Raw genomic sequence first — 115,343 nt, 5'->3', positions numbered from 1 at the left:
AGTAGCTGGATTCTGCCTGCTTTTGCTTTTTAGTCTGAAAAGACCTTTCGGAAGCTTTCTGCTGGACAATTTTGACATTAAAGTAGTTCAGACATGGACCGGATGTGTGATCGCAGCTTCTGTGATCGCATTTCCACTGATGTATCGAAATGCCAGGGCGGCTTTTGAGCAGGTGGATGTGAATCTGATCTATGCAGGAAGAACTCTGGGAATGAGTGAAGGCCGGATATTCTGGAAGGTAATTATGCCTGCAGCAGGACCTGGAATTGCTTCCGGTACTGTACTGGCTTTTGCCCGTGCCATTGGGGAATATGGAGCAACCTCCATGCTTGCCGGCAATATCCTTGGAAAGACAAGAACGGTTTCTGTTGCAATTGCATCAGAGACTGCAGCTGGAAATTATGATATGGCAGGTTTCTGGGTCATAGTGATCATATTGATCTCATTTCTGGTGGTTGCGGCAATTAATATTGTTTCCGGCAGAGGAATGCAGACCAGAAGGTGGATATAATGGCGATTGAACTTGATATTCAGAAAAATTTTAAAGGTTTTTCCCTGGATGTAAAGCTGAAGGGGCAGGCTGGAACTATAGGGATCCTGGGAGCTTCCGGAAGCGGAAAGAGCATGACTCTTCGCAGTATTGCCGGAATTGAGACTCCGGATTCCGGAAGGATCATTATTAACGGGAAGACTGTTTTTGATTCTGAGGCAAAAATTAATTTAAAGCCTCAGGAGAGAAGAGTTGGATACCTGTTTCAGAACTATGCCCTTTTCCCAACTATGACCGTAGAAAAGAATATTGCCTGCGGGTATCGAGGGGGAAAAAGTGAGCTTTCACAGAAGGTTGCAGATTACATAAAGAGGTATCATCTGGAGGGATTGGAGAAGCATTTTCCGTCGCAGCTTTCTGGCGGTCAGCAGCAGCGGGTGGCTCTTGCGCGTATGATGATCGGAGAGCCGGAGGTGATTCTTCTGGATGAACCTTTTTCTGCGCTGGATGGGTATCTGAAGGACATTTTGCAGCGTGATATGCAGAATTTTTTGAAAGATTACAAAGGCGATATGATCATGGTAACTCACAGCAGGGATGAGGCATATAAGTTCTGTAGTCAGCTGACCCTGTTGAATAATGGAAAAGATATTCTTACTGGTGAGACCAGGGATATTTTCGAAAATCCTCAGTATCTGGAGGCTGCAAGGCTGACTGGATGTAAAAATTTTTCTGCGGTGCAGAAGATGGGCAGCCATGAAGTTTATGCATTGGATTGGGAGCTTATGCTTCGTTCAGAACAGGAAGTGACAGAGGATATTACCCATGTTGGAATCCGGGGACATTGGATGAGGCCGGCAGATGAGGCTGGTGAGAATACCATGGAAGTGCAGGTTGAGGAGTATATTGAAAATACTTTTGAGCATCAATATCTGTTTCGTAATAAAGGGGCTGCAGAAAGCGGCACTTTGTGGTGGATGTGCCAGAAAAAGAATTTCCAGGAAACTGCAAAGGACAATATCCCAAAGTATCTGTATTTTCCACCAGAGCATGTGATGTTGCTGAAGAAATAAAATAAGGTGGTTCTGAATGAATAATAAAGGAATATGAGACAGCATGGAATGGTGTGCGGTTTCATATTCCTTATTTTGTATTGCGAAGTCTGTAGAAGACGGGTAGTAGAAGAAAGTCTTTATTTCAGATATGCTTTAGAACCTTTTTTAAACAAGCTCTGATGCTGCGATAAAAAAACGCCGGAAACCTTGAATTACAAGATTTCTGACGCTTAAGAGCAGGGGATGAGAGAATCGAACTCCCACCAAAGGTTTTGGAGACCCCTATCATACCATTTGACCAATCCCCTATGTTTTGCTTCTGTTGCAATTATACATACAAAAGGAACAGTTGTCAAGGCAAAATTAATAAAATTTGCACGAAATCAACTATAAAACGGAGATGGAGGGATTTGAACCCTCGCACCGGTTGCCCGGCCTACCGCATTTCGAGTGCGGACCCTTCAGCCACTTGGGTACATCTCCATGACATTCTCCATTATATCGGGGGATTGGATAAAGGTCAATCTTTTTTTTATTGACGTAAAAAGAATAGTGTAATAATATGAAAGGAAAGCAAAATACGAGGAGACCAGTTATGAGTGACAAAAAGACATCCATAGAGAATGCAGTAGAGCGTCTGACTGCCAATTACCGTAGAGAAGAGTTGTTTCTGACAAAGAGCGGAAGACATCTGCCAGTCCGTGCAGCAATTATTGATATTGTGAAAGAAATGAGATCAGTTATTTTTCCGGGATATTTCGATATTGATTCGGGAGCAGCTGTTTTTCCGGAACATTATACCGGATATCTGCTCAATGACCTGTTTGACCGTATGCAGGCGCAGATTGAGACGGCTTTTCTGTATGTTGGTGATGATATGACCAGTGCATGCGGCAAGGCAGCACAGGTAACCTCCAGATTTTTTGAGCAGCTTCCGGAAGTGCAGGAGATGCTGCTGAAAGATGTGCAGGCTGGTTTTGACGGTGATCCGGCTGCGAAGAGTAAAGAGGAGATTATTTTCTCCTATCCGGGATTTCTGGCAATTTATGTGTATCGTCTGGCACACATCCTTTATCTGGAGGAGGTTCCGTTTATCCCAAGGATTATGACAGAGTATGCTCATGACCATACAGGAATCGATATCAACCCAGGTGCTACGATTGGGGAATATTTCTTTATTGACCATGGTACTGGCGTAGTAATCGGTGAAACGACTACTATTGGAAATAATGTGAAGCTGTATCAGGGGGTTACCCTTGGCGCTCTTTCTACAAGAAAAGGACAGCAGCTTTCTGGTGTGAAGCGTCATCCTACTATTGAAGATAATGTGACCATTTATTCCAATTCTTCTGTACTTGGTGGAGAAACTGTGATCGGGGAGAATACGATCATCGGCGGAAACACATTTATTACAGAATCAATTCCTGCAAACTCCAAGGTAAGTGCAAAGAGTCCGGAGCTGGTGATCAAGAAACCGCGTACACATGTGGAAGCTTCCAATGTCTGGGATTGGGAAAATTAAGGGAATAAAGTGAAAATGGCAGTTAATGGAGCTGGCACGGTGGTGTTTTAGGAAATATCATTTCTGGAAAAACAGAAAACCGCAGTGTGAAGCTGGTAACATGCATCGCTGTGAATGTGATAAACTGTGTAACTGCTGACTGCTCCAGAGCATGTTTGAAAAATCATTCTCGCAATCTGCACGCCTCACTTTGTGATATATTTCGTCCGAATTCGGTCTACGTAGCTCGCTACGGCGCCCACATCCGAACAAAATCGCCCGCAAATTGTGGCGCACATCTTGCAGAAAGCCTTTTTCAAACACGCTCTGGAAAACTTTCATGAAAAATATTTCTATCATATTTTAAAAATATAAATGCTCTAACAGACAAGCAATATTGCATTAATCTTAGAAACAAAAGAAAAAATTAAAAAATTTCAAAAAAGTTGTTGACAAATATTCCAACATCAGATATACTAATCTTCGTTGTGACGGACAAGCACAAATGTGCGGGTGTAGTTCAATGGTAGAACACCAGCCTTCCAAGCTGGATACGTGGGTTCGATTCCCATCACCCGCTTATGCGATAGTGGCGTAGTTGGTAACGCGCGACCTTGCCAAGGTCGAGACCGCGGGTTCGAGCCCCGTCTATCGCTCTTCTGACAAATGTCAGGTAAACACATCTGAATATGATGTGCGGGTGTAGTTCAATGGTAGAACACCAGCCTTCCAAGCTGGATACGTGGGTTCGATTCCCATCACCCGCTTGTGCGATAGTGGCGTAGTTGGTAACGCGCGACCTTGCCAAGGTCGAGACCGCGGGTTCGAGCCCCGTCTATCGCTCTTTAAAAGCCAGGAATTAAGTTTCCTGGCTTTTTTTAACTTATGACGCATTATTTTCATTGGAGCAGAGCGTTCCATAGAAACTGAGCAGATACAGACCCGAAAGTCCGACCAGTGCGTAAATGATTCTGGAGATCCAGCTCATACTTCCAAAAAGGAAAGCTACCAGATTAAAGTTGAAGAACCCGATCAGTCCCCAGTTGACGGCACCGATTATCGTAAGAGTCAGACAGAAACAATTTAAAAATTTATTTTCCATAAGTCACCATCCTTTCGTAACTATAGTGTCTCTTTTTATCATGGGAATTATACGAAAAAGCCTGGATAAAATATGGTAAAAAATAGATTTTTAGCTGCAAAAAACAGGGAGCTGTCTGAAACTGTAAAGAGAGGCATAAAAAATACGCGAAAGCCTTAAACGGAACTTTCGCGTATAAAAGATTTCATTGTGCTTTCCATATGGTGATGTGCTGGTTGCTTCTTTTACTGGAGATTTAATGTCTGTGCTGCTGTAATTCCAGTATCCAGACCAAATGCGTCTGAAGCATGCAAGGTAACCTGGCTCATATCATTAAGGGAAAAAGCCTGACATACATTTACCGTTTCTCCAGGCTGGATTTCTTTCATAAATGCATCAACAGCCTCATCACTGTTTGCCGGAATAGCTGCTTCAAGAGCCGCATCATTCTGATAAGCGGTAAGATTTACATCTACCATAGCACTGGAAGAACTTTCTCCGTTATTTGTGTAGTCGTAGTAGACGAGAAGACAGGGCTCACCGCCAAAGTCTGTGGAAACTACATTTCTGGTATAGTGGATAGAGAAACGCTGGTTGGAAAGATCAATGGTTCCAGCGGATGTGGCCGGCGTCTGGTCTGCAGAATCAGCTGGACCATCGGTTCCCTCCGCTGTGGAATCGGAAGCCGCCAGTGTCTGGCTGATCTCATCTTCTACACTTTTGAAATTAGCGGACATGATCTTTACCGTTTCCTCATCAAGAGCCGTAACCTTCCATTGGCCGTTTACTTTGATCATAGGATAAACAATGTCTGTTTCACTGAATTTGTCTTCCAGGCTGGAGGCTTTTTCTATTAAAATAGCAGCAAGCTTGTCCTGGGTTTCCTGTTCTGTAAGATTTTCTCCGGAAAAGGCGCTGGAAACGATCTGACGAAGGAATTCGGTTACAGTTTCACGGTAGATGTCAGATCCGTCTACATAGCGGATCCGCGCAGTGACTTCTGCAGTGCCGTCTTGAAAACTGAAACGTGTCTTTGTGATCTTCCAGGTCATTTTGGCGTTGATGGATTTGAAGAAGCTTTCGTAGGTGGCGTTTCGCACATCTGCATTGTCAAGAGCGGAAAGATCGGCGCTCTGGAGCATACTTTCCATTGTGTCGAAATCAAGGCTCTGGATGCCGGTAAGATATTTATCCAATTCTTTGGCTGGCTGGCTGCGTTCGTAGAAATAGTAGCCAATGGCTGCGCCGGCGACAAGGATAAGAATAAGCAGAAGCAGAATGCGTCCGGCCTTTCCTTTTCTTTTTTTCTTCGGAACAGGGTGTTCATCTGGCATATTTAGTTGTTTTTCTTCCATGTTTCCTCCTTGTTAGGTTTAGAGCCTGTTTGAAAAATCATTCCCACAATCTGCACGTCCCACTTTGCGGTATATTTCGCCCGAATTCGGCCTGCGTAGCCCACTAAGGCGCCCTCATCCAGACAAAATTTCCCACAAATTGTGACGCACATCTTGCAGAAAGCCTTTTTCAAACATGCTCTGGCGATGTCTATGCTATTATAATTTCATAAATTGACCGTCTGTAAAAAATTTCACATATAAATCTGTGTGACATCTTTTTTATTATAGTATACTCTTGGAAGAGTGTCAAAGTATTTACAGAGTGTTACTGCTCACTTCGTTCACAGTAACCAGTAACTTTACGGATACCGGGTATTTATGTTAAGATAATAAAAAAGAAGAAAGGCGGAAAAACTATGGGTGCAAAGTATGAAGCTTATATAGAATCAGAGGCGGATGGACTTGATATTTCCGTTCTGGCAGTGGTTCCGGATGAGACACCGTACAAAGGAATCCTGCAGCTTGTTCATGGGATGAGCGAATACAAGGAGCGCTATCTTCCCTTTATGGAATACATGGCTAAAAAAGGCTATGTATGCGTGATCCACGATCACCGTGGCCATGGGAAAAGTGTGCGGGCGCTGGATGACCTGGGATATATGTATGGCGGCGGCGCGGATGCGATCCTCAAGGATATTGAGGTGGTGAACCGGGAAATGCACCAGCAGCTTCCGGATCTGCCATTGATCTTATTCGGGCATAGTATGGGTTCGCTGGCCGTGCGCGCTTTTGCAAGAGATCATGATGACTGCATGGACATGCTGATCGTTTGTGGTTCTCCAAGCAAGAATGGGGCAAGATCTCTTGGAGAAGCAATTGCCCATATGGAAAGTGCTGTGTTTGGACCAGCCCACAAGAGTAAAGTTATCGAAACCCTTTCCTTTGCCGGAAATGTGATGCGCTTCCGCAAGGACAAAAACTGTACTTCCTGGATCTGTGCCAATAAGGCAGCAGCTCAGGAATACTCCGATTCTGAACTTTGTGGCTTTACGTTTACAGATGATGGCTATCTGGCACTTTTTGAGCTGATGAAGCGTGCTTACGACGTAAAGCACTGGCACTGCACCAGACCGAAAATGCCCGTGCTTTTTGTCAGTGGTTCTGATGATCCCTGTATGATCAACGTGCGTCATTTTGCAAAAGCAGTGCAGGATATGCGGCGCGCTGGTTATGTAGACGTGAAAGGCAAGCTGTATCCGGGAATGCGCCACGAAATTCTGAACGAGACAGACCGGAAGAGGGTTTATCACGACATTGCCTTTTATATAAAGAAAAAGGGCTTTTGAGAAAAGACGTCCATTATGCATAAGATGCTCTATTTTGCACATACTCACAGAAATACAGTGTGAAATGGAGAACTATATGAGAAAAAAAGGCTGGATTCTGCTGCTGGTTCTTCTGGGTGTGGCTTTTCTTATGAGCTGCAGCAAAGATACGGAGCCGGATGAGACAAAAGGGGAACTGGTAAGAATTGAGAGAGAAGGATGCCAATCTGGTATCCTTCTTTTTTGAACTAAAAAATAGATTAGTTTTATATAGATTGCAGAAATGATTTTTGAAACAGGCTCCCAAGTCTTTTTTAAACATGCTGTAGTGTTATGACAAACAATCTGCGCTTGTGAAACAAACAAATGTCCTTGTACAAAATACACAAAAAATACACCATAATAGCACTGAAAAATAGTACAAGCTTAAAAAAATGCATTGTCACCGTTCTAAAGTTTAAAATGTTACTTGAATAAAGCGAATTGAAATGCTATAATTTTTTTTACATATTATAAAAATGAACTCTGGTCAGAAATCAATCTGATATGGGTGTGGCGTTTTTGACGGCATCTCTCATAAAGGAAACCGAAATAAATGTTTTCGACCGGAAAAAATAAGGAGGAAAAATGGGAAAGTATTTTGCAAAAAGACTTGGAATGGCAATTCTGACTATCTTTCTGGTAGCCTGTCTTACCTTCCTGCTGATGAATGCTGTACCTGGAAGCCCATGGCTCAGTGAAAAAACACCTTCCGAGACCACACTGGCTGCGCTGAATGCCAAATATGGACTGGATAAGCCGGTCTATGTACAGTTGTTTATGTATCTGAAAAATATTCTTCACGGTGACTTCGGTGTATCACTTAAGATGCAGAAGAACCGTGCAGTTCTTGACATTATCGTGGATATGTTCCCGGTATCTGCCAAGGTAGGTGCACTTGCACTTGCATGGGCGATTCTGGTGGGTGTACCTCTTGGCTGTCTTGCCGCATTTAAGAGAGGCAAGCTGACAGACAGCATTCTTCGTGTGATCTGTACACTTGGAATCTCCATGCCAAGCTTCGTTGTGGCATCTGTTCTTCTGGTAACCCTGACCGGAAACAATGCACTGAATCTGTTTCCGTCTATTTTTGATCCGTCGCAGGGATGGCGCGCCTATGTACTGCCATGCTTTGCCCTGGGCTTTTACCCAATGTGCTATACAGCACGTCAGACACGTTCTGCCATGCTGGATTCCTTAAGCCAGGAGTACATTAAGACAGCCCGCGCCAAAGGTCTGAAGAACAAAAAGATTATTTTCAAGCATGCTCTTAGAAATGCACTGATTCCGGTTATTACATACTTAGGACCGCAGGTGGCCTTTACTCTTTGTGGTGGTTTTGTTGTAGAGAGTGTATTCTCAATTCCAGGACTTGGACGTTACTTCGTACAGTCCATCCAGAACCGTGATTATCCGGTTATTATGGGAACTACCATTTTCCTGGCAGCATTTATTATTCTGATGAACCTGGTTGTAGACCTCCTTTATAAGGTTGCTGACCCGAGAATCAGCCTTGCGAAAGGAGGAGAATGATCGTGGCAGAAGATAAGAAGATTAAGAAATGTCCGGTGAGTCTTCAGCCGGATATTGAGAACCTCCTTCAGGATTTAAGTCCGGATGATTTTGCATCTGCGTCCAGACAGGAGAAGGATGATTTTATTCAGGATCGCCAGAGTGTTTCCTACTGGAAAGATGCCTGGAGAAGATTAAAGAAAAATGTGGTGGCTATGGTTGCACTTGGTGTGATCGTATTCCTGTTTTTATTTGCCTTTGTGGGCCCGCTTCTGATCCCATATGGTTATGACGAGTTTAACAAAGGTGCTGAGAACCTTTATCCCTATCACTACACACTGGAGGACACCCAGCGTGTGAACGACGAGATCGCTTCCAGAACCCAGTCCGATGTAGTGGATGTAGATGAAATGATCGCCCAGGCGAAAGCAGAAGCTGAGAAAAAGGGCGAGAAATTTACAAAGAAAGATGAAGCAGTTATCCGTGCAAAAGCAAAAGTCGCTGCAAAACCTTCAGAAGATTCTTCTGAGGAGCAGAGCGTAGATGAGGATTCCATCCGCAAGGAGCTTGGAATCAAGAAGCATATTTTCGGTTATTCCCAGGCAGAGCTTGAGCGCAAGGCAAATGGGGAAAAAGTATTCCCTCATGTATTTGGTACTGACATGTATGGCCGTGATATTCTGGTCCGTGTTATGTATGGTGCCCGTGTTTCCATGTCTGTCGGCGTATTCGCAGCTATCCTGGTACTGGTGATCGGCGCCCTTTATGGTGCTATTTCCGGTTACTGTGGCGGCAAGGTGGACGCAGTGATGCAGCGTATTGTTGAACTTATTTATGCAGTTCCGGAGATGCTGGTTGTCCTTTTGATCGCAACTGCACTGAAACCAATCCTTACTGACTATGTGAATTCATCAGGAACCAGTCCTATGAAATCCTTTGTCAATGTACTTGGACCGAACCTGATCTCCATGTTTATTGCATTTGGTCTGTTATACTGGGTTACCATGAGTCGTATTATCCGTGGCCAGGTACTTCAGCTGAAACAGCAGGAATATGTAACCGCAGCAAGAGCACTTGGTGCATCTGGCGGCAGAATCATCCGCCGTCATCTGCTTCCAAACTGTATCGGACAGATCGTTGTTACTACCTGCCTGCAGATACCGTCTGCAATTTTCCTGGAATCCTTCTTATCCTACCTTGGAGTTGGTGTTTCTGCACCTCTTCCAAGCCTTGGATCCATGGCAACAGACGCACTTAGCGGTATGTACACTTATACTTACAGACTGATCGTACCTTCCGTGATCCTGAGCATTATGATCCTTGCATTCAACCTGTTTGGCGATGGACTTCGCGATGCTCTTGATCCGAAGCTGAAGAAATAAGAGAGGAGGAGAACAATGTCTGAACAGAAAAATAAATTGCTGGAAGTAAAAGACCTGAAAGTCTCCTTCTTTACCCCGGCCGGCGAGGTAAAAGCCGTTGGCGGTATCTCCTATGACCTTGATTATGGCGAAGTTATGGGAGTTGTTGGAGAATCTGGTTCTGGAAAGAGCCAGGAGGCATATTCTATTATGGGGCTTCTTCAGTCCCCAGGTAAAGTTATCGGAGGCTCCATTACCTTCGAGGGAAAAGATGTCCTTTCTTTTTCCAAGGAAGAGATGACTGCGTTCCGCGGAAACAAAGTAGCTATGATTTTCCAGAATCCCATGACCTGTCTGAATCCGGTTTACACCATCGGAAATCAGCTTGTGGAAGCTCTTCGTGCCCATGATAAGAAAATCAGCAAAGAAGAAGCCCAGAAACGTGCCATGGAAATGATGGAACTGGTTGGAATCAATAATGTGGAGAAGCGTATGAAACAGTATCCACACGAGTTTTCCGGCGGTATGCGACAGCGTGTCATGATCGCTATGGGACTGATCTGCCATCCGCAGCTTCTGATCGCAGATGAGCCGACCACAGCCCTTGATGTTACCATTCAGGCACAGATCCTTGACTTGATGAAGGATCTTCAGAAAAAGACCGGAATGGGAATCATTTTCATCACACACAACCTTGGTGTTGTGGCAGATATCTGTGACAAGGTATCCGTTATGTATGCAGGTAAAATTGTGGAGCAGGGACCTGTAGATGACATTTTCTACGAGCCTGCACATCCATATACAAAGGGTCTTCTTCGTTCCATGCCCCGTGTTGATGCCGAGAGCTATGAAAGACTGATCCCAATCGAGGGAACCCCGGTTGATATGCTGAATCCGCCGGAAGGATGTCCGTTTGCTCCACGTTGTGAGCATTGCATGAAGATCTGTCTGAAGAAAATGCCTCCTTACGTGGAAGTGGGCGAGAAACATCGTTCCGCCTGCTGGCTTCGGGTTCAGGAGCTTATGAACAAGGAGGAGAAATAAATGGCAGAAGAAAAGAAGCTTCTTGAAATTGAGAATTTACGAAAATATTTTCCGGTAAATGGCATAAAAGGTCCGGGGGTACAGGCTGTACAGGATGTTTCCCTTTATATCAAAAAAGGTGAAACACTCGGTCTTGTAGGAGAGTCCGGATGTGGAAAGACCACACTGGGAAGAACGATTCTTCGCCTTTATGAGCCAACCGGAGGAAAGATTATTTATGATGGCGAAACCATTTACGACAATCCTCTGGATAAAGACGGCAAACCTCTTGGAAAAGCCAAAGCTGCCAAAATGCTTCCCTACAGAAGAAAAATGCAGATCATTTTCCAGGATCCGTCCGCTTCCCTGGATCCTCGAATGACAGTTGGTGAGATCATTGGAGAGGCCATTGATATCCACAAGCTTGCAGCGAGTAAGAAAGACCGCGCTGACATGATCAAAGAGCTGCTGGCGCAGGTTGGATTAAATACAGAGCATGCAAACCGTTATCCACATGAGTTTTCCGGCGGTCAGCAGCAGCGTGTTGGTATTGCCCGCGCCCTTGCAGTAAAACCGGAGTTCATCGTCTGTGACGAGCCGATTTCCGCATTGGATGTTTCTATCCAGTCACAGGTGGTAAACATGCTGGAGGACATGCAGGAGCAGATGGGTCTGACTTATCTGTTCATTGCCCATGATCTTTCCGTTGTCCGTCATATTTCCAACAGAATCGGTGTTATGTATCTTGGCTCTCTTGTTGAGTTGGGCGAGAGCTATGAGCTGAACAGACATCCGATCCATCCATATACACAGACCCTGCTTTCCGCAGTTCCGGTTCCGGATCCAAAGCTGAGCCGGACAAGAAAGCGTATTATTCTGGAAGGAGACGTGCCAAGTCCTATGAATCCGCCAAGCGGATGCCGTTTCCACACCAGATGTCCATATGCCACTGAAAAGTGCAGCCAGGTAACTCCTGTGTTCAGAGAGCATGAGCCGGGCCACTGGGCAGCCTGCCATTTGCTGGACAAATAAAGAAAGTTTAGGTATTTCGTTCTTCTTCACGGAAGAGCTGATGAATACAAGCGTCGATTCTCATCTCTCATGCGGCGCAAAAAAGCATAAAGGAGGAAATGTAATGAGAAGAAAATTTATGTCTATGGCACTGACTGCAGCTATGGTATTAAGCATGGCAGCAACTCCTGTATTCGCCGAGGATACAGCATCTGACGAAGGATTCAATCTGAACCTTTGTATCGCATCTGAACCACAGACAATTGACCCTGCACTGAACTCTGCAGTTGATGGAGCTATCATGTGCAACCATATGTTCGAAGGTCTGGCTAAATGGGTAAATGATGGTGAAGGAAATGCTGTCACAGCTCCTGGACAGGCTGAGTCCTGGGAAAAGGCCGAGAACGAAGATGGTACAGTTACTTACACTGTTAAACTTCGTGACGGAATCAAATGGTCTGATGGACAGGCTGTAACAGCTGGTGACTTCGTTTATGCATGGCAGCGTCTAGCAAATCCTGAGACAGCAGCAGATTACTGCTACATGATCGATATGGTAAAAGGATATGACGCAGTTGCTGACGGAAGTGCGGATCCAAGCACTCTTGGAATTACAGCAGTTGATGATCAGACTCTTCAGATCGATCTTACCTATGACTGCCCGTATTTCGAAGAAATCATGGCATTCCCGGCAACCTTCCCGGTTCGTCAGGATATGGTAGAGAGCAGTGACAACTGGACATTTGATCCAAGCACATACATTGGCAATGGACCATACAAAATGACAGAGTGGTCTCACAATGCTTACATCTCCATGGAGAAAAACGAGAACTACTATGACTATGAGAATCTTGGACCGGATACTATCAAGTTTACACTTCTTGATGACAACAACGCAATGCTCAAAGGTTACAACAACGGAGAGCTTGATTTCATCGAGAACCTTCCTGTAGACGAGATCCCGACCTACCTTGCTTCTGGCGAGCTTGAGATTGGTGACTATCTTGGAACCTACTATGTATGCTTCAACACAGAGGACGAAGTTTTCTCTGACCCTAACATCCGTAAAGCGTTCTCACTTGTAATCGACCGTAACTACATCGTAGAGAACGTTTCTCAGGCTGGTGAGGTTCCGGCTGACGGATATGTACCGAACGGTGTAAATGATGCAGCTGGTGCTGGTAGTGATGACTTCCGTACAGTAGGCGGTTCTTACTACAGCATTTCCGATGAGGATTATGAGGCTAACTGCGAAGAGGCCCGTCAGCTTCTTGCAGACGCTGGTTATCCGAACGGCGAAGGCTTCCCGACTGTAGAGTATCTGTACAACACAGCTGATAACCACAAGAAGATCGGTGAGGCTCTTCAGAACATGTGGCAGACAGAGCTTGGTGTAACTGTTAACTTGAACAACCAGGATTGGAACGTATTCCTTCAGAACAGAAAAGATGGTAACTTCCAGATCGCCCGTAACGGCTGGATCGCAGACTACAACGATCCTTGCTCATTCCTGGATATGTGGTACACAGACGGCGGTAACAACGACGCTCAGTACTCTAACCCAGACTATGATGCAGCTATCGATGCAGCAAAAGCTACTTCTGATCCGGAAGAGCGTATGAAAGCATTCCACGAAGCTGAGGATATCCTCATTGGACAGGACAGCGTACTTGCTCCAATCTACTTCTATACACAGCCATATATGCTCAATCCAGACATTGACGGCATGTACTACACACCACTTGGATACTTCTTCTTCGGTTATACAAGTAAGAAATAATCAAGTTAAAAGAATATAAGTCTTTTGGTATTACTTAAATGTGATGCAGAAGAAAATGACAGGCATTCGGAATTTTTCCGGGTGCCTGTTTTTTTGAGCAGCAACGAAAGCAGGATAAAATTTGCGAAGCTGTTTTATTCTGTTGACCGATTATGCATGATAGCGGTATAATAAACAGATAATGGTTATTGAACCAGACAGGAGGAACATATGATGAGAGCCAGCGGTATTTTATTGCCTATATCCAGTATCCCTTCCAACTATGGAATCGGATGTTTTTCTAAAGAAGCTTACGCTTTTGTAGATCAGCTTGCAGAAGCGGGTCAGAAATACTGGCAGATCCTGCCACTTGGACCTACCGGATACGGGGATTCCCCTTACCAGTCTTTTTCCACATTTGCAGGAAATCCTTATTTCATTGATCTGGAGGAATTGATCCAGAGAGACCTTCTCACAGCAGCAGAATGTGCAGAATGTGACTGGGGCGGCAGCAAAAGCTATGTGGACTATGAGAAGGTTTATCTTTCCAGATTTTCCCTTCTTCGGAAGGCTTACAGACGTTTTTACCAGATGGATGGGAAAGAAAAGGAGCTTCAGCTGATCCGTGAGGAGATGGAAGCCTTTGAGAAAGAACAGGGCTTCTGGCTTGCAGATTATTGTCTTTATATGGCAATAAAGGACAGCCTGGAGGGAATTTCCTGGAATCAGTGGCCGGAGGACTTAAAGACACGTAAGCCGGAGACGCTTGCTAAGGCAAGAGAGGAGCTGAAGGAAGATATCAGCTTCTATGCCTTTCAGCAGTTCTGGTTCTACCGCCAGTGGAACCGGCTGAAGAAATATGCAAATGACAGAGGTATTAAGATCATCGGTGATCTTCCTATCTATGTGGCTTTTGATGGCGCAGATGCATGGGCGAACCCGGACCTGTTCCAGTTTGATGAGGAGGCTACACCGGTAGCAGTGGCAGGATGTCCTCCAGACGCTTTTTCTGCAACCGGTCAGCTGTGGGGAAATCCGCTTTATAATTGGGAATATCACAGAAAAACAGGCTATAACTGGTGGATTCTTCGTATGACTCACTGTATGAAGCTGTACGACAAGGTCCGGATCGATCATTTCCGCGGTTTTGACGAGTACTGGTCAGTTCCCTATGGAGATAAGACCGCTGAGAACGGAAAGTGGGAAAAAGGTCCTGGAATAGAATTGTTCGAGGTTCTGGAGGAGAAAATTAAGGATCTGGATGTGATCGCAGAGGATCTGGGATTTCTTACAGACAGTGTCAGGGAGCTTCTGGCAGAATCCGGATATCCGGGTATGAAGGTGCTTCAGTTTGCCTTTGATGAAAGCGGCGAGAGCGTATATCTTCCTTTCCGATATGATAAAAACTGCATTGTATACACTGGAACCCACGACAATGAGACTACGAAGGGCTGGCTTGGGAACCTTACCCAGTCCAACAGAGACTATGTGAACCAGTACACAGCCTGTGAGGATAAAGACACAGATGAATGTGTATGGGGGCTTATCCGGGCGGCACAGTCCTCAGTAGCAGAAGTGTGCGTAGTACCTTTGCAGGATTATCTCTGTCTTGGAAATGAAGCGAGAATGAATACGCCGTCTACTTTGGGAGACAACTGGAAATGGCGTCTTACAAGAGGTCAGCTTACGGATGAGATTATTCATAGAATTAACGCCATGACCAGATTATATGGACGAATCCAGGAGAATAAGAAGTAAGATGAAGAGATTGCTTAGATTTTTGAAGGGCTACGAAAAAGAAAGCTTTCTGGCTCCTTTGTTCAAAATGCTGGAGGCCACCTTTGAGCTGATCGTGCCTCTGGTTGTTGCCAGAATCATGGATATCGGCATTAAGAATCAGGACAATGTCTACATCTGGCACCAGTGTGTGATCATGGTACTGCTTGGAGTGATTGGCCTTGCATGCTCTCTGACTGCACAGTATTTTTCTGCAAAGGCAGCCATGGGATTCAGCACTGCCCTTCGCAAGGAGCTTTTTTTCCATATCAGCAGGCTTTCCTACAGAGAACTGGATATGCTTGGAACTCCTACCCTTGTGACAAGGATCACCAATGACGTGAATCAGGCACAGACTGGTGTGAACATGGTACTTCGTCTGTTCCTTCGTTCTCCTTTTATTGTTGTGGGTGCAGTGATCATGTCCTTTACCATTGATGTGAAGATTGGCCTGATCTTCCTGATTGCGGTTCCGGTGATCTCTATTGTAATTTACGGAATTATGCGCACAACAGTGCCAATTTACAAAAAGGCTCAATCATTTCTGGACAGAATTTCCCTGATCACCAGAGAGAATCATGTGGGTGCCAGAGTGGTAAGGGCTTTTGGAAGACAGCAGGAAGAATATAAAGAATTTTCAGAAGTAAACGACGATTACACCAATGTGCAGGTAAGAGCGGGAAAAATTTCCGCACTTCTGAATCCTGCTACTACGGTTATCATGAACTTTGCCATTATCGGAATCCTCTGGTATGGAAGCAGGGAAGTGTCTGTGGGTATTCTTACACAGGGGGAAGTGGTTGCCCTTGTAAACTATATGAACCAGATCCTGATCGCACTGATCGCTCTTGCAAACCTGATCGTGGCAGTGACAAAGGCTATGGCTTCCGGTGTGCGTCTGAATGAGGTGTTGGATACACAGCCGTCTCTCACGGATCAGGGCAGCAGTGTTCAAAAAGAGAATGCAGGCGCTGCAAGAGTTGTTTTTGAAGATGTGAGCTTTACCTATGCAGGCAGCAAGGAGCCGGCACTTTCCCATATTTCCTTTACGGCAAAACCAGGTGAGACCATCGGTATCATTGGTGGCACCGGATGTGGTAAATCCACTCTGGTAAATCTGATTCCACGCTTCTATGACGTAACTTCCGGTAATGTGGTAATTGATGGAAATAATGCAAAAGAATATCCATTTTCACAGCTTCGTAAAAAGGTGGGGATGGTACCACAACAGGCAGTTCTGTTTAAGGGAACCATCCGTGACAATATGAAATGGGGCAAAGAGGACGCTTCAGAAGAGGAAATCCAGCGGGCTCTTTCCATTGCGCAGGCAAGTGATTTTGTAAAAAGTAAGCCGGAGGGCTTAAATACCATGGTAAGTCAGGGCGGCGCCAATCTTTCCGGCGGACAGCGCCAGCGTCTTACCATAGCAAGAGCACTGGTGGGAGATCCGGAGATCTTGATCATGGATGACAGTGCTTCTGCCCTTGACTTTGCCACAGATGCGGCTCTTCGTCATGCCATTCATGAGCAGACAAAGGGAATGACTGTGTTTATCGTTTCCCAGAGAGCAACCTCCATCAAGCAGGCAGACAAGATTCTGGTCCTGGATGATGGTGAGCTGGCTGGTGTGGGAACACACAAAGAGCTTATGGAATCCTGTGAGGTCTACAGAGAAATCTGCCTGTCACAGCTTTCTGAACAGGAGGTGAACCGCTGATGGGAAAGAATAAAGAGACTATGAAGAGGGTACTTAGATTTATCAGCCCTTACAAAGCAAAAATTATCATTATGCTTCTGACAGCGCTTGTCACCGTTGGATTTACCCTGTATACACCCATTCTTATTGGTAACGGTGTAGATAATATCGTAGGTCCGGGAAATGTAAATGTAGCCGGACTTTTAAAGGTACTTGGAACTCTGGCTGTGATCGTTGTGGGAAATGCAGTTTCCCAGTGGGTGATGAACCTTCTTACCAACCAGGTTACCTACAGCGTGGTGCAGGATGTGCGAAGCCAGGCGTTTGCCCATCTTCAGGAGGTGCCGGTATCTTATATAGATGCCAATCAGCCAGGAGATATTTTAAGCCGTATTGTTTCTGATGTCAGCCAGTTTTCAGATGGTCTCCTTATGGGCTTTACCCAGCTGTTTACCGGTGTGCTGACCATCTTTGGAACCATTGGATTTATGCTTTCCATCAGTGTGAAGATTGCAGTGATCGTCATTTTGCTTACTCCGATTTCCCTGTTTGTGGCAAGCTTTATTGCAGGCAGAACCTTCCGCATGTTCCAGGAGCAGTCCGAGAAGAGAGCGGAGATGACTTCTATTGTGGAAGAGCTTGTTGGAAATCAGAAGATCGTGCAGGCTTTTTCCTATGAGGAGAGAGCCAATGAAAGATTTGGAAAAGTAAATGAGGAGCTTCGCGTCTGCGGAATCAAAGCGATTTTCTTTTCCTCTATTACAAACCCGTCCACACGTTTTGTAAATGGTCTTGTTTACACAGCAGTTGGAATTTTTGGTGCATTTACAGTAATTAAGGGCGGTATGACTGTGGGACAGTTGACCAGCTTCCTAAACTATGCAAATCAGTATACCAAGCCGTTTAATGAGATTTCCGGCGTTATCACAGAGCTGGAGAATGCGCTGGCATGTGCAAAACGTCTCTTTGACTTTATTGATACACCGGCACAAGAGCCAGATGCGCCAGATGCTTCGGAGCTGGAGAAAGCAGATGGCCGTGTAAGCGTGGAGAATGTTTCCTTTTCTTACAGAAAAGAAGTTCCGCTTCTTACTGATATTTCCATTGACGTAAAACCTGGACAGCGGATCGCTATCGTCGGACCTACCGGATGCGGTAAGACCACTATGATCAACCTTCTTATGAGATTCTATGATGTAGATAAGGGTCAGATTAAGGTAAGCGGTTATCCGGTAAGAGAGCTGACAAGAGACAGCCTGAGACGAAACTTTGGTATGGTGCTTCAGGAGACCTGGCTGAAGGCAGGAACCATCCGCGAGAACATTGCCTATGGAAAGCCGGATGCGACTTTGGAAGAGGTTATGGAGGCAGCTAAGCATGCACATGCCCACAGTTTTATCAAGCGTATGCCAAATGGCTATGACACCGTGATTTCAGAGGGCGGTGGAAATATTTCCCAGGGACAGAAGCAGCTTCTTTGCATTGCAAGGGTTATGCTGATGCACCCGACTATGCTGATCCTGGATGAGGCCACTTCTTCCATTGATACCCGTACTGAGGTGAAGGTGCAGAAGGCTTTTGCAGAGTTGATGGAAGGAAGAACCAGCTTTATTGTAGCACATCGTCTTTCCACTATTCAGGAGGCAGATCTGATTCTGGTCATGAAGGATGGAAATATTATCGAGCAGGGCAGACATGAGGAATTGCTGGCGAAGAAGGGCTTCTATGCGAATCTGTATGAGAGTCAGTTTGCTATTTCATAAGGGGGATGAATATGGAAAATAAGAATCTGGAAGAGACTGATGTAAATGAGAAGCAGAAAGCCAGAAATGGGAAGTCTGCTATGCCTATGAGAACCTGCCTGGTTATGATTCTGGCAGGGGTTTATGTGGCTTATCTGGGTGTTTCTCTTTGCCAGAATGTAATAAATGGTGCTGAGGGCAGCAGTCCTGGCTTTATGGTTGCGGGAGTGATTTTTATTGTGCTTGGCGTGGCTTTCGTGATCAATGGAATCCGCGGCAGCATAAAGGCTGGCAAGATTCAGAAGGAGTCGAATGCAGAAAGTGAAGCACAGGCTTCTGAGACAGAAATTTCAAGGACAGTTGAATCTAAAATGGAAAGTACTTCATCCTTGAATAAGAAAATGTCTATTGCTGACCGCGCTAATCTGGTTAGCCAGTTAGGGGATGCGACAGAGGATGAAGAATAGAGAGTATTGTTTTTTGAAAAGAAATTGATATATTAGATAGTGTTAATATATGTATGAAAAATGAGTGGTGTAGTTATTTCGAGAACGATGTACTAGTTTGCAGACCGGGCGGTTACTTTTGCGTTTTATGATTATAACAGCACGAAATTACGAATACAATACTAAATATAAAAAAATAAACAGACTTCCGAATGAGTGATAATCAATCAGAAGTCTGTTTTTTTGTTGAAATACACGCTCTAGCGCCGTTTCCTGCGCCTGCGTTTCCCGCTTGGGTTATGTAGAGTGGACCAGCAGAATGCCTGCACCAACAGGATTCCCGCTGTGACTCCGATGCTGTCGATTCCCACATCACGTACAGAAGGTCCGCGGTCTGCCACAAAGGACTGGTGGTATTCATCAAAGCCTGCGAAGCCTACGCATATGGCGCCTGCCAGCAGGATCAGCCAGATACCTCTTACTCCGTAAACATAAAGTGGGAAAGAAATGGCAATGGCAAGCAGACAGTACTCTGTCATGTGAGCTGCTTTTCGCACATAAAATTCGATGGAGCTGGCAGAATAGGCGAGCTCGTCATAAGTTTTGTTTTCGTTGAGAACTTCATTCTTGGTTTCCACAATCTGGTAGCTGACTTCATAGCTTAGGGCTCCGGACACCTCCCCTGTCTGGGCTGAAAATGAATAGATCAGATACATCATCAGAATTGCAGGAAGAAAAGAAAGAGGTTTCAGTAAATGGATTAAAATTTTCTTCATGGGGTTTACTATAACACGGGAAAATAAGATTGTAAAGAAAAAGGTGATTTGACAAGGCTTTGAAAAAACAATAAAACCAGAGCAAGCAGAAGGGAGACAGGAGGGCAAAGAACTTGTTATTTACAGGAATCTATGCTAAAATTGTTGAAGTATGAAAAGCAGCGAGATACTTGGTGTGGAGAGACTCTGGCAGCCAGGTATCGTGTTGCTATAAAGAACGCACAATGGAGACCAGGAGGAAAAAGAAAGGTATGAGTTTAGCTGATCATATTTTTATAGATATGTGTAAAGACGTAATTGAGAACGGAACCAGTACAGAAGGGGAGAAGGTCCGGCCGGTGTGGGAGGATGGCACTTCTGCTTATACGATCAAACGTTTTGGTGTTGTGAACCGTTATGATCTGAGAAAAGAATTTCCAGCGCTGACCCTTCGTAAGACCGCATTAAAGAGTGCTATGGATGAGATCCTCTGGATCTGGCAGAAGAAATCAAACAACATCCATGACCTTCACAGCCATATCTGGGATAGCTGGGCTGACGAGAATGGCTCCATTGGAAAAGCGTATGGTTATCAGCTGGGTGTGAAGCATCAGTACAAAGAAGGCATGATGGATCAGGTAGACCGTGTTCTTTATGATCTGAAGAATAATCCATACAGCCGCCGTATTATGACCAATATTTATGTGCATGAAGATCTTCATGAGATGAATCTTTACCCATGTGCTTACTCTATGACCTTCAATGTAACAAAGGAGCCTGGGAAGGACAAGCTGACCTTAAATGCCATTTTGAACCAGCGCTCTCAGGATATCCTGGCGGCAAATAACTGGAATGTATGCCAGTATTCTCTGTTGTTGATGATGATCGCACAGTGCTGTGACATGGAAGCCGGTGAGCTGGTACATGTGATCGCAGATTGTCATATTTATGACAGACATGTTCCGGTTATCAAGGAGCTGATTTCCAGAATACCTTATCCGGCACCGATTGTGAAACTGAATCCGGATGTGAAGAATTTTTATGATTTTACCACGGATGATCTGATCGTGGAGAATTATCAGACCTGGCCTCAGATTAAAAATATTCCGATTGCCATTTAAACATGGAGTAAATGGGAAAGGGTTCCAATGCCGCATGCGTTTCAGATATGGTGAGGCTGCCGTAGCGGGCTACGGCAACCGAATTCGGGCAAAATCTCCCGCAAAGTGGGTGTGTAGATTGCGGGAATGATTTTTAGACACGATCTAGGAGTTCGTATAAAGGAGATTATAAGAAATGAAAATAATAGTAGCTGCAGACAAAAACTGGGGAATTGGAAAAGATAATAAGCTTCTTGTAAGCATTCCGGCAGATATGAAAATGTTTCGTCAGGAGACCACCGGAAAGGTTTGTGTTATGGGAAGAAAGACCCTGGAGAGTTTCCCAGGAGGGCTTCCTCTTAAAAACCGCACAAACATCGTTCTTACCAGAAATGAGAATTACAAAGTGAAAGATGCCATAATCGTTCATTCTATTGAAGAGCTTATGGAAGAACTGAAAAAGTATCCGGCAGAAGATGTATACTGCATCGGTGGCGATACTATCTATAAGCAGCTTCTTCCTTATTGCGATGCTGCTCAGGTGACCAAGATCGATTTTGCCTATATTGCAGACAGTTATTTTCCGAATCTGGATGAAGATCCACAGTGGCATGTGGCAGCAGAGAGTGAAGAGCAGACATATTTTGATCTGGAATATAAGTTTGTGAGATATGAAAGAAATAAATAAGCGGGAAAATATAATGTGTTTTTCAAAAAAATCAGTTCTGCCATCACGACAGAACTGATTTTTGTTATATGCTGTGTAGAGTGTATTTGAAAAAATACGAAAAATGGGAAGCTTAAGAAATTACTCAATAACCTTGAGCCATCCCTCTGGAGCCTGGATGCGTCCCATCTGGATTCCGGTAAGGGTCTCATACAGCTTCTTGGTGATCGGTCCCATCTCGTTCATGCCGCTTGGGAAGCAGATCTCTTTGCCGTGGTCAACGATCTTTCCAACAGGAGAGATAACAGCAGCAGTACCGCAAAGACCGCACTCTGCGAAATTCTTCACTTCGTCGAAGTATACTTCTCTTTCCTCAGCCTCAAGTCCAAGGTACTCTTTCGCAACGTAGATCAGAGAACGACGTGTGATGGATGGAAGGATACTGTCAGACTTTGGAGTAACAACCTTGCCGTCTTTTGTTACGAATAAGAAGTTTGCTCCGCCTGTCTCCTCAACCTTGGTACGGGTCTTGGAATCAAGATACATGTTCTCATCGAATCCGTTCTTATGAGCATCAACGATCGCATGAAGGCTCATTGCGTAGTTAAGACCAGCTTTGATATGACCGGTACCATTTGGTGCAGCACGGTCAAAGTCGCTGACACGGATTGTGATCGGTTTAGCGCCGCCTTTGAAGTATGGTCCGACAGGTGTGGTGAATACACGGAACTGATACTCGCTGGCAGGTTTTACACCGATAACAGCGTCGCTTCCGAACATGTACGGACGTACATATAAAGTAGCACCAGAACCATATGGCGGAACATATGCGGCATTTGCTTTAATTGTCTGAACAACTGCGTCAACAAAACGGTCTTTCGGGAATACAGGCATTTCCAGTCTTGCGGCGGAATGCTCCATACGCTCACCGTTCAGGTCAGGACGGAAAGTAACGATATGTCCGTCTTCTGTAGTGTATGCTTTCATACCCTCAAAAACGGTCTGTGCATACTGAAGGACACCTGCACACTCACTGATGGTAACCATATCATCTGTGGTAAGGCCTCCCTCATCCCACTTGCCGTCTTTATAATTGGATACATAACGGTAGTCTGTTTTTACATAACCAAAGCCCAGGTTGCCCCAGTCAATGTTCTTTTTTTCCATAACAATTTCCTCCTAGCGTGGTTTCTTGGGGGAGATTCTTATTGTGAATCCCCAATGTTTTTACTATTGTAAAACTTTTACGTGTGAAATTCAATGGGAAAAGCAGATTTTTTAAGTGATTTTCCTGTGAAAAAGGTTACAAAAAGTATAATGTGTTTATATTTTATGGTGTCTTGTTTTTTGAGGGGGATTTTTGTATAATGATAAAACAAGCGTTGTGAAATAAAATATCCGGAGGAAAAGATGGGATATAACGAATTTGATGAACTTGGAGATAAGATCCAGAGCATCATTGACAGTGCAGTAAATGAAAAAAATTACCAGAAACTGAGCCAGAGTATTAATCAGGCGCTGAATAAGGCTATTGATAATGGAAGTGATGCCCTTCGGGATGCGCTTAATAATACTGTGGGCAGTGGGAAATATACCAATTACCGCAGCGGCAGTTCTTATGATTACAGAGAGAATCGGTCCTGGGATTTTCAGAAGGATGGAAAGAAAAACCGGAGTACCGGGGATGGTCATGGAACGGGTTACCAAGGATATGCTGGTGCGAAAGGGAATGATTCGCGTAATGGAAATTTCCAGAGAAATGGTACAGGCAGGCAGGATACCAATCACCAGAATACGGAGCTGGCATTGTATTTACCGACGAATGGAATCAAGGTTAAGGGAATTCTGAAGACTGTGTTTGGTGGGATTCTTACTGGAGTATTTGGAATTTTAACATTAATTGTAGGAGGCGTTGCAATACTTAAGGGCGGTGGCTTTTGGGTTGGAGCGGGAGTTTTGGCTGCAATTACCGCCAGTGGTGGAACCCTTCTTGGCCAGGGCTGCAGCAGTCTTACCAGCTTAAGCCGCCGAAACAAGTATATCAAGGCTCTGGGCACTCACACCTACTGCAATTTCCAGCAGCTGGCACAGGCAGTCGGCAAGCCGGTGAAATTTGTAAAAAGAGATATCAAACGTATGATAAGCAAAGGCTGGTTCCTGCAGGGACATGTTGATAAACAGGAAACCTGTCTGATCACAAGCAATGAGACTTTTGACCAATATGTAAGCACTCAGACGCAGCTGGAAGAAAGAGAGCATCAGCAGGCCGAAGAGCGTGCACGCCAGGAGGCAGCGCTTCGTCAGCAGGCAGAGGAAAAAGAAAGGCAGAAATTTAACCAGCATGAACAGGCAGATGCCCGGGCGTGTGTGGAAGCAGAACGGGATGCTGCGGAAAGAATCAGACTTTCCCCGGAAGTCCGGCAGGTTCTGGATAAGGGAAATGACTTTCTTGATAAAATCCACCGTAGCAATGATGCCATTCCAGGAGAAGAGATTTCCAGAAAAATCTCCCGTATGGAGCTGATCATAGCGAAGATTTTCGAACGCGCCAAGGCTCATCCGGAGATTATTCCGGATTTGAACCGCCTTATGGATTATTATCTTCCCATGACTGTGAAGCTTTTGAATGCATATGAAGAAATGGACAGCCAGCCGGTTCAGGGAGAGAATATTACTTCTTCCAAGAAAGAAATCGAAGAGACTATTGATACGCTGAATGTGGCTTTTGAGAAGCTTCTGGACTCCATATTTGAAGATACGGCTATGGATGTATCCAGTGATATTTCTGTTCTGAACACAGTTTTGGCACAGGAAGGGCTGACTGAGGATGAGCTTACCCGTATGAGAAAAGAGGCTGAAAAAAACAGGCTCTAGCAGTGTGCGGAATGTTAAGTATATGAAAAGATAAGATTTGCAGCGGGGCTAGAGCCTGTTATAAAAATAACGAAAATGCCAAACTGAAGTCTGCTGATAAATATGGGCAGACCTATACACAAGGAGGATGCTATGGGAAACGAATTTACAGGTTTTGAAGATAACGCACCTACACTTACATTAGAACCGGATTTGGGAGAGTCAAAGGCAGAGGTTGCAGCAGAGCCGGAAGCCGAAGCTGTGAAAAAGGAAATGGAACAGACCGTTCTTTCCCCGGAAGAGCAGCAGATGGTAGACAGCTTTGCCAAGAAGATTGACATTGAGAATACAAACCAGATCCTCCAGTACGGCGCCGGAACCCAGAAGAAAATGGCTGATTTTTCCGATGCTGCCCTTGAAAATGTACGTACACAGGATCTGGGAGAAGTAGGAGATCTGATCACCCAGGTGGTAGGCGAGCTTCGCGATTTTGATGCTGCTGAGGAGGAGAAAGGTTTCCTTGGCTTTTTCAAGAAACAGGGCAGCAAGATTGAAAATATGAAGAACCGCTACGCCAAGGCTGAGGTAAATGTGCAGAAGATCACTACCTCCCTTCAGGATCACCAGATGCGTCTCATGAAGGATTCCGCAGTTCTGGAAAAAATGTATGCCCAGAACCTGAACTATTATAAAGAACTGACCATGTACATCCTTGCAGGAAAACAGAAGCTGCAGGAAGTACGGGAGGGAAAATTAAAAGATCTGGAGGCAAAAGCAGCAGTCAGCGGACTTCCGGAGGAGGCTCAGGAAGCCAAGGATCTGGACAGCAAGTGCAATCGTTTCGAGAAGAAACTGCATGATCTGGAACTGACCAGAACCATTTCCTTGCAGACAGCACCGCAGATTCGTCTGGTGCAGAACAATGACACCCTTATGGTAGAAAAAATCCAGACAACCATTGTAAATACCATTCCACTTTGGAAGAGCCAGATGGTGCTGGCACTTGGAATTGCCCATTCCACAGAAGCAGCCCAGGCCCAGCGCCAGGTAACAGACCTGACAAATGAGCTTTTGAAGAAAAATGCAGAGGCACTTCACCTTGCATCTACAGAAACTGCTAAGGAATCTGAGCGTGGAATCGTGGATATTGAGACTCTGAAGCAGACCAATCAGGAGCTGATCGCCACTTTGGATGATGTCATGAATATTCAGAAAGAGGGTCGTGCCAAGAGAGCCCAGGCAGAACTGGAAATGCGCAAGATGGAAGAAGATTTGAAGAATAAATTGTTGGAAATCCAGCATTAAATTGCAAAGAAAACAGGGTTACTGTTTACTGGTAACGTTCCGCGAGGCGTTTTTTGTGAACAAAGTTCATGGAAAACCCGAGAATTGCGGCGCGAAATCACGCAGAATGCTGTGAAAATAACTGTACAGCAGGGGTGTCAGAGACATCCCTTTTGTGCCCTTTAGTATAGAAACATTTGATAAGCGCCTGCGGTGTAAAAGTGAACCGCAAAAAATACCATGTTCATAATATATGGAGGAATTTCGTATGTACAGAGACCATACCAAAGTAATTCAGATAGGAAATAAGAAGATTGGAGGCGGAAATCCCATCCTGATCCAGTCCATGACCAATACAAAAACAGAGAATGTACAGGCAACCGTAGAGCAGATTCTTGCCCTGGAGGCTGCCGGCTGCGATATTATCCGCTGTGCAGTGCCGACTATGGAAGCGGCAAAGGCTCTGAAAGAGATCAAAAAACAAATCCACATTCCTCTGGTGGCAGATATTCATTTTGATTATCGTCTTGCGATTGCGGCTATGGAGAACGGTGCCGACAAGATCCGTATCAATCCCGGAAATATTGGAAGCACAGAGCGTATCAAGGCAGTTGTAGATGTGGCGAAGGAGCGGAATATTCCCATCCGTGTTGGGGTAAACAGCGGTTCCCTTGAGAAAGAGCTGGTGGAGAAATATCACGGTGTTACCGCAGAAGGTCTGGTAGAAAGTGCCCTTGACAAGGTGCACATTATCGAAGAGCTTGGCTACGACAATCTGGTGATCAGCATCAAATCTTCTGATGTTATGATGTGTGCCAGGGCTCACGAACTGATTGCGGAACAGACCAGTTATCCTCTCCATGTGGGAATTACAGAGGCAGGAACCCTTTATTCCGGAAATATCAAATCTGCCATAGGACTTGGCATTATTTTATACCAGGGAATCGGTGACACGATCCGCGTTTCCCTGACTGGCGCCCCTCTGGAAGAGGTAAAATCTGCCAGACGTATCCTGAAAACCCTTGGACTTCGCAAAGGCGGCGTGGAAGTAGTATCCTGTCCAACCTGCGGGCGCACCCAGATCGATCTGATCGGTCTTGCAAATAAAGTAGAAACTATGGTGCAGGATATCCCTCTTGACATTAAAGTAGCTGTTATGGGCTGTGTGGTAAACGGCCCGGGAGAGGCGAAAGAAGCCGATATCGGAATTGCAGGCGGCGTAGGTGTAGGTCTTCTGATCAAAGGTGGTGAGATTGTAAAGAAAGTGCCGGAAGACCAGCTGTTGGATACCTTGAGAGAAGAATTGATGAACTGGGATAGCAATAAGACACAGAAATGACAGAAGGTGTATATTCTATAAATGGAAAAAGAATTTTTTGACGTATTTCCAAACTTAAAATTAAAACAGGAATTAAGTGAACTTCTGGAAGAGGTGATCGTCACCAAGGTTGCCTGCAACTCTGCCAAAACCTGTGTCCGGGTTTACCTGAAAAGCGACCGCTGGATCCACAAAAAGCATATTTTCAGCCTGGAAGAGCAGATTCAGAGACAGTGCTTTCCAGGTCTTGAAGTGAGTGTGAAGGTAATCGAGAAGTTCCATCTGTCCAGACAGTACACGCCAAAGAATTTCCTGGATACCTATCGCTCCAGCATGGAACTGGAGCTTCGCAATTACAACATGCTGGAATACAATCTGTTCAAGCAGGCACAGATCACATTTCCAGAAGATGACTGCCTGAATATGGTACTTCCGGATTCTGTGATTTCCAGACAGAAAAGTGAGATACTTATTGAATATCTTCACAAAGTATTCTGCGAGCGTTGTGGAATGGACCTGAAAGTTTCGCTGGATTATGTGCAGACGGAGGAGAGCAGGTACCGCAAAAATGCAGCTATCCAGATCCGTCAGGAAGTAGCCAATGTGCTGAAGCATGCCAGACTTTCCACAGAAGAAGAGAGCGCAGCACCAGCTTCTGCAGCTGAGGAAAAAACAGGAAAAGAGGCAGCAGCCGGCAAGACAGCCGCTGCCAGACCGGAGAAGAAAGCAGAGGCAGCCAGTGAAAAGAAGCCTTTCGAGAAAAAGCCATTCGAAAAGAAAGGCAAATGGGGCGATTTCCGTGGCGGCTTCCGCAAGGATCCAAATCCGGATGTTATTTATGGAAGGGATTTCGAGGACGAGCCTATTCCATTGGAAAATATTGTGCAGGAAATGGGAGAGGTTATCATCCGCTGCCAGGTTATGGATGTGGAAGCGAGAGAGATTCGAAATGAGAAGACCATACTGATTTTCCCGGTTACAGACTTCACAGATTCCATCACAGTAAAAATGTTCCTGCGCAATGAGCAGGTGCCGGAGATCAAAGAACATGTGAAAAAAGGTGCCTTCCTGAAAATCAAAGGTGTTACTTCTATTGACCGTTTCGATGGTGAGCTTACCATAGGTTCCATCTCCGGAATTAAGAAAATCTCCGATTTCCGCAGCTCCAGAGTGGACACCAGCCCTCAGAAGCGTGTTGAGCTTCACTGTCATACGAAAATGAGCGATATGGATGGTGTAACCGAGGCAAAAGCGCTGGTGAAACGTGCCTACGAGTGGGGGCATCCTGCCATTGCCATCACAGATCATGGCGTGGTGCAGGCTTTCCCGGAGGCAAACCATTGCTTTGATGCGTGGGGAGGCTGCGTGCCAAAGGATTCTGATTTTAAGGTGCTTTACGGTATGGAGGCCTATCTGGTAGACGACTTAAAGGGTATGGTCACCAACCCGAAAAAACAGTCCCTGGACGGCAGATTCGTGGTTTTCGATATTGAGACCACAGGATTTTCCCCACTTACCTGCAAGATCATTGAAATTGGTGCTGTATTGGTGGAAAATGGAAAAATCACAGATCGTTTTTCCACATTTGTCAATCCTCAGGTTCCAATTCCATTTCGAATTGAGCAGCTGACCAGTATTAATGACAGCATGGTTATGGATGCCCGTCCAATTGAAGAAATTTTACCGGAATTTCTGAAATTTTGTGAAGGAGCTACAATGGTAGCCCACAACGCAGATTTCGATATGAGTTTTATTATAGAGAATTGTAACCGCATGGGAATCCCAAATGATTTCACCTATGTGGATACGGTAGGTATGGCACGATTCCTGCTGCCTGCGCTGAACCGTTTTAAGCTGGATACCGTTGCCAAGGCAGTTGGCGTTTCCCTGGATCATCACCATCGTGCGGTTGATGACGCAGAGTGTACGGCATGTATTTTCGAGAAATTTGTGGAAATGTGCAGGGAAAGAGATATTATGGATGTAGACAAGCTGAATGAGCAGGGAAAGGTTTCCTCGGACACCATTAAGAAGCTGCCCACTTACCATGCCGTTATTTTCATGCGAAATGAGACCGGCCGTATCAATCTGTACAAGCTGGTAAGCAAGTCTCATATCAAGTATTTTAACCACAGACCCCGTGTGCCAAAGAGCGTGTTTGAGGCACATCGGGAGGGACTTCTTATTGGAAGTGCCTGCGAGGCTGGTGAGCTTTACCAGGCTCTTTTGCGCAATGCACCGGAGCAGGAAATCGCAAGACTGGTAAGCTTTTATGATTATCTGGAAATCCAGCCCCTTGGGAACAACATGTTCATGGTGGAGGATGAAAAGAATGACACGATTCATTCGAAAGAGGATCTGATTGAGATCAACAAAAAGATTGTAAAGCTTGGTGAACAGTTTAACAAGCCGGTTGTTGCTACCTGTGACGTTCACTTTATGGATCCCCAGGACGAAATCTACCGCCGTATTATCATGGCTGGAAGCGGCTTCAAGGATGCTGACAATCAGGCACCTCTTTATCTTCGCACTACTGAGGAAATGCTGGAGGAGTTTTCTTATCTGGGAAGTGAGAAGGCAGAGGAAGTGGTAATTACAAATACAGTGAAGATTGCGGATATGATAGAGAAAATGTCACCGATCCATCCGGATAAATATCCGCCGGTTATTGAGAATTCTGACCAGGACTTAAAGGATATGTGCTTCCAGAAAGCTCATGAAATGTACGGTGAAGTGCTTCCCAAGATCGTGGAAGACCGTCTGGATAAAGAGCTGAATTCCATTATCTCCAATGGATATGCGGTGATGTATATCATTGCCCAGAAGCTGGTGTGGAAGTCCAATGCAGATGGTTATCTGGTGGGCTCCAGAGGGTCTGTAGGTTCTTCCTTAGCGGCTACCATGTCTGGTATTACAGAGGTAAATCCTCTGCCGCCCCATTATCTGTGCCCCAATCCGGAGTGTAAGTACAGTGACTTTGATTCTCCGGAGATCAAGGCATTTTCCGGCATGGCAGGATGCGATATGCCAGACAGGATCTGTCCAAAGTGCGGAACCAGGATGACTAAACAGGGTTTTGACATTCCTTTTGAGACCTTCCTTGGATTCAAAGGAGACAAGGAGCCTGATATCGACCTGAACTTCTCAGGAGAGTATCAGTCCAATGCCCATCATTATACAGAGGTTATATTTGGAAAAGGTCAGACCTTCAAGGCGGGAACCATCGGTACCCTTGCGGATAAGACCGCATTCGGATATGTAAAGAACTATTTTGAAGAGCGGGGGCAGCACAAGCGTTCCTGCGAGATCAACCGTATTGTACAGGGGTGTACCGGTATCCGGCGAAGCACCGGTCAGCATCCTGGCGGAATTATTGTACTCCCAATGGGAGAGGAAATAGAGAAATTTACCCCGGTCCAGTACCCGGCGAACGATTCCAGCAGTGGATTTATCACCACCCATTTTGACTACCATTCCATTGATGGAAACCTGCTGAAGCTGGATATTCTGGGACACGATGATCCCACCATGATCCGTACCCTTGAGGATATGACAGACCTGAATGCAAGAGAGGTTCCTCTTGATGACAAGGCGGTTATGTCACTTTTTGCCAGTACAGAAGCTCTTGGAATTGATCCGAAGGATATCGGCGGCTGCAAGCTTGGCTGTCTGGGAATTCCAGAGTTTGGTACTGATTTTGCCATGCAGATGCTTGTGGATACCAAGCCGAAATATTTTTCTGATCTGGTCCGTATTGCCGGACTTTCCCACGGTACGGATGTATGGCTGGGAAATGCGCAGACACTGATCGAAGAGGGAAAAGCTACTATTTCCACGGCAATCTGTACCCGAGATGATATTATGATCTACCTGATCGGTCAGGGTGTGGAAAGTGGTCTTGCCTTTACTATTATGGAGAGCGTCCGTAAAGGAAAAGGTCTCCGAGATGAGTGGATCACCACTATGAAAGAACACGGCGTTCCGGACTGGTACATCTGGTCCTGCAAAAAAATCAAATACATGTTCCCGAAAGCCCATGCGGCAGCTTACGTTATGATGGCATACAGAATCGCCTGGTTCAAGGTATTCCAGCCGCTGGCTTATTACGGTGCATATTTCAGTATCCGTGCCACAGCTTTTTCCTATGAACTGATGTGTATGGGAAAAGAAAAGCTGGAGTTTTATATGGCAGAGATACGCAAGAAAGGGGACGCTGCATCCAAAAAAGAGCAGGATACCCTGAAAGATATGCGTATTGTCCAGGAAATGTATGCAAGAGGTTATGATTTTATGCCCATTGATATTTACCGGGCGAAGGCACATCGTTTCCAGATCATAGAAGGAAAACTGATGCCGTCCATTGATTCTATAGAAGGTCTTGGAGATAAGGCGGCAGATGCTGTAGTGGATGCTGCTGTACAGGGAAGATTTCTTTCCAAGGATGATTTCCGTGACAGGACCAAGGTCAGCAAGACCGTAATTGATTTGATGGATAAACTTGGATTATTTGGAGATATTCCACAGTCCAATCAGATTTCATTGTTTGATTTCTAACGCTGGTTAAATAAGAGTAATATGAATTTAGGAGGTTCCATGAAAACAGAAGAACTGCGCTACCTACAACGTCTGGCGGAGCTCTACCCCACTATCGGGAAGGCTTCTACAGAGATCATCAACCTTCAGTCCATTCTCAATCTTCCAAAAGGCACCGAGCATTTTCTTTCCGATATCCACGGAGAGTACGAAGCTTTTTCCCATGTGCTTCGAAACGGTTCGGGAGCTGTGCGAAAGAAGATAGATGATGTATTTGGACATACCTTAAGCAACAGTGACAAGCGTTCCCTGGCAACTCTCGTGTATTACCCGAAGGAAAAAATTGCCTATGTGAAGAAAAAAGAGTCTGATATGCAGAACTGGTACAAGATCACCCTGTACCGTCTTATTGAAGTGTGCAAGACAACTGCCTCCAAATATACCAGATCCAAGGTTCGTAAGGCATTGCCTTCGGATTATGCATATGTGATCGAAGAGCTGATCACGGAGAAAGCAGAAGTTCTGGATAAAGAGGCTTATTACGATTCCATTGTGGATACCATTATAGATATCGGCAGGGCAGAGAACTTCATTATCGCTCTTGCTGAACTGATCCAGAGACTGGTTGTAGACCACCTTCATGTGCTTGGAGATATATATGACAGAGGTCCCGGTCCTCATTTTATTATGGACAGACTGATGGATTATCATTCTCTGGATATTCAGTGGGGAAACCATGATGTGGTATGGATGGGCGCCGCTGTAGGACAGGCTGCCTGTATGGCCACAGTGATCCGTAACAGTATCCGTTACGGCAATCTGGATATTCTGGAGGATGGTTATGGAATCAATATGATGCCTCTTGCTGCTTTTGCCATGGAGATTTACGGGGATGATCCCTGCCAGGTATTTGAAGTACATGGCAATCCTTCCAATTACAATGCTCTTGAGAAAGAGCTGAGCAGGAAAATGCACAAAGCCATTTCCATTATCCAGTTTAAGCTGGAAGGGGTACTGGCGAAAGAACATCCGGATTTTCATATGGAGAATCGATGCGTTATGGAGGGGATTGATCCGGAGAAGGGCACTGTGCAGCTGCCGGATGGAAGTGTGCATAATCTTCTGGACACCCATTTTCCAACCATTGACTGGGGACATCCTTATGAGCTGACAGATGGGGAAAAAGAAGTAGTGGAGCGCCTGAGCTCAGCATTTCGAAACTGCGAGAAGCTTCAGAACCACATGCAGCTGCTTCTGGATAAAGGCGGCCTTTATAAGACCTATAACGGGAACCTTCTTTTCCATGGAAGTATTCCGCTGAACGAAGATGGAACTCTGAAAGAGGTTGAGATTTACGGTGAGACTTGTAAAGGCAAGGCACTTTATGATAAACTGGAAGCCTACGTAAGAAAAGCTTTTTTTACCGTAGATGAGAAGGAGAAGAAAGCAAGCCAGGATATTCTGTGGTATATCTGGGCCGGGCCTAATTCTCCCCTTTATGGAAAAGATAAAATGACTACCTTCGAGCGTTATTTTATCGCAGATAAAGAGACACACAAAGAGAAAAAGAATGCCTACTATCACCTCTGGGAAAAAGAAGAGGTAGTAAATCGTATGCTGGAAGAATTCGGGCTGGATCCGGATGAGGGGCATATTATCAATGGTCACGTGCCTGTTCATCAGCTGGAGGGAGAGAATCCGGTGAAATGTGATGGCAAGGTGATCGTAATTGACGGTGGTTTTTGTGAGGCATACCGGAATGTGACCGGTATTGCCGGATATACTCTTGTTTACAGTTCCTATGGTCTGAGCCTGACTGCCCATGAGCCTTTTACTTCGGCGGAAGATGCAGTGGAAACAGAGAGGGACATTGTGTCCAACCGTGTGGCTGTCCGCTATAATCCAAGGCGTGCCCTTGTGGGAGATACGGATAACGGTAAGGCACTGAAAGAACGAATTCAGGAGCTGAAACAGCTTTTGGATGCCTACAGAAAAGGCGTTATAAAGGAGAAAAAATAAGGAGACTAAGGAAAAATGGGTGGAATTTTTGGTGTTGCGTCAAAGTCTGATTGTGTAATGGATCTTTTTTTTGGAATTGATTATCACTCCCATCTGGGTACAAGAAGGGGCGGAATGACCGTTTATAGCAGGAGCAGTGGATTTAACCGCGTGATCCATAATATTGAGAACTCACCGTTCCGTACCAAATTTGACAAGGATGTGGCAGAGATGGAAGGCAATCTTGGAATAGGCTGTATTTCTGACAATGAACCGCAGCCTCTTCTGGTGCGTTCCCATCTGGGAAATTTTGCAATTACAACAGTAGGCAAGATCAATAATATAGAAGCTTTGGTAGAGAAATGCTTCAAAGACGGGCATACCCATTTTCTGGAGATGAGCGGTGGCAGTGTGAATCCTACAGAGGTAACGGCAGCGCTGATCAATCAGAAGGACAGTATTGTTGAGGGAATCCGCTATGCACAGGAGATGATCGAGGGCTCTATGACCCTTCTTCTTATGACAGGGGAGGGCATTTACGCAGCACGCGACCGTTATGGAAGAACTCCTCTTGTAATCGGCAAGAAGGAAGATGCATGCTGTGCTTCTTTTGAAAGTCATGCCTACATTAATCTTGGCTATGAAGACCTGAAAGAGCTGGGACCTGGAGAGATTGATTTTATTACCCCGGAGGGAGCCCAGGTTCTGCAGAAGCCAGGAGACAAGATGCGAATCTGTTCTTTCCTCTGGGTATATTATGGATATCCAACCTCCACTTATGAGGGGGTAAATGTAGAGGAAATGCGTTACAAATGCGGCGATATTCTGGCAGGAAGAGATGCCGGAGAAGTGAATCCGGATCTGGTTGCAGGAGTACCGGATTCCGGTATTGCACATGCCATCGGCTATGCTAACCGCTCTGGTGTGCCGTTTGCCCGTCCGTTTATTAAATATACGCCCACATGGCCAAGATCTTTTATGCCGACTCAGCAGAGCCAGCGAAATCTTATCGCCAGAATGAAACTGATCCCAGTACATAAACTGATCAAAGATAAAAGCCTCCTTATGATTGACGACTCTATCGTAAGAGGTACCCAGCTTCGTGAGACAACAGAATTCCTCTATAACAATGGTGCTAAGGAGGTTCATATCAGACCTGCCTGCCCGCCGCTTTTATATGGATGTAAGTACCTGAATTTCTCACGCTCTAAGTCAGAGATGGATCTGATCACAAGAAGGATCATTGCGAAACGTGAAGGGGACAATGTATCAGACAGGATTTTGCAGGATTATGCAAATCCGGATTCTACAAACTACAAAGAAATGCTGGAAGAAATCCGCAAGGAACTGAATTTTACATCCCTGAAATATCATCGTCTGGATGATCTGAAGAAGTCAATTGATATTGAACCGTGCAAGCTTTGCACTTATTGCTGGAACGGACAGGAATAAACAGGAGGTGACTGCCTGTGAAAAAGCACAACAAAGATGTACTAAAAGCAACGCTGTTTGCCTTGATCGCCATATTTATCATGATTGGAGCAGCGGGGCTTCTGTTTGCCGAACATAAGAAAAAGATTCAGAAGGAGCAGCAGAAGAAGGCTGCTATTGAGGCTTTGGAAAGGGTGCCCACAGTGACACCGACTCCAGCGGCTACAGCCACGCCCACACCGGAGCCTACGGCCACAGTGACACCGACTCCTGTGATCACCCGGGCACCGGCGTTCGTGGCAAATGATTATATGGGAACCTGGTACAGTAAGGATGGACTGGTGACACTGTCTATAGACGACCTTACCCTGAAGTCTGTTACTTTTACTTTTTCTCAGGCTGGTGGCAATGCCGGCACTAAGGTTTCGGAAGCTTCGGACACTGCAAAAGTGGCTGGAAATGCAGCAAAGCTTTCCTTTACAGATTCCTGGGGAAACCAGGTGCGTGGAAATATGACCTTTGATCAGGGCAGACTTTATCTGCGCCTAAATACAGCTTCCCCTGCAGAGGGTGCCGGGGTGACACCAAAGGTAGATGGGGTCCTTACAAGGGAGAAAGCCGCTTCAGTGACACAGGCACCTTCAGTGACTCCGGCTGATAATACAGATAAAACGGATCTCTCTTCCCAGGATTATATATTCCCGGACAGCAACAGCCGATATCTTACAGATGAGGATTTGTCGGGCTATTCATCTGACCAGCTGGAACTGGCGAAAAATGAGATTTACGCCCGACATGGCAGGAAATTTGTGACACAGAGAATTGCGGATTATTTTAACAGTAAATCCTGGTATAAGGGAACTGTGGAGCCGGAGACCTTTGATGCAGATACTTCTGTATTTAATGAATATGAAGTCGCAAATATTCAGAAAATTGCAGATACGGAAGGGAAGCTTCGAAGTGAAGGAAAGTAACTGATATATGAAAAAAACTTTACGGAATGTTACGCGTGAATGGTAATAACTTTATTTATGGTATACAAAATGAGGGGGAAATCGCATCCCCCTCATTTTGTACCTGCTGAGTACCTTTACAATTACGGCATTTTTTTATTATCAGTACGGCCAACCAGATAGTCAATGCTGGTTTCATAATAATTTGCAAGGCGGATCAGCATTTCGATTGGAATGTTCCTGGAGCCAGTTTCGTAGTGGGAGTAGGAACGCTGGCTGATGTGAAGGATATCACTGATCTGCTTCTGGGACAGATCAGCGTCTGTCCGAAGGTCTTGAATTCTCTGAAATTTCATAGGTTCACCTCTTTTTCTTCTGTAGAGTCTGCAGGGACCAAATGTAACGAATAACGAAAACCGTCTGGCCCCGAATCCTTTCAGAAAGTATAAATCAGAACGAAATGCACTATTGCAATTCAGAGCAAAATGGGCTATAATGAATTTTGTATATCTTTTAATCATATCTTTTTTACTTTTATTCTTTTTTATTCCAGAGACACATTGAAATGGCAGAGCAGGTTCGCATATGGGGAAGAACTGTATCTGCAGAAAGGGATAAGATTGTTTGCAAGTGTTTTATCAGCGGCGATTTCAGGAATGGAAGTCTGCCCGGTTCAGGTGGAAGCTGATGTAAGCAGCGGTCTGCCTTGTTTTACTATGGTTGGATTTCCCAGCACCCAGGTGAAAGAAGCACAGGACAGAGTGCGCACAGCGTTAAAAAATAATGGGATCAGTCTGCCGCCTAAGAAGGTGACTGTGAATCTGGCACCTGCTGATCTGCGAAAAGAGGGGGCCGGTTTTGACCTGCCTGTGGCAGCAGCGGTGCTGGCAGCATCGGGATTTATAGAACCACAGCTTCTTCGGAATGTAATGGTGGTTGGTGAACTCAGTCTGAATGGGGAGGTAAGAAGTGTATCCGGAGTGCTGCCAAGAGTGATCCGGGCAAGGGAACTGGGATGCCGGTACTGTATCATTCCGTTTGAAAACCTGGCAGAAGGAGCTCTGGTGAAGGATATGAAAGTGGTCGGAGTTCAAAATATAAAAGAAGTTTTGAAGCTTGTCTCAGATCCGGATGCATTTGGAAAAGAAAATCAGTTTTCAGAGGTAAATTCAGAAGAGAACCAGGTAGAAGAGAGTCTGGTGGATTTCGGGGAAATCTGTGGTCAGGAGAGTGCCAGAAGAGCTGCTGAGATTGCAGTCAGCGGATTTCACAACATCCTGTTTATCGGCCCTCCGGGCACTGGGAAGACCATGCTTGCCAAAAGAATACCTACGATTATGCCCTCTCTTACTTTTGAGGAAAGCCTGGAGCTTACAAAAATCTACAGCATTGCCGGACTTTTAAGTCCAAAGAGACCATTAATTAAGGCAAGACCCTTTCGAAGTCCGCATCATACCAGTTCGTCTGCAGCTCTGGCTGGAGGCGGAAGGATCCCGGGTCCCGGTGAAGTGACCCTGGCTCACAGAGGCGTTCTGTTTCTGGATGAAATGCCGGAATTTGCAAGAGGCAGCCTGGAAGTGCTGCGACAGCCCCTGGAGGACAAGCAGATCCAGCTGTCAAGGGCAAGTGGAACGTACGTGTTTCCGGCGGGATTTATTCTGGTAGCAGCCATGAACCCCTGTCCCTGCGGCTATTATCCGGATATGAACAAATGCAGGTGCACACCTGGCGAGGTGAGTCATTATCTTCATAAGCTGAGCCAGCCCCTTCTGGAGCGGATCGATCTATGTGCGGATGTGCCGCCTGTTAATTTTTCCCAGATCTCAGAAGAAAAACCGGGAGAAAGTTCTGCCCTTATCCGGAAAAGAGTGGAAAAAGCCAGAAAAATACAGCAGAAACGCTACCAGAATGAGAAAATCTGTTTTAACGGTGAACTGTCCGGGAAGCAGATCCGGAAATACTGTGTGCTGACAGAAAATGCTCTTCAGGTGGCAAAAAATGCTTTTGAGCTTATGGAACTTAGTGCAAGATCCTATCACCGGATTTTGAAGGTTTCACGCACGATTGCGGATATGGAAGGGGAGGAACTGATACACACAAGACATGTTGCAGAAGCCCTTACTTACAAAGCATTTGATAAGAAGTACAGAAGCTGAATGAATTTATTCATAAAACCGCACACAGGGAGGTATTTTAGTATGGAAGCAATGCAGAAAATCAAATGTTTAACTATAGAGGATTCCAATTTTCCAGATCGTTTGAGAAAACTTTCCGGAATGCCCAAAAAACTGTACTACATCGGAAACCTGCCAGATCCGAAGAAGCCTGCTGCAGCAGTGGTAGGTGCTCGCATGTGCAGTCCTTATGGCAGATGTCAGGCATTTAAATATGCAAGAACCATGGCAAGCTACGGTGTGCAGATCATCAGTGGAATGGCAAGAGGGATTGATGCAGAGGGGCATAAAGGTGCACTGGATACGGACACTCCTACTTTTGCAGTACTGGGAAGCGGAGTGGACGTGTGTTATCCCAATTCTAACAGATGGCTTTATCAGCGGATTCTGGAAAAAGGCGGTGGGATCATCAGCGAGCTTCCCCCGGGCTCTCCGCCTGTGAACTGGGCGTTCCCGGCAAGAAACCGGATCATCAGCGGACTTTCCGATGCTGTTCTTGTGGTAGAAGCCAAGGAACAGAGTGGTTCTTTGATCACTGCAAACTTTGCCCTGGAACATGGACACAGTGTTTATGCCCTTCCGGGAGCTGTGACAGAGGAACTGAGCAGAGGCTGCAACAAACTGATCTTCGATGGTGCAGGAATCGCTTACAGCCCGGAAATCATGCTTATGGAATGGGGAATCGAGGCAAAAAACAGACCTCAAAATGTGGAAAAAAAGAAGTTGGGGCTTGCACCGGATTTGGATTTGGTGTATAGTGGTCTCGATTTACGACCTGAAAATCTGGATAATTTAATACGGAAAACCGGTTTTTCAGCATCAAAAGTCTGTGCTCTTCTGACAGAACTTCAGCTAATGGGGCTTGTGGGAGAGACAGGCAGACAATACTACAGAATATCAGGGGGATAATTTGTAGTGTATGTAGACTGAATACAAAGTAGGAGAGGTAGTATGGCTAAATATCTGGTGATAGTTGAGTCACCTGCAAAAGTAAAGACAATAAAGAAATTTCTTGGGGCAAATTATGAGGTAGAGGCATCTAATGGACATGTCCGTGATTTTCCCAAGAGTCAGTTTGGAATAGATGTGGAGAATGATTTCGAGCCGAAATATATAACCATCCGCGGTAAGGGGGAATTGCTTGCCAAACTTCGCAAGGCAGCCAAAAAAGCTGATAAGATTTATCTTGCCACTGACCCTGACCGTGAAGGAGAAGCAATTTCCTGGCACTTGATGCAGGCTCTGAAAGAAGATCCGGATAAAATGCACCGAATCACTTTCAACGAGATCACAAAGACTGCTGTAAAGGATTCCCTGAAGCATGCACGAGGTCTGAATATGAATCTTGTAGATGCACAGCAGGCGAGAAGAATGCTGGACCGTATGGTGGGTTATACCATCAGTCCGCTTCTCTGGGCGAAAGTAAAGAGAGGCTTAAGTGCTGGCCGTGTGCAGTCTGTTGCACTTCGCATCATTTGTGACAGGGAGGAGGAGATTAATTCTTTTATCCCGGAAGAATACTGGAGCCTGAATGGTGAATTCCTTGTGGATGGCGAGAAAAAGCCTCTGGAGGCTAAATTCTACGGAACAGACAAGAAGATGGATATCCACAATAAAGCTGAGATGGATGAGATTCTTAAGGTTCTTGAGAACGAAGAATTTGAGATCTCTGAGGTGAAAAAAGGCGAGAGAATCAAGAATGCTCCGCTTCCTTTTACTACCAGTACCCTGCAGCAGGAGGCATCCAAAACACTGAATTTTTCCACCCAGAAGACTATGCGTCTGGCACAGCAGCTTTATGAGGGTGTTGACATCAAGGGCAACGGTACTGTAGGTGTGATCACATACCTTCGTACTGATTCTGTACGTATTTCTGACGAGGCAGATGCGGCAGCAAGAAGCTACATCAGCAGCCAGTATGGAGAAGAATATGTGTCAGAAACTGCCAAGACAGTGAAGAAGGGACAGAAGATCCAGGATGCTCATGAGGCTATCCGCCCAACTGATATCAGCCGTACACCTGTACAGATAAAAGAATCCCTTACACGAGATCAGTTCCGATTGTATCAGCTGATCTGGAAGCGGTTTGCGGCCAGCCGTATGGCTCCTGCAAAGTATGAGACTACCTCTGTAAAAGTGGCTGGTGGAGATTATACGTTCACTGTGTCCGCTTCCAAGGTGGCATTTGACGGCTTCCTTTCGGTATATATGCAGGAAGAGGATATGAAGAAGGGAAATGTGTTAAGCCAGAGCCTGAGTAAAGGCATGAAGCTGAAGCTGAAAGAGTTAAAGCCGGAACAGCATTTTACCCAGCCGCCGGCACATTATACAGAGGCTTCCCTGGTAAAGACCATGGAGGAACTTGGAATCGGCCGTCCGAGTACTTATGCACCGACCATCACCACCATTATCAGCCGCCGTTATGTTTCAAAGGAGCAGCGTAACCTTTATGTGACAGAGTTGGGCGAGGTGGTAAACAGTATTATGAAACAGGCGTTCCCAAGCATTGTGGACGTGAATTTCACGGCTACCATGGAGGGACTTCTGGACTGTGTGGAGAATGGTACTGTACAGTGGAAGACAGTAGTCCGGAACTTCTATCCGGATCTGAAACATGATGTGGATGCTGCCCAGGAAGAGCTGGAGAAAGTAGACATCCATGATGAAGAGACCGATGTGATCTGTGATAACTGTGGTCGTCATATGGTGATTAAATATGGTCCTCACGGACGTTTCCTTGCATGCCCGGGATTTCCGGAATGCCGCAATACCAAGCCTTACTATGAAAAGATTGGTGTAGCCTGCCCGAAGTGTGGTAAGGAAGTGGTGCTTAAGAAGACGAAGAAAGGCCGTAAGTATTACGGCTGTGAAGATAATCCGGAATGTGACTTTATGTCATGGCAGAAGCCGTCGGATAAGAAATGTCCGGTGTGCGGAAGCTACATGGTGGAAAAAGGAAATAAACTGGTGTGCAGCCAGGAGACCTGTGGCTATGTAGAAGCCAGGCCGAAGGATGAAAAAGAAAATTAAGGTTGCTGTGAAGGGTGCGAGCAGTAACAAATTAAGGAATTTCCGGGGAAAATCCCCTGCAAGGCAGCTGTATTATGTTTTGCAGGGGATTTTTTAAATAAAAGCTCTATTACTTCCATTGTTTGATGAATAGTTTCAAAAACGTGATATTTTCAGAAAAGCTAAACAAAATTGAAAAATAGTAAAAAATAGCTTGTAAATAGTTTGAAAAACGTGTAGTATTAGAATAACAGTTAAAGCCAGAGCATGTCTGAAAAGGCTTTCTGCAAAGTGGAGCGTACAGATTGCGGGAATGATTTTTTTAACAGGCTCTCATGTAACAAAAGCGAAGGGAGGACAAAATGAGCGTTCAGTTACTTGATAAAACAAGAAAAATCAATAAACTTCTCCATAACAGCAGTTCCAGCAAGGTGGTTTTTAATGATATCTGCCAGGTTCTGATGGATACTTTAAGTTCTAATATCCTGGTTCTCAGCAAGAAAGGCAAGGTGCTTGGTGTAAGTTTTTGCCCGGGAGTTGAGGAAATCCGGGAACTGATAGCTGATGAGGTGGGCGGTCATGTTGACCCTCTGCTGAATGAGCGCTTTTTAGGAGTATTATCCACCAAAGAGAACGTGAATCTCCAGACACTTGGCTTTGAGCATGTTTCCAGCAGCTATCAGGGAATCATCAATCCTATTGATATTGCAGGAGAACGTCTTGGAACGGTGTTTATGTACCGCAAGGATCGTCCATACGATATTGAGGATATTATTGTCAGTGAATACGGCACCACAGTTGTAGGTCTTGAGATGATGCGAGCTGTACATGAAGAGAATGCTGAGGAAGACCGAAAGAAACAGGTTGTGAAATCTGCTTTTAACACACTTTCTTTCTCTGAACTGGAAGCTATCATCCATATTTTTGATGAGCTTGACGGAGATGAGGGAATTCTTGTTGCCAGCAAGATTGCAGACAGAGTAGGTATTACCAGATCAGTAATCGTAAATGCACTCCGCAAGTTCGAGAGCGCGGGCGTTATTGAGTCCCGGTCATCCGGTATGAAGGGAACCTATATCAAGGTTCTCAATGAAGTGATCTTTGATGAATTAGAAGAGATTAAGGCCCAGAGAAATAAAAAGGCCTGAGTGAATTCAATAAATAATAAACAAGTGTACAGAAGAACTGTTTTCTTTCGAACGTGTTTGAAAAAGGCTTTCTGCAAATTGTGAAATGCAGATTGCGGGAATGATTTTTCAAACACGCTCTGGAGGGCAGTTCTTTTTTTGTGTGTAACAGGAAAATTCATTGGAATTCACTATTACACCAAAAAGTTTTAACGGTCAGGCTTCAAAAGCGGCGAAACAAAAAAATCAGAAAATTTTTAAAGTGAGAAAACAAGAGAAAAAAAGAGCATAAAAGAGAATAAAACAGAATATACTTGAAAATGTAACTATGAAAAGAGTTGCACAAATAACGATAATTCAATAATATAATGAACAGTGATTAGCACTCAGCAATAATGAGTGCTAGTAAGAAAAAGGAAAACAATTCTAAAGGAGGACATAGATCATGAAATTAGTTCCATTAGGCGACAGAGTTGTATTAAAACAGTTAGAAGCAGAAGAGACAACAAAATCCGGTATCGTTCTTCCGGGACAGGCACAGGAGAAACCACAGCAGGCAGAGGTAATCGCTGTAGGACCTGGCGGAGTCGTTGACGGGAAAGAAGTGAAAATGGAAGTTACTGTAGGCGACAAGGTTATCTATTCCAAATATTCAGGAACAGAGGTTAAGCTTGACGGTGAAGAGTATATCATCGTAAAACAGAGCGATATTCTTGCAATTGTGAAATAAGACATAACCTTATAAATAACTTGAAATCAGGAGGATGATTCATTATGGCAAAAGAGATTAAATATGGCGCAGAAGCCAGAACAGCATTAGAGGCTGGTGTAAATAAACTTGCTGATACCGTAAGAGTAACACTTGGTCCGAAAGGAAGAAACGTAGTACTTGATAAACAGTTCGGTGCTCCGCTTATCACAAACGATGGTGTTACAATCGCAAAAGAGATCGAGCTTGAGGATGCTTTCGAGAACATGGGAGCTCAGCTGATCAAGGAAGTTGCATCCAAGACAAACGATGTAGCTGGTGATGGTACTACAACTGCTACTGTACTTGCCCAGGCAATGGTTCATGAAGGAATGAAGAATCTGGCAGCAGGTGCTAACCCGATCGTTATGAGACGCGGTATGAAGAAAGCTACAGATGCTGCTGTAGAAGCAATTAAGAACATGAGCCAGAAAGTAAGCGGAAAGAAACAGATCGCAAACGTTGCATCTATTTCCGCCGGAGATAAAGAAGTCGGAGAGCTTGTTGCAAATGCAATGGAAAAAGTTTCCAACGACGGTGTTATTACTGTAGAAGAGTCCAAGACCATGCACACAGAGCTTGACCTTGTAGAAGGTATGCAGTTTGACCGTGGATATATTTCCGCATACATGTCCACTGATATGGAGAAGATGGAAGCAAACCTTGAGGATCCATATATTCTGATCACAGACAAGAAAATCTCCAACATTCAGGAAGTTCTTCCGCTGCTGGAGCAGATCGTACAGGCTGGAGCAAAACTTCTTATCATCGCTGAAGATGTTGAGGGTGAGGCTCTTACCACTCTGATCGTAAACAAATTAAGAGGAACCTTCCAGGTAGTAGCTGTAAAAGCTCCTGGCTATGGTGACAGAAGAAAAGAAATGCTTCAGGATATCGCAATTCTGACAGGTGGTACTGTAATTTCTGACGAGGTAGGTCTTGAACTGAAAGATGCTACAATGGCTCAGTTAGGACGTGCAAAATCTGTTAAAGTTGCAAAAGAGAATACTGTTATTGTCGATGGTATGGGAGATAAAGAAGCAATTGCCAATCGTGTTGCCCAGATCCGTGCTCAGATTGAGGAGACAAAATCTGATTTCGACAGAGAGAAGCTTCAGGAAAGACTTGCAAAACTTGCAGGCGGTGTAGCAGTGGTTCGTGTTGGTGCAGCTACTGAGACTGAGATGAAAGAAGCAAAACTTCGTATGGAAGATGCTCTTGCAGCTACCAGAGCAGCTGTTGAAGAAGGAATCATTGCAGGAGGCGGTTCTGCATATATCCACGCTTCCAAAGAGGTTGCAAAACTTGCGGCAGATCTTGAGGGAGATGAGAAGACTGGTGCAAACATCATCCTGAAAGCACTGGAAGCTCCGCTGTTCCGTATTGCTGCTAATGCAGGTCTTGAAGGTGCAGTTATCATCAACAAAGTAAGAGAGTCTGAGCCAGGTGTTGGTTTTGATGCTCTGAACGAGAAATATGTAAACATGGTAGACGAGGGAATCCTTGATCCTGCAAAGGTTACAAGAAGTGCTCTTCAGAACGCAACAAGTGTTGCTTCTACTCTGCTTACAACTGAGTCTGTTGTTGCAAATATCAAAGAAGATACTCCGGCAATGCCAGCTGGCGGTCAGGGTATGGGAATGATGTAATTTCCGGCAGCGGAAAACAGAACGGAAAATCCATGAAAGGATTTTTGAAGGTATAATTCAGAACTCATAAGGGTCGGTGTCAAAGACGCTGGCCCTTTTGCATTCAATAAAAGTCATTTTTTACTGTTACTGTGTATTGGCAATATTCCGTGTTTTATCAGGAACAATGTTCACAGGAAAACTTTTGTGTGTTATACTTAGAACAACATGCCGGCTGGCAAAAAAAACAAAGGAGAATTGTAATATGAGCGATTTGTATTCCGAGCTGCTTGTAAAAAAAGAGCGGACCGCAAAGGACAGGCTGGTAAAAGGCAGTATCATTGCACTGATCGTGCTTCTGGTACTCGCAGGACTGTTTATTATGCCCCCGCTTCTGATCGCGGCAATTGTACTGGGAGTCTGTGCCTATCTTTTTATTTTTCCAGGAACTGATCTGGAATTTGAGTACTTGTTTGTAAACGGAGAACTTGACATTGACAAGATCATGGCAAAGTCCAAGCGAAAAAGAGTAAAAAGCCTGAATATTACAGAATGTGATATTATGGCACCCCTTAATTCACACAGAATGGACTATTACAACAGCAACCAGAAGCTGAAGGTACAGGATTTTTCCTCCGGAAATCCGGAACATAAGCGTTTTGCAATTGTCTGCCGCGATGGCGCAGAAACCTGCAAAGTAATTATCGAGCCAGATGAAATATTGGCAAAAACCATGAGAAACACTGCTCCGAGCAAAGTATTTTTAGATTAATTTACTAGATTGACACACTTTTAGTTTTTTGCTACACTAATCTACAAACCAAAGACACAATAAGACAAGGGAGGAAAAGCAATGGGTACTATCATTGGTGAAGGCATTACTTTCGACGACGTCCTTTTAGTTCCGGCGTACTCCAAAGTAATCCCGAATCAAGTTGACGTTTCAACTTACCTTACAAAGAAGATTAAACTGAACATTCCCATGATGAGTGCAGGAATGGACACCGTTACTGAGTACAATATGGCGATTGCCATGGCACGTCAGGGAGGTATCGGTATCATTCACAAGAACATGTCTATCGAGGCGCAGGCAGAAGAGGTGGACAAGGTTAAGCGTTCTGAGAATGGTGTTATCACAGATCCGTTTTTCTTATCTCCGGAACATACATTGAAGGATGCCAATGACTTAATGGCGAAATTCCGTATTTCCGGTGTCCCGATCACAGAAGGCAAGAAGCTGGTAGGTATTATTACCAACCGTGATCTGAAGTTTGAGACAGATTTCAGCAAGAAGATCAAAGAGTCCATGACATCTGAGGGACTGATCACAGCCAAAGAAGGTATTACACTGGAAGAGGCGAAAGAGATCCTTGCGAAATCCCGTAAAGAGAAATTACCCATTGTAGATGATGATTTTAACTTAAAAGGACTTATCACCATCAAGGATATTGAAAAACAGATTAAATATCCTTTGGCTGCCAAAGATGAACAGGGACGTCTTCTCTGTGGAGCTGCTGTTGGTATTACCGCCAACGTGCTTGCCCGTGTAGATGCACTTGTGAAGGCAAATGTTGATGTCATCGTTGTTGATTCTGCTCATGGTCATTCTGAGAATATCCTCCGTGCTGTACGAGAAATCAAGGCTGCATATCCGGAGCTTCAGGTTATCGCAGGAAACGTTGCCACAGGAGCCGCTACCAAGGCTCTGATTGATGCTGGTGTAGATGCAGTTAAGGTCGGAATCGGACCTGGCTCTATCTGTACCACCCGTGTAGTTGCAGGTATTGGTGTACCGCAGATCACAGCAGTCATGGATTGCTATGAGGTTGCCAAGAGATATGGTATTCCGATTATTGCAGACGGTGGTATCAAGTATTCAGGCGATGTTACCAAGGCAATCGCAGCTGGTGCAAACGTTTGTATGATGGGAAGCATGTTCGCCGGATGCGATGAGAGCCCGGGAACTTTCGAGTTATATCAGGGAAGAAAATATAAAGTATACCGTGGAATGGGATCCATTGCAGCTATGGAGAATGGCAGCAAGGACCGTTACTTCCAGGAGAATGCCAAGAAGCTTGTTCCGGAAGGTGTGGAAGGACGTGTTGCATACAAGGGACACCTTGAGGACACTGTATTCCAGCTGATCGGAGGACTTCGCTCCGGTATGGGATACTGTGGAGCTGAGAATATTGAAGCACTGAAACAGAATGGTAAATTCGTGAAGATTTCTGCTGCTTCCCTGAAAGAGTCTCACCCACATGACATTCACATTACAAAAGAAGCACCGAACTACAGTGTGGATGACAAATAATGAAAAGAAAATCTGCAAGGCCGTCTTTTTCAAGGCGGCCTTCTTTTAACAAAAGAGAAAAAACAGATAAGGGCGGCAGAATCCGTCAGAGAAATCAGCGTCTGGCATTACTGGTGCTTCTTTTGCTTCTGGTTGTGACAGGAGTGGTTATTCTGATGGTAAGGAAAGGACAGAAGCAGGAGGAAAGTGCAGAGACATTCCAGGAAACGAATGATCATACGAATTATGGACCGGAAGAATGGATGTCCCAGGGTGCTCCCTACATAGATGTACAATTATTGACTCCAAATGAGTATTCCAGGCCTCAGCTGCCCCTGAATGGAGCTGATTACATAGCGATCCATTATACAGCCAATCCCGGTGCCACAGCCCAGAATAACAGGGATTATTTTGAGAATCTTTCCATTTCTCATGAGGCGAAAGTAAGCAGCCATTTTGTAGTAGGACTGGAGGGTGAAGTGATCCAGTGTATTCCTACCTCGGAGATGTCTTATGCGACTAACTCAAGGAATGTGGACAGTATTTCCATTGAGTGCTGTCATAAAGATGATACCGGCGTTTTTGAACAGGAAACTTATGATTCTGTGGTAAAGCTGGCTGCATGGCTGTGCGCCCGATTTGGGCTGACCTCAGAGCAGGTGATCCGGCATTATGATGTGACAGGCAAGGAATGCCCCAAGTATTATGTGGATCATCCGGATGCCTGGGAGCAGATGAAGGCGGATATCAGTGCACAGATCACAATAGATCAGGGCTTGATGGGGATTTCCTGAGAAAAAAGTACGGACTATATCCATAAATTTGCTTATGCAGGCATTGCGACCAGTAACCACAAAAAGTTACTGGTCATTGGTAACGTTCCGCGAGGTGTTTTTTGTGAACAAAGTTCACAGAAAACCCGAGAATCTCAGCGCGAAATCATGCGAATGCATGATTTCTGTGCATCGCGAAGCGTGTTACTGGTCACTCCGTGACCAGTAACCACAAAAAAATTGTACATAAAAGAAAAAGATTTCCCATCTTGAAATAACGAAAAAAATATTGTAGTATAAAAAAGAACTGCATGACTGGCGGATCGTGGGAATACCCACAGGGAGTGCAGTGATATCATTGTGTCGACCGCCTGGGCAGCCTGGAAGAGGGGCTTCCCAGGCGTTTTTTATACACGCAGCCAGTATAAGCGTATGCCAGAGTGTGTTTGAAAATCTGGTGGCTGCGGTAATATACTCATGTAAATTTCGAAAGGAGAACATCTGCATGGAAATGATAGCATTGGACAAAGAACTGAAGGAAAATTCTTACCCGGGACGAGGAATCATCATTGGCCGCAGCGCTGATGGAACGAAGGCAGTTACCGCTTACTTTATTATGGGAAGAAGTGAGAACAGCCGCAATCGTGTATTTGTGGAGGATGGAGAGGGAATCCGCACACAGGCATTTGACCCTTCCAAACTGGTAGATCCAAGCCTGATCATTTATGCACCTGTCCGCGTACTTGGAAATAAAACAATTGTGACAAACGGTGACCAGACAGACACTATTTACGAAGGAATGGATCATCAGCTCACTTTTGAGCAGTCTTTACGTTCCAGAGAGTTTGAGCCAGATGCACCAAACTATACACCACGTATTTCCGGAATTATGCATGTAGAGAACGGCACTTACAGTTATGCAATGTCCATTTTGAAAAGCAATAATGGAGATCCTTCTTCCTGCAACCGTTACACTTTTGCATATCAGAATGCAAAGGCCGGTGAGGGACATTTTATCCATACTTATAAATGTGATGGAAACCCGCTGCCAAGCTTTGAGGGCGAGCCGAAGCTTGTTCGGATTCCGGATAACATGGATGCGTTTGCAGATATGTTGTGGGAGAGCCTGAATGAAGACAATAAGGTTTCACTTTTTGTGAGATACATTGATATCGAGACTGGTAAATATGAATCAAAAATTATCAACAAGAATCACTGAAAATGAAGCTTTCCGTTTTTTGTAAATTATATTCGCAAAACGGAATGCCTTACAGAATAGTACCTACTGAATCGTTACCTTAAAAGATAAAATGGAGGAGATAACCATGAAAGAGTTAGAATTAAAATACGGCTGTAACCCAAATCAGAAACCATCTAAAATATACATGGAAGATGGAAGTGAACTGCCAATTAAAGTACTTTCCGGAAAACCTGGATATATTAACTTTCTGGATGCCTTTAACGGCTGGCAGCTGGTGCGTGATCTGAAAAAGGCAACCGGACTTCCTGCAGCTACTTCTTTTAAACATGTTTCCCCGGCAGGTGCTTCCATTGGTCTTCCGCTTACAGAGACGCTTGCAAAAATCTACTGGGTAGAGGATATGGACTGGCAGAATTTTTCACCGCTTGCATGTGCATATGCCCGTGCAAGAGGCGCAGACAGAATGTCTTCCTTCGGTGATTTTATTTCCCTTTCTGATGTATGTGACAAAGACACAGCACTTCTGATCAAGAGAGAAGTTTCCGACGGTGTGATCGCTCCTGGTTATACAGAGGAGGCACTTGAGGTTCTGAAACAGAAGAAAAAAGGCAACTACAATGTAATTCAGATCGATCCGGAATATGTACCGGCTCCATTAGAGCATAAGCAGGTGTTCGGCGTTACTTTTGAGCAGGGAAGACAGGAGCTTGCAATTGATGATGAGCTGATTTCCAACATCGTAACTGAGAATAAAGAATTATCTGAGGAAGCAAAGCGTGATATGAAAGTTTCCCTGATCATTCTGAAATACACCCAGTCCAATTCCGTATGCTATGTAAAAGACGGACAGGCAATCGGCGTTGGTGCAGGACAGCAGTCAAGAGTTCACTGTACACGTCTTGCAGGACAGAAAGCAGATAACTGGTTCCTTCGCCAAAGCCCGAAAGTATTGAATCTTCCATTTAAGGAAAGTATTTCAAGAGCTGAGCGCGACAATGCTATCGACGTTTACATTGTTGATGAGTATATGGATGTTCTGGCGGATGGAAACTGGGAAAAGACATTCACAGAGAAACCTGCAGTTTTCACAAAGGAAGAGAAGAGAGCATGGCTGGATCAGATGACAGATGTAACATTAGGATCTGATGCGTTCTTTCCATTCAGCGACAATATTGAGCGAGCTTACAAAAGTGGCGTGAAATATATTGCACAGCCAGGCGGTTCTGTGAGAGATGCAGACGTAATCGATACCTGCAACAAATACAATATAGCAATGGCATTTACCGGAATTAGATTATTCCATCACTAAATTGTGCCTGAAAAATCATTCTTGCAATTGAGACGCACATCTTGCGGAAAGTTTTTTCAAACACGTTTTAAGAAAAAATATTGGATTCTGACAGAATAATAAAATGAAGTAATAAAAGGTCTTGTACAAAGTGCAAAGAACTGAAAATTCTTATTGAAAGATGAGTCAATAGAGAATCTTCAGATAGAAAAGCAAATTGTACAAGGCTTTTTTGTTTAAAATAAGATGTCCTTTATAAATTATTTCCGAAAAAATAAGCGGGATTTTCTTATGAAGTATACAAAAGACAGTGACCGCTTTGTAAGGCGGATTCAGACACAAAAAAGCTCCGACTAAATCGGAGCTTCAGAGCGATAGACGGGGCTCGAACCCGCGGTCTCGACCTTGGCAAGGTCGCGCGTTACCAACTACGCCACTATCGCATTTATTGCTGTCAACTGTTTTCCTCAGCGACAAAACATATAATACAGTATAAAATCTATTTTGTCAATGTTTTTTTGAAAAAAATGAAATAATGTTTTTTTTAATGAAAAAATAAAAAAGCTACAATAATAAATGTGAAAAATTTCTAAAAAGCCTGATGGGATTTGAAATAAGAAAATAGCTGTGCTATGATAAACAAAGAGTAGAGGGGAAAATTGAACAGATCAGGAGATATAAATTCATGAAAAAAAGATTTCTGGTTATGGCAGTATGTGTTTCTGCATGTATGCCTGTTTCTGCGCTTGGAGCGGAAATAGCCGGTCCGGCCATTTCAGGTACAGCACAGGAAAATAATGATAATAAAGAAGAAACAGTTTCAGAAGAAGCTGTCGAAAAAAAGGATTCCGGGAAAATCGAGGATGAGATCACGGAAGTCCAGGATACTGTCACAGTAGCGGCAGATACAGATGTATTAGATTATCCTGGCAGAAAAGAGGGGTCTGTGATCGGCGAAGTGCTGGAAGAAGATGAAATCAGCCGGACAGGTACTATTGATGATATCTGGAGCAGGATTCTGTTTGAGGATGATAATGGAGAAGAACAGGTGGGATATATCCCAACCTCTGTTTTGGAGGGGTATGAAGATAAGAATCAGGTAGCTTCAGATGCAACCTCAGATGGAACTGTAGAAGCAGGAATTATACATAAAAGTACAGGAGAGGGCGTATTTGCAGAAGCAGTAGAAGGTGTTACCCAGACAGGGGGAAATGCAGGTGTTCTTGAAGGACAGCCGATTATGGTTTCCGCAGACAGCAGCCTTCGTCCACTTGGTGTTTTCCATATTACCCATTACTGCCAGTGCAGCATTTGCTGCGGTCCGTGGGCAAACGGAATCACATCCACAGGTGTGACAGCTACCACGAACCGTACTATTGCAGTAGATCCAACTGTAATTCCTTACGGTTCTAAAGTAGTTATCAATGGACAGGTCTATGTGGCAGAAGACTGCGGCGGCGCCATTAAGAACAACCGCATTGATATTTATATGGGAAGCCATGCGGAAGCATTGAACAGCGGTGTATTTGATGTAGAAGTTTATCTTTTGGAAGAGGGATCATCCGTTCAGGGTATAGAAGGGATTCAGGAAGGGAATCAAGAATAATATGAAAATTTTGTGAAAAATTGTGCATATTTAGTTCGAAAATGTACTAGCCAATGCGGTACTTCTAGTGTATAATGTTTAGGCAGATACTGCCATGACGTGAATTATGGGAAATCAGAAGGAAAATATGGCAGATTTACAGGATAACAAATAGATAAGGTGAAAACAAAATTATGGTAAAAGTAAAAATTAGCGACTGGAAAGCTGATTCATCCATGGATGAGGCTTATAAGGCACTTCGTACAAACATTCAATTTTGCGGTGCCGACAAAAAGGTGATTGCATTTACAAGCTGTACCCCGAATGAAGGAAAGAGTAATGTAACTTTCCATCTTGCAGCTTCCCTTGCAGAGAGTGGTAAATCTGTACTTTTGATTGATGCAGACCTTCGTAAATCCGTACTTATGGGACGTGTACAGGTTGAGGAAGAAGTGAAGGGACTGACCCACTACCTGTCCAAGCAGGCGAAACTGCAGGACGTTATCTGCGCAACCAATCTTCCCAAGTTTCACATTATTTTTTCCGGTGTTGTACCGCCGAACCCGGCAGAGCTTTTAGGAAGCAGACAGTTTAAAGACATGATCCGTGTTGTAAGAGATGTATATGATTACATTATCATAGATACACCGCCTCTTGGACGAGTAATCGACTGTGCAGTTGTGGCGGATTCCTGCGATGGAACTGTCATTGTAATCGAATCCGGCAGTATCAGCTACCATTTTGTACAGGAGATCAAGGGGCAGCTGGAGAAGACCAACTGTCCGATCATCGGTGCGATTTTGAACAAGGTAGATACTAAGGAATATGGTAAATACGGTAAGTATGGTAAATATGGCAAATATGGCAAGTACGGAGAATACGGAAAATATTGATCCGTCATTATTCGAGATTGTTATATGAAAAGATTGGAAATGGGCGAAGCGAATGAAAGGTATTTATGATATTCACTGTCATATTGTTCCGGGAGTTGATGATGGAGCGAAGGATCTCAAGACATCTGTACGCATGCTCCAGAAGGAATATGATGATGGTGTCCGCAACATTATTGCCACTCCGCATTTTCGATATGATATGTTTGAGCCGTCTCTGGAACAGGTTAAGAAGCAGTTCCTTCGTGTGAGGAAGGCTGCCGCTGAGATTGGAGAAGACGGTATTCAGATGTATCTGGGCTGCGAGCTTCATTCCAGTATGGATATGACAGACTGTCTGAAAAAAGGGGAAAGACTTACCATGTCAGGTTCCCGTTATGTGTTAACGGAGTTTCGGACTTCAGACGAAAAGTCCTATATCAGGGAACGGGTGCAGGCATTGATCCGGAAAGGGTATTATCCTATTATCGCACATGTAGAACGCTATCATTCGGTAGTAAAAAACGGTCTGGATTTTATTGATGAACTCAGGGATATGGGTGCCTATATTCAGATGAATGCGGACAGTATTATTGGTGAGGATGGCTTTATGATCAAGCGTTTCTGCAAGAAAGTAATTAAAGAAGAAATGTTGGATTTTGTGGGGTCTGACGGTCATGATCTGGCCAGACGAACGCCTCACATTGGCAAATGTTACGACAAAATTGAAAAAATGATGGGTACGGATTACGCGGATATGATTTTTATCAGCAATCCGGAGTGCATTATAAATAACGAGAGATTTTGACTTTTATATATGGGATGTCGTTGGAAACGATGTATCTGTTTAGAAAAAGTAAAGAAAATTACAGGGTAACGGAGAAGAAGAATGGAAAATCAGGTTACAAATAATAACGATGAAATTGAAATCGATTTAGGTGAGATTTTTCACCTGATTCTTAGCAGGCTGGGAGTGATTATTCTTTCCGGTATCATTCTGGGTGTGATTTCCATTATCGGAACAATGCTTTTTATCACTCCACAGTATGAATCTACCACGAAGATCATGGTGCTGAATAAACAGGACAGCAATACACTGACCAGTGCTGATATGCAGACCAGTACACAGCTGACTAAGGACTATGCGGAACTTATTAAGAGCCGTACAGTTCTTGAAGGTGTAATTGCACAGCTGAATCTTAATATTACCTATCAGCAGCTGCTTGGCAAACTGACGGTAGATACTTCTACAGACAGCCGTATTGTAACGATCATAGTATCTGATGAAGATCCATATACAGCAAGCGAGATGGCCAATGCTATCCGTGATATGGCAGCAGAGCACATTCAGTCAGTTATGGATATTGAGGCGGTTAACGTAGTTGACAGCGCAAACATCCCAAGTGAAAAAGCCAGCCCAAGCCTTGCGAAGAATGGTGTGATCGGTGGACTTTTAGGTGTTATCATTGCAATGGCGATTGTGATCATCATTTATCTTACAAATGATACGATCAAGGTTGAGGAAGATGTAGAGCGTTATCTTGGACTTTCTGTTCTGGGAAGCATTCCATATTCAGAGAAAGAAAGCAGATCCAAGAAACAGAAATCAAGAAAACGTCGCTGATGAAATTGAGTATAAGGAGCTGCAGATATGCGTAAATGGTTGATTGTTTTAATGGCGGCAGTGGCAATAGGAGCGACCGGAATCCTGGGATGGCTGTATATGAGGCAGGATCGCAAGGGACCGGAAATTACCATTGCAGAGAGCAAGAAAAACAGCTACACTTCGGATATGACAACGGAAGATCTTCTGGAAGGAGTAAAAGCTGTTGACAAGAGAGATGGAGATGTTTCAGCCAGCCTGACAGTTGAGAATGTTTATCCAAATGAAAAAGGGGATGAAGTCACAGTTGTTTATGTTGCAAAGGATAACAGTAACAATGTAACAAAGGTAACTTATCATATGACTTCCGAGGGAAATCTTATGGGATTTACTTCAGAAACCAAAACTTCTTCTGACAATACAGATACAGATGCAGAAACGGATGAAGCCCTGCAGGATGAAAATGAGACTGATTCAGAAGATGAAGAAGAACCAGAAATGACAGAAGAAGAAAAAGCGCAGGAAAGGGAAGAAGAAAAGATTGACCAGCTGAACCCTCAGGATCCGCGTTTTTATCTGAATACTTACTACGTTGAAATTGCCAAGGGAACACAGATTGACAGACTGAGTTATGTAAAAGACATTCAAGACGATAAAGATTCAACAAGTGATCTTTATCGTAAGATTCAGATCACTGGAACCGTTGATGTGAATACTCCGGGTACTTATGAACTGACTTATTATGTTGTTGACTCCAATGGCAATGCTTCAAACGGAGCTGTTCTGACAATTGTAGTAAAATAATGATTACTGTGAACGGAGTGAACAGTAATCAATAGCGACTGCTGGTTATGAAAGAACCGGCAGAAAGATTCCTTTTTGACCATGCACATGTACATAGGAGCAAATATATGAGATCTACCATATGGAAGAAGACCCTTATCTGCCTTGGCGCGGTGCTGTTTCTGGAAAGCCCGGCTGTGAGTACGGCGTTTGCATATACAGTAAAGGCAGAGAATACGGATGCTGAAGCGGCCACCAGCAATATCAAGAGTATTTTGCTGATCGGACAGGACAAAAGAGAGGGAGAGTCCCGTCAGCGTTCCGATTCCATGATTCTTGCTACATTGGACAAGGATCAGGGTACTGTAAGCCTGACCTCTTTTATGAGAGATCTTTATGTTGCCATTCCTGGATATTCGACTACTCGTATTAATGCGGCTTACGCATATGGAGGAATGGATCTTTTGGACCAGACTCTGGAAGAAAATTTCGGAGTAAAGATAGATGGAAATGTGGAAGTGGATTTTGAAGTTTTCCAGGTTCTGGTTGACAAGGTTGGAGGAATAGATCTGGAGTTGACTCAGGCGGAAGCAGATTATATCTGCGGACGAGATCAGAATGTTCTTTACCCTCAGCCTCTTCGAAGCGACTGGAATCTTCAGGAAGGAATGAACCATCTGGATGGAGAACAGGCACTTATCCATGCACGCAACCGTTCTATTGGAAATTCCGATTATCGGAGAACAGAGCGGCAGCAGGAAGTACTTATGGCTGCTTTTGCCAAGATAAAAGATCTGGGAGTTTTTGATATTGCAGGTCTGGTTAAGGATGTTCTTCCAATGGTTACTACGGATCTTTCTTTGTGGGATATAACCGGATATGCCATGGATGTGATGAACATCGGTACAGATGAAATTGCATCATACCGGATTCCGGAGGATGGAGCCTACACACCTCAGACGATTGACGGCATGCAGGTTCTGGTTCCTGATCTTGAGCAGAATCGGCAATATCTTCAGCAGATCCTGTATCACGCAGGTGAATAAGAATTAAAAAGAATTAAGACGGTTCGCACCACACGAACCGTCTTTTACGCTATAATAACGAAATAAAAGCAGCTGTTGAGTTCCTTTGCAGTTACACACTGTCTGCTGAACCATTATAAAAATAAATTATAGAAATATATAGACAGCAATCAGAATTGAAAGCGGGTGGAGGATAAGTGGAATTGCTTGAATGGATACATAATATTGATGCACAGATTCTGCTTTTTATACAGCAGTATTTAAGAAGTGATCTGTTTACCTGGCTGTGGAAGGGAATTACCTTTCTAGGAGACGGAGGCTGGTTCTGGATTGTTTTGGGGCTGCTCTTTCTTTTTCCAAAGAAGACAAGAAAGGCAGGTGTAACCGCACTTCTGGCACTAGCTATAGGGGCAGTGGTTACGAATTTATGCCTTAAGGATCTGGTAGCGCGTATAAGACCTTATGATTCTGTGGAGGGACTTGTGCCTCTGGTTGCCAGGCTGAAGGACTATTCTTTTCCATCAGGTCATACCTGCGCATCTTTTGCCTGTGCAGGCGTATATTATAAAGCCTTTCCTGGAAAATGGGGAAAAGCAGCCATGGTCCTGGCAGTACTGATCGCTTTGTCCCGATTGTACGTGGGAGTACACTATCCTACAGATGTGCTGGCTGGAGCCCTTGTAGGCACTTTTAGTGCGTTGGCGGCGCTGAAGCTAGAGCACGCTCTAGTTAGATATTATGAAGAACGAAAAGCAAAATAAAGATAAGGGAGAATTTATGGAAGAGAAAAAAACACAGACAGTCTGTCCATACGCAAAAAAGTGCGGTGGGTGCCAGTATCAGGGTGTGCCTTATTCCGCACAGCTTAAAAAGAAACAAAATCAGGTACAGGGGCTTTTGAAGAAGTTTGGGAATGTGAAGCCGGTAATTGGAATGAAAGATCCTTATTTTTACCGGAATAAAGTTCATGCTGTATTTGACCGTGACCGGAAGGGAAATATTATTTCTGGAATTTATGAGGCTGGTACCCACAGAGTGGTTTCTATTGAACAGTGTCTGATTGAGGATAAGAAGAGTCAGGAAATCATCCGTACCATTCGGGGAATGCTGAAGTCTTTTAAGATCAAAACATATGATGAGGATACCGGATATGGACTTCTGCGCCATGTACTGGTGCGTCGTGGCTTTTCCACAGGTGAGGTAATGGTAGTACTGGTGGTCGCCTCTCCTATTTTTCCATCCAAGAATAACTTTGTGAAGGCATTAAGAAAAGTTCATCCAGAGATCAGTACTGTGGTATTAAATATTAATGACAAAAATACAAGCATGGTTCTTGGCGAGCGGGAAATCGTACTTTATGGTAAGGGATTTATCCGTGATACCCTTTGTGGAAAATCCTTCCGTATTTCACCAAAATCCTTCTATCAGGTAAATTCAGTGCAGACCGAAATTCTTTATGGAAAAGCTGTGGAATTTGCAGGGCTGACAGGGAAAGAAAAAGTCATTGATGCATATTGTGGAATTGGCACCATTGGTCTGGTAGCTTCTGGTAAGGCAAGAGAAGTGGTCGGAGTGGAACTGAATAAAGATGCAGTCAGGGATGCAAGGATCAATGCAAGAGAGAATAAGGTGGTAAACATATCTTTCCGCCAGGGTGATGCCGGTGAATTTATGGAGGCAATGGCAGAAGCTGGTGAAAAGGCAGATGTGGTATTTATGGATCCTCCCCGCTCAGGCAGCAGCGAGAAATTCCTGAATTCCGTAATAAAACTCTCTCCGAAGAAAATTGTTTACATTTCCTGTAACCCGGAAACACTTGCAAGAGACCTTAATTTCCTTACGAGAAAAAATTATATAGTTAAAGAAATCCAGCCTGTGGAAATGTTTTGTTTTACAGATCACACAGAAGTGGTGACCTGGCTGGAGCAAAAATAAGAAACTGTTGCTGTTTACAGGCTGTGTAGCAATGAAAATATATTCTGTAAGAAAAGGTATCCTGTCAGCAGGAAAAAGGAGGTACCTATGATGACGACCATAACTGGAATTATGGAGTGGGTTCTGGAGAATATTGCTGGTTTCGCCATTGTAATTTTTGAGTTTATTGGAGTTGCCATTATTATCTGGAGTGGAATTACCGGATTTATCAAGTGGCTGAAACATGCCGGAGATACTGGTGTCTATCTGGCGAGGGGACTTGCCATGGGACTGGAATTTAAAATGGGAAGTGAGATTCTACGTACTGTAGTGGTACGTGAGTGGAAGGAAATCGGAATTGTAGCCGGAATTATTGCTCTTCGTGCAGCTCTTACGTTCCTGCTTCACTGGGAAATCAAGGAGGAAGAAAAAAGCGGCGGACATGAGGAATAGAGGTTCGCTGTTTATAGATGATATCTGCGGGTTTATAGGAGCACACATAAAGATTGATAAAGGTATAATAAACAATGGAAATGAAAGTAATTGCTCATATCAGAAGTGATTTTCCAACGAAATTTGGAATTCCCCATCAGAGCGGCAGAATACAGGAACTAAAGGCGGATATTATTTTTGAACCGGAATATCGGAACCATAAGGCATTTCGAGGGCTGGAAGAGTATACCCATATCTGGCTGATCTGGGAATTTTCACAGGCTGTCCGCAAGGAGTGGTCTCCTACAGTGCGTCCTCCAAGACTTGGGGGAAACGTCAGAATGGGCGTTTTTGCTACAAGGTCTCCTTTTCGTCCAAATCCCATAGGACTTTCCAGTGTAAGGCTGGAGAGCGTAGAGTTTTCTGAAAAGTATGGACCGGTGCTTCATGTATCAGGAGCGGATCTTATGGACGGAACACCTATTTATGATATAAAGCCCTATCTGGCTTACGTGGACAGCCATCCGGAAGCAGCAGGCGGATTTACCGACCAGATTCAGGATCATAAGCTGAAAGTAGAGTTTCCGGAAGAGCTTTTGAAGAAGATTCCAGTGGAAAAAAGAGAAGCGCTTCTTGCTGTCCTTGCAAACGATCCAAGACCTGGGTATCAGAAGGACCCTGAAAGAAAATACGGAATGTCTTTTGGATCCTGGGATATTCATTTTAAAGTAGATGGAGAACAGCTGCGGGTATTGGAGGTATTTAACACTTTCACGAATTAAATCGAAAAAACCCTTGCAAAAAGTCGAATTTTTTCATAAAATGGAGAAAAAGTTTTTGAGGAGCATAAGGATTATGAGAAAAGTTGTAAAGTTTGGCGGAAGCTCCCTTGCAAATGCGGAGCAGTTTGAAAAAGTCGGAGATATTATCAGAAGTGAAGAGAGCAGACGTTTTGTTGTTCCTTCTGCACCAGGTAAGAGATTTGACGGGGACACGAAGGTAACAGATCTTCTTTACAGCTGTTATGACGCAGCTGCAAATGGCGGTGATTTTGAAAAGGTTTTAGAAGAAATCAAATCTCGTTATTATGAGATTATTAAAGGGCTTGGCCTTGCTCTTTCCATGGAAGAGGATTTCCAGTTGATCAAAGAGAATTTTAAAGCACAGATTGGCAGGGATTACGCCGCTTCCCGTGGAGAATATCTGAACGGCAAAGTGATGGCTGCTTATCTTGGTTATGAATTTGTGGATGCAGCAGAAGTAATCCGTTTTGATAAAAACGGAAATCTGGATTCAGAGAAGACAGACAAACTTCTGAACAAGCGTCTTTCCAAATGTGAGAATGCAGTTGTGCCGGGCTTCTATGGTGCAAAGGACGATGGAACTGTGACCACTTTTTCCAGAGGTGGTTCTGATGTGACAGGTTCTCTGGTTGCCAAGGCAATTAAGGCTGATATGTATGAAAACTGGACTGATGTATCCGGTTTCCTTGTAACAGACCCGAGAATTGTAAAGAATCCGGCTGTGATTGAGACCATTACATACCGTGAACTTCGTGAGCTTTCCTACATGGGAGCTACTGTTCTTCATGAAGATGCTATTTTCCCTGTAAGAAAAGAGGGAATTCCGATTAATATCCGCAACACCAACCGTCCGGAGGATAAGGGAACTTTTATTGTGGAGAGTACCTGCCGCAAGCCGAAATATACCATAACCGGTATTGCAGGAAAGAAAGGTTTCTGTTCTATCAACATTGAGAAGTCCATGATGAACAGTGAAATCGGATTTGGCAGAAGAGTGCTTCAGGTATTTGAAGACCAGGGAATCAGTTTTGAGCATGTTCCATCCGGTATTGATACCATGACAGTATATGTTCACCAGGATGAGTTTGAAGAAAAGGAGCAGCAGGTAATTGCGGGAATCCATCGCCTGGTTCAGCCGGATTTTGTGGAAATGGAATCTGACCTTGCCCTGATCGCAGTTGTAGGACGTGGAATGAAATCCACCCGCGGTACAGCCGGAAGAATTTTCTCTGCCCTCGCACATGCAAATGTAAACGTCAAGATGATTGACCAGGGCTCCAGTGAGCTGAATATTATCATTGGCGTGGAGAACCGTGATTTTGAAAATGCAGTGAAAGCAATTTATGATATTTTTGTGCTGACACAGATTTGAAATTGAGTGGATAGGTCACCTGTCGGCAGCATTCACATATATGAAAATCTGCTCATACGTTCAGAACGTCTGGTATTCATGAATTCGCTGATGTAAGCATGTACCATTTCTGGCTGTCGTCCGGGAGCTTTAATAGTAAAAGAATGAGATAAGAGCCGTAAATCAAAGGTAGTGTTAGAATTAATCTTTGATTTATGGCTCTTTTTGTATAGAAAAAATTTCGTGCCGTTTTATGATATTGACAAAACAGAACGTGCGTTCTAAAATAAAACAAGAACAAACGTTCTGAAATTAAGAATAATAAAGAATGCGAAACACAGATTACATAAAAGGAGCTTTGTTACGGGATGATTATTCAGGAATCAATGACATTGAAGCGGAAGCTGGAGATTTTATCGGATGCCGCGAAATATGATGTGGCTTGCACATCCAGTGGTGTGGATCGAAAGGGAGATGGAAAGGGCATGGGAAACAGCATTGCTGCCGGAATCTGTCATAGTTTTGCTCAGGATGGCAGATGTATCAGTCTTTTGAAGATCCTTTATACAAATGAATGTGTATTTGACTGTAAATACTGTATAAACAGAGCCTCCAATGATGTGGTGCGTACCAGTTTTACCCCAGAAGAAGTGTGTCGTCTGACTATGGAATTTTACAGGAGGAACTATATTGAAGGACTGTTTTTAAGTTCCGGAGTAAAGGAAAGTCCAGACAGGACTATGGAAGAACTGCTTTGTACAGTAAATCTTCTTCGTAATAAATATCATTTTCAGGGATATATTCATTTGAAAGCCATTCCAGGTGCTGCTCCTGAACTGATCGCCAGGGCGGGGTATCTGGCAGATCGCATGAGCGTGAACCTGGAACTTCCTACTGCAGACGGGCTTAGGAAACTGGCACCGCATAAGAGCAGGCAAACCATTCTGCGCCCTATGAAGCAGATTCAGCAGCAGCGAGATCAGAATAAGGAGGAATTGGTTCTGTACCGTCATGCCCCTAAGTTTGTACCAGCCGGTCAAAGTACCCAGATGATTATTGGAGCTATGGGGGAGAGCGATTATCAGATCGTGTCAGTAGCAGAATCTTTGTATAAGAACTTTGCATTAAAAAGAGTTTTTTATTCGGCTTTTGTCGCCGTAAATGAAGATAAGGATCTGCCCATGTCCTTATCAGGTCCGCCTCTTTTGCGGGAACACCGGCTTTATCAGGCAGACTGGCTTATGCGGTTTTATGGTTTTCGGGCTTCAGAACTGCTTTCAGAGAAGCATCCGGATTTTAACCTTCTTCTGGATCCCAAGGCAGACTGGGCAGTGTCACATCTGGAGTTTTTTCCGGTAGAGATCAACCAGGCAGATTATTATGAACTTCTTCGTGTACCGGGAATCGGTTATACCTCTGCCAGAAGAATCATTGGAGCCAGGAGAACCCATTCCCTGGAATTTGCAGATTTGAAGAGGATTGGTGTGGTTCTGAAGCGTGCCTTATATTTTATCACCTGTAATGGCCGCATGATGTACAATACCAGGTTGGAGGAATCTTATATTACCCGTAATCTTCTGGATGAAGAGAACTGTCGGAAGCATGGGAATGAAGCTGCATTTCAGCAATTATCCCTCTTTGGAGATGAGATGGGGAGCAGAAGACTGTATACAGAAAATACAAAGAATCATGTGGACAGAAAGGTGGGAGCTATATGAATCAAGAGAAAAGAATCCTGGTATGTGAGGACTCTATGGAGGGAATTTTTTCTGCTGTCTATGATGGATGGAAAGAGTGTGCAGGCGGCTGTAAAGTGAGCATTCAGACCAGTTTTCCTGTAAGCATGGAATTGTTCACTTCTTATCGGGAGATTGCTACAGATCAGAGTAAGGTTGGTAAGGTTATGAGGACGATTCTTATGAGACTGGGAAGCGAGGTTTACGAACAGATCTGTCTGGCGGCAGCTTCAGCAGATGAAGACAGGGGAACTGCCATTTATTATGTGCTGCACCGGGCTTTTGGGGGAGGCAGATGCGAAAAACGTGTAATGGAGGCACTGGCAGATCCATATGTATCCAGGGTTGCGAAACTGGCACTCTGCGTGAAGCGGGAATATCACCATTATTTTGGGTTTGTCCGTTTCAGGGAGATTGGCGGAAGGTTTCTGTTGGCAAAGATCCAGCCGGGGAATGATATCCTGTCTCTTATGGCTCTTCATTTTTCCAATCGCTTTCCCAATGAGAACTGGGTAATCTATGATGAGAAGAGGCAGAAGGCGTTGTGCCATGAGAAAGGGAAGGAGTGCGTCATGAGAAAAGAAGTGCGTATACAGGTGCCAGGGAGCGCCGTAGGGGATATGGGAGAGTACGAGGAACTGTGGCAGACATTTTGTGATAGCATATCCATTGAAGCAAGGAGGAATGAGAAACTTCAGAAGCAGATGCTTGCTTTGCATTTTCGGAGTAATATGCCGGAGTTTTCTGTGAAAGGATAGGCCGATAAGTAAAATTCGTGTTATAATGCTTACAGATAAGGTATCTTTGTTTGGAAGGCAGCAGACCAGTAAAAGGCGGTAAATTGGAAATGGACAATCCGGTAACACGAATATCAGTAAGAAATCTTGTGGAGTTTATATTGCAAAGCGGTGATCTTGATAACCGAAGAGGTACTATAGACAAAGATGCTATGTTAAAGGGCAGCAGACTGCATCGGAAGCTTCAGAAACAAATGGGCGGAGACTACAGAGCAGAGGTTGCTTTGCGGATGAATTGCAGCTATGAGGATCTGGACATTCGGTTAGAAGGTCGTGCAGATGGAATTTTTACAGAAGATGAAGTTGTCTGGATCGATGAGATTAAAGGAATATATGGAAATGTGGAACAGATGGAAGAGCCTGTGAAGGTTCATAAGGCTCAGGCTATGTGTTATGGCTATATTTACGGTGTTCAGGAAGGCTTGTCGAAGATTGGAATCCAGATGACATATGCCAATCTGGAGACAGAAGTGGTGAAAAGGTTCCGGGAGGTGATCTCCATAGAGGAACTGAAAGAATGGTACCAGAAACTTCTGGATGAATATCATAAATGGCTCAGTTATCAGAAAAAATGGAAGGAAGAGAGAAATCATTCTCTTCAGAGCCTGGAATTTCCATTTTTCTACAGAGAAGGTCAGAGAAAGATGGTGAGCAGTGTTTACCATGCAATTGGAGCCAGTCGTCAGATTTTTATTCAGGCACCTACCGGCGTAGGAAAAACCATGTCTACCATTTTTCCGGCAGTTCGCGCTGTTGGCGAAGGGAAAGGGGAGACGATCTTTTATCTTACAGCCAAGACTATTACAAGAACAGTGGCTCAGGAAGCTTTTGAGGTGCTGCGGGAAAAGGGAATGAAATACAAAGTGGTGACCATTACAGCCAAGGAGAAGCTGTGTTTTATGGACGAAACCAAATGTGATCCGGTACATTGTCCTTACGCCAGGGGACATTTCGACAGGGTCAATGACGCTGTCTATGAGCTGTGGACGACGAAGAGCAGATATGACAGGGAGACTATACGGGAGCAGGCAGAGAAATGGCAGGTATGTCCTTTTGAAATGTGTCTGGATCTGTCTTTATGGGTGGATGCTGTAATTTGTGATTATAATTATGTGTTTGACCCTACGGTTCATTTAAAACGTTTTTTCGGGGAAGGTGCAGGTGGAGATTATGTCTTTCTCATTGATGAAGCTCATAATCTGGCAGAACGGGGAAGAGAGATGTACAGCGCTTCTATTTGCAGGGAAGATGCTGTTCGGGTTCGAAAAGTTATGAAAGAAAGAGCACCCCGGCTTTACCGCTCCCTTGGAAAGCTGGATAAACAGCTGAAAGAACTACAGGTGGACTGTGGAAATTACCTCGTTCTCCCAGGCACGGGTTCCATAACTATGACGATTTTAAAGGTTCAGGGAGAATTTGATGCTTTTCTGGAAGCACATAAGGATGTGGAACTGGAAGATGAAGTAAGAAAGTTTTATTTTGATATTCGCAATTTTCTGAATATTGCGGAACTGATAGACGAGAACTATGTAGTTTATGCTGAGAATGGAGAAGATGGTCTGTTTCGCCTGAAACTGTTCTGTGTAAATCCGGCAGTGAACCTGGGGGAATATCTGAAGAAAGGCCGCAGTGCCGTATTCTTTTCTGCTACATTGCTGCCCATGAGCTACTACAGAAAATTGCTCAGCAACAGGCAGGACGATTATGGAATCTATGTGGAATCACCGTTTTCACAGAAGAACCGCTGTATTTTAAATGCCGGCGATGTAAGTTCCTTATATAGCCGCAGGGGATATGAGGAATATCACAAAATTGCGGAATATATAGCGAGGACGATATGGCAGCACAAGGGAAATTATATGGTATTTTTTCCTTCTTACAAAATGTTGGAAGAGGTTTATGCAGTCTACGAAGAAGAATTTTCTGTAAACTGGGTGAAGTGTATCTGTCAGAACAGCTCTATGAAGGAACAGGAAAGAGAAGAGTTCCTCCGGGAATTTGAACAGGATCAGGAATCACTGGTAGCTTTTTGTATTATGGGTGGTATTTTTTCAGAGGGAATTGATCTGCTGGGAGAAAAACTGATTGGAGCCATTTTAGTGGGAACCGGATTGCCCCAGTTGGGAAATGAGAGGGAAATTCTTCGTTCTTTTTACACAGAAAATGGGGAAAATGGATTTGATTACGCCTATAGGTATCCTGGCATGAATAAGGTTCTGCAGGCTGCTGGAAGAGTAATCCGCACAAAGGAAGATCATGGTGTTATTCTCCTTCTGGATGAACGGTTCCGGCAGAGAGAATACAGCAATCTTTTTCCGGTGGAGTGGAATGACAGGAAAACATGTACATTGTCAAATGTGGAAGCACAGCTGCAAAAATTTTGGGAGAGTATTCCAGACAAAATCTCTCGCAAATTGTGACGTACATCCTGCAGAAAGTCTTTTCAAACGCATTCCAGAGCTTGTAAAAATGTTATGGCAAACAAAGAGGTTGCATACAAAGCAGAAACAGGTTATACTGCCCTTATTAAAAGGAGAATAACATGAAAAAAGGCAAAAAAACCAGATGGCTGTATAAAGCAGCTGGAATGGCAGTCCTTTTGGGGGCAGCATTTTGGTGCAGCAACAGCGGGCTCCTGTTATGGAAGCCTGAAGTTCTTACTGTATTAGCGGAATCAGAAAGTGGCGGCAGCCTGTCATCTGTTACAGAGGAAGCTAAGATACTTCCTATTCCTAATAGTGATGGCAAATATATGTTGAAAAGTGACGGATTTTATTGTCTGAATGAAGACGGTTCAGGAGACTGCACTCAGGCAATACATTATTTCGACCATTTTGTTGTAGATGGAACAGTGTTTAATGGATATTATTATCACGACGAGACAGGAAAATTTAAAGCTTCTGAAGCACATCTTACAGCCATTTCACAGGAAGCACTCCCGAAAGCAGAAGATGGAACTGTGGAAGCAGGATGGACTTCGGGGATTTATGTGGTAAATAACCTTGGAAGGCTTTCTGGTACTGGAAGAGTTTGTATTCTAAAAGAAGAGATTGGACAGATAAAACTAGATGGCGGGTATTACGTTGACAGAAATGGAAAAGTGTGTCAGGAAGGCGGTATTTATTATATCCAGGAAATGAATGTGGGAGAAAAGAGATTTTCCGGGTATTATTATTTTGATGAATCAAGCGGCGTATTAGTGGAAGAAGCTGGTACTACACCAGAGGGCTTGACAATCCAAAAAGATGGCAGCATTAAAGAACTGACGGATCCGGGGATCAAAAATCTGAAGAAAGCTGTGAAGGAATTTACGGAAAAACTGGAAGGGGACTGGAGCGTCTATGTGAAAGATCTAAAGAGCGGAGAGAAGTTCTCCATCAATGATAAAGCCATGTCTTCCGCAAGTCTGATAAAAGCATTTACAATGGCTGCAAGTTATGAAAATATGGAAAAAATCAGGATGGTTGAGGGGATGCTTCTGAAAGCAGATCCAGCTAGTCAGACTGTGACAGACAAGCTGTTTCGGCTTATGGAGAATATGGTAACCTACAGTGACAATGAGTCTTTTAATGAAATGGTAAGGCTTCAGACTGCTTCCAATCAATTCAATGCAGGTGCACGTGTAATTAACCGGTATCTCAGGGAACAGGGCTATAAAGAAACAGCTGTGCTTCATACGCTTGCGCCTTCGAATACAGATCCGGAAGGGCTTGGAAGCAGTAATACGACTTCTGTGGAGGATTGCGGCACTCTGCTGGAGAAGATTTACCGAAGAGAATGTGTAAGTCCGGAGGATTCTGACCAGATGCTGTCTTTGCTTTTGAACCAGGATACCAGAACAAAGATTCCTGGCGGGCTTAAGGAATCTGTTCAGGTAGCGAATAAAACTGGTGAAAATGATAAAAGCCAGCACGATATTGGAATTGTCTATGGAGCTAGAACGGATTATATTCTGTGCGTAATGTCTGAGAATGCAGGAAAGGAAGCAGATGCTGTTTCCAATATTCAGAGGATTTCAGCGATGGCTTATTATTATTTGAATTAGAGCGTATTTGAAAAAGGCTTTCTGCAAAACAGAATCCTTTCCAGACTTGTACAAAAAAATTGCTTGACACTAATAAAATTTTGCGATAGCATGAAGACAATAAAAGAAAAAATGAAAGGAGATTTACACCATGAAAGTAGTTTATACAGATAAGGCACCAGCAGCAATCGGACCATACTCCCAGGCAATGATTTTAAATGGAGTATTATTTACATCTGGACAGATCCCGGTAAATCCTGCAACAGGCGAGATCAACGGAGATACCATTGAGACTCAGGCAGAGCAGGTTATGAAGAATCTTGGCGAAGTACTGAAAGAAGCAGGAAGCAGTTTTGAGAAGGCAGTTAAGACAACATGCTTCCTTGCTGATATGGGAGATTTTGCCAAGTTTAATGAAGTATATGCGAAATATTTCGTAAACAAACCAGCACGTTCCTGTGTCGCTGTGAAAACTCTTCCGAAGAATGTTCTTTGCGAAGTTGAGGTAATCGCAGAAGTTTAATAGTACTGTCCACAGGAAAATGTGTCAAATGTTTTTGTATTTAAAGATATGCAAATATTTAGAATATATATTGTCAGGCCTTCTGGGGTTCACCCGGGAGGCCTTTGTCATAAATAAAAATTGTGCAGAATTCTGTTGCAACGCAGTCTGGAATGTCAGACAGAAATCCCTGGCATATTAAACTGTTGACGGATTGCTTTTTAGTTGGAAATCATGTATAATAGCGAACGATAGCATGGGGATTTTTTGCTATGCAGGAAAATCCCTTTCAAGAAGAAAGGCAGGGACGAAATGTGGATAATCTTATGAAAGTGGGAATGGGATATGATGTACACAGACTGACAGAGAACCGGAATCTGATCCTTGGCGGTGTGAAGATACCGTGGGAGAAAGGCCTGCTGGGACATTCAGATGCAGATGTACTGATTCATGCGATTATGGATGCTCTTTTGGGAGCTGCAGCTCTTGGAGATATTGGACAGCATTTTCCAGATACAGATCCGGCATACGAGGGGATTTCCAGCGTAAAGCTGTTGGAACATGTAGCCTCTCTTCTGGAAAAAAAAGGATATGGTGTAGGAAATATTGACGCTGTGATCATTGCCCAGAAGCCGAAGATGGCACCTCATATTCCACAGATGAAGGAAAACATTGCGAAAGCGCTGCATATGGAGCCTGACTGTCTGAATATCAAGGCTACCACAGAGGAGAAGCTGGGTTTTACCGGAAGAGAAGAGGGAATTGCTTCCCAGGCAGTCTGCCTTTTATACAAGAAATAATGTTGTTGTGCGCACAAGTACAAAATGCTGCAGAAGTCTGGAATTGGTAGCTGCGAAATAACATTTAGAGAAATTGACCGGAGGGAGAAATAAAATGAAGATTTTTAATACGCTGACCCGTCAGAAAGAGGAATTTGTACCCCTTGAAGAGGGAAAGGTAAAAATGTATGTCTGCGGACCTACTGTATACAACCTGATCCATATTGGTAATGCACGTCCAATGATCATTTTTGATACAGTCCGCCGTTATCTGGAATATAAAGGATACGAAGTAAACTATGTATCCAACTTTACAGATGTAGATGACAAAATTATCAAGAAAGCAATCGAAGAGGGAGTTTCCGCAGAAGAAATTTCCCAGAGATATATTGAAGAGTGCAAAAAGGATATGGCAGGAATGAACGTGAAGCCTGCTACTACACATCCTCAGGCAACTCAGGAAATTGACGGCATGATCAGCATGATCCAGACTCTTATGGATAAAGGATATGCTTATGCAGTGGCAGACGGAACTGTATATTTCCGTGTAAAGAAATTTAAAGAATATGGAAAGCTTTCCCACAAAAACCTGGATGACCTGCAGTCTGGATTCCGTGCACTTCAGGTATCAGGAGAGGACCAGAAAGAAGATCCGCTGGATTTCGTACTCTGGAAACCGAAGAAAGAAGGGGAACCATACTGGACTTCTCCGTGGTGCGATGGCCGTCCGGGCTGGCACATTGAGTGCTCTGTTATGTCTAAGAAATATCTTGGAGACGAGATTGATATCCATGCCGGTGGTGAGGATCTTATTTTCCCGCATCACGAGAATGAAATCGCACAGAGCGAATGCTGCAATGACAAAATTTTTGCAAGATACTGGATGCACAATGCATTCTTGAATATTGATAACCGTAAAATGTCCAAGTCCCTTGGAAACTTCCGTACTGTGCGTGAGATCAGCGAGCAGTATGACCTGCAGGTGCTTCGTTTCTTCATGCTGAATGCACACTACAGAAGTCCGCTGAACTTTAGTGCTGATCTTATGGAGTCTTCCAAGAATGCCCTTGAGAGAATTACAGAGGCAGCAGGACGCCTGAAAGACCGTAAGGAGAAGGCATCTGCTGTTGAACTTACTGAGGCTGAGAAGAAACTTCTTGCAGAGGCAGAAGGATATGTAAAGAAATTTGAAGAAGCAATGGAAGACGATTTCAACACAGCTGATGCGCTTGCAGCTGTATTTGAACTGGTCAAATTTGCCAATACAAATGTAACAGAAGAAAGCAGCGCCGCTTTTGCAGAAGGAATTCTTGAAATTCTTGTGAAGCTTTGTGATGTGCTTGGACTTGCTGCTGTGAAGAAAGAAGAAATTCTGGATAAAGAAATCGAAGATCTGATTGCAGAGCGCCAGGAGGCAAGAAAGGCAAAGAATTTTGCAAGAGCAGATGAGATTCGTGATGAACTCCTTGCAAAGGGAATCATTCTTAAAGATACACGTGAAGGAGTAAAATGGAAACGGGCTTAAGTGAATTAAAAGAACTGTTTGAACTGAAAGACAGGGATCTGCGAACCTATTCCCCGCTGACACTGGCTTATATTGGAGATGGTGTTTATGAACTGGTGATCCGGACAATCCTTGTTAAAAAAGGCAACTGTCCGGTGAATCAGCTTCATAAAAAGGCCAGCAGCCTGGTAAAGGCAGGAGCGCAGTCAAAGATGATGGAGCTTCTGGAACCTGATCTTACAGAAGAAGAACTGGCTGTCTATAAAAGAGGCAGAAATGCACATTCCCCTACAATGGCCAAGCATGCTACAATGGCAGATTACCGCAGGGCTACAGGCTTTGAGGCACTGATGGGATATTTGTACCTGAAAGAAGATTATTCCAGAATTGTGGAACTGGTGAGAAAAGGAATTCCGGAAGAGAATTTATAAAGAACAACAGCAATGATTTTACAAAGGCAATAAGAGACAGGAGGCTGCAAATGAGCGAGCAGATTGAAGGAAGAAATGCGGTATTAGAGGCATTTCGCTCAGGAAAATGCGTGGACAAGCTTTTTGTTCTGGACAGATGCCAGGATGGACCAGTACGCACCATTATCCGTGAGGCAAGAAAAAAAGATACGATCATTAATTTTGTACAGAAAGAGCGTCTGGATCAGTTAAGTGAGACAGGCGCCCATCAGGGCGTGATCGCGCAGGTGGCTGCATATGAATATTCCACAGTTGAGGATATTTTAAATAAAGCAAAGGAAAAAGGAGAAGCACCTTTCATTTTTCTTCTTGATGATATCGAAGATCCCCATAATCTGGGAGCTATTATCCGTACTGCCAACCTTGCAGGCGCACATGGTGTTATCATTCCGAAAAGACATGCGGCAGGGCTTACATCAACAGTTGCAAAAACTTCTGCAGGGGCTTTGAACTACACACCAGTTGCCAAGGTATCTAATCTTGGACAGACCATCGAAGAGCTGAAAAAAGAGGGTATGTGGTTCGTATGCGCAGATATGGGCGGAGATCTGATGTACAATCTGAATCTTACCGGTCCTATGGGTGTGGTAATCGGAAATGAGGGAGAGGGCGTGAGCCGTCTTGTAAAGGAAAAATGTGACTTTGTGGCAGCTATTCCTATGAAGGGAGATATTGATTCTCTGAATGCGTCTGTTGCAGCAGGAATCCTTGCCTATGAGGTGGTTCGCCAGAGAATGAAATAAAATCCGGAGGAAATATGGGAAAGTTCGATGGTGTAAGTGATGAAGAACTGATTGCCCGTCTGCGGGCTGGAGAGACAGCCATAGAAGATTATCTGATGGAGAAATATAAGGGGCTGGTGCGTCAGAAAGCCCGGGCCATGTTCCTCATCGGAGGAGATACAGATGACCTGATTCAGGAAGGAATGATCGGTTTGTTTAAAGCAGTCCGGGATTTTCAGACAGATAAGGAGGCATCTTTTGCAACTTTTGCCAGAGTGTGTATTGACAGGCAGATATACAGTGCCATTCAGAATTCTAACCGCCAGAAGCACCAGCCTCTGAATTCCTATGTATCGTTGAATCAGGAGGATGAAAGCAGTCCAATCTGGGAACTGAGCGTGGAGAATCCGGAATCTATCATTATTGATCAGGAGACTACAGAGGATCTTCGGAAAAGAATTTCAGATTATTTAAGTCCTATGGAAAATAAAGTGCTGGATTTGTATCTGAAGGGAAAAGGATATGTGGAAATTGGAGGAATCCTGAATAAATCTCCAAAATCTGTTGATAATGCTCTGCAGAGAATTCGCTCCAAAATCCGCGAGGTAATAAGCTAGAGCCTTTTCTAGTCCAGGAGCTGGTACAGGAAATAGAAAAATTCTATTTCCTGTATTGACTTTTTCAAAAAACATGTTATCATATCAATTAATCAATGCGTCACAGAAGACGCGTCAATTTAATCTTTAATTCAAATTTGTTAATTCAGTTATTAAAATCCATTTAATTAATTATTGTATCTTAGAAATTGTTAAAATATTAATAATTATAGTTTCTATTTATTTCACTGATCTCAGATGTATTTATAAATCAAATCTTTTATTCTTTTTACTATTTAATTTTCGAAAAAATCCCTAATGACAGATATGACCGTTCTGGTTCTTTGTAAAGGAGGTGGTACCCATGTGCTGATTTTATGGTTACTGGTCTTTTTGAGCAGTAGCTGTTTTGCAGCAGGTCTGCAAAATAACAGAAATTCCAGGAGGAAAGGAGTAAGCAGGAACGGTTCCTGCCGTGATTGATCCATGAGAAAGAAATGGATGCTGTTTGTACTAGCGTTCTGCCTTTTGGCGGGAGCAGCAGGTTCTATGGTGTATGCCTATTTAATTGACCGCCAGGAAACTGTTAACAGGATAAAGATAGTGGAGAATAAGACACACATTGAAGAAGAGTTTGATCCTCCGGCCGATCCTGGACCAGGATCGGTCATAAAGAAAAAGCCATGTATTGTAAATGATTCTGTGATTCCGGTATATGTCCGGGTCAGGGTAGTATTCAGCAATCTGGATGCACAGGCGCAGTGTGAGCCTCTTAAGATAAAAGACAGTTGGAAAACAGGAGAAGACGGATACTATTATTATCAGAAACAGCTTCAGCCAGGACAGCGAACAGATACGGTTTTTGATAATATTGTTATAAAAAACACAGTAAAAAAAGAAGATTTAGTTCCATTTGATATTCTTGTGTATGAAGAGTCGGTTCAGAGCGAAGGATTTTCTTCTCCGGAAGAAGCCTTTGCAAGACTGTAAGGAGGTGCACATGAAAAAAATGAAAAAGGCAGCACTGATCTTTGGAACCGGGTTATGTCTGGCTGTGGGAACTGGCGGCACACTTGCTTATCTTGGTGACACAGGACAAGTTGCAAACAGGCTGACATTTGCCGGGGAAAAAGGCCTGGATGCAGTTCTTACAGAGCCGTCATGGAATCCACAGAAAGGATTACTTACTGTTCCAGGTTCTTCTGTTGCAAAAGATCCTCAGATAACCAATACATCAGAACTGAATATGAATGAGCTTGCAGCATTGAAATGTGAGTTCGTTTACAGTCAGAATTGCCCGGATAAGAGCAAAAGAGGAAAAGTCTTAAGCGCTCAGGATATGGAAAAAGTAGTCCAAGTTTATACCATTGATTATAACAGTGATGATGCCGCTAAAGGAGAATGGGTGCGATTTGCTGAGCAGAAAAAGACAGACCCTGTACAGTATTTTTACTACTCGAAAGTTTTGAAAAGGAACCTGAATGGTACAGGAGAAACAACTGTTCCTCTATTTACAAAGGTCTGGGTGGATAAAAAGGTAAATAACCGCAGGCAGACCTGGATTCAGGAAATGGGCGGGGTGGAAATTAAGATTTCCGGACAGATTCTTCAGCAGATGACAGGAGAAGAATATTTTGGTCTTAACAATCCAAAAAGTGCGTATGAAGCAGGATTGTTTCATTTTTAATGAGAGAAAGGAAGAGAAAATATGAAAATGAGCAGAGGAAAAAGAAATGTATTATTTGCGGGAGTACTTTCATGTGCCATGTTATTTGGAATTGGAAACACAATGGCTTATTTCACGGAAAATTCTGTGCAGACCAATGTTTTTACCACAGGGGACCTTGATATTGGTCTGAAAGAACCGGACTGGGATCCAAATGAAAACGATGGAAAGAATATGTATCCGGGATACACGGTATACAAAAATCCAACTGTAAAGAACATCACCTCCGACAAAAACGGGGACGAGCCCTGTTATGTGAGAATGAGTGTGGACATTCTGAATAGTCAGGGGACACCGATCACAGACGATCAGGCGTTGAATCTGATTTATAAAACCATTTATTTTGATAAGACTTTTACCGGTGGATATGACAAAAAAGAAGGTAAGGCTACCGGACTGATTCAGGATAGGATTCCTGGCTACAACCTTGCACAGCTGGCAGCCTATCCAATGGTAAATCCATTGTGGACAAAGGACACGGCACGCTCCACTGCTTCAAAACTTGTTTTCAATTATATGGGAGCAAAAGGGGATGGAATTTTAAATATTGGAGAGGAGTCTACCCTGTTTACCAATATTGCGATTCCTACAGACTGGAACCAGACACAGATGCAGAAAGTTGGAAATTATCAGCTGAAAGTAACAGCACAGGCAATTCAGAGCAAAGGATTTGCTACCCAGTCAGAAGCTTACCGCATGTTGGATGAAGAAATTAAAGGAGGAACCTTGCAGGAAATAAACCGCGGCAGTGAGAACTGATCAGAAAGGAAGAGATACCATGAAGAAGCATAAGTGCACAAGTATCTGCATAACTGTGGTGGCAGTACTGCTGCTTGCATGCGGTACTGCGCTGGCTGCCTGGAATGTATCTGAATATGCAGTAAATCTGCTGTCCATGTCCTCTTACAAAAATTCCATACAGGAAAATTATGTAAGGCCAGATCATGTAGATCCGGGACAGAAAGTGGTGAAAGAGGTAAATATAAAAAATGAAGGAACTGTGGATTCCTTTGTCCGGATAAAAATTGGAAGAGTGTTTGGGAGTATCAGTGAAACCGGTCAGTTTCTGGAAAATCGGGAACTGGATCCTGAGATGATCGAAATTCATTACAACACCGATCTCTGGAAGCTGTGTGAGGACGGCTACTGGTACTATAAGGATGTATTGCCGGCAGGAAAAACCACGAAAAAGCCTCTGATGGACAGCTACTATCTCTCTGAAAAAGCAGACAACCGTTATAAGAACAAAGAGGCAAGAATTATTGTAAATCTGGAGAGTATACAGGCAGAGAGCGGCGAAATGAAAGCAATATGGGGAAAAAATGAGAAGGATCTTGGAATTACCTATCAGCCATGTACTTGCGAAGTTGTTACCAGTGTGATTTTTGACAAAAATCATAAGCTGATCATTGGCGGCGAGAAAACAGATCTGTTTGCAAATTTTAAGAACCTGCAGCCTGGATGTACAAGAAGCCAGACAATAAGGCTTGCTAATAACTCGGATTTAAACATTAAGATGAGCCTTCGGGCGGAAGCTGCCAAACAGAACAAGTACAGCAAAAAGAATCTGGAGCTGATACGGAAGCTTCTTACCAGTTATGCAAAGATTGAAATTCTGGAGAACAATAAAGTTCTTTATCATGGAACTGTAGATGGAAATCTGACGAAAAAAGGCTGGAGCATGAAAAAAGACATTTCCCTTGGTGAGTTTAAACCAGGAGCAGGAAAAAATCTGATTGTAAAATTGTCTTTAAGTGAAGAGATGGATAATGAATATCAGGAACTGTTGGGAAAAGTGAAATGGGTATTTTCTGCGAGTCAGGCCTCTTCGGATTCATCTTCCGGTCAAAATGGAAATGGTGACCGGGGGCACAATGACGATGAGAACAATGGAGATGACGGAAATAACGGAAATAACGGCGGAAGTGGAAATAAAAGCGGAAATGGAAAGTATGGCGAAAACGGAAACAGTGGTGGAAGTGGATACAACGGTGGAGGGGAAAGCTTAAATGGAGCAGCAGGAGAAAAAGTGTATGCAACTGCGTCTGCAAGCCCTAAAACCGGAGATAACACAAATCTGCTGGCAAGATGGTTTGCGCTATTTGCAGCTGCGGTGGTTCTTGCAGTAACTGCAAGAAAACTGTACAGAAAGGAAAAAGACAGATGAGATTAAAAATCTGGGGAAAAGGTCTGTTGAAAATCATATGGGTGATTTTTGTCATTTTGTTAGTCGGACTTTCGTTTCCCCAGATATATGGCATGAAATGTTACAGCGTAATGTCTGGAAGCATGAGCCCTGATTTGCCAGTTGGAAGTGCCATATATGTGAAGGAAAAGGAGCCGGAAAAAGTAGAAAAAGGGGAGATCATTACATTTACCACAGAACAAGGGAGAACAATGATTACACACCGGGTAGCTGAAAACAATAAGGAAAAGCATTTTTTTGTAACAAAAGGGGATTCCAATCAATATCAGGATACAAAACCGGTAAAGTGGGAAAATCTGCAGGGCACGGTTGTATTTTGCATCCCTTTTGCCGGATATGTGCTGAACTTTACAGGAAGCAGAACGGGTAAAATTGCGGCAGTCTTTTTCCTGTTTGCAATTTATCTGGCAACAGAAATTTTTGAAGGGCAGACAAAAAGGAGAGTGAGATAAGTTGAGGAAAAAAAGAAGCTTTTTGGCAGTTATGGGGCTGCTTGTCGGAACTATGTCTTTTGCCGGGGGAACAGCTGCGTATTTAAGCAAATCTGCCGGCGAAGTAAAGAATGTTTTTACGGCAGGATCTGTAAAGGCGCAGCTTACAGAAGCCCACTGGGATACGCAAAAAGCGTCAAAGGTTTATCCCGGTCAGATCCTGGAAAAAGATCCGGTTGTAAAAAATATAGGGGAAAACAGTGCAAATGTTTTTCTGGAGGTAAATGTTCCTATGAGAAGTATAGCTGTTCTGGATGGCAGTACAGGCAGAAAAACAATAAGAGAAAACAGAGAATTGTTTACATTTCAGGCAGACGAGACGAAGTGGACTCTTCTTTATCAGGAGAAAACCTCAGGAAACAAAAAATATATTTACGGCTATAAAAGTGTTTTAAACCCAGGAGAATCCACTACACCGCTATTTCGAAAACTTGCTGCTGTTTCCTATTTAGAGGGGGAATTGGATGCAAGTGTAAGCTATGATGTACCTGTGATTGCCAGCGTTATTCAGGAACAGGATGGAAGCAAAACCATGAAAGAAATCTATCAGGAATATTTGAAACAGGCTGATATTGACCAGAAGGAGGCGAGGGGATGAGAAAAAGAAATCTGAAAAAAACTATATTGGCCGCGGCTCTGGCTGTGCCTGTAGCGTTCTCCTATCCTGGCTGGGCAGTAAGGGCACAGGAAGATGAGAAGGTGTCAACTGAAACGGAAGCGCAGGAAGTAATGCAAGACAATACAGCGCCTGAAGAAGCTGAATGTGAAGAAAATCCTGCTCATGATGAAATGGATGGGGCAGAAACAGATAGTACAGAAACAGACAGTACAGAAGCCGACAGGAATGTTTCAGAAGAGGAGAAATTTTTTCAGAGTGGACTGATTGCAAATGAGGATGGAGAATTTTTGTCTTCTTTGGAGGAAATGGAAACTTCAGGAGAGGATTCCATGTTTTTTCAAGATGGTCTGGAAGTGCTTGAAGATGGCAGCACAGATGACTTGATTGATGCATATGTTGCTCCGGAAAATTATGCACAGGAAGGAACTCCTGTAAGAGAAGGAAAGGGCGGTTTTACCGCTGTTGCAAATGGAAGTACGCTTTTCAGCAGCAAATATACAAGACTTGGCTGGAATGCGGATACCCAGGTTTATTCATGGAACAATGCAGGAAATGACGTTATTTCAGGAATGAAGCAGGGAGCAATGGTAGAGGGACCGTATTTTGTTCCACTTAATAACAATGCAAAAGGAAAATTTGGTTTTCGTGTTACACATGTAGGATACAATAAAGAAGCAAATACGAAGGTAGACCTTCTTCTTACCTGTAATAATTATCAGGATTATACCTACGATTACAAGGGAAATAAAATAACGGGAATTTATCCTATGTTTGGTGTCAGCAATTCAAATGAATTGTGGATCAGCTTTAAGGATGAGCTCTCTGCACAGGAAATCAAAATTGATATTGTAAAAAGCGGTACAGATATTCCGGTTGCAGGCAACTATCGTTTTCGATGGCTGGATATTGATTTGTACCAGAGATTTGGAATCAATCTTCAGAATGGTTCTATAGGACACCGGTATGCGACAACTGATTCTGTAGTAAATGTAGTGAAGAAAACTTTATTTTCCAAAAACTTTGAAGTTCTTACCGCACCGGCACCTGCCGTTGACGGAGAGATTCCGCAAAATACAGTTGTTTATGAGCTGGACAATTCATCCGGCTTCTATCTGGCAATTCTGCGGCCTGGTTGCGGAGCTTATTCTATTGAAACAGCAAGCAGGATCAAAAGTGTATTTGCTGATGTACAGACTGGAACCTGTAAAACGTCTGCCGGACTTAACTGGGATGCGAAAGGCTATGGTCCGGTAGAGTATCCTGGCCTTGTAAAAAAGACTGGAAATACACTGGCTTCCCAGGGAACGTCAAACACCTTGTCTGACAGTACCTCGGAATTTTATTATACCTTGCAGACAGATATCCCGGAAGAGCATTCAGCGTATTATTACAGCTCTTGCGAAGTCAGTGATACCCTGCCGGCAGGAGTCGATTTCGCTGGTTACGCAGCTGTAAAGATGCTGCCTTCAGAGAATGATGTAACCTCATGGTTTAGTATTTCTACAGATGGGGATGTGATAAATTTTCAGGCTACACAGGCAGCATTGTCACAGGCGGACTTTTATGGAAAAACATATGAGTTTCAGATAAAAGTGAGAATGGATCCTACTGAAATAACACCGGTTTACAGTGGTGACAGTTACCGTTATGAGGTAAAAAATAAGGCTTCGATTACCTGTCAGCATATAAATGGGCTCGCAGGAACTTCCTGGTCAGATGAAGTGACTACAGATTGTACAAGATATAAAAACAAAGTAGTGAATGCTTCTGTAAAGAAGTATACTGCCAATTTGCAGGATGGGGTATGGAGAGAAGACCTTCTTCTTCCAGGTCCGGACAGTGAGTATAAATATAAACTGAATATAAATGTGCCGGATAATGAATTTGGCGGGTATATGACCAGAATGGAAATTGCAGATACATTGCCTGCGGGAGCAGAATTGACAGCTGCAACAGCGGAGGTTTATGAAAACGGGCAGAACAGAGTGGATGGACGGTTCCAGATATCTGTAAATGGAAAGAACATTACCTTAAAGGCAACAGAAGCTGCTCTTGGTGACAGAGGATTTTATGGGAAATCCTATGATGTGATTTTTAACGCCAGAATGGTACCAGGAGAGATTTCCTGTACTTATAACGGAACTGTAGCTTCTTATGTGACCAGCAATCATTTTACTGTTACGACACAGCATAAAGGAGACTCGCAGGCTGTAACAATTACCTCGAACAATGTTGCAGATAGGGCAAGCGTAAACAGAACCGAACCAAAGAATCCTCAAAAATGGATTCTAAGGGAAAATCAGAGAATAGTTACTGCAGAGTATAATGGCAGAGATTTTGAAAGTGTGTTTGAAATTGTTCAGGAAATTCCTTCCAATAAAAGAGAATGGAAAATTTCCAAATTTAAAATCCAGGATACTTTGGCAGACTGTTTTGAACTGAAAGGGGTTCAGATATATCTTGATCAGACAGTAGAAGCTTCATTTGGCGCTTCTGACAGTGTACGCGGAGATTGGAGTCTGAATGTTGCTGGAAATTCGATTACCTTGTCTTCTGTGGCAGAATTGCCAGAGCGCTGTTATGGAAAATCCGTGCGTCTTTTACTTACTGTTGGATTGAAGAGTAACAGTAACTTACAGCAGTACTATGTAGCAAATCAAAATCCGGATGTACTGGAAGCCCATATATACAATATTGCTACAAGTACTTTTAACTGGATCGGAGGAGAACCTTCTTCCACATCAAAAAATACAGAAAAGACCAGGGTGATTGTAAAGGAAAAAGTTCCAAAAGGTCATATTACTATAAGAAAAGTGGATGAGACAGGAAAGGCACTGCAGAATGGAAAATTTCAGATCACAGCTTTGGAGGACATCCGTTCTGCTTCTGGAAATATTTTGCTGAGAGCTGGGACTGTAGCAGATACTATAGTAACGGATAGAAATGGAACAGCCATTTCAAAAGATATTTATCTTGGAAAATATAAGGTAAGTGAGGTAAGACCACCGGAGGGATATGCAATCAGCCGGCAGGTATTTGAGGCGAATTTAAGCAAAACAGAGCCTGAAAAAGCGATCCTTGTCAGAAATCAGAAAATGCATCTGTACATCAAAAAAGTAACAGAAACGGAAGAAGCAGGAGGAAATCGTCCTCCTATTGAAGGTGTAAAATTCCGTTTATGGGAAAGCAGTGCAAATGCAGATTCGGCGGGAACAACATACACAACAAACAAAAACGGATTAATAAAATTGGAAGGGCTGTCACCTGCAACATATTGTATACAGGAGACAGCAGTACCTGCCGGATATGTTTTAGATAACACAGTTTATAAATTTACTGTGGATGCAAATGGATTGGTAAAGAATGAGCAAGGTTATACAATGGTAATTGAAAATCGTTATATAAAAGCGGAATTTTTAAAGACGGATAAGGTGACAGGTGAAGCTGTTGCAGGAGCTGTTATGCAGTTGACGGATAAAAGCGGAAAAGTGATCGACACCTGGACGTCCGGGAAAACTGCTCATAGGATTAATAAACTGCCAGCCGGAGAATATGTACTTACAGAAATAACAGCTCCTTCCGGTTACAAAAAAGGAAAACCGGTGATTTGTACGGTAAAAAGTACATCTGGAGTTCAGAAGTTCCAGATGACAGATGTGAAGATGGTGACTCTTACAATAAACAAAATTCTTCATGGAGATGAAATTGTCTGGGGACAGGGAAATCCGGCCTTTACATTCACGGTGAAAGGAACAGATCTGGATGGAGAAGAACGTATTTACTCTAAAACTGTGGAATTTACAAAAGAAAACACAGACACCCGGGCAGATGTAAGCAAAAGGGCTGTATTCGCACTTCCGGCAGGGAAATACCAGGTTCAAGAGAGTAAAGTTATGCGGTATAAACTGGAGAAAATTGACCAGGTAGTAAATGGAACTGTAAAGGGAAATGCTGTTCAGTTTGATCTGTCCGGAAATCAGAATGGGACCGCTTCCTTTACAAACAAGAAAAGCGGAGATGGCTTACTGACAGATACAGATTATGTGCGGAATATTGTCATTCCTGAAAAATGAAAAATGCAGTATAGCAGTACCTGCCAGGTTGCAGCGGCAGGTGCTGCAGCAAAGAATTTTAATTATTTTATATTTTTTGAAAAAATTTGAAAATAGGTGTTGACAATAAGATAACCTTCTGGTAATATAATCAACTGTGAGCGGCAGAAATGCCGGACATGAGAGTGCTGATGTGGCTCAGTCGGTAGAGCGTCGCCTTGGTAAGGCGGAGGTCACGGGTTCGATTCCCGTCATCAGCTCTTTTTAATCCCTGATTATATATCAGGGATTTTTTTGTGGCATAAATTAATATATTCTCATAGATAGGGATAAAAATCAATATTTTTGTAAGAAAAACTTTTAAAATGCACCTATTTATGATAAGATAAATCATCAAAGAACAGAATATGTTTGAGAAATTATTCCCGATACACATATTGAAGAAAATTTTTTAACATGCTCTGACAGATATTGGAATTTATGCTATAAAAGAGTTGATATCAGGAGGGAGAACCATGGAGAACGAAAAGGTTTCCAAAAATTTTATTGAGAATATCATTGATAAAGACCTGGCAGAAGGAGTTTATGACACCGTTCATACACGTTTTCCGCCAGAGCCAAACGGTTATCTTCATATAGGACATGCCAAATCCATTCTTTTAAATGCCGGACTGGCGAAAGAGTACAATGGTAAATTCAACATGCGTTTTGATGATACCAATCCGACTAAGGAGAAATCTGAGTTTGTTGAGTCCATTAAAGCCGATATCAAATGGCTGGGAGCTGACTGGGAGGACAGACTGTTCTTCGCTTCCGATTATTTCGGACAGATGTATGAAGCTGCAGTAAAATTGATTAAAAAGGGTAAGGCATATGTCTGCGATTTAACTGCGGACCAGATCAGAGAATATCGTGGAACTTTAAAGGAGCCTGGCAAAGAGAGTCCGTATCGCAACAGAACTGTAGAAGAGAATCTTCAGCTTTTTGAAGAGATGAAAGAAGGCAAATATGCTGATGGTGAGAAAGTTCTGAGAGCAAAGATTGACATGGCTTCTCCAAACATGAACATGCGAGATCCGGTTATCTATCGTGTAGCTCATGTAAGCCATCACAGAACAGGAGATACCTGGTGTATTTACCCGATGTATGATTTTGCTCATCCTATTGAGGATGCAATTGAGGGAATTACACATTCCATTTGTACTCTGGAATTTGAAGATCACAGACCATTATATGACTGGGTTGTAAGAGAACTGGAATATCCACATCCTCCGAAGCAGATTGAGTTTGCAAAGCTGTATCTGACGAATGTAGTAACAGGTAAGCGTTATATTAAGAAGCTGGTAGAGAATGGAATTGTTGACGGATGGGATGATCCAAGACTGGTATCTATTTCCGGTTTACGTCGCCGTGGTTACACACCTGAATCTATTCAGAAGTTTGTGGAACTTTGTGGTGTATCCAAAGCTGACAGTTCAGTAGACTATGCAATGCTCGAGTACTGTATCCGTGAGGATCTGAAATTAAAGGCTCCTCGCTATATGGCAGTCCTTGATCCGATCAAACTGATCATTGACAATTATCCGGAAGGACAGGTGGAATATCTGGATGCTCCGAACAATATGGAAAATGAAGCCCTTGGTAGCAGAAAGGTTCCATTTGGAAAGGAACTTTATATTGAAAGAGAAGACTTTATGATCGATCCTCCAAAGAAATACAAACGACTTTTCCTTGGTACGGAAGTTCGTCTTATGAATGCATATTTTGTTACATGCACAGGTTTCGAGGCATTGGATGATGGAACAGTTACTGCTGTACATTGTACTTATGATCCGGAAACAAAGGGCGGAAATGCACCTGACGGACGTAAAGTAAAAGGAACCATTCACTGGGTTGAAGCGTCAAATGCAGGTAAGGTTCCGGTACGTCTTTATGAGAATATCGTAGATGAGGAAAAGGGTGTTTATGATAAAGAGACAGGAGAACTGAATCTGAACCCGAATTCTCTTATAGAGATGTCTGCTTATGTTGAACCAGAGCTTCTGAAAGCCAAAGGACTGGATAGTTACCAGTTTGTAAGAAATGGCTTTTATTGTGCAGACATTCATGATTCCAAAGAAGGGGCACCGGTATTTAACCGTATTGTTTCTCTTAAGAGTTCATTTAAACTTCCAAAAGCGTAAAAGAAACCCCCACGGAAAATTATATTCAAATTGCCGTGGGGGTTTTTGCAATAGAAAATTCTGTTGGAACTTCTTCTTGCAAAGTGAAATCTAAATACTGTCAACGAAAGTGGCAAGCCTGATTGTCACTATTTGTAAAATGTGGAATAATTATGAATTTACCTGCAATTAATCAATGTGGATAGAAGCTTCTTCTTCGTCCTGCTCTTTCTCAGCTTCAGCAAGTTCTTCCTCGAATTTATCTTCATCTTTCGCTGCTTTTTCAAGAGCATCGGCTATAGCATTATCCTGCTCTTCTGCATTTTCAGCAGAATCCTCTTCTGTATCCTCTGAACTTTCTTGTGAATCAGGCTCCTCAGAGCCTTCGGTTTCATCATCTTTTTCATCTTCGGAAGTAGCTTCCCAGGTTACGAAATCTTCGTGGACATCCTTTGCTTCAGGCTGCTCGTCATCTTCCTGCTCATCTTCAAAATCATCTTCAAGGTCAGCTGCCTCTTCCAAAGCATGTCTTTTGGCAAAAGCTGCTGCTACGGCACCGGCTACTGCTGCTGTTGCTGCTCCGAGTGCAACCATTCCCCAATATTTGTTAATCTTAGCCATATTGTCTGCTCCTTTCGGTATTTTCCATCTGTCTAAACAAAGCTTAATGGAGTTGTCTATATTGTAATACTTTTTACGCAAAAAGAAAAGAAAAAAATCGTTGCACCCATATAAATGGAGGGTTATACTGTTAAGACAGAAAAGGAGAGATTATGGAGAAAATTGTTTTAGCTTCTGGGTCCCCACGAAGAAAGGAACTGCTTGCAAGAACCGGTGTGGTTTTTTCTGTGGTTGTAAGCAATGGGGAAGAGAACACCAACCTGACAGATCCAGCGGAAACGGTGGAAAAGCTTTCGCAGGATAAAGCAATATCGGTTGCAGACAGACTTGAAAATGAAAGTGAACCTTGTCTGATCATTGGTGCGGATACCGTAGTTGCATTTGAAGGAAAGATTCTTGGAAAGCCGTCAGATGAAGAAGATGCATTAGATACATTGTTAAAACTTCAGGGGAAATCCCATCAGGTCTATACCGGTGTAACTCTTCTTGTAAAAGAACAGGGTATCTGGAAGCCTTATACTTTCAGTGAAAGGACCGATGTTGAATTTTATCCTGTTTCAAGAGAAGAGCTTCTGGAATATATAAAAACAGGGGAGCCTATGGATAAAGCAGGAAGCTATGGAATCCAGGGGAAATTTGGAATTTACGTAAAAGGAATCTGCGGAGACTACAATAATGTGGTTGGGCTTCCTGTAGGAAGACTGATTTATGAACTTAAGAAAATGAAAATCAATATAAGGGGAATGAGAAAATGATAAAAGCATGTATTTTTGATCTGGACGGAACTTTAGCCTACACATTGGATTCAATGGCTGTTGTAGGAAATGAAGTTGTAAGAAAATACGGTTTGAAACCAATGCCTATAGAAAATTACAGATACTATTGCGGAAACGGTGCTGACATGCTGGTGAAAAGACTTCTGGTCGATGCAGGAGATCCGGAATTGCTGCACTATGAGGAAGCAAGAGCGTTATATAGAAAAGAATTTGATAAAGACCCATTTTACAAAATACAGCATTATCCGGGAATGCCGGAAACCTTAAAAGAGTTGAAAAAAAGAGGCGTGAAGCTGGGGGTGTGCTCAAATAAACCACATGAAGCAGCCGTGAAAGTGGTAGAAAGAATGTTTGGGTCTCAGATTTTTGATGCAGTTATGGGACAGAGTGATTCTGTAAGAAAGAAACCAGCACCGGATGGTCCGCTTAAAATCGCGGAGCAGTTTGGAATTAAGCCAGAAGAGTGTATGTATCTGGGAGACTCCGGAACAGACATGCAAACTGGAAAAGCAGCCGGGATGTACACGGTAGGTGTTCTGTGGGGATACAGGGAAAAAGAAGAACTGCTGAAAAATGGAGCGGACTATCTTGTGGATTCTCCAGAGGATATTCTTGATTTATATGAGGAAAAATGCGAAGAGTAAAATTTTGATAATTATTCAGCATGCTCTAAACAGTTATAACTTTTATTATAAAACAGGAGGTCGGAAAAATGTATACAGAGGAGTGTATTCAGACATTTTTGGAAAAACAGGAGCAGCTTTTTGATGAACCGGTTGCAGAAACTTACGAAGAAGCAGAGGAATTCCTGGAGGATTGCATGGCTGTAGTTGCAGATTCTATTGACGAAGTGCGAAAATATCTGTCTGGAATGGGTGCAGATGTGGATGGCATGAGTAATGAAGAATTAGAAGAAGCAAGTGAAGTATTTGCCCTTCCAGATGGAAAATATCTGATTGTGGAGGGATGATCTTTTGAAGCAGAGGTTTGCAGCTGCAGAGTAACTGACTTTCACATAAGGTGATGAAACTGGCGAAAAGGCAGTATGTCCGGTTGGAATTCCGAACAGTTATCGGATAAATTCATATTACATAAGTATAAAATCAGGTTGCTATAATGACACTAAACAAGAGAACATAATGTGTTACTGTTCAGAAGAGAAGATACATCCCATAAGATGTTTTCCGGAGAAAGAAGTGACCAGCAACTATCGCGTTATGGTTCACTGGCAATGTTCCGCGAGGTGTTTTTTGTAAACAAATTTCACAGAAAACCCGAGAATCTGGGCGCGGAATCATGCGGATGCATGATTCCTGTGCAGCGCGAAGTGGTTGCGGTGCGCGGAGCGAACAGTAGCACTGTCACATGCACTGTAAGAATTACAATAAAATAAAAGTGCTTGTGAAAATGTTTAAAATATGTTACAATAATGTTACAGGTCAGCCTAAAAGGGGAATGTAAAGGAGGATGGCATATGAGACCTAGGAAAATTATAGCAATGGTCATGACTTTTCTTATGATGCTTTCATTGCTTCCGTCTCTGGTATTTGCGGCAGCAGCACCAGAGGGAGAACTTGGAGGTCAGCTTAAGATTAAGGGAACTGCAGCTGTAGGCTCTGAGCTTAGCGCCGATTATGAAAAGGTTACACCGGAAGGACTTACAGACGATTATGTAACGTTCAGCTGGTCAAGAAAAGTTGGAGATCAGCTTACTGAAGTAGGCACTGAGAAGACCTATAAGCTTGTTGATGAAGATCTTGGAAATAAGATCGAGCTGAAAATTACCGGAAAGGCCGAAATGGGCATAACCGGAGAACTGAAAGTAAATACAGTTGAAATTGTGGCTACACCGGAAGAAGCTCCGGAAGAGACAACAGAGCTTCCAGAGGGAGAGCAGGAGGCTGCACCGGCAGAGGAAACCCCTGCTCAGGAGATCGCAGCAGAGGATACACCTGCGGAAGGTTCCCAGACAGATGAGAACACACAGCCGGCTCAGGATGTAGCAGAAGATACACAAACCGAGGAAGTAATTGACATTGGTGCTGATGAACCAACTGATTCTTCCGCTGATGTTATGCAGCCGGCAGATGGACAGGACACAGAGAATTCTGCTGACAATTCCCAGTCTGAGATCACTACAGATGACAGTGTGATTAACATTGGAACAGAAGACTATCTGGAAGTTCCTGAAAATGGACAGGCTGAGGCTGCAAATCAGGGAGCATCAGCTGAATCCCCTGCCCAGCAGGAACCTGTGTATACAGCAGAAATTGTTGCAGAAAATACTGCAGAAGATGGTACTGCAGTACTTGATTTTGGAACCGTAAATGCAGGTTTCACACAGGAAAATGCGAATTCTTCTATGACTAAGACTGTAACTGTTAAGAATACTGGCAACAGCACTCTTAATTTCAAAGAAATCAGTCCGGAACATTTTATGGTGAAGGATCTGGGTTCTCTTGAGGCTGGAGAATCAGTTGATGCATGGGTTATGCCAAGAGAAGGTACAGCTGTTGGAGAATATAGTGATACGATCACTTATGAAACAGAGGAAGGTGTAAAGGTTTCCTTCATTGCAAAGCTTACAATAGCTGAGCAGAAGCAGGATGATACGAATACAGATCAGCAGCCAGCAGAGAAACCAGCTACACCGGAAACCACCCCGGAAGTGACACCAGAGGTAACTCCAGAAGTGACACCAGAAGTCACCCCAGAGGTAACTCCAGAAGTGACACCAGAAGTCACTCCAGAAGTCACCCCAGAGGTAACTCCAGAAGTGACACCAGAAGTCACCCCAGAGGTAACTCCGGAAGTAACACCAGAAGTCACCCCGGAAGTGACTCCGGAGATTACTCCAGCTCCTTCATTTACTACCGACATTTCCGAAGTGAAATTCGACAGTAAAGAAGCTGGTTACAAAGAAGCACCGGCGGCAGTTACAATCAATGTATCCAATACTGGAAATGTGAAATTAACCGGTATTGCTGTAAGTGTAAGCGGAAACGAATTTACAGTAAGTGCTCCGTCTGCTTCAGAATTAGAGGCAAATGCAAACCAGTCTGTATCCTTTACTGTTGCACCGGCAGTTGGATTGGCAGCAGGAACCTATACACAGACTGTTTCCATTAAGACAGATCAGACAGATTACCTGAATATTCCAGTAAGCTTTACAGTAACAGAAGCTACTGCCAAGCTTACAGCTGTAGGCAAAGTATCTGATATCAGTCTGGCAAACGGGGTTGAGAAGTCAGCAGCTGGACTGCAGCTTCCATCTACTGTTAAGATTACTACAAACAAGGGCGATATGAATGCCTCTGTAAAATGGGATGTAAAGGGCAGTGCATATAATCAGAACAGTACAGAAGCACAGAAGTTCTCTGTGAAAGGTACTGCTGCTCTTCCAGACGGTGTTACCAATCCGGATAACCTGAGCCTTGTAGTATCTGTTAATGTCACTGTAAGCCGTGGACCGATTGTATCTGATGCAGGGAATAACAGTATCACAGGAATCAGCTCCGATGGAAACTATACTACAGAGACCAAGATTACTTTCACTGCAGTTGGCGCAGGTATGGATATTGAAAATCCGATTAAGGGAGATGTAAGATATCAGCCGCTGAACTGGGAGGTTCTTGAGGCAAGAAGCTGGGACGGCGCACCATATTCTGCAACTTTCCGCATGGGCAAGAATGGAAATTATACTTTGACTGTCACATATAATCAGCAGCAGTTTGATGGAAGCAACTGGGTAAACACTGGAACACAGGATACCAAGCAGGTTAATTTCACTGTAAATGCTGCACCGAATCAGACTCTGACACCGGCTGCAGACAAAACAGATGCAAATCAGAAGAATGCAGTAAAGACCGGGGATAATACTCCAATCCTCCCATTTGTAATTATTCTGATTGTTGCGATTGTCTTAATTGCAGGAATTCTTGTTTACCGCAATAAGAAAAAATAATAGTGGATTCTCAAATAAACAGTAATTGTGAATGAGAGCAGAACGAATGAGGGAGACCAGAAATGGTCTCCCTTCTTTTAATAATAATTACTAGGTTACTGTTCACTCCGTGACCAGTAACACGCTTCGCGATGCACAGAAATCATGCATTCGCATGATTTCGCGCTGAGATTCTCGGGTTTTCTTTGAACTTTGTTCACAAAAAACACCTCGCGGAATGTTACCAGTGAACAGTAATATTACTAGCACTCAATTAAAATGAGTGCTAAATTTTCCTTGACTTTTAGTCAGTTTGGTATTACTATAGTTTGTATAATTAAGAAGACAAAGGAGAGTGAGCTGCATGGCTGAGAAGCATGGTAGTTTATCAATTAACAGTGAAAATATTTTTCCAATTATAAAGAAATGGTTATATTCTGATCACGACATTTTTGCAAGAGAGTTAATCTCCAATGGTTGTGATGCAATTACGAAGCTTAAGAAACTTGATGTTATGGGTGAATACACACTTCCGGATGATTACAAAGCTGAAGTACAAGTTATTGTGAATCCGGAAGAGAAGACTTTGAAGTTTATTGATACAGGTCTTGGTATGACGGCCGATGAAGTGGAAGAGTATATTACACAGATTGCTTTTTCAGGAGCTACTGAGTTTCTTTCCAAATATAAAGATAAGACCACGGATGATCAGATCATCGGTCATTTTGGACTTGGCTTTTATTCAGCATTTATGGTAGCAGATGAAGTTCATATTGATACTCTTTCTTATAAAGAGGGCGCTGCTCCAGTACATTGGACCTGTGATGGTGGTACAGAGTATGATATGCAGGAAGGCAATAAGACTACAGTTGGTACTGAAATTACTCTGTTTTTAAATGATGAGAGTACAGAGTTTTCCAACGAATATCGTATGAGAGAGATTATTGAGAAATATTGTTCTTTCATGCCGGTAAATATCTATCTGTCTAAGGAAAATGCACCGCAGGAGTATGAGACCATTGATGAGGCTGAGCTTCGTGATGATGATGTAATTGTAGAGCGTATCCACGAGGAGGCCAAGACTGAGGAGAAAGAGAACGACAAAGGTGAGAAAGAAGTCGTAGAAGTATCTCCTGCGAAAGATAAAGTAAAAATCAACAAACGTCCGGTATCTTTAAGTGATCCGGAGCCATTGTGGATGAAACATCCAAACAGTTGTACAGATGAGGAATATAAAGAGTTTTACCGTAAAGTCTTTATGGATTATAAGGAGCCTTTGTTCTGGATTCATTTGAACATGGACTATCCGTTTAACCTGAAAGGTATTCTGTACTTCCCGAAGATCAATACAGAATATGATTCCATTGAAGGTACGATCAAACTGTACAATAACCAGGTATTTATCGCAGATAACATCAAGGAAGTAATTCCAGAATTTCTGCTTCTTCTGAAAGGTGTAATTGATTGTCCGGATCTTCCACTGAATGTATCCAGATCCGCACTGCAGAACGATGGCTTCGTGAAGAAGATTTCCGAGTATATTACAAAGAAAGTAGCGGACAAGCTTACCGGAATGTGTAAAACAGACCGTGAGTCCTACGAGAAATACTGGGATGATATCAGTCCATTTATCAAATATGGCTGCATTAAGGACAGTAAGTTCTCAGATAAGATGAATGATTATATCCTCTTCAAGAACATTGATGGCAAATATCTGACTCTGAAAGATTGCATCGAAGAGAACAGGAAACCAGAAGCTGAGACTAAGACAGAAGAGACTGTTGAATCCACAGAAGAGAAGAAAGAGGACGGCGCGAAAGACGAGAAAGAGCCTGAGAAGACTACTATCTTCTATGTAACAGATGAGGTTCAGCAGAGTCAGTATATTAACATGTTCCGTGAGGCAAAGAAGGATGCTGTTATTCTGAAACACAATATTGACAGCGCTTTTATTTCCCATCTGGAGCAGAAGGATCAGACTATCCAGTTTAAAAGAATTGATGCAGATCTTACAGAAGAACTGCGTGGAGAGGAAGCTGCTGACGAGGAAACTTCCAAGACTCTTACAGAAGTATTCAGAGGAGCATTGAAGAATGACAAACTGGAAGTGAAGGTTGAGAATCTGAAAAATGAAAAAGTTGCTGCTATGATGACCCTTTCTGAAGAAAGCCGCCGTATGCAGGATATGATGAAGATGTACAATATGTACGGCATGGATCCATCTATGTTTGGCGGTCAGGAAACTCTGGTTCTGAATGCGAAACATCCGCTGGTTCAGTTTGTAGCAGATAACAAGGATTCTGAGAAGACCCCGGTTATTTGCGAGGAACTGTATGATCTTGCTATGCTGAGCCATAAACAGCTTTCACCGGAAGAGATGACCAGATTTGTTCAGAGAAGCAATGAAATTCTGCTTATGCTGACAAAATAAGTTATGACAAAAAGGGACAGACGTTTAAATGAGTATTGCATTTAGGACGCCTGTCCTTTTTATATGAAAAAATTGGAAAAGTTTATCCTGTTATTCGGTTTTTTATAGATTTTATCTCGAAATTCCTAAAAAATATTACAATTCTCTTAATTTTTGTCTCGAAATGCTAAAAAAGGCAAATTTAACTCGTATTATATGTAGAGGCAAATCAAGGGCTGACTGCAGATGCAGAATCAGAAGTATAACTTATTGTGGGAGGGACAAAAAATGAGAGAGGTATACGGCACGATACGCAAACTTGGTGCGACATCGAAATATAAAGGATACTATTTTGTGGCGGAAGCCATACGCATGACAATGGAATTTCAGGAAAGACCAATGAAGATCACAAAAGATATTTATCCAAAGCTTGCAAAGAAATTTAAATCCAAGCCATCTAATATTGAGCATGATATTCGTACAATTGTAAATGTATGTTGGGAAAATCATCGGGAAAGATTGGAAGAGATTGCCGGATATCCTCTGGAATACAGACCTACCAACAGTGAATTTGTAGATATGATCGCCTTTTATCTGGGAGATGAAAAAGAAAGCAAGGTTCCAGACGTGGAATGCCAGAATGGCTCTGTTGGAAAAATAATGGAGAACCTATTCTGACAGGATTAAACTTCTTCTACGGATAATCCGCTGCGATGAAAAAAATCCATCACATATTGCTCCCAAAGGTGGTCCAGTTCTTTACCGGGAAGAAAGGTTTTCATAGATGTTCCGGTAATACAAAACAAGGTCTTATTCTTATATTGGAGATTCAAATACAGACCTGTTATCAGTTCGGGAGAAAGTGAAAATGCAGAACTCTGCAATAATGCAGCGGTCTTGTTCGGAGAAAACTGAAGCACGATTTTGAAAGAAAGAGGCGCTTTTTTTCCACGGATAACAGAATAACAAAATGGTTTTACTTCTTTCCAGAGAGAGAATGTACGGTGGCTGGAAGCTAAAAATTCCTGCTCATCATTATCGAAAAAATCAGTTTGGAGTTTGCCGTCAATGGAAAAAACATTGCTGGTAATGATCTCTGCCTGGTTTAGCCAGAAGAGATCGAAGGTATCTCCAAGAAAAAGCTTATTGGTAAAATTCTTCTGGTCAGTGATTTTTAAAGCGAGCATAGGGACCTCCTTTCTAAAGGGCATGTCGTCTGTCGACGACATCAATATATGAAAATCAGTTGCTGATGAACAATAACCATTATAAAGCAATTTGGGGGAAAATGGAAGAAAAAACTCTTTTCAAACACATAGTAATGTGTTAATATAGATGTGGTATTTAAAACTACATATTACGGAAAAGAGGACGATATAATTGAGTTATAAAATTGTGATAGATAGCTGTGGAGAACTTCTGGAGCAGTGGAAACAGGATGAAAGATTTGCTTCCGTACCGCTTACACTGACTGTTGGAAGTGAGAATATAATAGATGATGAGACATTTAACCAGGCAGATTTTTTACAGAAAGTTGCCGCCTGCCCGGAATGTCCGAAATCAGCCTGCCCGTCGCCTGAGAGCTACAGAAAGGCATTTGACTGCGAAGCTGAACATATATATTGCGTTACTCTTTCCTCTGAACTCAGTGGTTCCTATAACAGTGCAGTGCTTGGAGCAAGTCTTCTTCATGAGGAGAAAAAAGGCGTTCAGATTCATGTTTTCAATTCCTGTTCTGCTTCTATCGGGCAGACTTTGATTGCAATGAAAATTGCACAGTGCGAAGATGCCGGCCTTCCGTTTGAGGATGTTGTCAGCGTTGTGAATAAATATATTGAAGAACAGCACACTTTTTTTGTGCTGGAGAATCTGGAAACCTTACGTAAAAATGGCCGCCTCAGCCGTGTGAAAGCGCTTGTGGCAACAGCCCTTAAGATCAAACCGATCATGGGATCTACTCCGGAGGGGACGATCTGCCAGCTGGATCAGGCACGAGGCATGAATAAGGCGCTTGTGAAAATGGTGGATAAAATTGTGGAAGTGACAGAAAACAGTGAGAACAAAATTCTTGCCATTTCCCACTGCAACAGCCCGAAGAAAGCAAATATGCTTAAAGAAGCCATCCAGGAGAAGATGAAGCTGGCTGATATTGTGGTTCTTGACACAGCCGGTGTCAGCAGTATGTATGCAAATGATGGAGGAATTATTGTAGCTGTCTGATGCTAGAGCCTGTTTGAAAAATCATTCCCGCAATCTGCACGCCCCACTTTGCGGTATATTTTGTCCGAATTCGATTGTCGTAGCCCGCTACGGCGCCCTCATCCGGACAAAATCTCCCACAAATTATGACGCACATCTTGCAGAAAGCCTTTTTCAAACATGCTCTAGAGCGTATTCACTGATAACATTTCGCGAGGTGTTTTTTGTGAACTGTAAGTGAACATACTTCCATTTTGTTGGGAAATATGATATACTCATCTAAGTTGATATTTTATCCCAAAGGAGACGTGCGGCTATGAGTCAGAAGAAAGTAGATGCCTATAAAGCAGAAAAAGCAAACCGTGAGAAAATTATGAAAAAGGAGAAGTTGATCCTTACTATTGAGAAGCTGGCAGCGCTTGTTGCGTGTATGGTTGCTGTATGCTGGATTGGTTATTCTGTTTACGGAAAGGTTACAGAAGGTCAGGAGACTGTGACGACAGAGACTGTTATGGATACTTCTGCACTGGATTCTTATCTGAATGGACTTAGTGCAGATTCAGAGGCGGAATAAGTATGAAATATAAGAAAATATAAGAAAAAACTGCCTGAGGTAGCTTAAAAAGATGGGGATGGATTTCGGATCTGTCCCCATTTTGTTTATATAATAACAATAAAAAGAATCCTGTCTACAGGACTCTCCGCCTACGGTGGGGCGTCTTGGGCGATATTTACCCTTCCGCTGCAGTGTAATCCTGCCAGATAGGGATTTTTTTATAATAGGAAATTCTGAGGAGATTTCTTATTACATAAAAAATTCCCCTCGGATATGATTCCGAGGGGAAATTTCTGCTTCAGTTGCTTCAATTATAACTTAGTAACGTTAGCAGCTTGCATTCCGCGAGCGCCTTCTGTTAAGTCATATGTTACAGCCTGGCCTTCTTCAAGAGATTTGAAGCCTTCACCATTGATTGCAGAAAAATGTACGAATACATCAGCTCCGTCTTCTCCTGTGATGAAACCATAACCTTTTTCAGCGTTGAACCATTTTACAGTGCCCTTGTTCATTTTGAGTTACCTCCATAAAAAATAAAAAATTAAAAAGATGTTCTGGCGAAAAAAATCACCAGATTTTACAGACTATATCATGTAAATATATAATCTCTAAAAACTAGTGATTTTACATTAAATAATCTTCGACATGGATTGATTATATAACCTGAACTAAAAAAAGTCAAGGATAATTAAAATTGTGCAACAAAAAATATAATTGGATGGAAGATATAAGGAAAAATGACGGAAGGGAAAAAAACTCTTTATTAAATGAAAAAATTCGTGTATGATAGGTTGTGATAAAGTTTACGTTATACCAGAAGGGAGAGAACCAAATGGGTATTCTGATTCGAGGCGGACGTGTTGTGGATGCGGCTGCTCAGATTGATAAAATTGCGGATGTTTATCTGGACGACGGCGTAATCCAAAAAGTGGGAGAGAAGCTGGAAGCAAAGGATAAAGATGACAAGATTATAGACGCTAAGGGACTGGTAGTAATGCCAGGCCTTGTGGATCTTCACGTACATTTTCGTGATCCTGGACAGACGGAGAAGGAAGACATTGAAACCGGTTCCCATGCAGCTGCAAGAGGCGGTGTGACTACTGTAGTGGCGATGCCGAACACCACACCGGTTATTGACAGCCCTGACCGTGCAAATTATGTGAAAAATAAAGCTGCGCAGGTTTCCGCTATTCATGTGCTCCAGGCAGGAGCCATGACAAAGGGAGAACTTGGGGAGGAGCTTTCTGATATTGCAGGCATGGCAGCAGCGGGAGTACCTGTTCTTTCCGAAGATGGCAAATCTGTTATGAAAGCAAGCCTTTGCAAGCAGGCGATGGAAGAAGCCGTGAAAGCCGGACTTCCTATTTTTGATCACTGTGAGGATATGTCTCTTCGTGGAAACGGCTGCATGAATGAGGATGAGAACGCCAAACGCCTTGGGCTTCCAGGAATCTGCAATTCCACAGAAGATACTATTGCAGCAAGAGATTCTTTGCTTGCCATTGAGACAGGCGCTAAGCTGCACCTTTGCCACTGTTCTACAAAAGGTGTTGCAATTATGATGAAAATGTTAAAGGCAGAAGGTATTGAGAATGTAACAGCAGAAGTTTGCCCCCATCATTTTATACTCACATCTGATGATATTGAAAGAGATGATCCAAACTATAAAATGAATCCGCCTCTCCGTACCAGGAAAGATGTGGAGGCGCTGATTGAAGGTCTGAAGGAGGGCTACATTCAGGTAATCAGTACGGATCATGCCCCACACACCCAGAAAGACAAAACCGGTTCCATGAGAACCGCAGCTTTCGGAATTGTGGGAATCGAGACCAGCTTTGCACTTAGTTACACCGCTCTTGTAGAGACTGGAATCCTCACTCTTTCCCAGCTTGTAGAGAAGATGAGTTACAATCCGGCTCAGATTCTGAACCTGCCATGTGGAACCTTACAGAAAGGACATCCGGCAGATGTGATAATCGCGGACATTAAGAATCCATATACCATTCACAAAGCAGACTTTGTTTCCAAAGGCAAAAACACCCCATTTGAGGGCAAAGAGGTGAAAGGAAAGATTCTATACACTATTTGCGATGGTAAGATTGCGTACAAGGATTCTGCTGCTAAATAAGAAAAAAATGAAATTTCCAGGAAAACATATTAAGGAGGAAACACCCATGATCAACAAACTTATTGCCAATATCAAGAAAACAGGAGCCCCTATTGTAGTAGGCCTTGACCCAATGCTGAATTATATTCCGAAGCAGATCCAGGAAGCTGCATTCAAGGAATTCGGAGAGACGCTGGAAGGTGCTGCAGAAGCAATCTGGCAGTACAATAAAGGAATTGTGGATGCCACATATGATCTGATTCCTGCTGTGAAGCCGCAGATCGCTATGTATGAACAGTTTGGAATTCCGGGACTTATGGCTTACAAGCGTACTGTAGATTATTGCAAGGAAAAAGACCTTGTAGTAATTGGAGATATTAAACGTGGTGATATCGGTTCCACATCTGCAGCTTATGCCGTCGGACATCTTGGAAAGGTTCAGGTAGGAAGCAAGACTTATGTTCCATTTAATGAGGATTTTGCAACTGTAAACCCATATCTTGGAACAGACGGAGTGAAGCCTTTCATGGATGTTTGTAAAGAAGAGAAAAAAGGAATTTTTGTTCTGGTTAAGACCTCCAATCCGTCCAGCGGTGAGTTCCAGGACAGAATAATTGAAAAACGTCCTCTCTATGAGTGGGTAGGCGAGAAAGTTGCCAAATGGGGAGATGAGCTTATGGGAGACGGTTACAGCTATGTAGGCGCAGTTGCAGGTGCTACCTATCCGGAAATGGGAAAAGTATTAAGAAAACTTATGCCAAAAACCTTTATTCTGGTACCAGGATATGGCGCACAGGGTGGTAAGGGTGCAGATCTTGTACATTTCTTTAACAAAGATGGCCTTGGTGCTATCGTAAACTCCTCCAGAGGAATTATTGCAGCTTACAAGCAGGAGAAATACGCAAAGTTTGGTGAAGCGAACTATGCAGATGCTTCCCGTCAGGCAGTGAAAGACATGATTCTTGATATCAGCACTGCACTTGAGAACCGCTAGGAGGAAGAAAATGGGTACAAAGGTAAAAGAAACCTGTACAGTCCTCAGCCAGGAATGTATTGGAAAAGACATTTACAGCATGTGGATTCAGACAAAGACCATTGCAGGGAATGCGAAGCCTGGACAGTTCGTTTCCGTTTATACACAGGATGGAAGCAAACTGCTGCCACGTCCTATCAGTCTTTGTGAGATTGATAAAGAAAAAGGTGCACTTCGCCTTGTCTATCGTGTAACAGGTCCGAAAACAGGTACAGAAAGCTTTTCCAGACTGCATGCAGGTGCACAGCTTGAACTTCTTGGACCTCTTGGAAATGGATTTCCGCTGGAAGAGGCTGCTGGCAGGAAGGTATTCCTTATGGGCGGAGGAATCGGTGTTCCGCCTATGCTGGAGACCATGAAGCAGCTGGATGCTAAGAAGATTGCAGTTCTTGGCTATCGTGATGAGCTGTTTTTAAATGAGGAATTTGAAAAAAATGGTGAGGTATACATTGCAACAGAAGACGGCTCTGCCGGAACCAAAGGAAATGTAATGGATGCGATCCGGGAGAATGACCTGGAAGCAGACGTGATTTTTGCCTGTGGTCCTAAGCCTATGCTTCGCGCCATCAAGGCCTATGCACTGGAGAAGGGAATCTCCTGCTGGGTTTCCATGGAAGAGCACATGGCTTGTGGAATCGGTGCCTGCCTTGGCTGTGTATGCCAGTCCACAGAAACGGATGCCCATTCTCATGTACACAATAAGCGCGTATGTAAAGACGGCCCGGTGTTCAGAAGTACGGAGGTGGAGTTATGAGCAAAATGAGCGTAAATCTTGCAGGAGTGACTCTGAAAAATCCAGTAATGACTGCATCTGGAACATTTGGTTCCGGTGCGGAATACAGTGAATTTGTAGACCTGAATAATCTTGGTGCAGTCGTGACAAAAGGCGTGGCAAATGTGCCGTGGCCTGGAAATCCTACGCCCCGTGTGGCAGAGACCACAGGAGGAATGCTGAATGCTATCGGTCTTCAGAATCCCGGAATCGATGTTTTCTGTGAGAGAGATATTCCATTTCTGAAGAAATTCGATACGAAGATCATTGTAAATGTATGCGGAAAGACCACAGAGGACTACTGTGAGGTTGTGGAACGTCTTGGAAATGAGCCAGTAGATATGCTGGAGATCAATGTATCCTGCCCGAATGTAAAGGAAGGCGGCATTGCCTTTGGACAGAATCCCAAGGCTCTGGAGGCCATTACAAGAGAAGTAAAAAAATATGCCAGACAGCCGGTGATTATGAAGCTGAGTCCTAATGTAACAGATATTACAGAGATGGCAAGGGCAGCAGAAGCAGGCGGTGCAGATGTGGTTTCCCTTATTAACACCATTACCGGAATGAAGATTGATATTAACCGCAGAACGTTTGCACTGGCAAATAAAACAGGCGGTATGTCCGGTCCGGCTGTGAAGCCTGTGGCAGTGCGTATGGTTTATCAGGTGGCAAATGCAGTGAAGATCCCAATCATCGGAATGGGTGGAATTGCAAGTGCTGAAGATGCCCTGGAATTTATTATGGCGGGCGCCACCGCAGTATCTGTAGGAACTGCAAATTTCATCAATCCATACACTACTCAGGAGGTTGTGGATGGTATGGCTGCATTCCTTGAGAGACAGAAAGTGGAAGATATTAATGAGCTGATTGGATGTGTGAAATAGGTTACTGTTCACTGGTGACATTCCGCGAAGCGTGTTACTGTGAACGGAGTGAACAGTAACACTGAAATAGGTTTTACTTCGCGGTTTAAAAGAGATTTTGACCATGCCCATATTTTGTGCTACTATAAAGAGAGCGCGAAGGTTACATTACTGATTACGGAGTGAACAATAATGTAACCGGGTTTTACTTTGAAACCGGCGTATGCAAGAGCTTTTTCAAATATGATTTAAGAAAGACCAATAACAGATACAGCCCATATACGAGGAGGATAAAAATGGAACAGTATAAACAGGAATTTATTGAGTTTATGATTGATTGCAATGTATTGAAATTTGGAGATTTCGTAACCAAATCCGGAAGAAAAACTCCGTTTTTTGTAAACACAGGATTTTATCGTACAGGAGCTCAGTTAAGAAAATTAGGACAGTATTATGCAAAAGCAATTGAGAGCAAATTTGGTCTGGATTTTGATGTGCTTTTTGGACCTGCATACAAGGGAATTCCGCTGACTGTTGCAGCGACAATGGCAATCAGCGAGGAGTATGGCAAGGATATCCGCTATTGCTCCAATCGTAAAGAGGTAAAGGATCATGGGGATAAGGGAATTCTTCTTGGAAGCCCGATTGAGGACGGAGATAAGGTTGTGATCATCGAGGACGTTACGACAGCCGGAACTTCTATTCAGGAGACGCTGCCGATCATCAAAGCTCAGGGTGACGTTTCCCCAATCGGTCTTGTGGTTTCTGTAGACCGTATGGAGCGCGGACAGGGTACCAAGAGCGCTTTAAAGGAGATTGAGGAAAAATATGGTCTTAAGACAACTGCTATTGTAACTATGGCAGAGGTGGTAGAGCATCTTTACAACAAAGAGTATAAAGGGAAAGTCATCATTGATGACACATTAAAAGCTGCTATTGATGCATACTATGAGCAGTACGGCGCAGAATAAGAAAATTCTATGCAGCATTAAAAATTCTGAAAGTGTGCTGCGGCAACTGGCGGCATAATGATAAAAGGAGGAAATGCTGATGAGTGAAAAGCTTTATAAAATCGTATCTGGCGTGGGTGCCGGAAGTATTGCACTTGGGATCATCACACTGGTGACGGGTGTGTCCACTGGTATTCTCATGATCGTGAACGGTGCCAGACTTCTGAAGGGCAAATCCGATATGATGATTTAAGGGGATTTTTTTTGAAAAAGGAAACGAAGACTTTAATTCGCCGTATGGGAATCCTGCTGTTCGTCATCTATATAATCTTTCTTGTCTACTTTCTGTTCTTTTCAGAGGAATATGGAAGGGCGGCAGAGGCGCAACGGGTATACAGGTATAATCTGATTCCCTTTGTGGAAATCAGAAGGTTCTGGATATACCGGGAGCAGCTTGGCACATTTGCAGTATTTTCCAACATATTCGGAAATGTGATAGGCTTCCTGCCTTTCGGGTTTATCCTTCCTGTTATTTTCCGAAGAATGAACAGCGGTTTTCTCATCTGTGTATCAGGATTTATATTAAGTCTGACTGTGGAAGTGATCCAGCTGGTCACGAAGGTTGGCTGTTTTGATGTGGATGATATGATTTTGAACACCCTGGGGGCAACCTTGGGGTATGTTCTTTTTTTCGTCTGTAATCATATTGTTACTGTTCACTGGTAACATTCCGCGAGGTGTTTTTTGTGAACAAAGTTCACAGAAAACCCGAGAGTTGCGGCGCGAAATTATGCAAAGCATGATTTCTGTGCATCGCGAAGCGTGTTACTGTGAACGAAGTGAACAGTAACATCATATTCGAAGGAAAGTCCTGGATAGCAGCCATGAATGAGCCATGCTTACCTAAGCGGATTTATGGATATTGTATGGCAGCAGCTGACTTTCATATTTTGACATGCCTGCGTGGGCAGACATGTCCATTTAGGAGAAAGTTCCATTATGGCAAGAAGATATAGATATTCATTTACAAAGAAAAAAGAAGCGAAAAAAGGGAAGCTGTCTGCCGGTCTGGCGGCAGCGTCCTTTTTGTTGTTTATAACGGCTGTTGTCATGGCGTATCTTTTGGATGACAGCTTTGGGTTTCTGGTAGGAGGAGTGGGCTTATTTGCCACCCTTCTTTCCGTATACGGATTTATTATGGGACTGCTCAGCTTTTCTGAAGAGGGCAGAAGCCATAAAACCAGCATTATCGGTTCAATCAGCAATGGATTGTTTCTGATTGTGTGGATCGGAGTATACCTGACTGGATTGTAGAGCACGGCGTATGTATTGCGGAAATACGTTTGAAAGCAATAATAATTGATCAGACAGGGGAAAGGGGAATATATATGGATGAACGTTTAAAAAAGCAATTAGACTTTATTCTGGAAGCAGATAAAGTGAAAAATATTATGCGTCAGACCTATCTGGCGGATGGAAAACGCAAGGAAAACGATGCAGAACATTCCTGGCACCTGGCACTTATGGCAGTACTTTTGAAAGAATATGCACCAGAGGAAGTTGATCTTTCCAAAGTCATTCCTATGGTACTGATTCACGATCTGGTAGAGATTGATGCCGGAGATACCTATGCTTATGACGCTGTTGGGGGAGCTACCCAGCATACAAGAGAAGAAGCTGCTGCACAGCGCATTTACGGCCTTCTTCCAGAAGACCAGGGAAAATGGCTTTATGATCTTTGGGAAGAGTTCGAAGCTTATGAAACACCAGAGGCCAAATATGCGCACATGCTGGACAACAGTCAGCCACTTTTTCTGAACAATGCTACAGATGGAATCAGCTGGGTAGAGCATGGCGTGAAGAAAAGTCAGATTTACACACGAAACCGCCGTACTGGTGAGGGAGCACCAAAAATCTGGGAATATATGCAGGAATTGATTGACCAGCATGTAGAAAAAGGACATGTGATCGACGATATGTCCTAAAAAGAATAAGAAGTGTGCTGATCGCGGAAAAAAATTATTCAAACAGGCGCTGTCGGTGCCGTGACGGATAGCTTTGTATAAAAATGAAAAGTGAGGGAAACGTGTGGACGAATTACTGATGGAACGTTATGCTCTTGCAAAAGAAAGAGTATGTGAGATCAAAGAGGAGAAAGCAGTACAGATGCCATATCTGGACTTTTTCCAGAAAACAGCTGCTTTTCTTGAAAAAAATGTGGAAATTATGGATGGCGTTGTATTTTTGGGAGAAGCCAGGGAACCAAGGAAACTTGCAGATGCGGCTGATTTATCTATAGATGAATGGAAAGAACTGAATCGTGATCTGTATGCAGATATCCTTCCGGAAAATTATAGAAACAGCTACGGAAATCCGGTTTATGCCTGTGAAAAGCTTGGGGAATACGGAAAAGACTTTTCTTTCCTGTATGCAGAGCTGCGTGGTATTGTGGTCTATGCCTTTGAAAAGAGGCTGTGGGACATAACTGTGCTTCTGGAGCTGTTTCTGGAAGTTTATGGCGCTTTTGCTCAGGAAGAGGTTCCTACAGAGGAAGAATTGAGGGGGATTTTAAATTCCTATGCAAATGATTACTGCCAGGATATGATAGAGTACCGCACTAGAGAGTGCGTGGACCCGGAGCTGGATTTTGCGGCAAAAATTATTATGAATTCTGATTTTTCAGACCTTCGTTACCTGTATCTGTTTGGAGAATGCATTACAGAGAATGAACTTGGAGTGGCTGCATTTCTTAACGGTCTTTCCCAGGAAGAAATCGATTCCTGCGCAAGAACCTATACAGAGGGCTACCGTTTGGGATTTGTAAATGGACACAAAGACCTGAGCAAAAAGAAAACAGTCAATATCCGCTACAACCTTGGTTTTGAACGTATGGTAAAAGCGGCAATTCTTCAGTTTGAGGAGATGGGGCTGAAGCCAGTTATATATCGCTATCCGACCCATGCGGTAAACAGGCGTGGCTCTTATAGAATTGGCTATACAGGCGCTGTTGCAAACCCGCAGTTTGACTATGATCATCGACAGGACGGGGCACTTTTTTTGGATCAGGATTTTGTGCAGAAGCGCCTTCGTGCCCTGCAGACTTCCTATGAGAAATATAAGGAGCTGGCGTATGTTCACGCTGGTCCAGCCTGCATTGAGGTATTTGGGGAAGCTCCGTTTTCACCGGTGAGTGTAAAAGAGGCATGGCAGTTCAGTGATGTCCAGCAGAAGCTGGAAATTGAGATGCAAAATGAAGCTGGACAGATTACAAACCGCTACATAAAAGGTGATGAGAGAAGCTTTACCATTATTGCATATCCGGTCCCTGAGATCGGCGGTGATTATGAGGAGATTTTCCGCCAGATCGTGAAAATCAACACCCTGGATTACCAGCTTTATCAGAAAATCCAGCAGACCCTTATTGATACTCTGGATACTGCAGAATGGGTATCTGTAAAGGGAAAAGGAGCAAATGAAACAGATCTCAGGATACATCTGCACACTCTTACCGACCCGGCGAAGCAGTCCAATTTCGAGAACTGTGTAGCGGATGTAAATATTCCCGTTGGTGAAGTGTTTACTTCCCCGGTTCTTTCCGGAACAGACGGTCTTCTTCATGTAAGCCAGGTATATCTGGAAGGCCTTCAGTTTCGTGATCTGAAGCTTGAATTTAAAGATGGAAAAATTGCATCCTATTCCTGCGGAAATTTTGAAAATGAAGAAGAGAATAAAAAATATATTGAGGATAATATCCTGTTCCATCATCCAACACTTCCAATGGGTGAATTTGCAATCGGAACGAATACTACGGCTTATGTAGCTGCGAAGAAATACAACATTGCAGATAAGCTGCCTATTCTGATCGCAGAAAAAATGGGACCTCATTTTGCAGTAGGTGATACCTGTTACAGCTGGTCTGAGGATACTGCCGTGTACAATCCGGATGGAAAAGAGATCATTGCAAGAGATAATGAAATCTCCATTTTGAGAAAAGAAGATATAAGCAAGGCGTACTTTGGCTGTCATACAGATATTACCATTCCTTATGATGAATTGGGAAGCATCTGTGTTCCTGGAAAGAATGGGGAGAAAATTTCGATTATTGAGGATGGCAGATTTGTGCTGGCCGGAACGGAAGAATTGAATAAACCTTTTGAGGAATAAAGGAAAGTTTAAAATCTAACAGCAAAATTAATTAGCCCTATAAAATTTTTCTTTGCCTCAATCGTATTGACAGAAAATGTTATTCTTAGTAGAATTTACGCGAATGGTAGTTCTAAATATAACTAAAAGAGGAGAATATTATGCCAAAAGTAGGAATTGTAATGGGCAGTGATTCAGATATGCCGGTAATGAGCAAGGCAGCAGACATTCTGGAGAAACTTGGGATTGATTACGAAATGCGTATCATCTCCGCACACAGAGAGCCGGACGTGTTCTTTGATTATGCGAAGACAGCTGAGGAAAAAGGATTTAAGGTCATCATTGCAGGTGCCGGTATGGCAGCACATTTACCAGGAATGTGCGCAGCGATTTTCCCGATGCCGGTTATCGGAATTCCTATGCACACTACATCACTTGGGGGAAGAGATTCCCTGTATTCCATTGTACAGATGCCATCCGGCATTCCGGTAGCAACTGTTGCAATTAACGGAGGGGCAAATGCTGGTCTTCTTGCAGCGAAGATTCTTGCAACATCCGATCCGGAGCTTCTTGCACGTCTGAAAGCCTACAGCCAGGAGCTGAAAGAGCAGGTCGAAGCCAAGGATGCGAAATTACAGGAAGTGGGACATAAGGCTTATACAAAATAGAATTATACAGCAGGGGCAGAATAACCTTTTCTGCTGATGCAGGTGAAGAATCCTGCGAGGCAGGATCTTTCTATGAAAACCATAATAAACACCATAATAGAAACCATAAAATTCTGGGAGGAAAAAGGCATGGATTACAAGAACGCGGGCGTTGATATTGAGGCAGGATACAAATCAGTAGAATTAATGAAACAGCATATTGCAAAGACTATGAGACCAGAGGTACTTGGAGGAATCGGCGGATTCTCAGGTGCTTTTTCCATGAACAGCTTCAAGGATATGGAAGAGCCTACACTGGTTTCCGGAACTGACGGAGTTGGAACCAAGCTGAAACTGGCATTTATTATGGATAAACATGACACTGTTGGAATCGACTGTGTGGCAATGTGTGTAAACGATATTGCATGTGCAGGCGGAGAACCTCTTTTCTTCCTGGACTACATTGCCTGTGGAAAGAACTATCCAGAGAAGATTGCTGAGATCGTAAAAGGTGTTGCAGAAGGCTGCAGCCAGTCAAGCGCAGCCCTCATCGGCGGCGAAACTGCTGAGATGCCAGGATTTTATCCGGTAGACGAGTATGACCTGGCTGGATTTGCAGTTGGCGTTGTTGATAAAAAAGACCTGATTAGAGGAGAGAATTTAAATACCGGAGATGTGCTGATCGGAATGGCATCCTCAGGCGTACACAGCAATGGTTTTTCTCTTGTCCGCAAAGTGTTTGAGATGACAAAAGAGTCTCTGGACACATATTATGATGAACTTGGAACTACCCTTGGTGAGGCCTTGATCGCACCAACCAAGATTTATGTAAAAGCTCTTAAGAGCATTAAAGATGCAGGGGTTAAGATCCACGCATGCAGCCATATCACAGGCGGTGGTTTCTATGAGAATGTACCTCGTATGCTGAAAGAGGGCACAAGAGCCGTGATTGAGAAAGACAGTTATCCGGTGCTTCCGATCTTTAAGCTTCTTGCAAAGACTGGAGACATTGAAGAAAAGATGATGTACAACACCTACAACATGGGACTTGGTATGGTTCTGGCAGTTGATCCGGCTGATGTAGATAAGACTATGGAAGCAATCAAGGCAGCAGGTGAGACACCGTACGTAGTAGGACGTATTGAAGCAGGAGAAAAGGGAGTGACATTATGCTAAAGGTTGCTGTCCTGGTATCAGGAGGCGGTACCAATCTCCAGGCAATCCTGGATGCCATTGATTCCGGCAGGATCACCAATGCGGAAGTTTCCCTTGTGATCAGCAATAATCCAAATGCTTACGCACTGGAAAGAGCGAAGAACCATGGTATAGAGGCTGTCTGTATTTCTCCTAAAGAATTTGAAAAACGTGAAGAATTTCATAAGGCACTGTTAAAGAAATTGCAGGAAAGCGGTGCAGAACTGATTGTTCTTGCTGGCTATCTGGTTGCAATTCCACCTATGATCGTGGAGGCATTTCCAAATAAGATTATCAACATCCACCCATCCCTGATCCCATCCTTTTGCGGTGTAGGATACTATGGACTTCATGTTCATGAAGCTGCCTTAAAAAGAGGAGTGAAGGTAACAGGTGCTACTGTTCATTTCGTGGATACAGGTACAGATACCGGCCCTATTATTTTGCAGAAAGCAGTAAAAATCGAGCCGGATGATACCCCCCAGTCTCTTCAGAGAAGTGTAATGGAAAAGGCAGAGTGGAAGATCCTTCCGAAAGCAATTAATCTTATTGCCAATGGAAAGATTTCGGTAGAAGATCATATTGTGACTATCAGCGATTAAGGAGGAGATTATGAAGGTACTGATCGTAGGAAGCGGCGGAAGAGAGCATGCAATCGCATGGAGTGTATCCAGAAGCCCTAATGCAGATAAGATTTACTGTGCACCGGGAAATGCAGGAATTGCAGAGTATGCAGAGTGCGTGAACATTGGTGCTATGGAATTTGAAAAACTTGCTGATTTTGCTCAGGAAAATCAGATAGACCTTACCATCATCGGTATGGATGATCCGTTGGTAGGCGGTATAGTAGACGAGTTTGAATCCCGTGGTTTACGGGTATTCGGACCTCGTAAAAATGCAGCAATCCTGGAAGGCTCCAAGGCATTTTCCAAGGATCTGATGAAGAAATACAACATTCCAACGGCCGCATACGAGAATTTTGATGACCCGGAAAAGGCACTGGTTTATCTTCGCACCGAAGCAAAATTCCCTATCGTCCTCAAAGCAGACGGACTTGCTCTTGGAAAAGGTGTTCTGATCTGTCAGAATCTTCAGGAAGCAGAAGCTGGTGTGAAAGAGATCATGGAAGATAAGAAGTTTGGAAGCGCCGGAAATACCATGGTTATTGAGGAATTTATGACTGGTCGTGAAGTTTCCGTTCTTTCTTTTGTAGATGGAAAAACAATTAAAACCATGACCTCCGCACAGGATCATAAGCGTGCAAAGGACGGTGACCAGGGCTTAAATACAGGCGGAATGGGAACCTTTTCTCCCAGTCCTTTCTACACAAAAGAGGTGGATGAGTTCTGTAAGAAATATGTATATCAGCCAACTGTGGATGCAATGGCCGCTGAGGGAAGAGAATTTAAAGGAATCATTTTCTTTGGTCTGATGCTGACAGCAGATGGTCCGAAGGTACTGGAATACAATGCCCGTTTCGGAGATCCGGAAGCACAGGTTGTTCTTCCGCGTATGAAGAACGACATTGTAGAAGTTATGGAAGCCTGCATTGATGGAACTCTGGATCAGATCGATCTTCAGTTTGAGGACAATGCCGCTGTTTGTGTAGTTCTCGCAAGTGACGGATATCCGGTGAAATATGAGAAAGAAATCCCGATGTATGGATTTGAGAATTTCAAGGATAAAGAGGGATATTACTGTTTCCATGCCGGAACCAAGTTTAAGGATGGACAGATCGTTACAAATGGTGGACGTGTTGTAGGAATCACAGCCACAGGCAGCAATCTGAAAGAGGCCAGAAAAAATGCCTATGCGGCAACAGAGTGGATCACTTTCGCAAATAAATATATGCGCCATGATATTGGAAAAGCAATTGACGAAGCATAATTAAGTGGTATAAAATAGGCAGGAGACAAGAGTGTTTCCTGTCTGTTTTTGGTTATAGAAGTCCTGACAGGATGAAAATACAAAAGTCAGAGAATTCTGTATTGCAGAATTTGTTTAGCAAAAGCATTAGGAGGAACCATTATGTACAATGTGAAGAAAGTAAACGAAGATTTATACTGGATCGGTGCAAGTGACAGAAGACTTGCCCTTTTTGAAAATATTTACCCGATTCCAAGAGGAGTTTCCTACAACTCTTATGTGATCCTGGATGAGCAGACCGTGCTTCTGGATACAGTTGACAAGTCTGTAAGCGGACAGTTTTTTGAAAATCTGGAGCATGTTCTTGGAAACAGACCTTTGGATTATATGATCGTAAACCATATGGAACCAGATCATTGTGCAATTGTGGAAGAGGTGGTAAGAAGATTCCCGGAAGTGAAGGTTGTGGGAAATGCCAAGACCTTTAACATGATGAAACAGTTCTTTACCTTTGACGTGGACGCCCATGCAGTTGTGATCAAAGAGGGAGATACCATCAGTACAGGTAAACATACCCTTGCGTTTGCCATGATCCCCATGGTTCACTGGCCGGAGGCAATGGTTACATACGATGCATATGACAAAGTGCTTTTCAGCGCAGATGCTTTTGGTACTTTTGGGGCGCTGAATGGAAATGTGTTTGCAGATGAAGTAAACTTTAAAGAAGAGTGGCTGGATGACGCCAGAAGATATCTAGTAAATATTGTTGGAAAATACGGCGGACCGGTTCAGAGTGCCCTGAAAAAGGCCCTTACACTTGATATCGCCATGATCTGCCCACTTCATGGTCCTATCTGGAGAGAGGATCTTGGATGGTTTATTGACAAGTATCAGAAATGGAGCACTTATACCCCTGAAGACCATAATGTTGTGGTTATGTATGCCTCCATTTATGGAAATACTGAGAATGCAGCTGATGTTCTGGCAGGCAGACTGGCAGATGCAGGGGAGAAGAATGTGAAGGTTTATGATGTTTCTGTAACAGATCCTTCCTATCTGGTAGCGGAAGCATTCCGCTGTGACAGAATCGTATTTGCCTGCCCGACTTATAATGCAGGACTTTTCCCGAAGATGGAAACCCTGCTTCATGAACTTGCTGCCCACAATCTGCAGAAGAGAAAAGTGGCAGTTCTGGAAAACGGTACCTGGGCTTCTACTGCAGGTAAGCAGATGAAGGAGATCCTTTCTGGTATGAAAGATATGGAAATCTATGAAGAGACGGTAACGGTAAAGTCTGCCCTGAAAGAAGACCAGCTGGCACAGCTTGATAAGATTGTAGAATTTATGACAAAATAAGAGGAAGTTTGTCGGATCAGTGGATGCCAGGAACGCGGTAAAATTGCATAAAAACACTGACGGTTAGACTTTACTTTTTTGCAATTTTGTTATAAAATAAAACCTATATTAGGTTTTTGTCGATATGTTTTGAAATCTGCCAGACAGGACAAGGTTCATAGAATTTTCGTATACGACAGCAGGAAACCAGGACTGAGAGGATAATGACATGGGAATCACTGAACAGGAAGCAATTAAGGAATTACAGACAAGAGACGAAATCTTTGTAGCGTATTCACAGGCTACGAAGCTTCCATATGTAATTTGCGATCAGGAGAGCTTTAATGATCAGGTGTGGGTATTTGCCACAGAAGAAGAGATTAAAGCATTTGGCAAGAAGAAATTAGAGGATAAGATTCTTCTTATGGGAATGAAATATGAGAAGAAAGACTACCCAAGATTCTACGGCACACTTTATGCAATCGGTGTAAACAGTGTAGTATGGGTTGATGGAGAGAATCAGATTGAGGTTGAGCTTACCAGAATTGCCAGACAGGCAGACTTTAGCCAGCTTGAGCCGAAGAAGCAGCCACTTTTTAATTCCACTCTTCAGCTTTCGGGTATCTATTTTATGCAGGAACTCCGTCGCCCGATTAAGAAAGAGGAGCGCACTGTGAACCTTCGTGAAATGGAAGAAGAGCTGATCGTGAATCTTAAGAAATCCGAATTCCTGGTAGCTATGGCTACTGATCCGGAAGACCCGACCAAGGTTAACATTCCATATCTTAAGAACAAACAGGGTGATATTCTTCAGCCGGCTTTTACAGATGTTATGGAATTTGATAAATTTGCAAGAGGCAAGAAGCTTCGGGCAGCCAAGGTTCCATTTGCCAAACTGCCAGGTCTTATCATTAACCAGGCGAAGGCATTTGTGATCAACCCGATGGGATTCAATCTGATCCTTGACAGAGTACAGCTTGGAAAGATTCTGGGTGTTGAGATCCCTCCAGCTGCAGCACCGGCTGAGAATGCGCCTGCTGAGGCAGCAGCTCAGGAGACTAAGGCATCAAAGGGTGAAGTAAAGGCAGAAGAAGCACCGGCAGCTGAGACACCGGTTCAGTAGGAATAGGGAGCGCTGCCAGCTTTGCAGATGGCTTATATTTAGACAAAGTGTTTATTACGAAAGACAGGAAGAGACCGGGGCAGTATGACTCCGGTCCCTTTGTTTTTGTAATATTCACTATTTTTTACAGGGAGGGATAAAATGGTAATAGAGATAGATTTCCAGAGTGACGAGGCACTTTATACCCAGCTGATGAATCAGATCATTATGGGAATTGCCACATCCCGGCTGCAGGAAGGAGATCCCCTTCCATCTGTCAGACAGCTTGCGGATACCATTGGAATTAATATGCATACAGTAAACAAGGCCTATTCCTTGTTACGCCAGGAAGGATTTGTCTCCATTGACAGAAGAAAAGGCGCGGTAATCTGCCTGGATGTGGATAAATTAAGGGCTATGGAGGAACTGAAGCAGAATTTGCGTGTTGCGCTGGCAAGAGGCTGCTGCAATAATGTGACCAGGGAAGAAGTGCATAGTCTTATAGATGAGATTTTGGATGAATATGAGAAATAAAAGCGAGATTGTTCGAGAAATCAACTTGTTTGTACACTAGCGTAAGGAGGAACAATTGATCAATGCGAAATAAATTTACGAAACAGGCTCAGACAGCCCTGACACTGGCAAAGGCAGCAGCCATTGACTTTGAACTGGGCTATATTGGTACAGAACATCTTTTGCTGGGACTTTTAAGTGAGACAGAAGGCGCTGCCGGAAGAGTCCTGGAGGAATTTCAGGTAGATGGCAAGAAGCTGGTGGAACTGATCGACAAGCTGGTGACTCCGGCAGAAGTGGGAAATGTAACTGAGATTGAAATGAAGCCGGTATACAGTCCGAGAACAGAGAAGGTTCTGGAAAGTGCTGTGGCAGAGGCACAGAATTCTGGCTGTGAGAAGGCCGGAACGGAGCATTTGCTCCTTGCCATGCTCCGCGAGACGGACTGTGTTGGAACCAGGCTTTTATATACGATGGGAGTGAATATCCAGAAGCTTTATGCAGCAGTCCTTGGAGCCATGGGCTATGACAATGAGTCTATTCAGGAAGAGTTCCAGGCTGCCAAGGCCATGCAAAATCCCGGAGGCAGCCCGACACCGGCACTTGACCAGTACAGCCGTGATCTGACCCAGATGGCAGCAGAGGGCAAACTGGATCCTGTTGTGGGAAGGGAAAAGGAAATCAGCAGACTGATCCAGATCTTAAGCCGTAGAACCAAGAACAATCCATGTCTGGTAGGCGAACCCGGGGTAGGCAAGACTGCTATTGCAGAGGGGCTTGCCCAGAGGATTCTTGCAGGTAGTGTTCCGGAGACGATTAAAGACAAGCGTCTGGTAGTGCTGGATCTGTCTGGAATGGTGGCTGGAAGCAAGTACAGAGGTGAATTTGAAGAGCGTATCCGTAAGGTCGTGGATGAAGTACGTGAGAATCAGGGGATTCTTCTGTTCATTGACGAGCTTCATACAATTATTGGAGCTGGCGGTGCGGAAGGCGCCCTTGACGCTTCCAATATTCTGAAGCCATCTCTTTCCCGTGGAGAATTGCAGATCATAGGTGCGACCACTCTGGAAGAGTACCGCAAATATATAGAGAAGGATGCCGCTCTGGAGCGACGCTTTCAGCCGGTCACCGTGGAAGAGCCTTCTGAAGAGGAGGCTTACGAGATCCTGAAAGGACTTCGCCCATACTATGAAAGACATCATAAAGTTGAAATATTAGATGAAGCCTTGGAAGCAGCAGTTAAAATGTCAGTACGTTATATTAACGACAGATTCCTTCCGGATAAAGCAATCGACCTGATTGATGAAGCCGCATCTAAGGTACAGCTTTCCGGATATCAGGCTTCTTCCGAGATTGAGGATTTAAGCCGTGAGATTCAGGAAATCCTTCAGGAGAAAGAGCGTGCCATCAAAACTGGTTATTTAAGTCTTGCCAAAGAATGCCAGGAGAAACAGAAGGAAGCAGAAGCCAGACTTGAGCAGCTTCAAGTAAAAGAAGAAAAGAAGAATCAGAGAAAATCCGGAAAAGTGGACGAAAAAGCTGTAGCTTCCATTGTATCCGACTGGACCAAAATTCCGGTACAAAGACTGACGGAAGGAGAGACCAGACGTCTTGCTCAATTGGAAAAGGAACTTCACAAACGTGTGATTGGTCAGGAGGAAGCAGTGCATGCTGTTTCTCAGGCTGTAAAACGTGGCCGTGTGGGATTGAAGGATCCGAACCGTCCAATCGGTTCTTTCCTGTTTCTTGGACCTACAGGCGTTGGGAAAACAGAACTTTCCAAGGCGTTGGCTCAGGCTGTGTTTGGCAGTGAACAGGCTATGATTCGTGTGGATATGTCTGAATATATGGAGAAACACAGTGTTTCCAAGCTGATCGGTTCTCCGCCAGGCTATGTGGGATATGATGAGGGCGGACAGCTCAGCGAAAAAGTACGCAGAAATCCATATAGTGTCATTCTTTTTGATGAAATCGAGAAAGCACATCCGGATGTGTTTAACATTTTGCTTCAGGTGCTGGATGACGGCCATATTACAGATGCCCACGGAAGAAAAGTGGATTTTAAACAGACGATCATTATCATGACTTCCAATGCGGGCGCCCAGGCAATCGTAGAACCGAAGCAGCTTGGGTTTATTTCCCAGAAAGATGAGAAAAAGGATTATGAAAAAATGAAATCCGGCGTTATGGAAGAAGTGCGTCGTCTTTTCAAACCGGAATTCCTGAATCGAATTGACGAGATTATGGTATTCCACACCCTGAATAAGGAGGAAATCCGTAAGATTGTACTCCTGCTCCTGAAATCACTGGAAAAACGTTGTGAGGAACAGATGGATATTCATCTGAATGTGACGAATTCTGCAGTAGATTATATTGCAGAAGCCGGATTTGATGCTAAATACGGTGCAAGACCTCTTCGCCGGGCCATTCAGTCCAAGATAGAAGACCGGCTGGCAAATGAGCTCCTGGAGGGCAAGATCAAGCGGGGAGACATCGTGCAGGTACAGTATAGAAATAAAGAAATTCGTTTTATTGTGAAGTAAGATCAGGTTTGAAAAGTAACCAGTAATCTTCTAAAATTACTATAAATTTTATGTAAGGTACTGGCAAAGAAAAAAGTTTTATTATATAATATGTACAACATCGGGGAACCGGTGAAAAGGATCTGGCGAGGAGAAATCCGCTGGAGAACATAACGAAAGAGTCTTAGGGAGGACAAGCATCATGGCAGTAGTAAAGGAACTGATCCGTACAGAGGAAAATGGTACCATCAGCTTTGGAGATTATGAGAAAAACCAGAAATCAAAGGTTTCAGACTATCCCCATCAGGGAGATATGTATAAAGTAAAAACATTCAAGGAGATCACCAAGCTGGAACGCAATGGTATGTTTGTATATGAGTCCGTACCAGGTACCGCTGTGTTTGATCTTGCGCAGGACGGAAGTCAGATGAGTTTTCGTGTAGAAGGACCGGAGGATGCACAGATCACAGTTGAACTTGAGGCAGAAGCTCAGTATGAAGTATATCTTGACGGAGCAAGCACAGGCAAAATGGAGACCAACCTTGGCGGAAAGCTTTCTTTCAGCGTAGAACTTGGAAATGGCTCAGCTGTTGATGTAAAAATTGTAAAATGTTAAAAAACAAAAAAATGGTATATTTTTGCCAGGAGTGCGGTTACGAATCCTCGAAATGGATGGGACAGTGCCCTGGCTGTAAGGCTTGGAATTCTTTTGTGGAAGAACCTGTATCCACAGGGAAAAAGGCATCAGGAGGCGGTAAGTCCGTATCCAGGCAGCAGTCTGAACCGGTGATTCTGAAGGAGATCAGTCTGAAAGAAGATGAACGTCAGACAACGAAAATAGGTGAACTTGACAGAGTACTCGGGGGCGGCATTGTCCCCGGGTCTTTGGTTCTTGTGGGGGGAGATCCGGGTATCGGAAAATCCACCCTTCTTTTACAGGTGTGCCGGAATCTGGCTGAGAATGGAAATTCTGTTCTCTATATTTCCGGTGAGGAGTCTTTGCGTCAGATCAAACTTCGTGCTAACCGTATCGGTACTTTCAACGAAAACCTTCAGCTTTTATGTGAGACCAATCTGGATACTGTACGAGAAGTAATGGAACGAAAGAAACCAGATGTAGCTATTGTGGACTCTATTCAGACTATGTTTGATGAGGAGATTGGTTCTGCACCGGGGAGTGTTTCTCAGGTAAGAGAGTCTACGAATGTACTGATGCAGATTGCAAAAGGTCTTGGAATAACGATTTTCATTGTTGGTCATGTGACCAAGGAGGGCAATGTGGCAGGTCCGAGAGTGCTGGAACATATGGTTGACACAGTGCTTTATTTTGAGGGAGACAGACATGCTTCCTATCGGATCCTGCGTGCGGTGAAGAATCGATTTGGTTCTACCAATGAAATTGGCGTTTTTGAAATGCAGGGAACTGGTCTTGAAGAGGTTTCCAACCCTTCGGAGTATCTTTTAGAGGGACGCCCTGAGAACGCGTCAGGGTGTGTTGTGGCATGTTCTATGGAGGGGACACGCCCGATCCTTGTGGAAATTCAGGCATTGGTTTGTGAGAGTAATTTTGGTATTCCAAGAAGGACTGCTGTGGGAACGGATTTTAACAGGGTCAATCTTCTCATGGCTGTATTGGAGAAGAAAGTTGGGCTTCATCTTGCTTCTTCTGACGCCTATGTAAATATTGCCGGAGGGATGAAGATGACAGAACCGGCTATTGATCTTGGAATCTGTCTGGCAATTGCATCCAGCATGAAAGATATTGTAATTCCAGATAAATTGATGGCTTTTGGTGAAATTGGACTTAGTGGAGAAGTACGTGCTGTAAGTATGGCAGGGCAGAGAGTGCAGGAGGCGAAAAAGCTGGGATTTGACACCGTGATCCTGCCTGAGGTATGCAGAAATTCAGTGGAAAAAGCAGATGGGGTTAATCTGGTCTATGTGAGACAGATTCAGGAGGCCATCCGGTATATTATGAGCAAATAGGTTTTATGTTTACGTTTGTGAAAATAGATAGAGAAATAATACTTGAAAAAGTAAGCAATGATAACCTGTACAAAAAATATGGATTTTTTTGTAAAAAGTGCTTGACGATTCCTTACGATAGTGGTATAGTAAACAAGCTGTCGCAAGGAATTGCTTCTGAAATACTGAAAAATAAAATAGTTTTCAGAAAATTTAAATTAACTGTTGACAAATGACTGAACTTATGATAAAGTAATCAAGTTGCTTGAACAGAACGACAGAAACGAACAACTTTAGACAGGATCTTGAAAATCTGAAAAACTTTTGAAAAAAGTGCTTGACAAGATTTGAAAGATATGATAAAGTAAGCAAGCTGTCGCAAAGAGATGACAGCGAAACAACCTTGATAACTAAACAGTGAAACACATACGATTCTCGAAAATTTCTTTATACAATTCATTTTCGAATGAAACTTTTAAAACAGTAATGACGAGAGATAACTAAGCTAGTTGGTTGTCTTGAGTGAATCAAACACTTCTTAAGCCTTCGGCTTAATCAGTGTGAGTCGCAATTAAGTTGCTGCAAGCAGCGCTGAATTGCTAACACATTTTATCAGAGAGTTTGATCCTGGCTCAGGATGAACGCTGGCGGCGTGCTTAACACATGCAAGTCGAACGGGAAACATTTCATTGAGGCTTCGGCGGATTTGATCTGTTTCTAGTGGCGGACGGGTGAGTAACGCGTGGGTAACCTGCCTTATACTGGGGGATAACAGCCAGAAATGACTGCTA

The 115,343-nt window shown here is 43.5% G+C and carries 102 protein-coding genes, 8 tRNA genes, 1 rRNA gene, 1 pseudogene and 1 riboswitch (1 of these 113 running past the window's edge); of the genes and pseudogenes, 99 read left to right on the top strand and 13 right to left on the bottom strand.

The genetic code is table 11. The features are described 5' to 3' along the window. Positions 1 to 511, top strand: the 3' portion of a protein-coding gene (gene modB / locus I2D69_RS06025; RefSeq protein ID WP_195379545.1) for a molybdate ABC transporter permease subunit. It extends 185 nt beyond the left edge of the window; the window shows 511 of its 696 coding nt (coding positions 186–696); its start codon lies beyond the left edge, outside the window; the stop codon is at positions 509 to 511. Then, positions 511 to 1,563 carry an ATP-binding cassette domain-containing protein gene (locus I2D69_RS06020; protein ID WP_195379544.1) on the top strand — a complete coding sequence of 351 codons (1,053 nt, stop codon included), beginning with the start codon at positions 511 to 513 and terminating at the stop codon, positions 1,561 to 1,563. The genes modB and I2D69_RS06020 overlap by 1 nt, the downstream gene beginning before the upstream one ends. A 219-nt stretch (positions 1,564 to 1,782) precedes the next feature. Here I2D69_RS06020 and I2D69_RS06015 read toward each other — a convergent pair. Both I2D69_RS06015 and I2D69_RS06010 read right to left on the bottom strand, forming a co-directional pair. Continuing rightward, positions 1,783 to 1,853: transfer RNA gene (locus tag I2D69_RS06015), tRNA-Trp, on the bottom strand. A gap of 87 nt (positions 1,854 to 1,940) precedes the next feature. Then, positions 1,941 to 2,028: transfer RNA gene (locus I2D69_RS06010), tRNA-Ser, on the bottom strand. Between the two features lie 112 nt (positions 2,029 to 2,140). Here I2D69_RS06010 and epsC point away from each other — a divergent pair. From epsC to I2D69_RS05985, 6 genes and pseudogenes are all read left to right on the top strand, one after another. Further along, the gene (epsC, locus tag I2D69_RS06005) at positions 2,141 to 3,067 is read left to right on the top strand and encodes a serine O-acetyltransferase EpsC (protein WP_173735206.1); all 927 of its coding nucleotides are present in this window, start codon (positions 2,141 to 2,143) and stop codon (positions 3,065 to 3,067) included. Positions 3,068 to 3,153: 86 nt separating this feature from the next. Continuing rightward, positions 3,154 to 3,324 (top strand): annotated as a pseudogene (locus tag I2D69_RS20835) (DUF6783 domain-containing protein); the annotation flags it as partial. A gap of 231 nt (positions 3,325 to 3,555) precedes the next feature. Beyond that, a tRNA-Gly gene (locus I2D69_RS06000) sits at positions 3,556 to 3,626 on the top strand. A gap of 3 nt (positions 3,627 to 3,629) precedes the next feature. Further along, positions 3,630 to 3,702 (top strand) — tRNA-Gly (locus I2D69_RS05995). Between the two features lie 40 nt (positions 3,703 to 3,742). Next, positions 3,743 to 3,813, top strand: a tRNA-Gly gene (locus I2D69_RS05990). A 3-nt stretch (positions 3,814 to 3,816) separates the two neighbouring features. Next, a tRNA-Gly gene (locus I2D69_RS05985) sits at positions 3,817 to 3,889 on the top strand. A 40-nt stretch (positions 3,890 to 3,929) separates the two neighbouring features. Here I2D69_RS05985 and I2D69_RS05980 read toward each other — a convergent pair. The 3 genes from I2D69_RS05980 to I2D69_RS20830 form a co-directional block, all read right to left on the bottom strand. Beyond that, entirely contained in the window at positions 3,930 to 4,148 is a 219-nt protein-coding gene (locus tag I2D69_RS05980; RefSeq protein ID WP_187566227.1) for a DUF378 domain-containing protein, read from the bottom strand. A 224-nt stretch (positions 4,149 to 4,372) separates the two neighbouring features. After that, complete coding sequence (locus I2D69_RS05975; protein ID WP_227198878.1) at positions 4,373 to 5,482, bottom strand: DUF5067 domain-containing protein; 1,110 nt, start codon at positions 5,480 to 5,482, stop codon at positions 4,373 to 4,375. Beyond that, entirely contained in the window at positions 5,464 to 5,634 is a 171-nt protein-coding gene (locus I2D69_RS20830) for a DUF6783 domain-containing protein (protein ID WP_319017811.1), read from the bottom strand. The genes I2D69_RS05975 and I2D69_RS20830 overlap by 19 nt, the downstream gene beginning before the upstream one ends. A 246-nt stretch (positions 5,635 to 5,880) precedes the next feature. Between I2D69_RS20830 and I2D69_RS05970 the strand changes: the two genes are divergently transcribed. The 11 genes from I2D69_RS05970 (at position 5,881) to I2D69_RS05920 (ending at position 19,175) form a co-directional block, all read left to right on the top strand. Then, the gene (locus I2D69_RS05970; protein WP_118579222.1) at positions 5,881 to 6,810 is read left to right on the top strand and encodes an alpha/beta hydrolase; all 930 of its coding nucleotides are present in this window, start codon (positions 5,881 to 5,883) and stop codon (positions 6,808 to 6,810) included. Positions 6,811 to 6,886: 76 nt separating this feature from the next. Continuing rightward, positions 6,887 to 7,036 carry a hypothetical protein gene (locus I2D69_RS05965; RefSeq protein ID WP_195379543.1) on the top strand — a complete coding sequence of 50 codons (150 nt, stop codon included), beginning with the start codon at positions 6,887 to 6,889 and terminating at the stop codon, positions 7,034 to 7,036. 380 nt (positions 7,037 to 7,416) lie between these two features. Continuing rightward, positions 7,417 to 8,361, top strand: a complete 945-nt coding sequence (locus tag I2D69_RS05960) for an ABC transporter permease (protein WP_118579219.1) — start codon at positions 7,417 to 7,419, stop codon at positions 8,359 to 8,361. A gap of 2 nt (positions 8,362 to 8,363) precedes the next feature. Continuing rightward, the gene (locus tag I2D69_RS05955; RefSeq protein WP_118579270.1) at positions 8,364 to 9,722 is read left to right on the top strand and encodes an ABC transporter permease; all 1,359 of its coding nucleotides are present in this window, start codon (positions 8,364 to 8,366) and stop codon (positions 9,720 to 9,722) included. 15 nt (positions 9,723 to 9,737) lie between these two features. Further along, positions 9,738 to 10,745 carry an ABC transporter ATP-binding protein gene (locus tag I2D69_RS05950; RefSeq protein ID WP_118579216.1) on the top strand — a complete coding sequence of 336 codons (1,008 nt, stop codon included), beginning with the start codon at positions 9,738 to 9,740 and terminating at the stop codon, positions 10,743 to 10,745. Further along, a complete protein-coding gene (locus I2D69_RS05945; protein WP_118579213.1) occupies positions 10,746 to 11,756 on the top strand; it encodes an oligopeptide/dipeptide ABC transporter ATP-binding protein in 1,011 nt (336 codons plus the stop codon). A gap of 103 nt (positions 11,757 to 11,859) precedes the next feature. Further along, positions 11,860 to 13,515 carry a peptide ABC transporter substrate-binding protein gene (locus I2D69_RS05940; RefSeq protein WP_118579210.1) on the top strand — a complete coding sequence of 552 codons (1,656 nt, stop codon included), beginning with the start codon at positions 11,860 to 11,862 and terminating at the stop codon, positions 13,513 to 13,515. 213 nt (positions 13,516 to 13,728) lie between these two features. Next, positions 13,729 to 15,252, top strand: a complete 1,524-nt coding sequence (gene malQ / locus I2D69_RS05935) for a 4-alpha-glucanotransferase (protein WP_195379553.1) — start codon at positions 13,729 to 13,731, stop codon at positions 15,250 to 15,252. Between the two features lies 1 nt (position 15,253). Beyond that, complete coding sequence (locus I2D69_RS05930; protein WP_195379542.1) at positions 15,254 to 16,987, top strand: ABC transporter ATP-binding protein; 1,734 nt, start codon at positions 15,254 to 15,256, stop codon at positions 16,985 to 16,987. After that, positions 16,987 to 18,729 carry an ABC transporter ATP-binding protein gene (locus I2D69_RS05925; protein ID WP_195379541.1) on the top strand — a complete coding sequence of 581 codons (1,743 nt, stop codon included), beginning with the start codon at positions 16,987 to 16,989 and terminating at the stop codon, positions 18,727 to 18,729. Before I2D69_RS05930 ends, I2D69_RS05925 begins: the two co-directional genes overlap by 1 nt. Before the next feature lie 11 nt (positions 18,730 to 18,740). Then, a complete protein-coding gene (locus I2D69_RS05920; protein ID WP_195379540.1) occupies positions 18,741 to 19,175 on the top strand; it encodes a hypothetical protein in 435 nt (144 codons plus the stop codon). A 239-nt stretch (positions 19,176 to 19,414) separates the two neighbouring features. Here the strand turns inward: I2D69_RS05920 and I2D69_RS05915 are convergent, their stop codons facing one another. Next, entirely contained in the window at positions 19,415 to 19,930 is a 516-nt protein-coding gene (locus I2D69_RS05915) for a VanZ family protein (protein WP_118579198.1), read from the bottom strand. Positions 19,931 to 20,181: 251 nt separating this feature from the next. On the opposite strand from I2D69_RS05915, the gene thyA reads away from it, so the two are divergent. Both thyA and I2D69_RS05905 read left to right on the top strand, forming a co-directional pair. Then, on the top strand, positions 20,182 to 21,030 hold the full coding sequence (gene thyA / locus I2D69_RS05910; protein WP_173770119.1) for a thymidylate synthase: 849 nt from the start codon (positions 20,182 to 20,184) through the stop codon (positions 21,028 to 21,030). A gap of 175 nt (positions 21,031 to 21,205) precedes the next feature. Beyond that, the gene (locus I2D69_RS05905) at positions 21,206 to 21,697 is read left to right on the top strand and encodes a dihydrofolate reductase (RefSeq protein ID WP_118579192.1); all 492 of its coding nucleotides are present in this window, start codon (positions 21,206 to 21,208) and stop codon (positions 21,695 to 21,697) included. A 120-nt stretch (positions 21,698 to 21,817) separates the two neighbouring features. Here I2D69_RS05905 and I2D69_RS05900 read toward each other — a convergent pair whose 3' ends face one another. Beyond that, complete coding sequence (locus I2D69_RS05900) at positions 21,818 to 22,843, bottom strand: branched-chain amino acid aminotransferase (protein ID WP_173770118.1); 1,026 nt, start codon at positions 22,841 to 22,843, stop codon at positions 21,818 to 21,820. Positions 22,844 to 23,086: 243 nt separating this feature from the next. On the opposite strand from I2D69_RS05900, the gene I2D69_RS05895 reads away from it, so the two are divergent. The 7 genes from I2D69_RS05895 (at position 23,087) to I2D69_RS05865 (ending at position 36,067) form a co-directional block, all read left to right on the top strand. After that, a complete protein-coding gene (locus I2D69_RS05895) occupies positions 23,087 to 24,550 on the top strand; it encodes a 5-bromo-4-chloroindolyl phosphate hydrolysis family protein (protein ID WP_173770117.1) in 1,464 nt (487 codons plus the stop codon). Positions 24,551 to 24,682: 132 nt separating this feature from the next. Then, positions 24,683 to 25,834 (top strand): toxic anion resistance protein, encoded by a 1,152-nt coding sequence (locus I2D69_RS05890; protein WP_173770116.1) that lies wholly within the window; start codon positions 24,683 to 24,685, stop codon positions 25,832 to 25,834. Positions 25,835 to 26,081: 247 nt separating this feature from the next. Beyond that, entirely contained in the window at positions 26,082 to 27,152 is a 1,071-nt protein-coding gene (ispG, locus tag I2D69_RS05885; RefSeq protein WP_173770115.1) for a flavodoxin-dependent (E)-4-hydroxy-3-methylbut-2-enyl-diphosphate synthase, read from the top strand. Positions 27,153 to 27,173: 21 nt separating this feature from the next. Beyond that, on the top strand, positions 27,174 to 31,685 hold the full coding sequence (locus tag I2D69_RS05880; protein WP_195379539.1) for a PolC-type DNA polymerase III: 4,512 nt from the start codon (positions 27,174 to 27,176) through the stop codon (positions 31,683 to 31,685). Positions 31,686 to 31,706: 21 nt separating this feature from the next. Further along, the gene (locus I2D69_RS05875; protein ID WP_347708382.1) at positions 31,707 to 33,683 is read left to right on the top strand and encodes a fructose-1,6-bisphosphatase; all 1,977 of its coding nucleotides are present in this window, start codon (positions 31,707 to 31,709) and stop codon (positions 33,681 to 33,683) included. A gap of 15 nt (positions 33,684 to 33,698) precedes the next feature. Continuing rightward, entirely contained in the window at positions 33,699 to 35,114 is a 1,416-nt protein-coding gene (locus tag I2D69_RS05870) for an amidophosphoribosyltransferase (protein ID WP_148462780.1), read from the top strand. Between the two features lie 17 nt (positions 35,115 to 35,131). After that, a complete protein-coding gene (locus I2D69_RS05865; protein ID WP_347708381.1) occupies positions 35,132 to 36,067 on the top strand; it encodes a YARHG domain-containing protein in 936 nt (311 codons plus the stop codon). Positions 36,068 to 36,189: 122 nt separating this feature from the next. Here I2D69_RS05865 and I2D69_RS05860 read toward each other — a convergent pair whose 3' ends face one another. Beyond that, positions 36,190 to 36,402, bottom strand: coding sequence for a helix-turn-helix transcriptional regulator (locus I2D69_RS05860; protein WP_118579180.1), 213 nt, complete (start codon positions 36,400 to 36,402; stop codon positions 36,190 to 36,192). A gap of 204 nt (positions 36,403 to 36,606) precedes the next feature. On the opposite strand from I2D69_RS05860, the gene I2D69_RS05855 reads away from it, so the two are divergent. From I2D69_RS05855 to I2D69_RS05805, 11 genes are all read left to right on the top strand, one after another. Beyond that, positions 36,607 to 38,202, top strand: a complete 1,596-nt coding sequence (locus tag I2D69_RS05855) for a YifB family Mg chelatase-like AAA ATPase (RefSeq protein ID WP_306467761.1) — start codon at positions 36,607 to 36,609, stop codon at positions 38,200 to 38,202. A gap of 42 nt (positions 38,203 to 38,244) precedes the next feature. Next, the gene (gene dprA / locus I2D69_RS05850) at positions 38,245 to 39,129 is read left to right on the top strand and encodes a DNA-processing protein DprA (protein ID WP_118579174.1); all 885 of its coding nucleotides are present in this window, start codon (positions 38,245 to 38,247) and stop codon (positions 39,127 to 39,129) included. 42 nt (positions 39,130 to 39,171) lie between these two features. After that, a complete protein-coding gene (gene topA / locus I2D69_RS05845) occupies positions 39,172 to 41,250 on the top strand; it encodes a type I DNA topoisomerase (protein ID WP_173716433.1) in 2,079 nt (692 codons plus the stop codon). Positions 41,251 to 41,591: 341 nt separating this feature from the next. Then, positions 41,592 to 42,377, top strand: coding sequence for a GTP-sensing pleiotropic transcriptional regulator CodY (gene codY / locus I2D69_RS05840; RefSeq protein WP_173716434.1), 786 nt, complete (start codon positions 41,592 to 41,594; stop codon positions 42,375 to 42,377). Positions 42,378 to 42,801: 424 nt separating this feature from the next. Further along, a complete protein-coding gene (gene groES, locus I2D69_RS05835; protein WP_118579169.1) occupies positions 42,802 to 43,086 on the top strand; it encodes a co-chaperone GroES in 285 nt (94 codons plus the stop codon). A gap of 44 nt (positions 43,087 to 43,130) precedes the next feature. After that, entirely contained in the window at positions 43,131 to 44,753 is a 1,623-nt protein-coding gene (groL, locus tag I2D69_RS05830; protein WP_118579166.1) for a chaperonin GroEL, read from the top strand. A gap of 244 nt (positions 44,754 to 44,997) precedes the next feature. Further along, positions 44,998 to 45,504 carry a DUF6106 family protein gene (locus I2D69_RS05825; RefSeq protein ID WP_173716435.1) on the top strand — a complete coding sequence of 169 codons (507 nt, stop codon included), beginning with the start codon at positions 44,998 to 45,000 and terminating at the stop codon, positions 45,502 to 45,504. An 81-nt stretch (positions 45,505 to 45,585) separates the two neighbouring features. Beyond that, positions 45,586 to 47,043 carry an IMP dehydrogenase gene (gene guaB, locus I2D69_RS05820; RefSeq protein ID WP_118579160.1) on the top strand — a complete coding sequence of 486 codons (1,458 nt, stop codon included), beginning with the start codon at positions 45,586 to 45,588 and terminating at the stop codon, positions 47,041 to 47,043. After that, on the top strand, positions 47,043 to 47,816 hold the full coding sequence (locus I2D69_RS05815; RefSeq protein ID WP_173716436.1) for a peptidoglycan recognition family protein: 774 nt from the start codon (positions 47,043 to 47,045) through the stop codon (positions 47,814 to 47,816). The genes guaB and I2D69_RS05815 overlap by 1 nt, the downstream gene beginning before the upstream one ends. A gap of 280 nt (positions 47,817 to 48,096) precedes the next feature. Further along, a riboswitch (ZMP/ZTP riboswitch) is annotated at positions 48,097 to 48,179 on the top strand. A gap of 121 nt (positions 48,180 to 48,300) precedes the next feature. Then, positions 48,301 to 49,014, top strand: coding sequence for an IMP cyclohydrolase (locus I2D69_RS05810; protein WP_173773355.1), 714 nt, complete (start codon positions 48,301 to 48,303; stop codon positions 49,012 to 49,014). Positions 49,015 to 49,120: 106 nt separating this feature from the next. Further along, positions 49,121 to 50,305: a phosphoribosylaminoimidazolecarboxamide formyltransferase gene (locus tag I2D69_RS05805; RefSeq protein WP_195379537.1), complete on the top strand. Its 1,185-nt coding sequence runs from the start codon at positions 49,121 to 49,123 to the stop codon at positions 50,303 to 50,305. 349 nt (positions 50,306 to 50,654) lie between these two features. Here the strand turns inward: I2D69_RS05805 and I2D69_RS05800 are convergent. Beyond that, positions 50,655 to 50,727: transfer RNA gene (locus I2D69_RS05800), tRNA-Gly, on the bottom strand. A gap of 242 nt (positions 50,728 to 50,969) precedes the next feature. Here I2D69_RS05800 and I2D69_RS05795 point away from each other — a divergent pair. From I2D69_RS05795 to I2D69_RS05650, 30 genes are all read left to right on the top strand, one after another. Next, entirely contained in the window at positions 50,970 to 51,890 is a 921-nt protein-coding gene (locus I2D69_RS05795; RefSeq protein ID WP_243243767.1) for a 3D domain-containing protein, read from the top strand. A 173-nt stretch (positions 51,891 to 52,063) separates the two neighbouring features. Continuing rightward, positions 52,064 to 52,762: a CpsD/CapB family tyrosine-protein kinase gene (locus I2D69_RS05790; protein ID WP_118579145.1), complete on the top strand. Its 699-nt coding sequence runs from the start codon at positions 52,064 to 52,066 to the stop codon at positions 52,760 to 52,762. Between the two features lie 52 nt (positions 52,763 to 52,814). After that, a complete protein-coding gene (locus tag I2D69_RS05785; protein WP_173716439.1) occupies positions 52,815 to 53,546 on the top strand; it encodes a CpsB/CapC family capsule biosynthesis tyrosine phosphatase in 732 nt (243 codons plus the stop codon). Between the two features lie 81 nt (positions 53,547 to 53,627). Further along, positions 53,628 to 54,362: a Wzz/FepE/Etk N-terminal domain-containing protein gene (locus tag I2D69_RS05780; protein WP_118579139.1), complete on the top strand. Its 735-nt coding sequence runs from the start codon at positions 53,628 to 53,630 to the stop codon at positions 54,360 to 54,362. 27 nt (positions 54,363 to 54,389) lie between these two features. Continuing rightward, the gene (locus tag I2D69_RS05775; RefSeq protein ID WP_173718263.1) at positions 54,390 to 55,145 is read left to right on the top strand and encodes an immunoglobulin-like domain-containing protein; all 756 of its coding nucleotides are present in this window, start codon (positions 54,390 to 54,392) and stop codon (positions 55,143 to 55,145) included. Between the two features lie 107 nt (positions 55,146 to 55,252). Beyond that, positions 55,253 to 56,170: an LCP family protein gene (locus I2D69_RS05770; RefSeq protein WP_173718264.1), complete on the top strand. Its 918-nt coding sequence runs from the start codon at positions 55,253 to 55,255 to the stop codon at positions 56,168 to 56,170. Positions 56,171 to 56,346: 176 nt separating this feature from the next. After that, on the top strand, positions 56,347 to 56,910 hold the full coding sequence (locus I2D69_RS05765; RefSeq protein ID WP_118579130.1) for a phosphatase PAP2 family protein: 564 nt from the start codon (positions 56,347 to 56,349) through the stop codon (positions 56,908 to 56,910). 16 nt (positions 56,911 to 56,926) lie between these two features. Continuing rightward, positions 56,927 to 58,084 (top strand): 23S rRNA (uracil(1939)-C(5))-methyltransferase RlmD, encoded by a 1,158-nt coding sequence (gene rlmD / locus I2D69_RS05760; protein ID WP_118579264.1) that lies wholly within the window; start codon positions 56,927 to 56,929, stop codon positions 58,082 to 58,084. An 87-nt stretch (positions 58,085 to 58,171) separates the two neighbouring features. Then, a complete protein-coding gene (locus tag I2D69_RS05755) occupies positions 58,172 to 58,516 on the top strand; it encodes a DUF1622 domain-containing protein (protein ID WP_173718265.1) in 345 nt (114 codons plus the stop codon). An 80-nt stretch (positions 58,517 to 58,596) separates the two neighbouring features. Then, entirely contained in the window at positions 58,597 to 59,277 is a 681-nt protein-coding gene (gene tsaA / locus I2D69_RS05750; protein ID WP_195379550.1) for a tRNA (N6-threonylcarbamoyladenosine(37)-N6)-methyltransferase TrmO, read from the top strand. A 73-nt stretch (positions 59,278 to 59,350) separates the two neighbouring features. Further along, positions 59,351 to 60,670 carry an aspartate kinase gene (locus tag I2D69_RS05745; RefSeq protein ID WP_148462768.1) on the top strand — a complete coding sequence of 440 codons (1,320 nt, stop codon included), beginning with the start codon at positions 59,351 to 59,353 and terminating at the stop codon, positions 60,668 to 60,670. A 347-nt stretch (positions 60,671 to 61,017) separates the two neighbouring features. Then, positions 61,018 to 62,367 carry a putative DNA modification/repair radical SAM protein gene (locus tag I2D69_RS05740; protein WP_148462767.1) on the top strand — a complete coding sequence of 450 codons (1,350 nt, stop codon included), beginning with the start codon at positions 61,018 to 61,020 and terminating at the stop codon, positions 62,365 to 62,367. Continuing rightward, a complete protein-coding gene (locus I2D69_RS05735; RefSeq protein WP_148462766.1) occupies positions 62,364 to 63,143 on the top strand; it encodes a TIGR03915 family putative DNA repair protein in 780 nt (259 codons plus the stop codon). Before I2D69_RS05740 ends, I2D69_RS05735 begins: the two co-directional genes overlap by 4 nt. 89 nt (positions 63,144 to 63,232) lie before the next feature. Next, the gene (locus I2D69_RS05730) at positions 63,233 to 65,602 is read left to right on the top strand and encodes an ATP-dependent DNA helicase (protein WP_195379536.1); all 2,370 of its coding nucleotides are present in this window, start codon (positions 63,233 to 63,235) and stop codon (positions 65,600 to 65,602) included. A 122-nt stretch (positions 65,603 to 65,724) separates the two neighbouring features. Beyond that, positions 65,725 to 67,227 carry a serine hydrolase gene (locus I2D69_RS05725; RefSeq protein WP_195379535.1) on the top strand — a complete coding sequence of 501 codons (1,503 nt, stop codon included), beginning with the start codon at positions 65,725 to 65,727 and terminating at the stop codon, positions 67,225 to 67,227. A 130-nt stretch (positions 67,228 to 67,357) separates the two neighbouring features. Next, positions 67,358 to 67,729 carry a RidA family protein gene (locus I2D69_RS05720; protein WP_195379534.1) on the top strand — a complete coding sequence of 124 codons (372 nt, stop codon included), beginning with the start codon at positions 67,358 to 67,360 and terminating at the stop codon, positions 67,727 to 67,729. 305 nt (positions 67,730 to 68,034) lie between these two features. Beyond that, positions 68,035 to 68,508 (top strand): 2-C-methyl-D-erythritol 2,4-cyclodiphosphate synthase, encoded by a 474-nt coding sequence (ispF, locus tag I2D69_RS05715; protein WP_118579255.1) that lies wholly within the window; start codon positions 68,035 to 68,037, stop codon positions 68,506 to 68,508. Between the two features lie 94 nt (positions 68,509 to 68,602). Continuing rightward, the gene (cysS, locus tag I2D69_RS05710; RefSeq protein WP_173716451.1) at positions 68,603 to 70,012 is read left to right on the top strand and encodes a cysteine--tRNA ligase; all 1,410 of its coding nucleotides are present in this window, start codon (positions 68,603 to 68,605) and stop codon (positions 70,010 to 70,012) included. Next, positions 69,997 to 70,422, top strand: coding sequence for a ribonuclease III domain-containing protein (locus tag I2D69_RS05705; protein WP_118579103.1), 426 nt, complete (start codon positions 69,997 to 69,999; stop codon positions 70,420 to 70,422). Before cysS ends, I2D69_RS05705 begins: the two co-directional genes overlap by 16 nt. Before the next feature lie 50 nt (positions 70,423 to 70,472). Then, positions 70,473 to 71,204 (top strand): 23S rRNA (guanosine(2251)-2'-O)-methyltransferase RlmB, encoded by a 732-nt coding sequence (rlmB, locus tag I2D69_RS05700; RefSeq protein WP_148462761.1) that lies wholly within the window; start codon positions 70,473 to 70,475, stop codon positions 71,202 to 71,204. A gap of 14 nt (positions 71,205 to 71,218) precedes the next feature. Continuing rightward, positions 71,219 to 71,800: an RNA polymerase sporulation sigma factor SigH gene (sigH, locus tag I2D69_RS05695; RefSeq protein ID WP_118579097.1), complete on the top strand. Its 582-nt coding sequence runs from the start codon at positions 71,219 to 71,221 to the stop codon at positions 71,798 to 71,800. Between the two features lie 480 nt (positions 71,801 to 72,280). Then, on the top strand, positions 72,281 to 72,769 hold the full coding sequence (locus I2D69_RS05690; protein WP_148462760.1) for a hypothetical protein: 489 nt from the start codon (positions 72,281 to 72,283) through the stop codon (positions 72,767 to 72,769). Positions 72,770 to 72,779: 10 nt separating this feature from the next. After that, a complete protein-coding gene (locus I2D69_RS05685; RefSeq protein WP_173716453.1) occupies positions 72,780 to 73,466 on the top strand; it encodes a hypothetical protein in 687 nt (228 codons plus the stop codon). Positions 73,467 to 73,487: 21 nt separating this feature from the next. Further along, positions 73,488 to 74,264 carry a TasA family protein gene (locus I2D69_RS05680; RefSeq protein ID WP_148462759.1) on the top strand — a complete coding sequence of 259 codons (777 nt, stop codon included), beginning with the start codon at positions 73,488 to 73,490 and terminating at the stop codon, positions 74,262 to 74,264. Between the two features lie 19 nt (positions 74,265 to 74,283). Further along, positions 74,284 to 75,672 carry a hypothetical protein gene (locus tag I2D69_RS05675; protein WP_187566244.1) on the top strand — a complete coding sequence of 463 codons (1,389 nt, stop codon included), beginning with the start codon at positions 74,284 to 74,286 and terminating at the stop codon, positions 75,670 to 75,672. Beyond that, a complete protein-coding gene (locus I2D69_RS05670) occupies positions 75,669 to 76,163 on the top strand; it encodes a signal peptidase I (RefSeq protein ID WP_173772378.1) in 495 nt (164 codons plus the stop codon). Before I2D69_RS05675 ends, I2D69_RS05670 begins: the two co-directional genes overlap by 4 nt. Before the next feature lies 1 nt (position 76,164). Beyond that, complete coding sequence (locus tag I2D69_RS05665) at positions 76,165 to 76,800, top strand: hypothetical protein (protein WP_148462756.1); 636 nt, start codon at positions 76,165 to 76,167, stop codon at positions 76,798 to 76,800. Continuing rightward, complete coding sequence (locus I2D69_RS05660) at positions 76,797 to 80,894, top strand: isopeptide-forming domain-containing fimbrial protein (protein WP_195379533.1); 4,098 nt, start codon at positions 76,797 to 76,799, stop codon at positions 80,892 to 80,894. Before I2D69_RS05665 ends, I2D69_RS05660 begins: the two co-directional genes overlap by 4 nt. Positions 80,895 to 81,060: 166 nt before the next feature. Beyond that, a tRNA-Thr gene (locus I2D69_RS05655) sits at positions 81,061 to 81,133 on the top strand. 255 nt (positions 81,134 to 81,388) lie between these two features. Beyond that, the gene (locus tag I2D69_RS05650) at positions 81,389 to 83,056 is read left to right on the top strand and encodes a glutamine--tRNA ligase/YqeY domain fusion protein (RefSeq protein WP_118579073.1); all 1,668 of its coding nucleotides are present in this window, start codon (positions 81,389 to 81,391) and stop codon (positions 83,054 to 83,056) included. 168 nt (positions 83,057 to 83,224) lie between these two features. Here the strand turns inward: I2D69_RS05650 and I2D69_RS05645 are convergent, their stop codons facing one another. Beyond that, positions 83,225 to 83,656 (bottom strand): hypothetical protein, encoded by a 432-nt coding sequence (locus I2D69_RS05645; protein WP_148462754.1) that lies wholly within the window; start codon positions 83,654 to 83,656, stop codon positions 83,225 to 83,227. Positions 83,657 to 83,808: 152 nt separating this feature from the next. Here I2D69_RS05645 and I2D69_RS05640 point away from each other — a divergent pair, with 152 nt between their 5' ends. The 6 genes from I2D69_RS05640 (at position 83,809) to I2D69_RS05615 (ending at position 91,463) form a co-directional block, all read left to right on the top strand. Next, positions 83,809 to 84,411: a Maf family protein gene (locus I2D69_RS05640; RefSeq protein WP_195379532.1), complete on the top strand. Its 603-nt coding sequence runs from the start codon at positions 83,809 to 83,811 to the stop codon at positions 84,409 to 84,411. Continuing rightward, complete coding sequence (locus I2D69_RS05635; RefSeq protein WP_118579064.1) at positions 84,408 to 85,076, top strand: HAD family hydrolase; 669 nt, start codon at positions 84,408 to 84,410, stop codon at positions 85,074 to 85,076. Before I2D69_RS05640 ends, I2D69_RS05635 begins: the two co-directional genes overlap by 4 nt. Positions 85,077 to 85,144: 68 nt before the next feature. After that, positions 85,145 to 85,402, top strand: coding sequence for a glyoxalase (locus tag I2D69_RS05630; protein ID WP_118579061.1), 258 nt, complete (start codon positions 85,145 to 85,147; stop codon positions 85,400 to 85,402). A 504-nt stretch (positions 85,403 to 85,906) separates the two neighbouring features. After that, on the top strand, positions 85,907 to 88,396 hold the full coding sequence (locus tag I2D69_RS19985; protein ID WP_226837711.1) for a hypothetical protein: 2,490 nt from the start codon (positions 85,907 to 85,909) through the stop codon (positions 88,394 to 88,396). A 343-nt stretch (positions 88,397 to 88,739) separates the two neighbouring features. Beyond that, positions 88,740 to 90,806 (top strand): molecular chaperone HtpG, encoded by a 2,067-nt coding sequence (gene htpG / locus I2D69_RS05620; RefSeq protein WP_173718272.1) that lies wholly within the window; start codon positions 88,740 to 88,742, stop codon positions 90,804 to 90,806. A 267-nt stretch (positions 90,807 to 91,073) separates the two neighbouring features. Continuing rightward, positions 91,074 to 91,463, top strand: a complete 390-nt coding sequence (locus tag I2D69_RS05615) for a sporulation initiation factor Spo0A C-terminal domain-containing protein (RefSeq protein ID WP_118579052.1) — start codon at positions 91,074 to 91,076, stop codon at positions 91,461 to 91,463. Between the two features lie 5 nt (positions 91,464 to 91,468). Here the strand turns inward: I2D69_RS05615 and I2D69_RS05610 are convergent, their stop codons facing one another. Continuing rightward, a complete protein-coding gene (locus tag I2D69_RS05610) occupies positions 91,469 to 91,972 on the bottom strand; it encodes a DUF5721 family protein (protein ID WP_173718273.1) in 504 nt (167 codons plus the stop codon). Between the two features lie 193 nt (positions 91,973 to 92,165). Here I2D69_RS05610 and I2D69_RS05605 point away from each other — a divergent pair, with 193 nt between their 5' ends. Further along, positions 92,166 to 93,005: a DegV family protein gene (locus I2D69_RS05605; RefSeq protein WP_173718274.1), complete on the top strand. Its 840-nt coding sequence runs from the start codon at positions 92,166 to 92,168 to the stop codon at positions 93,003 to 93,005. Here the strand turns inward: I2D69_RS05605 and I2D69_RS20825 are convergent. Further along, positions 92,989 to 93,141: a DUF6783 domain-containing protein gene (locus I2D69_RS20825; RefSeq protein ID WP_306467798.1), complete on the bottom strand. Its 153-nt coding sequence runs from the start codon at positions 93,139 to 93,141 to the stop codon at positions 92,989 to 92,991. The two genes, I2D69_RS05605 and I2D69_RS20825, sit on opposite strands and share 17 nt — an antisense overlap. Here I2D69_RS20825 and I2D69_RS20820 point away from each other — a divergent pair. Beyond that, a complete protein-coding gene (locus I2D69_RS20820; RefSeq protein ID WP_308768450.1) occupies positions 93,079 to 93,225 on the top strand; it encodes a DUF6783 domain-containing protein in 147 nt (48 codons plus the stop codon). The genes I2D69_RS20825 and I2D69_RS20820 overlap by 63 nt on opposite strands. Positions 93,226 to 93,300: 75 nt before the next feature. Continuing rightward, on the top strand, positions 93,301 to 93,558 hold the full coding sequence (locus I2D69_RS05600; protein ID WP_118579046.1) for a hypothetical protein: 258 nt from the start codon (positions 93,301 to 93,303) through the stop codon (positions 93,556 to 93,558). Between the two features lie 293 nt (positions 93,559 to 93,851). Here the strand turns inward: I2D69_RS05600 and I2D69_RS05595 are convergent, their stop codons facing one another. After that, on the bottom strand, positions 93,852 to 94,052 hold the full coding sequence (locus I2D69_RS05595) for a cold shock domain-containing protein (RefSeq protein WP_008705499.1): 201 nt from the start codon (positions 94,050 to 94,052) through the stop codon (positions 93,852 to 93,854). 320 nt (positions 94,053 to 94,372) lie between these two features. Here I2D69_RS05595 and I2D69_RS05590 point away from each other — a divergent pair, with 320 nt between their 5' ends. The 21 genes from I2D69_RS05590 to I2D69_RS05490 all read left to right on the top strand — a co-directional run. Further along, positions 94,373 to 95,668 carry a dihydroorotase gene (locus tag I2D69_RS05590; protein ID WP_195379531.1) on the top strand — a complete coding sequence of 432 codons (1,296 nt, stop codon included), beginning with the start codon at positions 94,373 to 94,375 and terminating at the stop codon, positions 95,666 to 95,668. A gap of 46 nt (positions 95,669 to 95,714) precedes the next feature. Continuing rightward, positions 95,715 to 96,641, top strand: a complete 927-nt coding sequence (gene pyrF, locus I2D69_RS05585) for an orotidine-5'-phosphate decarboxylase (protein WP_195379530.1) — start codon at positions 95,715 to 95,717, stop codon at positions 96,639 to 96,641. 10 nt (positions 96,642 to 96,651) lie between these two features. Next, positions 96,652 to 97,434, top strand: coding sequence for a dihydroorotate dehydrogenase electron transfer subunit (locus I2D69_RS05580; protein WP_195379529.1), 783 nt, complete (start codon positions 96,652 to 96,654; stop codon positions 97,432 to 97,434). Next, a complete protein-coding gene (locus tag I2D69_RS05575) occupies positions 97,431 to 98,336 on the top strand; it encodes a dihydroorotate dehydrogenase (RefSeq protein ID WP_118579040.1) in 906 nt (301 codons plus the stop codon). The genes I2D69_RS05580 and I2D69_RS05575 overlap by 4 nt, the downstream gene beginning before the upstream one ends. A gap of 275 nt (positions 98,337 to 98,611) precedes the next feature. Beyond that, entirely contained in the window at positions 98,612 to 99,286 is a 675-nt protein-coding gene (pyrE, locus tag I2D69_RS05570) for an orotate phosphoribosyltransferase (RefSeq protein WP_118579037.1), read from the top strand. A 79-nt stretch (positions 99,287 to 99,365) separates the two neighbouring features. Continuing rightward, positions 99,366 to 99,518 carry a hypothetical protein gene (locus I2D69_RS05565; RefSeq protein WP_173717277.1) on the top strand — a complete coding sequence of 51 codons (153 nt, stop codon included), beginning with the start codon at positions 99,366 to 99,368 and terminating at the stop codon, positions 99,516 to 99,518. A gap of 11 nt (positions 99,519 to 99,529) precedes the next feature. Continuing rightward, positions 99,530 to 99,991 (top strand): VanZ family protein, encoded by a 462-nt coding sequence (locus I2D69_RS05560; protein ID WP_226855197.1) that lies wholly within the window; start codon positions 99,530 to 99,532, stop codon positions 99,989 to 99,991. A 273-nt stretch (positions 99,992 to 100,264) separates the two neighbouring features. Continuing rightward, positions 100,265 to 100,579, top strand: a complete 315-nt coding sequence (locus I2D69_RS05555) for a DUF6142 family protein (protein WP_195379528.1) — start codon at positions 100,265 to 100,267, stop codon at positions 100,577 to 100,579. 74 nt (positions 100,580 to 100,653) lie between these two features. Further along, the gene (locus I2D69_RS05550) at positions 100,654 to 101,250 is read left to right on the top strand and encodes an HD domain-containing protein (protein ID WP_195379527.1); all 597 of its coding nucleotides are present in this window, start codon (positions 100,654 to 100,656) and stop codon (positions 101,248 to 101,250) included. A gap of 118 nt (positions 101,251 to 101,368) precedes the next feature. Further along, on the top strand, positions 101,369 to 103,429 hold the full coding sequence (locus tag I2D69_RS05545) for an aminopeptidase (protein WP_195379548.1): 2,061 nt from the start codon (positions 101,369 to 101,371) through the stop codon (positions 103,427 to 103,429). Positions 103,430 to 103,569: 140 nt separating this feature from the next. After that, positions 103,570 to 104,076, top strand: a complete 507-nt coding sequence (gene purE / locus I2D69_RS05540) for a 5-(carboxyamino)imidazole ribonucleotide mutase (protein ID WP_118579028.1) — start codon at positions 103,570 to 103,572, stop codon at positions 104,074 to 104,076. A gap of 129 nt (positions 104,077 to 104,205) precedes the next feature. After that, positions 104,206 to 105,231, top strand: a complete 1,026-nt coding sequence (gene purM / locus I2D69_RS05535; protein ID WP_195379526.1) for a phosphoribosylformylglycinamidine cyclo-ligase — start codon at positions 104,206 to 104,208, stop codon at positions 105,229 to 105,231. After that, a complete protein-coding gene (gene purN / locus I2D69_RS05530; RefSeq protein ID WP_195379525.1) occupies positions 105,225 to 105,851 on the top strand; it encodes a phosphoribosylglycinamide formyltransferase in 627 nt (208 codons plus the stop codon). The genes purM and purN overlap by 7 nt, the downstream gene beginning before the upstream one ends. Positions 105,852 to 105,861: 10 nt before the next feature. Continuing rightward, positions 105,862 to 107,136, top strand: a complete 1,275-nt coding sequence (purD, locus tag I2D69_RS05525) for a phosphoribosylamine--glycine ligase (protein ID WP_195379524.1) — start codon at positions 105,862 to 105,864, stop codon at positions 107,134 to 107,136. A 141-nt stretch (positions 107,137 to 107,277) separates the two neighbouring features. Then, entirely contained in the window at positions 107,278 to 108,471 is a 1,194-nt protein-coding gene (locus I2D69_RS05520; protein ID WP_173717279.1) for an FprA family A-type flavoprotein, read from the top strand. A gap of 208 nt (positions 108,472 to 108,679) precedes the next feature. After that, a complete protein-coding gene (locus I2D69_RS05515; RefSeq protein ID WP_195379523.1) occupies positions 108,680 to 109,573 on the top strand; it encodes an SseB family protein in 894 nt (297 codons plus the stop codon). Between the two features lie 141 nt (positions 109,574 to 109,714). After that, complete coding sequence (locus tag I2D69_RS05510; RefSeq protein WP_118579020.1) at positions 109,715 to 110,086, top strand: GntR family transcriptional regulator; 372 nt, start codon at positions 109,715 to 109,717, stop codon at positions 110,084 to 110,086. 62 nt (positions 110,087 to 110,148) lie between these two features. Continuing rightward, on the top strand, positions 110,149 to 112,608 hold the full coding sequence (locus I2D69_RS05505) for an ATP-dependent Clp protease ATP-binding subunit (RefSeq protein ID WP_195379522.1): 2,460 nt from the start codon (positions 110,149 to 110,151) through the stop codon (positions 112,606 to 112,608). Between the two features lie 181 nt (positions 112,609 to 112,789). Further along, a complete protein-coding gene (locus I2D69_RS05500) occupies positions 112,790 to 113,203 on the top strand; it encodes an endosialidase (protein WP_148462737.1) in 414 nt (137 codons plus the stop codon). Next, complete coding sequence (gene radA / locus I2D69_RS05495) at positions 113,197 to 114,573, top strand: DNA repair protein RadA (protein WP_173717283.1); 1,377 nt, start codon at positions 113,197 to 113,199, stop codon at positions 114,571 to 114,573. The genes I2D69_RS05500 and radA overlap by 7 nt, the downstream gene beginning before the upstream one ends. A gap of 588 nt (positions 114,574 to 115,161) precedes the next feature. Continuing rightward, positions 115,162 to 115,343 (top strand): 16S ribosomal RNA (locus I2D69_RS05490); the annotation flags it as partial.

Origin of the sequence: Ruminococcus sp. D54t1_190329_F1 (assembly GCF_015551645.1) — a bacterium.
In the GTDB taxonomy this organism is placed as follows: domain Bacteria; phylum Bacillota; class Clostridia; order Lachnospirales; family Lachnospiraceae; genus Blautia_A; species Blautia_A faecis.
The sequence above is the reverse complement of the archived record's forward strand: the minus strand, read 5'-3'. Positions and strand labels throughout refer to the sequence as shown.

What these genes read in the sequence shown, in the direction of transcription:
- malQ (WP_195379553.1), top strand. Translation starts at nt 13,729, where the DNA reads ATGAGAGCCAGCGGTATTTTATTGCCTATATCCAGTATCCCTTCCAAC.
- radA (WP_173717283.1), top strand. Translation starts at nt 113,197, where the DNA reads ATGTTAAAAAACAAAAAAATGGTATATTTTTGCCAGGAGTGCGGTTAC.
- I2D69_RS05595 (WP_008705499.1), bottom strand. Translation starts at nt 94,052, where the DNA reads ATGAACAAGGGCACTGTAAAATGGTTCAACGCTGAAAAAGGTTATGGT.
- I2D69_RS05590 (WP_195379531.1), top strand. Translation starts at nt 94,373, where the DNA reads ATGGGTATTCTGATTCGAGGCGGACGTGTTGTGGATGCGGCTGCTCAG.
- I2D69_RS05755 (WP_173718265.1), top strand. Translation starts at nt 58,172, where the DNA reads ATGATGACGACCATAACTGGAATTATGGAGTGGGTTCTGGAGAATATT.
- I2D69_RS05690 (WP_148462760.1), top strand. Translation starts at nt 72,281, where the DNA reads ATGCTGTTTGTACTAGCGTTCTGCCTTTTGGCGGGAGCAGCAGGTTCT.
- purN (WP_195379525.1), top strand. Translation starts at nt 105,225, where the DNA reads ATGCTAAAGGTTGCTGTCCTGGTATCAGGAGGCGGTACCAATCTCCAG.
- I2D69_RS05650 (WP_118579073.1), top strand. Translation starts at nt 81,389, where the DNA reads ATGGAGAACGAAAAGGTTTCCAAAAATTTTATTGAGAATATCATTGAT.
- I2D69_RS05945 (WP_118579213.1), top strand. Translation starts at nt 10,746, where the DNA reads ATGGCAGAAGAAAAGAAGCTTCTTGAAATTGAGAATTTACGAAAATAT.
- I2D69_RS05640 (WP_195379532.1), top strand. Translation starts at nt 83,809, where the DNA reads ATGGAGAAAATTGTTTTAGCTTCTGGGTCCCCACGAAGAAAGGAACTG.
- guaB (WP_118579160.1), top strand. Translation starts at nt 45,586, where the DNA reads ATGGGTACTATCATTGGTGAAGGCATTACTTTCGACGACGTCCTTTTA.
- purM (WP_195379526.1), top strand. Translation starts at nt 104,206, where the DNA reads ATGGATTACAAGAACGCGGGCGTTGATATTGAGGCAGGATACAAATCA.
- I2D69_RS05635 (WP_118579064.1), top strand. Translation starts at nt 84,408, where the DNA reads ATGATAAAAGCATGTATTTTTGATCTGGACGGAACTTTAGCCTACACA.
- pyrE (WP_118579037.1), top strand. Translation starts at nt 98,612, where the DNA reads ATGGAACAGTATAAACAGGAATTTATTGAGTTTATGATTGATTGCAAT.
- I2D69_RS05675 (WP_187566244.1), top strand. Translation starts at nt 74,284, where the DNA reads ATGAAGAAGCATAAGTGCACAAGTATCTGCATAACTGTGGTGGCAGTA.
- I2D69_RS05575 (WP_118579040.1), top strand. Translation starts at nt 97,431, where the DNA reads ATGAGCAAAATGAGCGTAAATCTTGCAGGAGTGACTCTGAAAAATCCA.
- I2D69_RS05610 (WP_173718273.1), bottom strand. Translation starts at nt 91,972, where the DNA reads ATGCTCGCTTTAAAAATCACTGACCAGAAGAATTTTACCAATAAGCTT.
- htpG (WP_173718272.1), top strand. Translation starts at nt 88,740, where the DNA reads ATGGCTGAGAAGCATGGTAGTTTATCAATTAACAGTGAAAATATTTTT.
- codY (WP_173716434.1), top strand. Translation starts at nt 41,592, where the DNA reads ATGAGCGTTCAGTTACTTGATAAAACAAGAAAAATCAATAAACTTCTC.
- I2D69_RS05975 (WP_227198878.1), bottom strand. Translation starts at nt 5,482, where the DNA reads ATGGAAGAAAAACAACTAAATATGCCAGATGAACACCCTGTTCCGAAG.
- I2D69_RS05900 (WP_173770118.1), bottom strand. Translation starts at nt 22,843, where the DNA reads ATGGAAAAAAAGAACATTGACTGGGGCAACCTGGGCTTTGGTTATGTA.
- rlmD (WP_118579264.1), top strand. Translation starts at nt 56,927, where the DNA reads ATGGAAGAGAAAAAAACACAGACAGTCTGTCCATACGCAAAAAAGTGC.
- I2D69_RS05705 (WP_118579103.1), top strand. Translation starts at nt 69,997, where the DNA reads ATGGAAACGGGCTTAAGTGAATTAAAAGAACTGTTTGAACTGAAAGAC.
- I2D69_RS05925 (WP_195379541.1), top strand. Translation starts at nt 16,987, where the DNA reads ATGGGAAAGAATAAAGAGACTATGAAGAGGGTACTTAGATTTATCAGC.
- I2D69_RS05790 (WP_118579145.1), top strand. Translation starts at nt 52,064, where the DNA reads ATGGTAAAAGTAAAAATTAGCGACTGGAAAGCTGATTCATCCATGGAT.
- rlmB (WP_148462761.1), top strand. Translation starts at nt 70,473, where the DNA reads ATGAGCGAGCAGATTGAAGGAAGAAATGCGGTATTAGAGGCATTTCGC.
- tsaA (WP_195379550.1), top strand. Translation starts at nt 58,597, where the DNA reads ATGAAAGTAATTGCTCATATCAGAAGTGATTTTCCAACGAAATTTGGA.
- ispF (WP_118579255.1), top strand. Translation starts at nt 68,035, where the DNA reads ATGAAAGTGGGAATGGGATATGATGTACACAGACTGACAGAGAACCGG.
- I2D69_RS05630 (WP_118579061.1), top strand. Translation starts at nt 85,145, where the DNA reads ATGTATACAGAGGAGTGTATTCAGACATTTTTGGAAAAACAGGAGCAG.
- I2D69_RS05670 (WP_173772378.1), top strand. Translation starts at nt 75,669, where the DNA reads ATGAGATTAAAAATCTGGGGAAAAGGTCTGTTGAAAATCATATGGGTG.
- I2D69_RS05780 (WP_118579139.1), top strand. Translation starts at nt 53,628, where the DNA reads ATGGAAAATCAGGTTACAAATAATAACGATGAAATTGAAATCGATTTA.
- I2D69_RS05580 (WP_195379529.1), top strand. Translation starts at nt 96,652, where the DNA reads ATGGGTACAAAGGTAAAAGAAACCTGTACAGTCCTCAGCCAGGAATGT.
- I2D69_RS05720 (WP_195379534.1), top strand. Translation starts at nt 67,358, where the DNA reads ATGAAAGTAGTTTATACAGATAAGGCACCAGCAGCAATCGGACCATAC.
- I2D69_RS05685 (WP_173716453.1), top strand. Translation starts at nt 72,780, where the DNA reads ATGAAAAAAATGAAAAAGGCAGCACTGATCTTTGGAACCGGGTTATGT.
- I2D69_RS05920 (WP_195379540.1), top strand. Translation starts at nt 18,741, where the DNA reads ATGGAAAATAAGAATCTGGAAGAGACTGATGTAAATGAGAAGCAGAAA.
- I2D69_RS05730 (WP_195379536.1), top strand. Translation starts at nt 63,233, where the DNA reads ATGGACAATCCGGTAACACGAATATCAGTAAGAAATCTTGTGGAGTTT.
- groL (WP_118579166.1), top strand. Translation starts at nt 43,131, where the DNA reads ATGGCAAAAGAGATTAAATATGGCGCAGAAGCCAGAACAGCATTAGAG.
- I2D69_RS05965 (WP_195379543.1), top strand. Translation starts at nt 6,887, where the DNA reads ATGAGAAAAAAAGGCTGGATTCTGCTGCTGGTTCTTCTGGGTGTGGCT.
- I2D69_RS05930 (WP_195379542.1), top strand. Translation starts at nt 15,254, where the DNA reads ATGAAGAGATTGCTTAGATTTTTGAAGGGCTACGAAAAAGAAAGCTTT.
- I2D69_RS05860 (WP_118579180.1), bottom strand. Translation starts at nt 36,402, where the DNA reads ATGAAATTTCAGAGAATTCAAGACCTTCGGACAGACGCTGATCTGTCC.
- dprA (WP_118579174.1), top strand. Translation starts at nt 38,245, where the DNA reads ATGGAAGCAATGCAGAAAATCAAATGTTTAACTATAGAGGATTCCAAT.
- I2D69_RS05645 (WP_148462754.1), bottom strand. Translation starts at nt 83,656, where the DNA reads ATGGCTAAGATTAACAAATATTGGGGAATGGTTGCACTCGGAGCAGCA.
- sigH (WP_118579097.1), top strand. Translation starts at nt 71,219, where the DNA reads ATGGGAAAGTTCGATGGTGTAAGTGATGAAGAACTGATTGCCCGTCTG.
- I2D69_RS05745 (WP_148462768.1), top strand. Translation starts at nt 59,351, where the DNA reads ATGAGAAAAGTTGTAAAGTTTGGCGGAAGCTCCCTTGCAAATGCGGAG.
- I2D69_RS05545 (WP_195379548.1), top strand. Translation starts at nt 101,369, where the DNA reads ATGGAACGTTATGCTCTTGCAAAAGAAAGAGTATGTGAGATCAAAGAG.
- I2D69_RS05680 (WP_148462759.1), top strand. Translation starts at nt 73,488, where the DNA reads ATGAAAATGAGCAGAGGAAAAAGAAATGTATTATTTGCGGGAGTACTT.
- purE (WP_118579028.1), top strand. Translation starts at nt 103,570, where the DNA reads ATGCCAAAAGTAGGAATTGTAATGGGCAGTGATTCAGATATGCCGGTA.
- I2D69_RS05510 (WP_118579020.1), top strand. Translation starts at nt 109,715, where the DNA reads ATGGTAATAGAGATAGATTTCCAGAGTGACGAGGCACTTTATACCCAG.
- purD (WP_195379524.1), top strand. Translation starts at nt 105,862, where the DNA reads ATGAAGGTACTGATCGTAGGAAGCGGCGGAAGAGAGCATGCAATCGCA.
- I2D69_RS05735 (WP_148462766.1), top strand. Translation starts at nt 62,364, where the DNA reads ATGAATCAAGAGAAAAGAATCCTGGTATGTGAGGACTCTATGGAGGGA.
- topA (WP_173716433.1), top strand. Translation starts at nt 39,172, where the DNA reads ATGGCTAAATATCTGGTGATAGTTGAGTCACCTGCAAAAGTAAAGACA.
- I2D69_RS05870 (WP_148462780.1), top strand. Translation starts at nt 33,699, where the DNA reads ATGGGTGGAATTTTTGGTGTTGCGTCAAAGTCTGATTGTGTAATGGAT.
- I2D69_RS05825 (WP_173716435.1), top strand. Translation starts at nt 44,998, where the DNA reads ATGAGCGATTTGTATTCCGAGCTGCTTGTAAAAAAAGAGCGGACCGCA.
- I2D69_RS05895 (WP_173770117.1), top strand. Translation starts at nt 23,087, where the DNA reads ATGGGATATAACGAATTTGATGAACTTGGAGATAAGATCCAGAGCATC.
- groES (WP_118579169.1), top strand. Translation starts at nt 42,802, where the DNA reads ATGAAATTAGTTCCATTAGGCGACAGAGTTGTATTAAAACAGTTAGAA.
- I2D69_RS05740 (WP_148462767.1), top strand. Translation starts at nt 61,018, where the DNA reads ATGATTATTCAGGAATCAATGACATTGAAGCGGAAGCTGGAGATTTTA.
- I2D69_RS05810 (WP_173773355.1), top strand. Translation starts at nt 48,301, where the DNA reads ATGGAAATGATAGCATTGGACAAAGAACTGAAGGAAAATTCTTACCCG.
- I2D69_RS05815 (WP_173716436.1), top strand. Translation starts at nt 47,043, where the DNA reads ATGAAAAGAAAATCTGCAAGGCCGTCTTTTTCAAGGCGGCCTTCTTTT.
- I2D69_RS20830 (WP_319017811.1), bottom strand. Translation starts at nt 5,634, where the DNA reads ATGTGCGTCACAATTTGTGGGAAATTTTGTCTGGATGAGGGCGCCTTA.
- I2D69_RS05550 (WP_195379527.1), top strand. Translation starts at nt 100,654, where the DNA reads ATGGATGAACGTTTAAAAAAGCAATTAGACTTTATTCTGGAAGCAGAT.
- I2D69_RS05770 (WP_173718264.1), top strand. Translation starts at nt 55,253, where the DNA reads ATGAGATCTACCATATGGAAGAAGACCCTTATCTGCCTTGGCGCGGTG.
- I2D69_RS19985 (WP_226837711.1), top strand. Translation starts at nt 85,907, where the DNA reads ATGAGACCTAGGAAAATTATAGCAATGGTCATGACTTTTCTTATGATG.
- I2D69_RS05875 (WP_347708382.1), top strand. Translation starts at nt 31,707, where the DNA reads ATGAATTTAGGAGGTTCCATGAAAACAGAAGAACTGCGCTACCTACAA.
- I2D69_RS05805 (WP_195379537.1), top strand. Translation starts at nt 49,121, where the DNA reads ATGAAAGAGTTAGAATTAAAATACGGCTGTAACCCAAATCAGAAACCA.
- I2D69_RS05555 (WP_195379528.1), top strand. Translation starts at nt 100,265, where the DNA reads ATGGCAAGAAGATATAGATATTCATTTACAAAGAAAAAAGAAGCGAAA.
- I2D69_RS06020 (WP_195379544.1), top strand. Translation starts at nt 511, where the DNA reads ATGGCGATTGAACTTGATATTCAGAAAAATTTTAAAGGTTTTTCCCTG.
- I2D69_RS05515 (WP_195379523.1), top strand. Translation starts at nt 108,680, where the DNA reads ATGGGAATCACTGAACAGGAAGCAATTAAGGAATTACAGACAAGAGAC.
- I2D69_RS05905 (WP_118579192.1), top strand. Translation starts at nt 21,206, where the DNA reads ATGAAAATAATAGTAGCTGCAGACAAAAACTGGGGAATTGGAAAAGAT.
- I2D69_RS20825 (WP_306467798.1), bottom strand. Translation starts at nt 93,141, where the DNA reads ATGTGCGTCATAATTTGTGGGAGATTTTGTCCGGATGAGGGCGCCGTA.
- epsC (WP_173735206.1), top strand. Translation starts at nt 2,141, where the DNA reads ATGAGTGACAAAAAGACATCCATAGAGAATGCAGTAGAGCGTCTGACT.
- cysS (WP_173716451.1), top strand. Translation starts at nt 68,603, where the DNA reads ATGAAGATTTTTAATACGCTGACCCGTCAGAAAGAGGAATTTGTACCC.
- I2D69_RS05725 (WP_195379535.1), top strand. Translation starts at nt 65,725, where the DNA reads ATGAAAAAAGGCAAAAAAACCAGATGGCTGTATAAAGCAGCTGGAATG.
- I2D69_RS05785 (WP_173716439.1), top strand. Translation starts at nt 52,815, where the DNA reads ATGAAAGGTATTTATGATATTCACTGTCATATTGTTCCGGGAGTTGAT.
- I2D69_RS05950 (WP_118579216.1), top strand. Translation starts at nt 9,738, where the DNA reads ATGTCTGAACAGAAAAATAAATTGCTGGAAGTAAAAGACCTGAAAGTC.
- I2D69_RS05960 (WP_118579219.1), top strand. Translation starts at nt 7,417, where the DNA reads ATGGGAAAGTATTTTGCAAAAAGACTTGGAATGGCAATTCTGACTATC.
- I2D69_RS05600 (WP_118579046.1), top strand. Translation starts at nt 93,301, where the DNA reads ATGAGTCAGAAGAAAGTAGATGCCTATAAAGCAGAAAAAGCAAACCGT.
- I2D69_RS05880 (WP_195379539.1), top strand. Translation starts at nt 27,174, where the DNA reads ATGGAAAAAGAATTTTTTGACGTATTTCCAAACTTAAAATTAAAACAG.
- I2D69_RS05980 (WP_187566227.1), bottom strand. Translation starts at nt 4,148, where the DNA reads ATGGAAAATAAATTTTTAAATTGTTTCTGTCTGACTCTTACGATAATC.
- I2D69_RS05775 (WP_173718263.1), top strand. Translation starts at nt 54,390, where the DNA reads ATGCGTAAATGGTTGATTGTTTTAATGGCGGCAGTGGCAATAGGAGCG.
- I2D69_RS05915 (WP_118579198.1), bottom strand. Translation starts at nt 19,930, where the DNA reads ATGAAGAAAATTTTAATCCATTTACTGAAACCTCTTTCTTTTCTTCCT.
- I2D69_RS05615 (WP_118579052.1), top strand. Translation starts at nt 91,074, where the DNA reads ATGAGAGAGGTATACGGCACGATACGCAAACTTGGTGCGACATCGAAA.
- I2D69_RS05940 (WP_118579210.1), top strand. Translation starts at nt 11,860, where the DNA reads ATGAGAAGAAAATTTATGTCTATGGCACTGACTGCAGCTATGGTATTA.
- I2D69_RS05520 (WP_173717279.1), top strand. Translation starts at nt 107,278, where the DNA reads ATGTACAATGTGAAGAAAGTAAACGAAGATTTATACTGGATCGGTGCA.
- I2D69_RS05970 (WP_118579222.1), top strand. Translation starts at nt 5,881, where the DNA reads ATGGGTGCAAAGTATGAAGCTTATATAGAATCAGAGGCGGATGGACTT.
- I2D69_RS05565 (WP_173717277.1), top strand. Translation starts at nt 99,366, where the DNA reads ATGAGTGAAAAGCTTTATAAAATCGTATCTGGCGTGGGTGCCGGAAGT.
- ispG (WP_173770115.1), top strand. Translation starts at nt 26,082, where the DNA reads ATGTACAGAGACCATACCAAAGTAATTCAGATAGGAAATAAGAAGATT.
- I2D69_RS05660 (WP_195379533.1), top strand. Translation starts at nt 76,797, where the DNA reads ATGAGAAAAAGAAATCTGAAAAAAACTATATTGGCCGCGGCTCTGGCT.
- I2D69_RS05795 (WP_243243767.1), top strand. Translation starts at nt 50,970, where the DNA reads ATGAAAAAAAGATTTCTGGTTATGGCAGTATGTGTTTCTGCATGTATG.
- I2D69_RS05890 (WP_173770116.1), top strand. Translation starts at nt 24,683, where the DNA reads ATGGGAAACGAATTTACAGGTTTTGAAGATAACGCACCTACACTTACA.
- pyrF (WP_195379530.1), top strand. Translation starts at nt 95,715, where the DNA reads ATGATCAACAAACTTATTGCCAATATCAAGAAAACAGGAGCCCCTATT.
- I2D69_RS05505 (WP_195379522.1), top strand. Translation starts at nt 110,149, where the DNA reads ATGCGAAATAAATTTACGAAACAGGCTCAGACAGCCCTGACACTGGCA.
- thyA (WP_173770119.1), top strand. Translation starts at nt 20,182, where the DNA reads ATGAGTTTAGCTGATCATATTTTTATAGATATGTGTAAAGACGTAATT.
- I2D69_RS05500 (WP_148462737.1), top strand. Translation starts at nt 112,790, where the DNA reads ATGGCAGTAGTAAAGGAACTGATCCGTACAGAGGAAAATGGTACCATC.